This window comes from Candidatus Polarisedimenticolaceae bacterium (genome assembly GCA_036275915.1).
Lineage (GTDB): Bacteria > Acidobacteriota > Polarisedimenticolia > Polarisedimenticolales > DASRJG01 > DASRJG01.
The window spans coordinates 228,552-343,894 of sequence record DASUCV010000009.1; the positions used below are offsets into that span (position 1 = coordinate 228,552).

The window sequence follows — 115,343 nt, forward strand, 5'->3', positions numbered from 1 at the left end:
GACCGGTGATCACGCGCAGGAGCGACGACTTGCCGCAGCCCGACGGGCCCAGGAGGCACACGAACTGTCCCGCATCGACCTCGAGCGAGACTCCGGAGACGGCGACGAAGAGCTTGGGGGGACGCCCGTACGTCTTCGTCACCCGGTCCACGTTGAGAAGCGCTTCTCCGCTCATGGCGTCTCCATCATTCCATGCGGTAGCGCTCTTCCGCGAGCCGGTAGAGCCGCGCCCAGAACACCCGGTTGATCAGGACCACGGTGCCGACGAGCGCCAGGGTGCCCGCGAGGAGCATCGCGTAGTTCGCGTCGGCCGTCGCGGCCGCGATCGTCGCGCCGACGCCGACGGTCTGGTGCGTCTCGCCGCCGAACTCCACGAACTCGGCGACGATGCTGGCGTTCCACGCGCCGCCCGAGGCGGTGATCGCTCCGGTGATGACGAACGGGAAGAGCGAAGGGAGGACGAGCGTGCGCCATCGCGCCGCGCGCGTGAGACGCAGGAGATCGGTCGTGTCGCGGAGGTCCCGCGGAATCGCCGAGGCTCCCGCGATCACGTTGAAGAGCAGATACCACTGCGTCCCCATGAGCATGAGCAGAACCGCCGCCAGGTTGAGGCCGAACGGAAGGCGGAGCAGCACGATGAGGATCACGGGGAAGAGCGCCGTCGCGGGGACCGCCGCCAAGACCTGCGCCGCCGGCTGGAGCACCCGCGCGAGCCGCGGCCTCGTCCCGATCACGTAGCCGACAGGGAGCGTCCAGGCGACGGCGATCAGGAGCGACGCGGCCACGCGCGCGAAGGTCGCGAGGAGGCCCGCGCCGATCGTCTCCCACGAGGCGAGCGACAGCGAGGCGAGGAGCGACGCGGCACGGACGGCGCCGTAGAGGACGATCGCGACGAGGACGGCCCCCGCGACCCACGCGGGCCATCGAGATTCCTCGCGCCGGGCTCTGGGCTTCGCGTCCACGGCGAGCGAGGCGCGATCCATCCGATCCCCGAGCGGCGCGATCACGCGCGTCCGGATCTCCGCGGCGAGCCGCGAGCCGTCGAGGGCGTCGCGGAACCACGACGTCTGCGGCTGCTCGCCCTCCACCGACTCGATCTTGAACTTCGTCGCCCAGGCGAGGAGCGGCCGCCACACGACCTGATCGAGGACGACGACGATGGCGACGAGCGTGACGACGCCGAGCAGCACCGCGCGAAGATCTCCCGTCGACGCCGCGGTCTGAAGGTACGAGCCGAGCCCGGGCAGGCGGAAGTCGTGCGACCCGACCTTGAAGATCTCCGACGCCATGAGGAAGAACCAGCCGCCGGCCCAGCTCATCACACTGTTCCAGATGAGGCCGATCGCGGCGAACGGCAGCTCGAGGACGCGCAGGCGCATCCACGGCGAGAGCCGGAAGATCGAGGCCGCCTCGCGGAGCTCGCTCGGGATCGTCGTGAGCGACTGGTAGAAGGAGAACGTCAGGTTCCAGGCCTGCGAGGTGAAGATGAGAACGATCGCCGCGACCTCCGCCGCCGCGCGCTGCGGGAGCACGGCGGAGAGTCCGAGGAGGACGACCGGGAGGAACGAGAGGATCGGCACGCTCTGGAGGACGTCGAGGAGCGGCATCAGGACCTTGCGCGCTCCGGGGTTCCTCGCCGCGGCGTAGCCGTAGGCCAGGCTGAACCCGAGCGACAGCGCGTAGGCGGCGGCCATCCGGCTCACCGAGAGGAGCGCGTACCACGGGAGCGCACCCGGCGACGTCGAGATCTCCGGCCCCGCGATCGCCGTCGGCGCGAAGAAGGCGAGGCGGACGCCCGCATAGAGCAGCGCAGCGATCCCCGCGAAGATGAGGACGTCGGCGAGCGCCGGCCGCCGCGGAAGTACCGGTCCGAAACGCAGTCGCCTCACGGGAGTGGATTTCGCCGGGAGACCGCTCGCATCGCCTCTTCGGCCGTCCGGGGTACGTCGGGTCCGTCGAAATGGGGCGCGAGCTTGACCGCGGGATAGGCTCGCATCGCGTCGAGCGCTGCGGCGACGTCTCCGGCGGACAGGCCGTCGCAGCTTGCGTAGACGCCGCCCGCACCTTCCTCACGCTCGTTGTGACCGATCAGAATCGAGCGAATCTCTTCGATGATCGCGGCCGTGGGCGTCGGTACGAGGAGGAGCGCGAGTGCACCGTGCTCCCGATGCAGCCGGGCAATGATGGACTTGTCGATCTCACCTTTGATCGCCGGGAAGAGGATCTTCTCCTCGATCCCGATATGCCGCAGCAGCCCCGCGCGGAGATCCTCGTAGCTCGCACGATCGACCTCGCCGGACGGCGTCACCGCCGATGCGAGCAGCGCGTCGAGCCGCTCGTGATCGGCGGCGAGGAACTTGAGAATCGGTCCCGCCATGCGGCGCGAGTATAGGCGCCGTGCTCAAGGCGAAGCGAGCATCCTGCCCAGCGCCAGCGAGAGGTCGGGCCAGTACGTGATCAGGAGCACGCCCCCGCCGAGGATCGCGAGGAACGGCAGCACGTGGCGGTAGAGCGCGGTCATCGGCTTGCCGAAGCGCGACGACGACAGGAAGAGGTTCAGGCCGACCGGCGGAAAGAGGAACCCGAGCTCGAGGTTGGCGAGGAAGATGACGCCGAGGTGGACGGGATCGATCCCGTACGCCGCCGCCAGGGGGACGACGAGCGGCGTCAGGATGACGATCGCCGAGAACACTTCGAGCACGCTCCCGAGCACGAGGAGCACGACGTTCAAGACGAGCAGGAACACGAGCGGCGAGTGGATGTGCGCCTGCACGGCCGCGAGCACCGCGTCGGGGATCTGCGCCTCGACGAGGTAGCCGGTCATCCCGAGCGCGCAGCTCAGGAGGAGGAGCACGGCGCCGATCATCGCCGAGCCGCGCACCAGCGTCTTCGGCAGGTCGCCGAGGGTCAGGTCGCGGTGGATGAAGACGACGATCACGATGGTGTAGATCACCGCGAACGCGGCCGTCTCGAGGAGCGACGCCCAGCCGGTCGCGAAGAGCACGATCATCGCGACCGGGATCGACAGCTCCCACTTCGCCTCCCAGGTCGCGGCGGCGGCTTCCTTCACGGAGAACGGCTGCTTGGACGCGCGCACGCGCTTGCCGACCGTCATCCCGTAGAGCGCGACGATGAGGACGAGGAGCGTGCCCGGCAGGAGGCCCGCGAGGAAAAGCTTCTCGGCGGGGATCTTCGAGACGACGCTGTAAAGGATGACGGGGAGGCTCGGCGGGAAGAGGAGGCCGAGGCTTCCCGCGGCGGTGACGAGGCCGAGCGAGAACCCTTCCGGGTAGCCGTCCTCGCGCAGGATCGGATAGACGAGCCCGCCGAGGGCGATGATCGTCACGCCGGAGCCGCCGGTGAACGCGGTGAAGACGGCGCACACCGCCGCGACGAGCACCGCGACCCCGCCCGGCATCCAGCCGAGGAGCGCGCGGAAGAACCGGACGAGCCGGTGAGCGGCCTGCGAGTCCGCGAGCAGGTAGCCGCACGCGGTCAGGAGCGGGATCGCGGGAAGGGTCGGCGACGCAACGAGGCGGTAGATCTCCGCGGTGACGGCGGAGACGGGCGTCCCGTCACGGAAGAAGAAGAGCGCGGCGAGGCCGCCCATCGCGGCGAAGACCGGCGCGCCGACGAGCGTCGCGATGATGACGAGCGCCGCGAGCGGCAGGACGAGGTGCCGCGAAAAGTCGGGGGCCGCCCCGAGTGCGACGACGAGCGCGACCGCCGCGGCGGCGAGCGCGCGACCGCGCCACGAGCGCCCCGCCTTCAGGACGTAGAGGAGCGCCATGCCGGCGAGCGCCGCGGGCATGACCGTCTCGCCGAGCCACTCGGGAGCGCCGAACGGGAGCACGCGCCCCAGCGTCCGGTCGGCGAGCACGACGCGCACCGCCGCGAACGACAGCACCGCCGCCACGGAGGCGGCGACGGCGTGCGTCAGGAAGTCGGCCGCGACGCGCAAGCGACCCTCGCCCAGGAGGACCGCCGTCGAGAGACGGAGATGCTCCCCGGCGGCCGTCGCCGCGAGTCCTCCGAGGAAGGTCAGGAAGAAGGTGAGAACCTGGACGTAGCTCGACGCGCCCGGAACGTGGAACCGCCCGAACGGCCGAGCGGCGAAGTCGATCATCGGAAGGAGCGCGAGCAGGAGGAGCGACGCGACGAGCAGCGCCTCCCACATCCGTCGCGCGAGCTGGACCGGCCTCAATGCGGCTTCTGCGCCCGGTACTCGGCGGAGGACTTGACCGCCAGATCGAAGTCATCCGCCGGCATGTAGGCGCCGCGGACGAGCGGGTAGACACTCGACGGCAGCTTGCGCCACGACTCGAGATCGGCGGCGGTCGGCTTCACGACGATCAAGCCCTTCGACTTCATCGCGTCGACGCTCTGGGCCTCCTCGGCCCGCGTCTTGTCGCGCATGCGGCGCGCCGTTTCCTTCGTCGCGGCGATGATCGCCGGACGCACGTCGGCGGGGATCTTGTTCCACGTGTTCTTGTCGATGACGATCCCGCCGATGAGGAGCGCCCAGTTGACGTCGGTCATGTTCTTCGCCGAGGTGTACCACTGCATGAGCGCGGCGATCTGCGGCGTCGTGCAGATGGCGTTGACGAGTCCGGTCCCAAGCGCGGTCGAGATCTCGGTGGCGGGGAGCGGGATCGGATGGAAGCCGGCGCCCTTCCACAGCTCGATGTACTTGTCGTCGCCCGCCCAGGCGAAGAGCTTCGCCGTCTTCAGCTCGTCCGGAGAGCGCGCCGGCGTCTTGGTGAAGAAGTGCGCCCAGCCGGCGTCGATCCACGAGAGGACGACGAACCCCTTGGCATCGAACTTCGCCTCGAGGGCCGGCGTGATCTTGTCGGCGACCCAGTCGGCCTCGGCGTAGTCCTCGAACAGCATCGGGATCTGGAGCGCGAGGACGCCGCGGTCGATGTCGGCGAGGCCGGAGGTCGCGAGGAACCCCGCGTTCAGCGTGCCGAGGCGGATCTTGCGCACGACGTCGGCGTCGTCACCGGCGACACCGCCGGCGTAGAGCTTGAGCGTGACCTTCCCTCCCGAGACCTGCTGCCACTTCTGCCCCATCTCCGTGAGCGAGGTGTTCCAGGCCGATCCTGCGGGAACGAGGGTCGCCATCTTGACGACGACCGTGTCGGCGGCGCGAGCCGTTCCGATCGCGAGGACGAAAGCGGCTGCGAGGGCGAGGCACCGGATGGTTCGCATGGTTCCATTACTCCAGGAAAAGGTCGTCGATCTTAGCGAGAAGCCAGCGCGCGCGCCGCTGCGCGACGAGGTTGGCCAGGCGGTACTCCGGAACGGCGTCGGGATTCACCGCGAGCGCCGCGTCGATCATCTCGGTGAACTCCTTGCGATTCTGCGTCCCGACCGAGACCGATTCCGCGAAGGCGAGGTACGGCGCCGCCCTCTTCCCCTTGGCCAGATCGAGCGCGGCTTTCAGCTCGGCCCGCGCCTTGTCGATCGACCCGCCCGCCGCGCCGGCCCGGCCGCCTTCATAAGAGATGTAGTAGTCGTGGATCACCCCGTCGCCGTATCCGGGGTCGAGCTCGAGGGCCCGGTGCATCAGGCTCTCGGCGACCGGGAGGTTCACCGCCATGGCGGCGTCGGTCTTGTCCGTCGCGATCGCGAGGCTCCACGCGGCCGCGGTCCAGTAGAGAAGCGGGACGTCGGACTTCTTCATCCCGGCGAGCGCCGCGTGCGCATCGGCGTCGAGCGCCTTGCGCAATCCCGGGTGGTCGACCTCGAGGCCGCGCATCCCGTAGCCGAGGGCGCGCCGGTACATCTTCATCGCGCGCTCACGGAGATGGGTGGCGCGCGCCACGTCTTGGTCCTGGACGTAGTCGGCTTCGCTCGCGAGGTACACGTAGGCGTACTGCGCGAACCCCGACGACGCGGCCAGGAGGAGGCCCTTGTGGTTCGGCGTCGTCTCGAGGAGGCCTTCGATCGTCTTCAGGGCGAAGGGGGTCGCCTCGCCGACGAACTCGGGATCGTCGTCGCTCGCGTAGGTCGTGCCGCCCGAGGCCAGCGCGTCCCCCACCTTCCCGGCGGCCCATTTCTTGATGGAACAGCCCGGCGTCGCGGCGAGGAGAATCGCCGTCAGGAGGAGGAGTGTGACTCGGCGGCGCATCGGAGCGCGCAGTCTAGCGCACTACCCCGGCGCCTTCTTCGCAGCCTCCGCGATGGCGTGGCTGCGCGCCTTCGCGGCCGCCGCGGCGGTCCGATCCCCCGTCGTCTCGTAGACCGCGGCGAGCGCGTCCAAGTCCTCGATGAGATCCGGCGAATCCTTCCCCGACGCCTTCTCGTCGATCGCGAGCGTGCGCTCGTACAGATGTTTCGCGGCCGTCAGGTCGCCCGCGGCGCGGTGCACGTCGCCGAGCGAGAAAAGGACCATCGACACCGCGGGGTTGTCCGGCCCGAACTTCTTCTCGCGGATGGCGAGCGCGCGCTCGAGCGGCTCCTTGGCGGCGGCGGGGTTGCCGGATTGGATCCGCGCGTAGCCGATGTTGTAGAGCGTCTGCGCGACCCTCGGATGGTCGGGACCGTACGCCTTCTCCATCGTGTGCAAGGTCCGCTCGAGCATCGGGAACGCCTTGTCGAACTGCTCGAGCTGCGCGTACGCGAGCGACACGTTGCCGAGCGCCTCGATCACCTCGCGGCTCTCCGGGTCGAGGAACTTCTCGCGGATGGCGAGCGCGCGCTCGAAATTCGAGAGCGCGCGGTCCAGGTGGCCGGTCCGCTGCTCGAGGACGCCGCGGTTCGTGAGGAGATCGGCGACATCGAGCGATCCGTCGTCGCCCGCGGCGTGAAGGAGAGCGACCCCTTCGTCGAGGTCCTTCTTCGCCCCCTCGAGATCGTCGACGTCGGTCTTGACCGAGGCACTGTCGACGAGGAATCGTGCCCTCTCGGCCGGGCTCGCATCGGGGGTCGCGGCAAGGATGGCCCGTGCGCGTTCGAGCGGCGCCAAGGCGGCCTTGGACTCCTTCATCTCTCCGAGCAGCCAGCCGTAACCGGTCAGCGCGCGCGCCAGCGCGAGGCTCGGAGCGCCGGCGTCGAGGATCGCGATCGCCTCCTCGTATTCCTTCCGGGACGACGTGTAGTCGCCGAGTCCTTCGAGCGTCTTGGCGAGCAGGACCTTCCCTTCCGCGACCTCGGTGGCTCCTCCGCCGAGCTGCGCCGTCCGGACCTTGACGCTGTCCTCGATCAGCGGCCGCGCGCGCGCGTAGAGACCGAGCCGCTCGTAGACGTCGGCGATCGCCGCCATGAGACGCGCCCGTACCAGCGGATCCTGCGCCAGCTCGAGACGGATCCGATCGGCTCCGCGGTCCAAGATCTCGCGCGCGGTGATCTGCTCGCTTCGTGCGCGGTCGGGCTTGCTGACGTCGAAGAGCCCGACGAGGAAGTCGTAGGTGTGCTTCGCGGTGCCGGCTTCCTCGCGGGCCGATTTCTCCGCCGCCAGGGCGCGCGCGAGGTTCCTCTCGGAGCGAATGTAGAGGAACGACATGCCGATCGCCGCGACGACGGTCAGAAGAACGACGACGGCGGCCGCCGCGAACGCGCCTCGGTGGCGGGCGACGAGCTTGCGGATCTGGTAGATCGTGCTCGGCGGATGCGCGAGGATCGGCTCGCTGGCAAGCCAGCGGCGCACGTCCTCGCCGAGGGCTGCGACGCTCGCATAGCGCTGCTCGGGGTCCTTCTCGAGCGCCTTACGCACGATCGTCTGGAGATCGGCGTCGGGACGTCCCGGCCCCGGCCAATCCTTGGCGAGCGGGCGCGGCTCGACCTCGCTGATCGTACGAATGGCGTCGGCGAAGACCGACGGCACGTCGTAGGGCGGCTTGTCGACGAGCATCTCGTAGAGGATCAGGCCGAGCGCGTAGACGTCGGTGCGCACGTCGACGGCGGCGGGGTTGCCTTTCACCTGCTCCGGGCTCATGTAGGGGACGGTGCCGCGGACGACGCCGGCGACGCTCGCGGGCGGCGCGCCCTCCTGATCGGGGTCGGTGAGCCGTGCGAGGCCGAAGTCCAGGACCTTGACGATCGGTCGCGTCGCATACGAGGTGTCGCTGCCCCGCGAATGTGACGGAGCGGACTCCGGCGGCAGCACGATGAGGTTCGACGGCTTGAGGTCGCGGTGGATCACGCCGCGCTGATGTGCGTAGTGGACGGCGTCGCACGCGGCGAGGATGATCTCGAGCCGCTCGCGGAGCGCGGCCATGGTCCGCGGCCTCTCGCCGTGCCGCGCCGCAAGCCACGCGTGAAGGGTCTCGCCGGGAACCAGCTCCATCGCGAACCAGTGGTGCCCGTCGTCCGTGCGCCCAGACTCGAGGATCGCCGCGATCCCCGGGTGGACGAGGCGCGCGAGCATATCGGCCTCGCGGCGGAAGAGGCGCACGTGCAGCTCGCTGGCGATCGCGCCGCCCCTCACGACCTTGAGCGCGACGCGGCGCCTCGGCGTCTCCTGCTCCGCCTCGAAGACGGTGCCGAATCCTCCCTCGCCGAGCTTTCGCAGCAGGCGGAATCCGGGCACGGCGACGGCCGAGAGAGGGACGGAGCCCTCGGGAATCGCGACGCCTCCCGTCGTCGCGGTCGGCGGGTCGGCCTTCGGGAATTCGCGGCCGGTCATGGCTTCGGGAGCTCCTGCGTCCAGTTCGACACCACGACGATCGGTGCCGCGCCTTCGGAGGCGAGCGTGTTGACCACGAACGTCGCGCCGTCCGCCGCCATGTCGAGCGTGGAGTAACCGGGGCGAAGGAGCACGCGGAAGAGCGGCGTCTCGGCACCCGGCTGCATCGACCTGGCCGCGAGCGGGACGCTCACGATCGTCCCGTCGGAACGCCAGTAGACGAGCTCACGATCGCCGGGGCCCCACTGCGGCAGCACGCCGCCGTGGGGCGAGATCTGGATACGGCTTCCGTCGCCCGTACCCGGCGCAGGCGCGATGAAGACCTGAGGCTGACCCCCGCTCACGACGCCGTACGCGATGAAGCGCCCGTCATGCGAGATGCGTGCGAAGCTCAGGTTCTTGGTGCCCGTGTCCAGCCACTGAATCGATCCCGTGCCGTCCGCGGACGCGACGCCGAGGCGGTCCGCGAGCGTGGTGTTCCAGTTGCCGGAGCCGACGAGGAGCTTGCGGCCGTCCGCCGACCAGTCGACGGGCCACAGGTCTTCCTTGTCGGCCTTGAGAACCGTGCGCCCCGGCCCTCCGTCCGAGGCCATGACCATGACCGCGTAATCCCCGGGCTGATGCGTCGTCGCGACGTTCTTCGTGTACGCGATCCACCGGCCGTCGGGTGAGAACAACGGAACGTCCTCGTCCTCGTCACCGGTGGTGAGCCGCCGCGCGGCGCCCCGCTCGATGTCGTACACGAAGATGTCGCCGCTCGGCGTGAGCTGCGAGGAGTAGGCGATCCGTTTGCCGTCGTGCGAGAGCCGCACGGCGAAGTGGTTCCCGACCTCCGCGACCTTGCGCAGAAGCTTGCCGCTGCGGTCGCGAATCTGGATCTCGCTTCCCTGCGTCCCTCCGGTGGGCTGGTAGACGAGGACTCCCTTCTCGGTCACCGACACGTTGGCCTTCCAGGTCGAAGGGTCGAATTGCACGCGATCGGCGGTCGGTCGCGGCTCTCCCGTGAACTCCGCCTTCCTGGGATCGAACGGCCGCGCGATGAGCACGCTGTCCTGCACGTAGAAGAGGTAGCCGCCCGCGTACTGCGCATCGGTCGCGCACGGGACGAGCGTGCGATTCTCTTTGCCGTCGAGCGAAGCGACCCAGACCGAATTCTCCTGGCCACCGACGTCGTCGTGATTGCCGGCGTAGTAGAGCAGGTGCTTCCCGTCGGGAAGGAAGTGCGGCCACCGGTGCGTGGTTTGCTTCGACGAGGCGAGGGTCGTCGCGGGTTGCGGCGTTCCACCCATCGCGGACACCTGCTGGAGCGCCGTCCGGTAGTCCGGAGAGAACACGATGACGCCGGAGGCGCTCCACGTTCCCCCGCGTCCGCCCGGCGCGGGACAGATCGCCATGACCTGCCGCGTGTCGATGTCGACGCGCTTCAATTTCAGATCCGCGAAGAAGCCGAGCGAGTGCCCGTCCGGCGACCAGAACGGGTAGGTGGCGCTCTCCGTGCCGGGGATCGGCTCGGCCTTCAGCGAGGCGAGATCGCGCAGCCAGATCGAAGCGCCGCCTCGGTCGTCGACGGCGACGAACGCCACGCGCTTGCCGTCGGGCGAGATCACCGGCGGTCCCGCGTTGTCGCCCCCAAAGAGGAAGAGCGCGCCCTCGGGCGGCGTGACGATCGTGCGCATGACGCGTGCATCGTCCCCGTGACGGAGCGCGAGCAGCGCGAACAGGGCGAGCGCGACGCCGAGCGCGCCGACGATCCAGCCGGTCCAGGCGATTCGCGGTCGCTTCATCGTCGCGACCGGCGCCGCACCGGCGGAGCTGCCCTCGCCGATCCAACGAAGTTGCAGGCGGACGTCGTGCGCGGTCTGGATCCGCTCGTCGGGATCCTTGACCAGGCACATGCGGATCAGATGGTCGAGCGCGGGAGGCGTCGTCGGCATCAGCTCCGCCGCCGGCCGCGGCGCGTCGCGCATGATCGCCGAGATCAAGCTCGCCTGCGTGGCGCCCTCGAACGCGCGCTTGCCGGTCGCCATCTCGTAGAGCACGCAGCCGAACGCCCACAGATCGGCGCGCGCGTCGGACTCGCGCCCCTCGAGCTGCTCCGGCGCCATGTACTGGAACGTGCCGAGGATCGTCCCCTCCGCCGTGAGCGGCGCCGCCACCGTGGGCGAGCTCGTCATCTCGCCTGGGCGCCCGAGGCCGGTCGCGCGCGCCAGGCCGAAGTCCATGAGCTTCGCCCCGGACTTTGTGAGCATCACGTTCCCCGGCTTGAGATCGCGATGCGAGACGCCGGCGCGATGCGCCCGGTCGAGCGCGTCCGCGATCTGGCCGCCGATCCGCAGCACGTCGGCGAGCGGCAGCGCCCCCTTCGCGAGCCGTTGCGCGAGCGTCTCGCCCTCGATCAGCTCCATGACGAGGTAGTCGGTGTCGCCCTGGCGCCCGACGTCGTGGAGAGTGCAGACGTTCGGATGGTTCAGCGAGGAGACGGCCTTGGCCTCGCGCTCGAACCGCGCGCGGATCTCTGGGTTCGACGAGAGGTGCTGCGGCAGCACCTTGATCGCGACCTCGCGGCCGAGCCGCGTGTCCTTCGCGCGATAGACCTCGCCCATCCCTCCCGCGCCGAGCGGTGATGTGATCTCGTAGGGGCCCAGCTGGGTTCCGGACGCGAGCGGCACCCGTGGACTCTAGCGCAACGACACGAACGCCATGTAAACGATCCCGGCGATTCCCGTCGCGCTCGCGAGGAAGAGGCCCCGATTCGCGGCGACGGCGACCGCGCCGGCGGCTCCCGACGCCTTGGCGCGCCGGGCGCGGAGGATGACGATCGGAACGAGGAGAACGACATCGAGCACCAGCGGCACGAGCAAGAACCAGAACGGCTCGAGCCAGCCCCCCGAGAAGAGACCGGCCGTTCCGCCGGCGACCGCGAGGTCCATGCCGCGCATGAAGAAGAGCAGCGCCACGCCGGCGACGGCGAGCGCGCCGCCCGTCTGCGCCGTGTAGGCGTCGTGCTCCGTCCGGTCCGGGCTCACCTGGGCGCCGGTGAGGCGGCTGTGGACGGCGCCGTAACCGACATAGATGACGAAGCCGAAGTTGAGCCACGCGGCGAAGCGGAGCCACGAGGTCGGCGGCAAGAAATAGATCAAGTAGAGACAGGAGATGATGCCGAGCACCGGGAGAACGATCCCGCCGGGAACGCGGAACGGCCTCGGACGATTCGGGTCCTTCCGCCGGAGCACGATCGTGCCGGCGCAGACGAGGATGAACGCGAAGAGCGTTCCGATGTTCGTCAGGTCGACCATCTCGTCGAGGCTCGCGACCGCGGCGAAGACCCCGACGAAGAGTCCGGTGATGATCGTCGAGATGTGGGGCGTCCGGAAGCGCGGGTGCACCTTGTAGAAGGCTGGCGGGAGCAGCCCGTCGCGCGCCATCGAGAAGAAGATGCGGGGCTGGCCGAGCTGGAAGACGAGGAGCACCGCCGTGTGCGCGACGACGGAGCCGAACGCGACGATGCCGACGGCGAAGCCGAGCTTCGGGCTCGCGTGCTGGAGGGCGAGGGTCAGCGGCTCGGCCTGCTGGCTCGCGAGCGTCTTCGTCAGATCGGGGTAAGAGATGAGGCCGGTGAAGACCGCCGCGACGACGACGTAGACGACGGTGCACACGGCGAGCGACGCGATGATCCCGATCGGGAGGCTGCGCTGCGGGTCGCGCGTCTCCTCGGCGACGGTCGAGACGGCGTCGAAGCCGATGTAGGCGAAGAAGACGATCGCCGCACCGGCGCTGATGCCGACGAAGCCGCCCGGCGCGAACGGCGTCCAATTCGCCGGCTTGACCCAGTAGCACCCGACGACGACGAAGAACGCGAGGATGACGAGCTTGATCCCGACCATGATCGCGTTGAAGCGGGCGCTCTCCCGGATCCCCCAGACGAGGACGATCGTTATCGCGGCGACGATGAGGACGGCGGGCAGGTTGAAGACGATCGGGATGCCGAAGAGGTGCGGTGCCGCCTTGAAGACGGTCGAGACGCCCGACGCGTCGATCATGTGGGACGCGGTCCGGTAATCGGTCGAGAGCCAGTCGGGGATGACGATCCCGAAGCCCGCGACGAACGTCTTGAAGTAGTTCGCCCAGCTGATCGCGACCGCGATGTTCCCGACCGCGTACTCGATGATGAGGTCCCAGCCGATGATCCACGCCACGATCTCGCCGAGCGTCGCGTACGCGTACGTGTACGCGGAGCCCGAGATCGGCACCATCGCCGCCAGCTCGGCGTAGCAGAGCGCCGTGAAGCTGCACACGACCGCGGGGATGACGAACGACAGCATGAGCGCGGGCCCGGCGCCGGGCCGGTTCGCGTCGCCCGCCGCCGCGGTGCCGATCGTCGCGAAGATCCCCGCGCCGATGATCGCGCCGATCCCGAGCAAGGTGATCTGGAGCGGGCCGAGCGCGCGGCGGAGCTTGTGCTCGGTGTCTTCCGCGTCGCGCAGGATCGAATCCAGCGATTTGATCCGGAAGAGGCGGCCGCGCGAGCTCACGATTGCGGACTCTACCGCATTCCTCCTGTCAATCGTTCGAGCTCTTGCCGGATCGCGGGGTCGGACGGGCTCAGGCGCGCGCCTTCCTGAAGCTCCGATCGCGCCGCCTCGATCTCCCGCCGCTGGACGAGGAGCCTCGCGAGATTGACACGCGCGTCCGACTGCCTGGGGTCGATCTCGAGACTGCGGCGGAGGTGCGCGATCGCCTCGTCGGTGCGGCCCGTGTTGCCGAGCACCACCGCGATCCCGTCGTGCGCGAGGGCGTGCCCCGGGTCGATGCGCAAAGCCTCGACGAAGCTCGCCTCGGCTTCCGCGAGCTTGCCTTCGCGGGTACGCACGGCGCCGAGCGTGGCGAAGAGGTCCGCGTCGCCCGGCCGCGAACGCACGGCCTGCGTCAGGGCCTCGTCCGCCTCGCCCTGCTTCCCCTCCTGCATGAGCAGGACGCCGAGGTTCGCGTTCGCGACGGCGTGCGCGGGGTCCAGCGTCAGGATGCGGCGATAAACGTCGATCGCCTCGACCCCTCTTCCGGTCCTCGAGAGGCACGCGGCCAGCCGCTCGAGGGCGAAGAGCGCGTCCGGACGAGACTTCAGGGCTTCCCGATACTGCCCGATCGCCTCCGCATCGCGACCGCGCGCCGCGAGCTCATTGGCGAGGCCCATGCGCGCCAGCGCGTTCCCGGCGTCGACCTCCACGGCGTGGCCGAACAGCGTGAGACCGTCGCGCCAGACCGCGGCCTGGCCGTAGGAGACGCACGCGAGCACCGTCAGCACCACGGCCGTGCTCCACGCGAGCGTGACTCTCCGGCGGACGAGGTCCGCGACACCCCAGACCACGACGATGAAAAGGCCCACGAGAGGCACGTAGGTGTAACGATCCGCGCGGCTCTGCTCGCCGACCTGGACGATGCCGATCACCGGGACGAGCGTGACGAGGTACCAGCCGACGCCCGTCACGAGGTACGGGCGACGGAGGCGCCACGCGAGCACGACCGCCGCGACGAGCGCGATGAGCGACACCGCGATCTGCCACTCCGCGATCGGGATCACGTAGGGGTAGTGGATCGACAGCGGATGAGGCCAGAACATCTTCTCGGCATAGACGCCGTACGAGACGATCGCGTTCGCAGCGCGCGCACCGAGCGGGACGACCTGGAGCGATCCGACGATCGACCACTGCGCGGCGAGCGTGACCACGCACGACGCCGCGGACAGCGCGAGCAGCGGAAGCTTCTCGAGCAGGGCTCGCCTCTCGAGCGGCCAGACATCGAGGAGCATGAGCGTCAGCGGGAATGTGACGAGCATCGGCTTCGAGAGGAGGCCGAGGACGAACGCCGCGACGACCACCGCGTAGGCGCCGCCCGAAGGCCGTCTCACCCAGCGGAGGTAAGCGGCGATCCCGAGGAACCAGAACACCGTGCTCAGCACGTCCTTCCGCTCGCTGATCCAGGCGACGGACTCGACGTGAAGCGGGTGGAGCGCGAAGAGCGCCGCGACGGTCGCGCTCCTCGCGGCGGAGCGGGTCATCGCCGCCAGGACATGGAAGAGAAGGAGCGTCGCCAAGACGTGGAGGATGACGTTCGTCGCATGGAACACCGCCGGCGAGCGCCCGCCGATCGTCGCGTCGAGCATCAGCGAGATCCACGTCAAGGGATGCCAGTTGGAGGCCTCGAACGTGCGGAACGCCCACGCGACGTTCCCCGGCGTCAGACCGCCCAGCACATGCGGGTTCTTCGTGACGTAAGTCGGATCGTCGACGCCGGCGAAATCGAAGCCGACCGTTTGCGCGTAGACCGCGACGGTGGCGGCCGTCAGGCCGAAATCGAACCCGAGCGTGGACCGTCGCAGCATCCCCGATGGAACTCTACCGCATCGTTCGGCGCTACGATGGCTCGCCCTAGAAGGAGGAGTCCGATGCTGCGCACGAGCGCCCTCATCTTGCTGCTCGCCCTCTCCCCGGCCCGCGCCGAGGACGTTCACCCGACGGCGATCGACGTCGCCCGCCTACGCGCTGCGAGCGATCCGGCGATCTCCGCCGACGGACGCCTCGCAGCGTACGTCGTCCAGGAGCCGAAGCTCGATCCCGACGCGAAGCCGAAGGACGGCGACACCACCGCGGGATGGTCGAAGAAGGCGCGTGTCTACGTCGTGCCGACTGCCGGTGGGGCGCCGAAGGCGATGACGTGGGAAGCGGACAGCATCTCGGGCCTCACGTTCTCTCCCGACGGACGCTCGCTCGCCTTTCTCCGTAAAGAAGGAGACAAGACGCGCCTGCGCGTGCTCCCGCTCGACGGCGGCGAGGCGCGGATGGTCGATACCGGGAAGCTCGAGCCTGGATCGCTCGCGTTCACGCCCGACGGCAGCCGCATCGCGTTCCTCGCCCAGACGCCCGAGACCGACGACGAGAAGGCCGCGAAGTTCAAGAGCGGCGGCGCCGAGCATTACGGGCACGAGTGGAAGCCGTCACACCTGTGGACGGTCCCTCTCGAGGGCGGCGAAGCGGCGCAGGCGTTCCGCGGCCCGCAGCACGTGGTCGAGTACGCGTTCTCACCGAACGGGAAAAGGCTCGCGCTCGTCCTGGCGCCGTCGTCCGATCCGTACGATGCGTCGAACCTGCTGCGACCGGCGATCGCCGACGTGAGCGGAGACGTCGCACGGTTCCTCGACGACAAGCCGGCGAATCTCCAGGGGATCGCGTGGTCGCCCGACGGGAAGAAGGTCGCGTGGATGAAGGGGGTGGAGACCCTCTCCCTCCTGAACGACCTCGTCGTCGCGGATCCCGACGGGCTCGGACGGACGAACGCCGCCGCGAAGCTCGATCCGACCCTCCAGTCGTTCGCCTGGCGCGGCGACTCTTCGTCGCTCGTGGCGCTCGTCGGCGAGAAGACCCGCTCGCGCCTGGTTCTCTTGGCCGCGGACGGCTCGCGGGTGCGCGATCTCGCGGTCCCGCCCGATCGTGTGCTCAATCCGATCGTCGCCGACAAGACCGCGAGCCGGCTCGTGACCCTCTCCTCGACCTTCACCGAGCCCGCAAACCCCTCGTCCTACGACGTCGAAGCCCAGAAGCTCAGCGTCCTCGCCGACGTCAACCCCGAGGCGGCGAGCTGGCCGCATGGCACGATCGAGGTCGTCACCTGGAAGAGCCCCGAAGGCGCCACGATCGAAGGCGTGCTCACGACGAGCCCGAGCGTTACGTCAGGGACCAAGCCGCCGCTCATCGTCATGCCCCACGGCGGCCCCGACTCGATGACGACGGTCGGCTTCTCGATCTGGACCTCCTACTTCGGCGCGCGCGGCTACTCGGTCTTCCGCCCGAACTACCGCGGCAGCACCGCGTACGGGCACGACTTCTACGCCGCGAACCGCGGCCGCCTCGGCCCGATCGAGTTCATGGACATCGAGAGCGGTGTCGATGCCTTGATCAAGTCCGGCAAGGCGGATGCGTCACGCCTCTTCTACGGCGGCTGGTCCTGGGGCGGCTACCTCACCGTCTGGACGATCGGCCACACGACGCGCTACCGCGCGGCGGTCGCCGGCGCGGCCGTCGTCGACACCGTGTTCCAGTACGTGACCTCCGACATCAACCACGGCATCGCGGCGGAGTGGGAGTTCAAGGGGAACCCCTGGAAGCAGCTCGATCACTTCGACGCTTCGAGCCCGATGCGCTCCCTCGGCAAGGTCGCGACGCCGACCCTCGTCATCCACGGCGAGTCCGACGACCGTGTCCCCTTCGCGAACGGCCGCATGCTGTACCGCGCGATCTCCGACATCGGCGGCGAGGTCGAGTTCTACGCCTACCCGCGCGAGCCGCACGGTTTCAGGGAGAAGGCGCACATCGTCGACTTCCTGACACGCTGGGCGGAGTGGTACAAGGCGCACGACGAAACTCACGGGCCCTGACTCCGTAGAAGCGAGCGAGGGAGGGTTTCCATGTCCACGACCCGGCGTGAATTCGTGGCGACGATGGCTCTGGCATCGCTCGGCCTTGCCTGCAAGACGAAGTCGGACGGAGGCGCCGGCGCCCCGCAGGCGGCCGCAAAGAAGCGGATCCTCATCCTCGGCGGCACGGGGTTCCTCGGGCCGAAGACGGTCGAGGCGGCGCTCGCGCGAGGGCACGACGTGACGATCTTCAACCGCGGGAAGCGAGAGAAGACCCTCCCCTTCCCCTACAAGAACGTCGAGCACCTCTACGGCAACCGCGATCCCCTGCTGCCCGCGGAGGACGACAAGGGACCGGACGGCAAGCTGTTGAAGCCGGACGCGACGCCGAAGGGGCTCGAGCAGCTCCAGGGCAAGACCTGGGACGCCGTGATCGACAATTCGGGCTACTACCCGCGCATGGTCAAGGCTTCCGCCGAGCTGCTCGCGCCGAACGTGAAGCAGTACATCTACATCTCGAGCGTCTCCTGCTACGCGAGCAACAAGACGGTCGGTGCCGACGAGACGGCGCCGCTCGCGACGATCCCCGATCCGACCGTCGAGACGATGGGACCGAACTTCGAGAACTACGGCGCCTTGAAGGGCTACTGCGAGAAGGCGACCCAGGATGTATTCAAAGAGCGCGCGGCGATCGTGCGGCCGGGCTTCATCGTCGGCCCCGGCGATCCGAGCGACCGGTTCACCTACTGGCCGGTGCGGATCGCGAAAGGCGGCGAGGTCCTCGCTCCCGGATCGCCCGACGATCCTACCGAGTGGATCGACGTGCGCGACCTCGCGGATTGGCTCGTCAAGCTCGTCGAGGACGGAACGGCGGGGACGTTCAACGCCCTCGGCCCCGCGCCGCCGGCGAAGTGGGGCGACGTCCTCACGGCCTGCGTCGCCGGTGCGAAGAGCGGCGCCACGTTGACCTGGGTCTCCGCCGATTGGCTCCAGAAGAACGGCAAGGACGAGGACGCCTTTCCGATCTGGCTCCCGCCGACCGGCGACTCCGCCGGCTTCCACACGTGGAGCTGCGAGCGTGCGCGGAAAGCAGGGCTCACCTTCCGCCTCGTGAGCGACACCGTCGCCGCGACGCTCGCCTGGATCCCGGCCGAGATGGAGCGGCGGGTCAAGGTCACGAAGGAGATGCAGGACGCGGCGAAGGCCGCCGGGAAGGAGCCGCCGAAGATGGCGGACCCGAACGTGCTCCGGGCCGGGCCGACGGCGGCGCGGGAGGCCGAGCTCCTGGCCAAGTGGAAGGCTGCCCCGAAGTCCGCATAGAATTCGGCGAATGAGCGACCACCGCCTCCGCGTCTACGAGTCGATCCTCGAGCTGCTGTCGAGCGAGGACAATCCCACGCCGATCGTCCGCCTGAACAAGGTGGTCCCGTACAAGCACACCCAGGTCTTCGCGAAGCTCGAGTGGTACAACCCGTTCGGCGCCGTGAAGGATCGCATCGCGGCGAACCTGCTCGCCGACGCCGAGAAGCGCGGCGCGATCACGCCCGGCACGACGACGCTCGTCGAGCCGACGTCGGGGAACACCGGCCTCGGCCTCTCGATGATGGCGAACGCGAAGGGCTACAAGCTGCGCACGCCGCTCTCGAACAAGATCCCGCAGGAGAAGCGGGCGGCGCTCCGCTTCTTCGGTGCGGACGTCATCGAGCTGAACGACGAGCTGTGCCCGGCGCCCGGCGCGCCCGAAGGCGCGATCGCGGTCGCCCGGCAGCTCGCGTTCATGCCGGACTTCCACATGCTCGATCAGTACCGGAACGAGGCGAACCCCGAGAGCCACTACAAGACGACGGGTCCCGAGATCTGGAAGCAGACCGGCGGCAAGGTGACGCACTTCGCCGCGGGGCTCGGCACCTGCGGCACGATCACGGGCACGGGGCGCTTCCTCAAGGAGAAGAATCCGGCGGTCAAGGTAATCGGCGTGCATCCGGCGGAAGGCCACGACATCCCCGGCGTGCGCAGCATCGTGCAGCTCAAGCAGACCGAGCTGTTCCGCCCCGCCGAGTACGACGCGATGGTCGAGGTCCCGAACGACGAGGCGTACGCGCTCTGCCTTCGCCTCGTCCGGGAAGAGTCGATCATCGCGGGCCCCAGCTCGGGCATGGCGCTCGCGGGCGCGCTCAGGGTCGTTCCCGACGAGCCGGGCAACATGCTCGTCGTCATCTTCCCCGACAACATCTTCAAGTACGCGTCGTCGGTCGTGCGCCATTTCCCCGGGCTCTTTCCGCCCGCGGAGGCGCCCGTGCCCGCCGGCGCGGCGCAGGTCTTCGCGCGGCTCTACGACGAGATGGTGCGCCACGCGAAGGTTTCGCGCGACGCGGTGGACACGACGGAAGCGCAGGCGTTGATCTCGAAGAACGCCCTCGTCATCGACGTCCGCGGACCGGACCGCTTCGAAGACGCGCACGTCGCGGGCTCGATCAACATCCCCCTCCTCGAGCTGGGAACCTCGGCGGGCCTCCCCGCCGACCGCGACCGGCCGATCGTCTGCGTCTGCGACGTCGGCAACATCTCCGCCAACGGTATGCTCTACATCAAGTCGCTCGGCTACTCGAACGTAAAGAGCTTGAGCGGAGGGATGCGCGCGTGGGCGATGCAGGGGCTGCCGATCGAGCCGTAGGCCTGGCCCTTCTCGCCCTGGCCGCCTGGGCTCCCGCCGCAGGCGCTCCTCCGGTCGACCCCGAGCCCATCAAGGTCCCGAACCTCTCCGAGCAAGTCGAGGTCCGCCTCGTCACGATCGACGTCATCGCGCTGGACGGCCAGGATCGGACGGTGCCCGGTCTCGGAAAGGACGCGTTCCAGCTCTACGTCGACGGGAAGGAGACCCCGATCGACACGCTCGACGTGGTCTGCGACGACGCGCCCGCCCCCGAGCCGCGCACGAAGAAGTTCGGTGATTGGGCCAGCCCACCCGACCTTGCGTCCGGCACGCGGAGGATCGTGCTCGCGTTCGATTATCTCCATCTCCCGACCGCGATCTGCCCCGACCTCGACCCGCCCGGACCTTGCATGCTCCACACGCAGGCTCTCGAGGCGTTCCGATCGGCGCTCGCCGCGAAGTCGGACATCCACGACGAAGAGATCATGGTGGTGGCGCTCACCGGAGGCCTGCGCGTCGAGCAGCCGTTCACGAAGGACCGCGCCGCGGTGCTCGAGACGCTGCGGCGGATGGAGTACGACGTCACCCTGTGGAACGGCCATTTCGACCCACTGACCGAGTACGGGATGTTCCGCACACTTCGCGTGCTCACGACGCTGCTGCATGCGGTTCCCGGACCGAAGTCGGTCGTGCTCCTGACCGCCGGCGACGGACCGACCATCGACTACGACAACGATTTCATGAAGCTGTCCGCCTCCGCGAGCGACGCGCAGACGCGCTTCTATCCGGTGGACTGCCGCGGCCTGTCGTCGAGGCTGTTCGGACCTCCGGAGGGATGGTCGCGGCTCGCATCGGTCACGGGTGGACGCGTGACGGCAGCGGTGAACGACTTCACGCTCGGCTACGCGCGGGCGCGTCGCGATCTCGGCTGCCGCTATACGATCGGGTTCTACGATCGCCACCCCGAAGAGAACAAGACCCACAGGCTGCGGGTGGACAGCGCCAAGTTCGGTCTGAAGATCTACAACGCGGCGTCCTACTCGTTCCCGTCCCAGAAGGTCCGGCGCGCGATGGCCGTCGAGGCCGCCTTCGTGGTTCCATCGATGTTTTCGGGCGGTGGGATGCGCGCCACGGTCTTCCCGCTGGCACCGCAGAGCAAGACGGCGTGGGACGCGCTCGTCGCGGTCGATTTTCCCGTGCCGCCCGAAGCACTCGCCGAGAATGCCGGCGCGCACGAGTTCGGGGTCGTTCTCGCGCGCGGTCGCGAGATCGCGAAGCAATTCTCGCGCACCGTGAAGCTGCGCCGAAAGGGCGAAGGGAACGGTCAGGCCGAGCACAGGCTCACGTTCCTCGAAGTCGCCTCGCTGTCACCCGGCACCTACGGGCTCACCGCGGTTCTCTCCGCGTCCGGCAACGCCGACCCGTTCACCGCTCACTCCGAGCTGACGGTTCCCGAGATCCCCGCGCGCGGCCCGTTCATCGTCGGCCCGATCATCGGTCGTCCCGCCGGCTCCGATCTCGTGATTCTCGGAGGAGAGAACCTCCTCGGCGCGCCCTCGGACCTTGCGGGCGGACCCAAGAGCTTCCGTCCTCTGCTCGTCACCGAGTCCGACCGCAGCGAGCCGCTGTTCGCGCTCACGCGGGTCTGCGCGTGGAAGAAGGATGCGAAGAAGGGCCCCTGGCGCGTCACGCGCCGGATCGGCGGTGATGAGGATGTCACGCTCGACGACGAGTTCTCCGGGTCGCCGAAAGGCGTGGCCGCCTGCGCGCGCTACCTGGACATGATCCCGGTGGATCGCCTCGGCATCGGGTCCCACACCTTCACGGCGACGGTGGGGGCGAGCTCGGGTGTCGCGAGGTTCCTACTGACGCCTTAGTGGGCCATCCCGCCGCCCTCGCGCTGGTGCGTCGGCTTCCGCATGAGCGGGATCAGTACGACCATCGCGATGAAGAGGCCGGAAAGGAACAGGAAGGCGTCGCGGTACGAGAGGAACGCGGCCTGGCGCTGGACGTCGCCCCAGACGGCCGCGAGCGCGCCGTTCGCGGCGGTCCACGCATCGGCGCCCCGCGCCATGAGCGCGGACTTCGCCGCCGCCAGACGTTGCGCGGTCGCCGGGTCGAACGCATCGACATGGCCGCCGAGCTGCGCGACGTGCGTCTGCGTGTTGCGCGCGAGGATCGTCGTGACGATCGCGATGCCGAACGAGCCCCCGATGTTCCGCATGAGGTTGAAGAGGCTCGTGGCGTTCCCGATCTGCTCCTTGGGAATCGGATCGTTCGTCACCGTCGTGAGCGGGATGAAGATCATCGCCATCGCGGCGCCCTGCAGGACGAGCGGAAGGATGAAATCGCGCGGGCCGGCATCGAGCGAGAGGCGTGAGACGAGAAAGAGGGACGTCGACACGACGACGAGGCCGACGGCGAGGATCTTCCGGGGCTCGACGTGCGCCATGAGGAAACCGATCGCCGGCATCATGATGAAGGACGCGATGCCGCGCGGCACGTTGGTCAGGCCGGCCTGGAACGCGGTATAGCCGAGCAGCGTCTGCATGACGAGCGGCAGGAGCACGGTGCTGCCGAAGAGGACGAAGCCGAGCACGGTCATCAGGAACGTTCCCGTGGCCCAGGTCCGGTTCTTGAAGACGCGGAGGTCGACGATCGGATGCTCCGCCGTCAGCTCGCGCCAGATCATCGCGACGATGCCGCCCACCGCGAGCACGAAGAGCGTCACGATGAGACGCGACGAGAACCAGTCGTCCTGCTGCCCCTTGTCGAGCATGATCTGGAGGGCGCCGATGCCGAGGACCAGGAAGCCCATCCCCCACAGGTCGATGCCCCCCTCCCGCCGCTTGATGTAGGGCGGGTCGAAGATGAAGATCTCCGTCATCGTGATCGCGAAGAGGCCGATCGGCACGTTGACGTAGAAGACCCAGCGCCAGCTCGCGTTGTCGGTGAGCCACCCGCCGACCATCGGTCCGAGCATCGGCGCGACGACGATCCCGAGGCCCCAGAACGCCATCGCCATCCCGCGTTTCTGCGGTGGAAACGATTCGAGAAGAATCGCCTGGGAGAGCGGCTGCAGCCCTCCGCCCGTCAGCCCCTGGATGACCCGGAAGACGATGAGAAAACCGAGGCTCGGCGCGAGGCCACAGAGGAACGATGACGCCGTGAACCCGATCACGGAGGTCATGAGGAGCCGCTTGCGGCCGAAGTGGTTCGCGAGCCAGCCGGTCATCGGAAGGATGACGGCGTTCGCGACGAGATAGGACGTCAGCACCCACGTCGCCTCCTCGTTCGAGGCGGAGAGGTTCCCGGCGATGTGCGGCAGCGACACGTTGACGATCGTCGTGTCGAGGACCTCCATGAAGGTCCCCGCCATCACCGCGATGGCGACGAGCCACGGGTTGATCGCGGGCGTGGTGCGTTCCACGACGATCCCTACTTCACGAACACCGTCGGCACGACCGACATCCCGGGCCGGAGGCGGTGGTCCGGGTCCTGCCCGTCGTCGAGGACGATCTTGACGGGAAGCCGCTGCACGACCTTGACGAAGTTGCCGCTCGCGTTCTCGGGGGGGAGCATGCTGAACTTCCCGGCGGTCGCGCCGCCGATCGCGTCGACGTGCCCCGTGAACCGGCGCTTGTACGCGTCGACGTACACCGACGCCTTCTGGCCGGGATGCATCGACCGGAGCTGGCCCTCCTTGAAGTTCGCCACGACCCAGACTTGATTGAGCGAGACGAGCGCCATCATCGGCTGACCCGGCTGAACGACCTGGCCCGGCTGGACGGTCTTCCGGCTGACGACGCCGGCGAGAGGCGCCGTGATCGTCGTGTAGCCCAGATTGAGCTTCGCCTGCTCGACGGCGGCGTCGTTCTTCCTCGCCACCGCCTCGGCCGATTGGAGCTTCGCGGCCGCCGCCTCCTTCTGATGCGGCGCCGACTCGGCCGCGGCGAGCTGGGCCTCCGCTTGCCGGACTTTCTCCTGTGCCGAGGAGACGCCCGCCTCCGCGGTCTGGATCGTCGCGGCCGCGCTCGTGTCCGCGGCGACCGCGGCGTCGTACTGCTGGCGCGAGACTTCGTCCTTGGCGACGAGCTGCCGGTACCGCTCGAGATCGGCGGCGGTCTTCGCGCGCGTCGCCTTCGCGTCCGCGAGTCGCGCGCCCGCGGCCTCCGCGTCACGCCGCGCGGCGCCGACCCCCGCCTCTGCGACCGCGAGCTGGCTCCCCGCGGTCGCCGAGGTGATCGGCACGTTCGCCTGGGCCGCCGCGGCCGCGCCCGACGCATCGGCGGCCTCGGCTTCCGCGCGGCGCAGCGCGACTTCGTAGTCCATGCGGTCGATCTTCACGAGGACCGCATCGGCCGCGACGACCTGCTGATCCTGGACGGCGACCTCCTGCACGGTGCCCCCGACCCGCGGGGCGATCGTCACGATGTTCCCCTCGATCCACGCGTCGTCGGTGGACTCGCGCGTCCTCGCGTGGAGCCACCACGCCACGCCGACGATCGCGGCCACGAGCGCGCCGCCGCCGATGACGGCGATCGCGGCGCGCCGCCGTTTCGGCGTGAGCGCCGAAGGTTGCTCACTCATGCGGGGGCCCTCCCTCGTCCAAGAGGAACGTCGGGATCTCGTGCTCGGCGGTGCCGCGCGCCTTGGCGATCGCCATCCGCGACACGTTGTGCGCCTGGAGCGCCGCGATGTAATCGTCGGACGCCCGCGCGAGCGCGTCTTGCGCTTGAACCACCTCGAGGTTGCCGGCCACTCCCGCCTCGAACCGGTCCTGCGATTGCGCGACCTGCTCGCGCGCGAGGTCCAGCGCGTCCTTGGCGACGCGCACGCGCTCGTCGCTCGCGGCCAGGTCGAGGAGCGACGATCGCACGTCGAGCGCAACCCCCGCTTCCATGTCGGACAGGACGGCTTTGAGGCGTGACACCTCCGCGTCGTCTTGCATCACCTGGGCGCTGATCTGCCCCCCCTCGAAGAGAGGAAGGCGGAGCGCCAGCCCGAGCGTGTAGGTCCGCTCGAGGCTCGGCGCATCGTTGCCGATCACGCCGAAATCGGCGTTGAGCTTGAGCGTGGGCACGCGCTGGCGGCGATCCGCGTCTCGCGCCGCCTCCGCTTGCTCGAGCCGGCTCTTCGTCTGCTTGAGGTCCTCGCGCGCGTCTTCCGCGTCCTTCAGCGTCGTCTCCAGCGAGACTTCGCCGGCGGGCTTGTAGACGAGCCCGTCCGAGAGCGTGAACATCGTGTCCAGCGGCAGCCCGATCGCGCGGGCGAGCGTGAGCTTGTCCTTCGCCGCCTGGTTCTCCGCCACGATCAACCGCTGGCGCTGCGCCTCGAGCTGGACCTTCGCGCGGAGGACTTCGATCCCCGCGACGACCCCGGCATCGTTCAGGCGTTGCGCGTGCTCGAGGAGCGCTTTTGCCGCCGCCACCTGCTCTTGCGCCGCTTCGATCCGCCGCTCGTCGGACGCGGCCTGCAGGTACAGGTCGGTCGCGGCGACGACGACGGTCTCGCGCATCGCCGCGGCGCCGGACCGCGCCGCCTCCTCGCCGAAGCGGGCCGCTCGCTTCTGCCCGAGAGCCTGGAGATCGAGGACCGACTGCGACAGGTAGAGCCGTGCGTCGACGACGTTGAACGGCCCGACGAGAGGCGAGCCGCCCGCGGGCGCCGGGAATCCGTACGCCGCGAGGTCGATGATCTGACGCGATCCCGAGAGTCCCGCGCTGAGCGACGGCAGAAGGCGCGCGCGCGCCAAGTTGTCGGCACCCTCTGCGGTCTTGACCGCCTCACGGCTCGTGATCGCGGAGAGGTTGAAGTCGAGCGCGCGTGACACGGCGTCCGCGAGCGACAGCTGCAACGGCTCCGTCGCGTGGACGCCGGAGACGACGATCGCGGCGAGCATGATGTGGGAGAAGGTGCGCATCTGCGACTGCGAACCACTCTAGCACCGCGGATCGACGTCGCGTTCAGTCTCGGTTCAGGACGGCTTGGATCGCCTCGCCGAGGCTCGCGAGGAAGCGCGCGCGGTCGGCGCGGGAGAACGGCGCGGGTCCTCCGGTCGCGGCGCCCATCTGACGGAGCTGCTCCATGAGCTCGCGGCTGGCGAGCGCGCCGCCGATCGAGTCTTCGGTGAACAGGCGTCCGTCCGGCGCGATGACTCGCGCGCCCTTGCTCAGGGAGCGAGCGGCCAGCGGAACGTCCGCCGTGATCACGATGTCCCCCAACTTTGCGTGCTCCGCGATCCAGTCGTCGGCGGCGTCGAGCGCCGACTTCACCCGCACGTGACGGATCCCCTGACGTGCGGGGACACGCAGCGGGCCGCCGGACACGACGACGACCTCGACCCCCCGGCGGAGCGCGATGCGGTAGACGTCGTCCTTGACCGGGCAGGCGTCGGCGTCGACGAGGATCGACGGCACCTACCGCCTGTCCTTCTTGACGGGCGCGTGCCGGTCGAGAATAGCGTCGACGCGCGTGCGTCCTCCTCCTCCTCCTCCGCCGCCGCCGCCGCCGCCGCCGCCGCCGCCGCCTTTGCGATGTCGGCCGCCCGGGCGCTGGGCGTGCTGCGGCGCGGCCTTCGGCTTTCCCCGTCCACGGCGCGCCGCGGCGAGCCTCTCTTGGATCGGGATCTCGAGGCGGCCTTCCGGCTTCTTCGCGTAGTCGAAGCCGGGAAGTGTGACGCGCGGAAGCCTCTTGCCGAGGGCGCGCTCGATCGCCTTGAGATCGTTCTCCTCGTCGGGGGAGACGAAGGTGAACGCGTCGCCCGTCGCCTCGGCGCGCGCCGTGCGGCCGACGCGGTGGATGTAGGCGTCGGGCTCGGCCGGGACGTCGAAGTTGACGACGTGCGAGAGGTCCTCGATGTCGATCCCGCGCGCGACGATGTCGGTCGCGACGAGCACGCGGCTGCGTCCGGACTTGAAGCCTTCGAGCGCCTGCGTCCGCTGGTTCTGGCTTCGGTTGCCGTGGATGCGCGCCGCGGGAATCCCCTGCTTCTCGATCGCCTCGGCGAGGCGGTTGGCGCGATGCTTCGTCCGCGTGAAGACGATCGCCTCGGAGATGATGTCGCGGCGCAAGAGCTCGATGAGGAGCGCGGGCTTCAGCTCCCTCGGAACCGGATAGACCGCTTGCGTGATGCCGACCGCGGGCGCGGACTTGCGCTCGAGGTTCACCGACGCCGGGTTCCGCAGGATCTCGCGGGACAGCGCGACGATCTCGGCCGGCATCGTGGCGGAGAAGAAGAGCGTCTGACGCTCCTTCGGGATCCGCTGCAGGATCCGGCGCACGTCGGGGAGGAAGCCCATGTCGAGCATGCGGTCGGCTTCGTCGAGCACGAGCACCTCCAGCGACGCGAGGCGCGCGTACGGGAGACGCATGTGATCGAGGAGCCGCCCGGGCGTGGCCACGATGACGTCGGCCCCGGAGCGCAGCGCGTGCTCCTGCGGGCCCATCCCGACGCCGCCGATGATCGGCGCGCCCGTCACCCCCGTGTGCACGGCGAGATCCTCGAAGTGCGCGTGGATCTGCGCCGCCAGCTCCCGCGTCGGCGTGAGCACGAGCGCCCGTGAGACGCCACGCGGCTTGTTCATGAGCCTCTGGAGGATCGGGAGCAGGAACGCGGCGGTCTTGCCGCTTCCGGTCATCGCGGTCGCCAGGAGGTCGCGCCCGGCGATCGCCGGCGGGATCGCCTGCTCCTGGACCGGCGTCGGCTTCGCAAAGCCGAGGTCTTTGACGGCCCGGAGGAGCTGCGGGTGAAGCGACAGGCTTGAGAAGGCCACCGGCTGAGTCCTTTCGACGGGAGGGGGAAAGCCCGGATGCTAGCGCGTGCTCAGCGCGAAGAGCAAAGGGAGGCGACCGCCGCGGCGGGCTCGTTCGGGATCCGGAGGGCGGTGAGCCGAGGCGCGGCACGGACGTTCGCCAAGAACCGCGCGGGGGTCAGCGGTGCTCCGACCGCATTCTCGAGCTCGCGGAGCGGCGGGCACGCGAGCGCCCGGCGCGCGAGCCGGAGCTGACCCATCACCGCCTCGTCGGGGTAGCTCTCCTCGGGCGGAGCGTAGCGCGCGTAGGTCCAAATCTCGCCGATGCGCTTCTCGTGCCCCGGGCGGCCGCGCGCCGTCAGCGCGATGCGGCCGGCCATCGGGTCCGCGAGGCCGAGCATGTCGACGATGTGGACTTCCGGCCCCGAGAGATAGCCGATCACCCCGATGACGGGAACCGCTGCATAAACCGTGGCGCCGGCATCGGCGCGGAGCGGCGCCGTCTCGTCGGGCCGATCGAACGGATTCAAGAGGAGGACGCGGCGGCCCTCCTTCGCCAGGCCGGCGAAGCGGGCCCCGTGGCGGCCCAGGACGCATCCGAGATAGTCGTCGGCTTCGACGGGGTTCGCTCGATGGGTGGTGTTGACGTAGTAACCGCGCTCGTCGGCGATCCCTTCGCCGCCGATCTTGCCGGGATAGGACACGCGCAGCGCCGCCGCGCAGACGACCGCCCACAGGACCACCGCGGCGGCCGCGATCACGCGCTTGCCGGAAACCCTGACCGCGGCCGCCGGGAGCAGCGCGCAGAAGAGCGGGATGAGCAGCATCCGTGCGTGCATGAAATCGCCGCCGACGCGCACGACGAAGAGCGCATGGAGCGAAGCCGCGACGAGCGCAGCGGAGGTCCACGACCTCGACGCCTTGGCGGGAAGCGCGAGAACGGCGAGCAGGAACAGGGGCAGCGGGAGCAGGTAGGGAACGATGAAATCGGACAGGTAACGCCAGCCTTGCGGCCAGTTCGCGAGCGCCGCCTCTTTCGCGAGCGCCGTGTTCGGCACGAGCGACGCGTAGTAGCCCATGCGGACGATCGTGAGCGCGACCGGAAGCGCCGCCGCCAGCGCGCAGGCCGCCAACGCTCGCCAGGGCGCGCGGCGCGCCCCGGGCGCCACGAGGACGAGGAGGAACACGGCGCTCTCGATCGCGCAGTCGGGCCGCACCAGCGGTCCCAACCCGAGCAGGAGCGGAAGCCACACCGGCCGCACCGGGTTGTCGTTCCCGCGGCGAGCGAGCGCGAGCCAGACACCGCCGAGCCACGCGACGGCGAGGCCGTTCTCGAGCCCCGAGGTCGCGAAGTCCCACGCGGGAGGAAGCGAGGCGTAGACGAGCGCGCCGAGCGGAATCAGCGACCCTTCGCCGCGCGTCGTGAGAGCGGTGCCGTAGGTCGCAGCGATGAGACCGGCGAGGGTCAGCAGCAGCGCAAGCGCGCAGGCTTCATCCTCGAGACGGAACGGCGTGAGCTTGTCCGCGACGGCCAGCAGCCCCACCCAGAGCGGACTGGTGGCCGCCTCCACGCGCTCGCCGGCGTTGAACACCGGCCCGTTCCCCGCCTCGATCTGATGGACGACCCGCAGGTCGATGAATCCGTCGTCGCTCGTCCAGCGACGCCGCCACGCCATCACCGCGAGCAGCAGGATCGGGATGACGAGGAGACGTCGTCGCACGCGGCCGCGAAGATACTCCTATTCCACGACGCGGACGGCGGCGACCCGGCGCCGGATCCTCTGGGAATCGAGATCGACGAGCCTCCCGTCGACCATGTTCTTGACCCCGCGGCCGCTCGACTCCAGGCCCCAAACCTCCGCGAGATAGGTCGTGTCCCCGATCTCGACGAACACGAGCCCGGAGACTTCGGGGTCTTCCCTTTCGGGAATCTGAGTCGTGTCGCACAGGAGCTTCTCGCTCCCGTTCTTGGCCCTGACCGTGAGAGCGTTCGGGCTGATCGAGCCGGCGACGTCGATCAGGTAGTCTCCCGGCGGGAGGACCTTGTTCCCGACGTGGAAGGCGAACGGCACGTTCGCTTCGACCGGCCCCGACCAGCGGGCGAAGAGCGAAGACGTGAGGGCGAGAGCGATCGCGATCGGAACGGTTCGAATCTTCATGGTCACCTCCGTGACCCCGCTCACGGTGATGGTCCCACGGATGGCGGCGACGCGCCGCGCGCGATGCCCGCAATCGGCCCGATTCAGGGATTTGCCGTCGCGCCCTTAGGGAGATCACCGAGGCGGAAGACCGCCGTCGTCTGGTTCTCGACGAGCATGACGAGCTGCGTTTGCAGAAATGCGATGAACAGCGATCGATCGCGGTCGAGCGCGGACTGCGGGTAGAGACGGTCGTCGAGCAGGGGGAAGAGGAGCTGCTGCTCGAAGTACTGGTTCGCGGCGTCCTTGCGTACGACGACGTGGGTCACCCCTTGCGCACGCAGCTCGTCGGCGAATTTCTTCGCGTCGCCGGCTTCGCGCAAGCGCGCGAGCGACGCCGGCACCTCGTAGTTCGAGTCCGCGATGACCTCCCGATCGAGAAAGAAGAAGCGATTCTCGAACATGCCGAGCACCTTGCCGCCCGGCGGAACCGCTCCGTTCAAAATCGCGCAGAGGTCGAAGTTCGTGTTGCGGCCGAGCAGCTCGTCCCGTGACGACGTGAAGAGGGCGGCGCGCGACACGCCCTGCGCGGGCTCGACCGGGACCGCGATCACCTGGAGGGCGCCGGCGGCCATGACGACCGCGGCCGCGGCGGCGACCAGCCGAGGGCGCCCGGCGAACCGCGCCACGGGAAGCATCGCGGCGATCGCCATCACGGGGACCCACGCGACGAGGAACCGTCCGACCTCGCCGCTGACCGCCCAGCCGGCGCATCCGAGGAGCGTCATCGCCAGGATTCGGCGCGAGCCCGGCCGATAGCTGCGCGGCATCAGGAGAGCGGCGAGGATGAGCGCGAGCATGACGGCCGAGAATCCGGGCCTCAGGAAGACGTCGCGCGCCGCGACCATCTCGAACGGAAGCCGGAGCGCGTCGCCGAGACTGCGGTGCAGGAGCGAGAAGTAACCGAAATGGCGCGAGAGGTGCAGCACCTGGACGTCGCTCAGGCCGCGTCCTCCGAACAGACGGTAGGCCATCGGATAGACGGGATCGCCGGTGAGCATGAAGCTCTTCACGAGCCACGGGGCGACGAGCAATCCGAACGGCACGAGCATCCGCACCGCAGGGCGAGCGGCGGCGAGGAAGATCGCGGCGCTGAAGATCCATCCTTGATACTTCGCGCCCGCCGCCGCACCGCAGCAGATTCCGGCGAGCACGAGCCATCGACGCTCGCCGTCCCTGACGAACCGGAGGAGCAGGGTCGCCGCCGCGAGGAGGAACGTCGCGATGACCGGCTCGACGTAGCCGCGGCCGAGGTGCCACTGCACGATCGGATTCGAGACGAAGAGAAGCGCGGCGAGCCCGCCGAGACCTCGGCCCAGCTCGTCGCGCACGACCGAGCGGAGCCCGATGAGCGTCCAGAAGTTGAAGAAGAGGTTGAGCGCTTTGGCGGCGGTGAAGTCGCCCCACGCCATCGGGTAGGTGTACAGCAGCTCCACGAGATGGGGCATGTTCGCGTACATGCCCGGCTGATACGTCATGGCGTGATGCGCGAGGTAGAGCTTCGGGAGCGCCAGGTGGTAGACGTTGTCGTCGTGCTCGAGGACCGGCGCCAGCGCGAGCGGAATCGCGGCGATGACGACGGCGGCGGCGACGAAGAACGCAGCGTCGTCGAGGTTTGGCGAAAGGGATCGCCACGGCTTCGCGCGGAGAAGATGGACGGCGCCCGAGAGCGCCGGCACCCCGGTCAGAAGAACGAGCGCCGGCCGGTAGAGGAGATGCATCGCGCCCAGAGCGAACGCCGCATAGCCGAGCACGACGAACCCGAGAACCGCGGCAATGAACGCGGAGGTGAGCCGCGGGGAGATCCTTCGGCCGATCTCCCATGCCGCCAGATGGCACGCGGCGGCGGCCAGGAGGTTGCCGAGATACGCCGCGAGGTCGTGGAGCGACATGGCGGCCGCATCTTATCGAGGCTTTGCCTCGCGGCGTACGCGGCCGGAGTCGGGCTCGCGTACGCCTGCGATCAGCGGATCAATGCGGGGGATATTCGGCGAACTGCGGTGCGCTTCCGCCGATCTCGTCCCACGGCGCCTTGTAGGCGACCTGGCAGTGGAACGCCGGCATGAGGGCCACATCCTTGAGGACGCCGGCGCTGACGTAGTACGTCTCGCCGCCGTCGGCGTAGATCCCCGAGCCGCAGTTGCTGCAGAAGTAGCGGTCGGCGAATTTCTCTTCGTGGTACTTCTTGACCAGCTCCTTGCCGCCGGTGATCTTGAACCCCGACGCGGGTGCGACGACGACCGTCGCGCCCTGTCCGGTCCAGCGCGTACAGCGGGTGCAGTGGCAGGTCCCCAGCGCGCCTGCGCTTCCCACGTCGAACGTCACCTTGCCGCAGAGGCACTTGCCGTGGATGACATCGCTCATCGACTCTCCCTTTGCGCGCCATGAAGCGCGACGGGCGATCCTACAACCAGAAGCATCGAACGTCGAACCGTCACCGGCTCTCCTTCTTCTCGCGGGCTCGGTCGAGGAAGACGGAGAGCGCCCAGGCCACGAGCGAGACGACGATGCCTCCGAGGAACGCCGCGCCGAACCCTTCGACGTGGAACCCCAGCCCGAGCGACGTCGAGATCCAGCCGGTGAACCACAGCATGAACGCGTTGATGACGAGGAGGAAGATCCCGACCGTGAGGAGAACCGCCGGCAGCGACAGCAGCGTCACGATCGGCTTGACGATCGTGTTGACGACGCCGAAGACGAGCGCGACGCCCAGGAGAAGGACCGGATTCCCCTCGAACGAGATCCCCGGGATGAAATGCACCGCGACCCACAGGGCCGCGGCGTTGATGAGCAATCGCAGGAGCAGACGCATGTTCGCCTCCTCGAATAAGGCGAACAGCATAGTGCAAGCACGTGCGCGTCAGGAGCCGGGCTCGTAGACGCGGCGAACGGAGACCGTGCGCGAGCCCTTCGGTATCTTGAGCGTGCGCGTGACCTGAAGGAGCGGTTTCCCATCGTCCAAGGGAACGAGGGTGTAGGTCTCCTCGAACGTCTCGCCCGACCCGAGCGTCGTGGCTTCGTGGAGCTTCTCGCCGTCCCACTGGATCTGGGATTGCGCGGTGGTCCCGAATCGATCGTCGAGATGCGGCTTGCCGTCCGCCTGCCAATTCGTCATGCGCCCGCCGGTCTCGACGATCTGGAACATGCTCTCGTGCTGCGCGACGACGATGCTCTCCGGCATCTCTCGCATGAGCGACATCGCCGCCTCGATCACGGCACGATCGGGCTCGGCGCCGCGCGAGCCCGACGAGCTCCTGCCGCCGGAGCCCCCGTGGCCACCGCCGCCACCCCATCCACCTCCGCCGACGCCGCCGCCGTGGCCGCCGTGACCTCCGTGGCCACCGCCGTATCCGCCGCCACCGCCACCTTCGCCGCCTTGCTCGTTCTCGACTTGCGGGGTATGTGCCGCCGGCAACGTCGCCTCGGGGTCATCGCTGAGCTTCGTGTTGAGCGTCCAGCTTCCGGCGAACGGGCAAGGAGCGACTGCCGTTGGTGGGGTGAGGTTGGCCGAAACGACCGTGGTCCCGTCGGCTTGCGCGGAGGAGAGGACGCAGACGGCGAACGCGCTGCCGACGATCCATCTCAGCATGTGAGTCTCGCTCCGGCCCCCCGGAGTCGTGCACCAGCTTCCTACCGGGCGCTTAACGGCCTACGAACCGGGCGCGAGCTCCGGAGCCCGGTAGATCTCCTGACCGTCGAGGAGTGTCAAGAGAACGCGCGTGCGCCCGATCTCGTTCGGAGGAATCGCGAAGAGGTCGTGCTCGAGAACGACGAGATCGGCGGCCTTCCCTGCCTCGATCGTGCCGGTCTCCTTCTCGCGGAAGTCGATCCACGCGCCGCGACGCGTGTAGCCCTCGAGCATCGACTCGAGACTCACGCGCTCTTCGGGGATGAACGAGGACACGGTCGCGGCGTCGGGATCGCTGCGCGTCACGCCGACCTGGATCGCCGGGAGCGGATCGACGGTGGTCACCGCCCAGTCGCTGCCGAAGACGACGGCGGCGCCGGAGCGCGTGACGCTCCCGATGGGATAGATCCAGCGCGAGCGCTCGGGGCCGAGGATGGGAAGGGTGAGGTTCGTGATGTACGGATCCGCGAAAGCCCACAGCGCCTGGAAGTTCGCGACGACGCCGAGCTTCGCGAAGCGCGGGATGTCCGCCGGGTCGATCAGCTCGAGGTGCGCGATCTGGTGGCGTGCGTCGCGCACGCCGTTCTTCGCCTGCGCGCGCTCGAACGCATCGAGCGTCATGCGCACGGCGCGGTCGCCGATCGCGTGGACGTGCACCTGGAAGTGCGCCCGATCGAGCGCCTCGACCAGATCGTTCAGCGCGTCGGGCGTGTAGCGCGGGAGTCCACGCGCGCCGGTCGGGTCGCCGAGATAGGGCTCGAGGAGCGCCGCGGTGCGCGATTCGATGACGCCGTCGGCAAAAATCTTCGCGGAGCTCGCGGTCAGGCGTGGACCGCGCGTTCGGGCGCGAAGCGCCTCGAGCTTCGCAACTTGCCCCGGTCCCGCCTCCGGGTCGGTCTCGAGAGCGACGGAAACCTTCGCGGTCAGCTCGCCGGCGTCGGAGAGCTTCTGGTAGATCCCGAGGATTCCCTCGCTCGCATCCGCCTCGGTGAACGACGTGATGCCGTGGCTCGCCATCTCGTGCAGCGCGCGGCGAAAGCCTTCGGCGACCTCGGCGAGCGGCGTCGGGGGAAGGTGCTCCTCCACGAGGCCGGCCGCCGATTCACGCAAGGTTCCCGTCGGCTCTCCGGTCTTGGGGTCGCGCTCGATCCGGCCGTCCTGAGGATCGGGCGTGTCGCGCGTGACTCCGGCGATCGCGAGCGCCGCGGTGTTCACCCAGGCCGAGTGGCCGTCGGACGATGCGATGAGGGCCGGCCGGTCGCCGACGATGGCGTCGAGATCTTGCCGCCGCGGCCCTTCGGGGAAAACCGGGAGTTGCCAGCCACGGCCGCGAAACCAGTTCTTCTTCGGGTCGGCGCCGGCGGGGATCGGATGATCGTGCGCGCAGCGACGGAGCGTCTCGAAAGCCGCCTCCGGCGTCGCGCACTGCGCGAGATCGCACCAGCTCAGCTGGACGCCGGCCTCGACGGGGTGCACGTGCGCATCGTGGAAGCCGGGGAGCAGCATGCGGCCGGCGAGCGAGACGACGCGCGTCGAGGGGCCGATCCAGCGCCTCGCTTCGCCGTTGTCCCCGACGAAGACGATGCGGCCGCCCAACACCGCGACCGCCTCCGCGCGTGGCCGCGCGGGATCGGCCGTATAGATCGTCCCGCCACGGAAGAGCAGATCGGCGGCATCATGAGTCGCGATCTGTGTCGAGGCACCGTCGCGGCGGGAAACGCCAGGCCCGGTGCAGGAGGCGAGCAGGACGAGGACCGTCGTCGAGGCGAGCCGTCGAGCGAGCTGCATCCGTTCAGCATAGTAGGTGCCGGGCTACCTCGTCACCGTCGCCCAGAACGGCAGGTACCTCTTCGCGTCCTTCACGCCTTGCTCGGTGACGAGAGTCCCCGTCACGTTGAGCTTCGTCAGCTTCGAGACCTGCTTCAGGTGGACGAGGCCGGCGTCGGTCACCTTCGTCCCCGAGACGTTGAGGCCGGCGAGGCCCGGAAGCCGGCTCACCTGGGCGAGACCGGCGTCGGTGATGCCGTCGTTCGACAGATTGATCGACTCGAGCCGTGACAGACCCGCGAGGTGCACGAGACCCGCGTCGGTCACCTTGGTGTCCGCGAGGTTGAGGGTCGTGAGGCCCGAGAGCGTCCCGAGGTGGACGAGGCCGTCGTCGGTGATCGCCGTCCCCTTGAGACCGAGATACTCGAGCGACGTGAGCTCTCCCAGGCGTGCGAGGCCGCCGTCGGTGATCTTGGTCCCCGAGAGGTTCAGGACACGCAGAGCCGGTAGGGTCTTCATGACCTCGAGCGCTGCGTCGCCGGTCGATGCTCCCATGAGGCCGAGGCCGTGGAGGTTGGGCAAGCCCTCGAGCGCACGGACGTCCTCGTCGGTCACGGCCGCGTTGCCGAGGCTCAACTCTTCGAGATCGCGAAGCCGGGCCAGCATCGGGATCACCATCGCGAGGTTCGTCGCCTTGTCCAGCCCCACGCCGACGATGCGCGAACCTTGGCGCTTGACGGTGCCTCCGGCGGCCTCGATCGCCGCCTGCGGCGTACCCGGCGCCGGCGCGCTCGCGCTCTCGGGCTTGCCTCCCGTCGGCGGAAGCCGGAACTCCACGTAGTCCGAACGGACCGGGCGCACGAGGCGCTCATCGCCGGGATAGGGCTCGTCCCTGAGGTAGTAGCTCACACGAACCCGGCGGTCCTCCGGGTAATAGAAGGCGTGCCAGAACGTGCGCATCGGCGGACGGGAGGGATCCGCCGCCTGCGACATCTGCGCATCGACGTTCTGATGGAAGCCGCGGATCGTCTCGTCGTCGAGCCTTCCGGCGGCCAGCTTTTCCGTGAGGTACGCGTAGCGCTTGCACGTCGACCTCGCCTTCTCCGCCGAAGGAGGCTTGCCGTCCTCGAGCTGCTTGTGAAGGGTGAAGTTCGTCATGACGAGCGGCTGGCCCGGGTTCTCGACGATGTACTCCTTGTTGTGGACCTCGGAGTACTCCCACACGAACGCGTTGCCGTTGCGGTCGGCGATCAGGTAGTGCACCGGGACGTACTGGTAGTACTGCTTCGTCGCCTGGAGCGCCTGCTTCGCTTCGTCGACCGTGGCGCAGGTATCGAGGAGCAAGCGCAACGTCTGGAGCTCGCTCACCCCGACCGCGGGCTCCCGCGTCGGCTCCGTCTTCGCGTGGCTGAAGATCTCGTCGTCCATCGCCAGCGTGACGGTGAGCCCTTCGGAGTTGATGCCGTCGAGCACCCCGCTCAAGAGATCGTAGGCGACCATCGCGATCGAGGCGTATCCGCGATCGGGATGCAGCTCGAGGAGGTACGGCCGCGCCGTCGGATGCAGCATGCCGGGCGGAAGGAAGCCGAAGCTGAGCGCGCCGGTCGTGAAGTCGTAGTCGCGGCTCACGACGCTCTTGCCGTTCGCGGTCGATGCGGGCGGCAGATGCGCGATGGAGCATCCGGCGCGCAGATCGGTGTATCCGAGGCTCGTGAAGTCCCAGCCGTCGTCGTCGATCGACTTGCCGAACGCCGCGGCGACGCCCCGCATCCGCTCGAGCAGGATGGGATCGTTCCGCTCGAGGAACTTGCGCATCGCGCGCGCTTGCACGGGATCCTTGGCGGCCGGGAGTCGCACGCCGTAGCGTTCCTTCCCGAGCTCCGCGAGGGCGCGGCCGATCTGCTCGTTCGTCCCCCGCAGGACGAGGTGGCGCACTTCGAGGGAGTCGCTCGGTCCGCCGGCGATGACACGATCCTCCTCGATCACGCTCCCCGACGTGGCGGGAGACGAGCAGCCGTGGAGGCCCGCGAGCAGGACGAAACCGAGGCACGGGATCGCTTCCGCGAGGCGGCGAACCATGGATGCACCTCCTACTTGCTTTTTGACCCTAGGTCAGTATCATAACCAGTGGTTATGACACGTCAAGCGGAAATTCGCTCCCCCCGCGAGCGCTACCGGGACCAGCTCCGGCGCGACATCCTCGACGCCGCCCGCGAGGCGTTCGCTCAGGACGGCTACGAGGGGGTCTCGATGCGCAAGCTCGCCGAGAAGATCGGCTGCTCGCACGCCAACCTCTACCTGCACTTCAAGGACAAGGAGGCTCTCTTCGAGAGTCTGGTCGAGGAGAGCTTCGACCGGTTCGCCGACGGCCTCCGCAAGCAGATCGAATCGGCGAAGGGCGGCGATCCGGTCACCTTGCTGCGGAAGGCAGGACGCGCCTACGTGGAGTTCGGCGTCGCGAACCCCGGCGTCTACGAGTTCGCGTTCCTCATGCGCCGGCAAGGCGTGAGCAAGCCTCACGTCAGCTACGAACGCCTGCGATCGCTCGTGCAGCGCTGCGTCGACGAGAAGCGATTCCGCCATGCGAACGTCGATGCCGCGAGCCAGGCGTTATGGGCAGCCGGCCACGGGATCGCATCGCTTCTGATCCTTCGACCCACGTTCGCCTGGTCCGATCGGCGGAAGCTGATCGGCCAAGTGATCGACTCGGCGGTGGACGGCCTCCTGGCCTGACTCAGCCGTGAATCTTCACCTTGCCCACGACGCTCTGGAGGACGATCGCCGGCCCGCCCGACCCGAGGATGGCGCGGTAATCGGCCTCTCCGGCCTCGACGAGACGAAGCCCCGGGACATCGCTCTCGACATGGCCTGCCACGCTGTGCGCCTCGAGCTGTGCGTCGGTCGACGGAGTGACCTCGAGATCGATGCCGCCGGTGACGCTGCTGACGCGGATCCCGCGGTCGCCGATGCCGGCGACGCTGAGCTCGAGACCGCCGGCGATGGAGCTCATCCGCGCCTCACGCACGCCCGCCAGCTCGACTCGGCCCGCGATGCTCTCGAGCTTCAGCATGCCGTCTGTGGCGCCGACGCGAAGCGAGCCGGCGATCGTTCTCAGGCTCAAGTCGGCGCTGCGCGGCACGGTCAGCTTGACCTGCTGCGATCCGCGGACGTTGTCGCACTTGCTCTCGGTACGGATTTCGACCTTGGTCGGTGACGGCTCGATCACGACCGCGCCACACGCGAGGTCCTCCTTCGTCGGCGCCGAGCGGACGATGTCGACGTCGACCTTGCCGTCCCCACCGATCGCGATCTCGACCGGCCCGGCGATCCGCGAGACGTCGACGGTGCCCCCGTCGGCCAGATCGAAAGTCTTGGAGATGTGCTCTTGCTCCGTCGCGGCGGCGGGGAGTGCCAGAAGCGCGGCGAGAATCAACGACCCGGTGTGCCTCATGAGAACCTCCTCGTTCGGGTAATACGACCCTCGAGGGTGGCCGGTTCGGTCTTCTCAGCAATCGGCGCAGTGGTCCTCGCCGCGCCAAGCCTCCAATCCCTCACGACCGATGAAAAACGTCATGATCAGAGCCGCGACGGGGTCGGCCCACCACCAGCCGAAGGCGGCGTTGAGGGCCATGCCGCTCAAAGCGGAGAGCGAGAGCCACCAGCAGGCCGTTGCCTGGAACGCGTCCGCTTCGAGCGCCCGGCTCTCGAGCGCCGCGGCGGCTCGGCGCTTGGCCCGAGCGAGCCAGATCATGACGAAGAGGGAGATAACCGTCAGAACGATTCCTACCGCCGAGGGATGCGGCCGCTCGCGGGTCCAGAGCGTCCACGCGGAGTCGGCGACGATGTAGCCCGCGAGGAGAAACAGCGACGCGCCCACGAGCCGTTGCGCCGGCCGCTCGAGCCGATCGTTCTCCGATCGTAGGCGCCAGATCATGACCCCGGCCGACGCGCTCTCGATGAAGCTGTCGATGCCGAAGCCCATGAGCGCGACGCTACCGGCCATCGCCGCCGCCACGACGGCGATCAACCCCTCGAAGAGGTTCCATGCGACCGTCAGGTATTCGAGGCGCAGGGCGCGAGAGATCAGTGCGGCCCGGTTCGCCATCACATCTCGAACCGTTCCCACTCCCGCAAAGTCCTTCAGCTGAGCCCGTTCTTTGATACGGTCGTCATGACGTCCACGAACCGGTCCAGCTCCTCGGGCGTCGTGTACACGTTCGGGGTGACGCGGAGGCCCTGGAACTCGTCGTGGATGATCGGGACGACGAAGATCTTGTGCTGGTCCATGAGGTGGCTCGCGAGCTTGCTCGTGTCCACGCCGTCGATCTTCACGTTGGCGATCGCGCAGGACTGCTTGCCGTCCAGTGCGGTGTTGAACCGAACGTTCGGCAGCGCCTGGAGTCTTTCCGCCCAGGAGTGGGTGAGATAGCGGAGGCGCGCTTCCTTCCGCGCGGCGCCGATGCCGTTGTGGAAGAGGATCGCCTCGCCGATGGCGAGCTTCATGGCGGCCGAATGCGTGCCGATCTCTTCGTATTTCCGGATGTCGCCGGCTTGCGTCTGATCGGCCGCCATGAGCGGCCAGATCTTGGCGATCTTGTCCTTCTTGACGTACAGCAGGCCGGTGCCGATCGGGGCGCCGAGCCACTTGTGAAGACTCGTCCCGAAGTAGTCGCAGCCGAGGTCGGCGCGCTTGAAATCGAAGTGCGCGAACGAGTGCGCTCCGTCGACGATCGTCTCGATCCCCTTCGCGCGCGCCATGTCGCAGACCGCCTTGACCGGCGTGATCTGCCCGGTGATGTTGATGACGTGCGAGATGAGGATCAGCTTCGTCCGCGGGGTGATCCCCGCCTCGAACGCCTCGGCGATCTTCATCGGGTCGGCCGGCGCGATCGGCACCTTGATCAGCTTCAGCGAGAGCTTCTCGCGCTGCTCGCGCTGCCGGAGCGTCGTGAGCATCCGCGGATAATCCTGCGTCGTCGTGAGGATCTCGTCCCCCGCCTTGAAGTCCATCCCCATGAGCAGGGTCTCGAGCGACTCCGAGGCGTTGCGCGTGATCGCGATCTCTTCCCGGTCGCAGCCGAAGATTCCGGCGAGCCCGGTCCTGACGCTCTCGCACTGGGGCTCGAGGATCTGCCACATCGTGTACGCCGGGAGATCCTCTTGCTGCCAGGTGTAGCGCGCGAACGCTTCGGTGACGATGCGCGGCGACGGGCTGACGCCGCCGTTGTTCAGGTTGACGATCCCGCGCGTGACCGTGTACGCCTGCTGAACCGTGAGCCAGTAGTCTTCGTCGGCGGCCGCCTGCGCGGGAGTCAGGTGGGCGATGCTCGCCGCGGCGGCACGCACGTCGTCGAGGAGACCGCTCACCGTCGCCGAGGCCAGCGCGGCGAGGCCGACGCCCCGGCCGGCCTGAGCGAGAAAGTCGCGGCGATCCATCGGCGTCGATCCTAGTACAATCCGTTCTCTCGATGCGTTTCTTCTGCGCCGCCGCGCTTGCGCTCTTGATGTTCTCGTCGTCCTCGGCACAGCTGACGGAGGCGAACGCCGATCGCTTCGCGAAGCTCGCGCTCGCCTGCGTGCAGAAGGAGTATCCGAACAAGATCGCGCACGTCCTGAACTCGCCGGAGGATGTGAAGGCGCCCCACGAGCTGACGCCGGCCTTCTACGGCTGCTACGACTGGCATTCCTCGGTGCACGGGCACTGGCTGCTCGCCACGCTGGCGCGTCGCTTCCCGCAGGCGCCCTTCGCGTCCGGCGCGGTCGCCGCGCTCGAGGCGAACATCACCCCCGCGCACGTCGCCACGGAGGTCGCCTACCTCGATCGTCCGGGCAACGAGACGTTCGAGCGACCTTACGGGCTGGCGTGGCTGCTGCAGCTCGCGTCGGAGCTTCGCGGCTGGAACACGCCGGCCGGGCAAGCGCTCTCGTCCGCGCTCGCGCCTTTGGAGCGTGCGGTCGTCGGCCGCCTGAGCGCGTGGCTGCCGAAGCTCGCGTACCCGATCCGCGAGGGCGAGCACGCTCAGACCGCATTCGCGTTCGGCCTGATCCTCGATCACGCGCGCGCGAGCGGCGACAAGACGCTCGAGGCGCTCGTCACCGCCAAGATCAGGGACTTCTACGTGAAGGATCGGAGCTGCCCGATCGACTACGAGCCGTCGGGGCAGGATTTCTTGTCCCCCTGCCTCGCGGAGGCGGACGTCGTGCGGCGCGTGCTGCCTCCCGCCGAGTTCGCGAAATGGCTGACGGCGTTCCTCCCACGCATCCCGCAGACAGCGTCCGCCGCCTGGCTCCCGATCGGCGTCGTCACCGACAGGAGCGACGGGAAGCTGGCGCACCTCGACGGCTTGAACCTCAGCCGCGCGTGGATGCTACGTGGGATCGCCGCCGGCCTTCCGCCCGCCGATGCGCGGCGGAGAGCGCTCTTGGCCGCTTCGGAGGTGCACGCGCGGAGCGGCCTCGCCGCGGTGACCGGCGAGCACTACGAAGGCGGACACTGGCTCGGCAGCTTCGCCACCTATCTCCTCACTTCTTCTCCTTGAACGGAGTCCGCCACAGCACGCTGCCGCTGTCGTCGAAGAGCACGAGAGACGCCGACGGACGCCGCAGCTCCTCGCTCCCTTCCTGATTCTGGAGCGCGATCGAGCCTAGGGACGCGCGCACGACCCCTTCGTCGTTGGAGAGATCGAGGAAGGGAGACTCCCATGACCGCAGGCCCAGCTTGGCGCGGACCACACCGTCGCTGCCCGCGAGCGCCAGGTAGGGACCCGCGTCGGCCGATGCGGCGAGCTGGGCCGCGAGCCGGCCATCGCGATCCGTCAGGGACACGCCGACGCCGCCGTCCCGCGCGACGGTTGCATGGAGGCCGGATTGGCCGCGCTCGCCGGCCAGCTCGAGCGTGGGGACGCCTTCCGCGGTCGTCTGGATCAACGCGCGCACCTTGCCGGCGGGGTCGAGAAAGCTCAGGGCCGGCTCGCCGGTCGGGAATGCCATCAACATCGAGCGGGGGTGGCCATTGCCGTCGAAGAGCGCGATCCGCGGTGCGCCACCGGCGCTGGTCAACGACAGCCGCTCGGTCCCATCCGGATCGGTGAAGCCGACGCTGGGCGTGCCCGCCGTGCTCGTCCGCACGACGAATCGCGTCGCGCCGTCGAGATCGGCGATGTGGAGGCGCGCCGTATCGTCGGGCTGCAACTCGAGCCCGGCGACCGACTTCCCCCGACGCGACAGGAGCGCAACGCCGGGGGCGCCGGTCGCGGAGAGGGCGAGATGGGCGCGCGGCGTCCCGGTCGGGTCGGAGAGCACGACCGATGGAGCGCCGTCGTCGCCCACCTGCAGCGCGGCCCGCACCTTGCCGTCGGCGTCGTTCAAGCTGAGGCGGGGCGAGCCCGTGTCCGTCGTGACCTCGAGCAGCATGCGCGTCGTGTCGGTCGCATCCCGGAAGGTCAGCTGGGGCCGGCCGTCGAGCGCGAACCCGAGCCGGACGCGCACGCGGCCGTCGGCGTCGAGGAGGTGGAACGCGCTCGCTTCCGAAACCGGGGCGATCACACGCGGCGCCGCCTGGGCCGCGAGCAGCAGGAGACAGGCGATCGCGAGCGTCGCGTGAACGGTCCACCGGAGCCGCCGGTTCTCGCGCTCGAGACGATCCACGCGGTCGATCAACGAGTCGTTCATGATGGCCTCCTCCGCGTCATTATCGGATAGGCTGGCGCCGCATGACGCCGACGACCCTTCTCAGCCCCGCCGAGATCGACGACGCGCGCGAGCGGATAAGGCCCTTCCTTCCGTCGACGCCCCTGCGCCGGTCGTTCGCGCTCGCGCCCCACGACGCGTGGCTGAAGCTCGAGTGCTGGCAGCCGACCGGCTCGTTCAAGGTGCGCGGAGCGCTGAACCACCTTCTCTCGCTCACCGAGGACGAGCGGCGGCGCGGCGTCGTCGCGGCCTCCGCGGGCAACCATGCGCTCGGGATCGCGTGGGCCGCCGAGACGCTCGGTGGCCGTCTCCCGGTCGCGCTCTTCGTGCCCGTCGGCGCTCCGCGGGCGAAGCTCGAGAAGCTGCGCACGTATCCGGTGTCGATCCACGAGTCCGGGGCGACCTACGAGGATGCCCAGGACGCTTCCATGCTCCATGCGGAGGCCGAGGGCGCCCACCACGTGCACGCGTTCGAAGATCGACGGACCGCCGCGGGACAGGGCTCGGTCGGACTCGAGATCCTCGAGCAGCTCCCGGGGGTCCGTCGCATCGTGGTCCCGGTGGGCGGAGGAGGTCTGATCTCGGCGATCGCGGTCGCCGTCAAGGAGCGAGCGCCGTCCGTCCGCATCGTCGCCGTGCAGGCCGAGGCCTCACCCTCCTTGTCGGAGTCGCTCGCGCGGAACGAGCCACTCCTCCGCTACGCGGCCCGGCCGACGCTGGCGGACGGAGTCGCCGGAGGGATCGGCGACATCGTGTTCCGGCACCGGCACCTGATCGACGAGGTCGTGAACGTGCCGGAGTCCGCGATCGAGCAGGCGATCGTGGAGCTTCTCGCGAAGGATCAGGTGCTGGCCGAAGGCTCCGGTGCCGTCGGGGTCGGCGCTCTGCTCTCCGGCCGCCTCGCGGCGAACGGCGGGCGCACCGCGGTCGTCGTGAGCGGAGGCAACATCGACATCGCGCACGTGGCGCGCCTCACGAGCGCGCGACGATGAGCTAGCGCGCCGGCGCCGTCTCCTTCGGCGGCAAGGGCTTCGGCATCGGCTTGCGCGGCAGCATCTCGGGGCGCGTCGCCGCGTCGTAGACGACCGACGCGAGAATCGCGGCCGCCTGCATGAGGTCCGCCGCCTGCACGTGGTCGTAGACGTCGACGTTCGAGTGGTGCGTTCGCGTCGAGTAGTCGAGGGGATCCTGGATGAACTGGAACCCGGGCAGCCCGACCGCGTCGAACGGAAGATGGTCGGTCCCGCCGGTGTCGTGAATCGAGATCGTCTTCGCGCCGAGGTCCTCGAACGGCGCGAGCCACGCCGCGAAGATCGGACGCATCATGTCGTTCCCCTGCAGGTAGACCCCCCGGATCTTCCCGGTGCCGTTGTCGATGTTGAAGTACCCCGACAGCTTCGCGTGCTCGGGGAGCGTGCGCATCGTGACCATGTCGGCGAAGTGCTTCGTCACGTAGCCGCTCGAGCCGAGGATCCCCTGCTCCTCGCCGGTCCAGAGGCCGAGGCGCACGGTGCGGTCCATCTTGAGTCCGAGGGTCTTGAGGATCCGCATCGCCTCGAGGACGACCGCCGAGCCCGCGGCGTTGTCGGTGGCGCCGGTGCCGGAGTGCCACGAGTCGAGGTGCGCGCCGAGCATCACCACTTCATCTTTCTTCGAGCCGCCTTCGATCTCGGCGACGACGTTCTTCCCGTCGAGGTCCTTCTCGTCGAACGTCGCCTCCATGTCGAGCGCGATCCTCACCGGGATCTTCTTGTCGACGAGGCGGCAGAGCCGGTCGTAGGACTCCGGGGCCAGCGAGATCCGGGGAGGCGGGATCGGCGCCCCGTCTTCGTACGAGCCCGCGGCCTCGGCGAAAAGGATGCCCCCCATGCCGCGCGAGTCGCCGGAGAGGACGGCCGCCACGCCTTCCTCTTTGAAGAAGGTGTTGAGGCGGTCGCGCGTGTGCCGGAGACGGTCGGACAGGTCGTTCCTGACCGCGAACGGCGCCGAAGCGAAGAGCTGCTCCCTCTTCTTGGGATCGTCGGGGAGACTCGTGATCGGCCAGTGGATCGGCAGCGCGGCGATGGGCTCCGGCGCCTTCTGGAGGTCGCCGAGCTCCTTCTCGTCGAGACGGTGGGATTCGGCCTCCGTCGGGAGCGTCATCTCGCGGGGCTCGGTGAGAAGGACGAACTTCCCATGGAGCTTGCCCTTGTTGTCGGCGATGTACTTCGTGATGTGCGCGTCGAGCTTCGCCGGATCGCGATCGTCGCGCTTCTCCATTTCCTGCGCGCCAAAGAGCACCGCCACGACCGGCTCGCCGCTCACGACCCCATTCGTCCCCGACGACCACGCGAGCGGCACGCCCTGCAGCGGCGCATACACCGGCGCCTCCAGATTCATCGTGAACCGCTTGAGCGACCAGCCCCGGCCGAACTTCCCCCACGTCTCCTGGTGGGCGTTGTCGATCCCCCAGGACTTGATCGTCCTGACCGCCCAGTCCGCCGCCGCGCGCTGTCCCGGTGAGTTCGTGAGCCGCGGCCCGTTGGCGTCGGTCAGGAAGAACAGATGCTCCATGACCTTCGAGCCGCGGAACGCTTCGTCCTTGATGCGGTGGACCGTCGCGAGATCGACCTTCTCGTCGCCGGCGAGCGCCGAGACGGGAAGAAGCGCGATGAGGAGCGCGACGGTGCGTCGCGCGAGGTACGAGCGTGATTGAGTCATCGAAAGCCCCCGGACGCCGGCCTTGCGGCGGGCACGAGGCGCGAGACTAACACGCTGCAATGGTGGGAGGCCGTGGGTGACGCCGCCGTCGCCCACGGCCGACGATCAAAGGAGACCAGCGTCCCCTCTAGGCGCTCGGCGTCATCCCCATCGCCGCCGCGACCTTCTTGCGCACGGCTCGGCGCACGACCCGGGCGACCTTGCGGACCCGGCGAGCCTTCCTGCGGGTGGTCCTGCGGCCCGTGCGGGCCTTCTTGCGGGCGGTCTTACGGGCGACGCGACCCTTCCTGCGCGTGACCTTCCGGGCCACGCGGCCCTTCCTGCGTGTGACCTTTCGCGCCACGCGCGCACGCTTGCGCGCGACCTTTCGGCCGGCGCGGCCCTTCTTGCGAGCGACGCGTCGTGCGACCCGACCGGCTTTTCGAGCTACCGCCATCGAATCCTCCCGCCTTCTTTCGAAGGCTCGTACCCGCGCGCGGCTGGATGCATCGTGCGGTGTCTGATCGTAACAGCGAATGGAGGATTAGGACTGCCTCGCCAGCGAGAAGTAATGCTTCGGGTGCGACGGGGCGTACAGCTCCTTGAAGTAGATGCCGGCGCGGCGAACGCCGCGGCGGCCATGATCGCGGGCATGAGCATGGACGATCCCCCTCGGTGGGGTAATACGTCCCGCTCGCGTTTTCGTTGCCGTCAGAGCGCGACGGTGAGCGCCTCGCCTTGCATCACGAAATGCAGCGCCGCGCCCTTCGTCCGCGAGATCTGCAGATCGTAAGTCTTCGAGAGGTAGGTCTTCTTCGCGCCGTACACCTTGGCGGTGAGCCGGTGCGTCCCCGCCGCGACCTGGATCGGATCCCACGTCGTGGTCTGGGAGATGAACAGCAACGGTTTCTGGAACGGCTCGTTGAAGATCGGGGCGCCGTCGAGCAGGACGACGAGGTTCCCCTGCCTCAGCGTGCTCTTGATGCTGATCGTGATGGGAGTCGTCGGCCCTGCGGCCGTCGCGGCCGGCTTCGCCGTCGTGCTCGCCGCGGGGGTCGCCGGCACGGCGGCGAGCGGCGTCGCCGTCGAGCACGGGCCGAGCGCCGGGCTCGCCGTCGTCTGCCACTCACGAATCGACCGAGCCGGCGCCGGCGCGGATCCCGGCGCCGCGGCCGGCGTCGCCAGCGTGGCTCCTGCAAGCGTGCGTCCGGTCGGCGCGACCGCCGGATTCGCTGCGGGCGCGACGGGCGCGGGTGGCGCCGGCGGCGCCATCCACTCGCGAATCGATTGGGCCGGAGGCTTGGGGGCGTCGGGCTGATCGCCCGCGTGCGACGGCGATATCGTCGTGCCCAGCGCAAGCATCGACAGACCGGCGAGCATTCTCGTGCGGAGCATGGTGAGGTCCTCCCGTACGCGTCGAATATCGGCGTCCGAAGGGCGCCGCGCAGCCACGCTTTTCTTCACCGCGAGTTCAGGTTCGTTATCGAGGCGGGGTGTATTTTTGTGATTGGGCATCAGCACCTCGACGCCCCCGGCAATAGCGCATCGTCAGGGTCGTCACACGCGGATGCCGGGATGACAAGCGAACTTGACAACCCCTGCGGGCGCCTCTACGATGCCATGGAAAGTTGACTTGACATGGCGACGACGATTCAAAACCGGGTCCGGGACCTCCGCACGGCTCGCGGGTGGACGCAGCAAGAGCTGGCGGATCAGGTCGGCGTGTCGCGGCAAAGCATCAACGCGATCGAGTGCGAGCGCTACATTCCGAGCCTTCCCCTGGCGCTGACTTTCGCGCGGGTCTTCGCATGCTCGACCGACGCCATCTTCACGTTGTCCAGGAAGAAGGGATCATGAGCCTCCTAGAACGGTTCGTCGACGAGAGATTCCTCACGCACCGGTTGCGCTCGACGAGCATCGCCGGAATGGCCGGAGTGCTGACGGCGTGGGGCATCTTCATGTACCGCTATCTGGCGCAGAGCCGCTTCAGCGCCGATCTGTTTGCCGTCATCGCCGTCATGGCGGTCGCGAAGCTGGCGGCGATGGCCTGGTTTTACTCGAGACACTGAGGAGAACACCGTGATCCAGAACCCACGCACGATCTTCCGTCTCGCGATGGCGTCGCTCTTGGTCATGCTCGTGTGGCCGAGGGTGGTCGGTCCATTCTTGAAGCTCGGCACCGACTGGAGCGACGGCCTTCGCGGCCTTTTCCTCGGGCTGACGATCGGCTTGCTCTTCGTCTCGATGCGGCTGAAATCGCGCGGGCAGCGAGAGCAACGACCCTAGGTCCGCCCCGCCCACGAATACCCGCTCTTCGACAGCGGCAGCTTGCGGACCCGCTCGCCGGTCGCGGCGAAGATCGCGTTCGTGATCGAAGGCAGTACCGGAGGCAGCGCCGGCTCGCCGAGGCCGGTCGGCGGGTTGTCGCTCTCCAGGAAGTGCGCGTCGATCGCCGGCGGCGCCTCGGACATGCGCAGCGGCATGTACTCGGGGAGGCTCCCCTGCACGGCGCGCCCGCGGTCGAAGGTGATCTCGAGCCTCATCACCTGGCTCAGGCCGTCGATCACGGAACCTTGTACCTGCTGCGTGGCGCTGCTCGGATTGATGATCGGCCGGCCGATGTCCATCGCGACCCAGACCTTGTTGACGCTCACCGCCTTGTTCTGATCGACGCTCAGCTCGGACACGATGGCGCAGTAGCCGTAATGGCAGAAGTGGCCGGCGATACCGAGGGCGGTTCCGTCGGGCAGCAATCTCGCACCCCAGCCCGCCTTCGAGGCCGCCAGTTCGTACACGCCGCGCATGCGCTTCGGGTTGAAGCGCGCCAGGGCGTTCCCGCCTTCTTCTTCCGGGAGCGGGGTCGCGTCGAGCATTGCGAGGCGGAACTGGAGCGGGTCCTTGCCGGCCGCGGCGGCCAGCTCGTCGAGGAACGATTGGATGACGAAGCAGATGCCGTTGTCGCCCGGCGCGCGCAAGGCGCCGGTGGGGACGCCGAGCGGCATGACGGAGGAGTGTAGGGTGAAGTTCGGGATGAACCGCGCCGGGAACTGATCGCCGCCCATGCCCGCGGAGCGTGCGAAGCGCTCGCCCTCGCCGAAGCTGATGAAATGGTCGCGCCAGGCGACAGGCTTGCCGGCCGCGTCGACACCGGCCTTCAGATAATGGAAGCCGGCCGGGCGATAGAAGTCGTGACGCATGTCGTCTTCGCGCGTCCAGAGCAGCTTCACCGGGGCCTTCATCTTCTGCGCGATGGCCGCGGCCTCGACCATGTAGTCGTTGTTCAGCCGGCGGCCGAAGCAGCTTCCCATGCGCGTGAGGTGGATCGTGATGTCGCTCTCGGCGACGCCGAGCGTCTGCGAGACCAGCTCCCGGCCGCTTTGCGGTGTCTGCGTCGGCGCCCAGATCTCGAGCTTCGATCCGTTGAAGCGCGCGGTGCAGTTCATGACCTCCGCCGAAGCGTGCGCGAGGAACGGGTAGAAGTAGGCAGCTTCCACGGTCTTCGCGGCGGAGCCGAGCGCGGCGTCGACGTTGCCGTCGCTGCGCAGCGTGCGCGCGGGCGGCTTTCCCGACAGCTCCTCCGCGCGGCGCGCGAACTCGTCGGTGCTCTGGTCGGTCTTGGCGCCTTCGTTCCACTTCACCTCGAGCTTGCCGCGGGCCTTCTGCGCCGCCCACCAGCTGTCCGCGACGATCGCGACGCCGCCGAGCAATCCCGCGAGCCCGGATTGGCCTTCGATGACGAAGGCGCTTCTCACGCCCGGCATCGCCTTGATCGCGTCGAGGTTGGCCGAGACGACCTTCCCGCCGAAGACCGGGCACTTCTCGAAGACGGCCGCGAGCATCCCCGGCACGACGACGTCGATCCCGAAGAGCGGCTTGCCGGTGACGATCGCGAGGTTGTCGACGCCCGGAGTGGGGCGGCCGATGATCGTGAACGCCTTCGGGTCTTTGAGCGTGAGCGTCGCGAGATCCGGCGGCGACAACCGTGAGGCGCTCGCCGCAAGCTCGCCGTACGTCGCCGCGCGCTTCGTCGGGCGGTGCGTGACGTGGCCCCCGGCCGTGGTGCACTCGGACTCCGGCACCTTCCACCGCTGCGCGGCGGCGCGGACGAGCATGAGGCGCGCCGCGGCGCCCGCCTGGCGCATCGGCAGCCATTGGTTCGGCACCGCCACGCTGCCGCCGGCGAATTGATCGCCGTATTTCTCGTCGTAGTCGGCCTGCTCGACCCGGACGTCCTTCCAGTCCACGTCGAGCTCGTCGGCGATCAGCATCGGCAGCGTCGCCTTGATGCCCTGCCCGACCTCGGGGTTCTTTCCGATGATCGTGATCGCCCCGCCGGCGTCGATGCGCACGAAGGCGTTGAGGATGGAGGACGAAGCGGCCGAATCCTTGGCGAGCGTGTGGACGCCGAGCAGCATCCCGCCGCCGGCGATGGCGCTGACTTTCAGGAACGTGCGACGCGGGACCGCTGTGATCTCCACGGCGGCGCTCTACGCCCGGCCCGAGGCCCTGCGCACCGCCTCGCGGATCCGCAGGTAGGTGCCGCACCGGCACAGGACGCCGTCCATCGCCGCGTCGATCTGCGCGTCGGTCGGCTGGGGCGTCCTCGCGAGGAGGGCGGCGGCCGTCATGATCTGCCCCGCCTGGCAGTAGCCGCACTGCGGAACGTCGACCGCCATCCATGCCTTCTGGACCGCATGCGTTCCGTCGCCCGAGAGCCCCTCGATCGTCGTGATCCGTTTCCCGGCGACGCTACCGACGGTCGTGACGCAGGAGCGCGTCGCCTCGCCTTCGACGTGCACGGTGCACATGCCGCAGACCGACATGCCGCAGCCGTACTTGGTGCCCTTGAGGTCGAGAACGTCGCGCAGCACCCAGAGGAGCGGCATGTCCGCCGGCGCGTCGACCGTCCGTGGCTGCCCGTTGACGTTGAGCTTGACCGGCATCGCGTCACCTCCCCCGTCGAGGTTAACGCGAGTCGGACGAGGCAGCGAGCCGATGTCGTGCCGGCTCGCTGCCTCGTGATGACGAGCTAGCTTATGGACAGGCGTTCGCGCTCGCCGCGATCTCCGCATCGCGGCTCTGGACCTGCTTCGGCGAGCCGTCGTCGTAGGTCCCGCCGCCGCAGACGTTCCTCACCCGGACCAGGTAATAGAGCGGGCCGCCGGGCGGAATCGCGGCGCCGATGTCCCAGGACGTGCCGTTCAGGTTGGCCACTTCGCAGCCCGCGGACGTGAAGTTGCCACCCGAGCTTCGAAGGTTGTTGATGTTGCCGTGCACGACGTCGTAGCCGCTGGCGCCTGCAATCGAGGTCCAGGAGAGCAGCGACTTCGTCGGCATGGTGAGCACCGGTATGCCGGTGGGAGGCGTGCCGGGATCGACGACGCCGTCGCAGTTGTTGTCGATGCCGTCGCACAGCTCCGGCATCCCCGGGTTGATGTTCGGGTTGTTGTCGTTGCAGTCCTCGCCGGCGGGGTAGCCGTCGCCGTCGGCATCCGTGAGGCACGTCGCGTCGACCTCGAGTGCCAGATCTCGGTCGATGTCGTCGTTGTAGGCGCCACCGTCGACCCAGGAGAAGCCGACGAAGCGGAAGCGGTACGGGTTCGAGCGAATCGCTCCCTCCGAGGCCGAGATCGCGTAGGCGCCGCCGCCGCTCCCAGGCTCCATCGTGGCGTAGATCGACAGCCAGTACGTCCCGGCCGACAGGCGTTGGGTGACGTTGAAGTTGGGCTCCCAGAGCTTGCCGTCGGCCCGATGGCCGAGCGATTGTCCCGGGACGACGCACGTTCCGCCCGCCGAACAGTCCGTCGCGGCGACGCACATCGTTCCCGGGCTGTTCGAGCAGTACGAGTGCACCGTCCAGTTCCCGATCATCGTCCCGGGATAGCCGGAGGCGTCGTGGTAGAGGTGCGCGACGGCATCCCATTCCTTCGACGCGTCCTGGAGGACGCCTCGGAACGCGGTGACGTCGCAGACCTTCCCCGCGGGCACCACGAAGTCCTCGGCGCTCTCGCGTGTCGACACGCCCGGAACGTCGACCGCCTGACTTTGGGAGATGAGGTCGACCTCTCCGTTCGTCCAGAAGGTCCCGGGATTGCCGAGGTACTCGTACGCGCCCAGGTCGCAAGCGACCTCGGGATCGCGGAACATGCCGCGGACGTCGTTCGCCGCGCAGGTCGACGGTGCGCCGGCGTCGAGGGCCGGCGAGCCGGGCTTGACGCGCAGGTCGGACCCGGGAACGCGGAAGAGGGGATCGACGTTGAGGATGCCGGTGCCGCCGGGATACCCGCCCTGCACGATACTCGTCGAGACGGCGGCGGCCGCGCCGCTGATGTCGCCCCCAGTGTTCCCCCAAAGGATCGAGTTGCGGATCGTCACGGTGCTCGGCGTGAAGACGTAGATTCCGCCGCCGCTCGTCGGCGCGGAGTTCGCGCTGAGCGTGACGTTGTTGAGGCGCAGCGCGGCTTGCCAGTCGAAGACGCCGCCCCCGATGTCGGACGTCGCCTGGTTGCCCTGGAATTCGACGCTGTCGAGGACGACCGAGCCGACCGTGGTGCCCAGCCACGACGAGAGGCCGCCGCCGCGCGTTCCCTGGTTCGCGAGGAACCTGGAATTTTCGATGTGCGGCGTCCCGCCCTCCGTGAAGAGGCCGCCCCCTTCGCTGACGGCGGTGTTCCCCTGGAAGGTGATGAACGTGAGGCGAGGGCTTCCGTTCTCGTTCCACATCCCGCCGCCCTTGTTGTTCGTCGAGTTGTTCACGAGCGTGATGTGCTGGAGGCTCGGCGCGCCGCTCTCGTTGTAGATCCCGGCGCCCCTCTGGACGGCGAAGTTCTGCTGGACGACGAGCTGCCGCAGCGTCGGATAGCCTCCAAGGATCAGGATCCCGGCTCCGCGCTCGTAGGGGACCGTGGGCCCGTCGGCATGGCCGAAGCTCACCGTGAAGCCGTCGAGCACGGCGCTGTCGTCGATCGTCGCCGCCGCGCTGACGACGTTGTAGCTGTTGTCGCCACTCGTGGCGGCCGATCCGATGTTCCCCGACAGGATCGAGACATGCGCCTGCGGATCTCGAGTACCTCCCCCGTGCGGGTAGCCCCCGAGCATCGTCACGCCGTTCTTCAGCAGGAAGGCGCCGGTGCGGTCGCCCGAGTGCACGTGGGTGAAGGTGTTCCAGTCCGGCAGGTAGGTCCCTTCTGCGATGAGGATCCTCGCTCCCGGCGTCGCCAGCTTGATCGCTTCGTTGAGCTCCTTGAATGCGTTGGCCCACGAGGTCCCGTTGTTGAGCCCGGCGGCTGTGCTGTCCACGTAGTAGACCTGATTCATGGCATCGAGGGCGGCCTTCAAGTTGGGGAGCGGCCCGAGGTGGCGGGCCCCGGCCTGCGCCGTTCCCGTCGAAACGAGGAGGCTCTTGATCAGTGCCGGCGGGGCGGGCGTCTGGTTCTGCTGCTTGTGCGCCTGCTCGAGGAGCGCGACCGCGCCGGTGATCATCGGCCCGGAGCTCGAGCTGCCGCTGAAGTCCGAGCGGTAGTAGACGTTCTTCCCCTCGGCCGAGTAGAGGAACGGGCCTGTGGGATAGGCGCCGGTGGTCACGACGGAATCGCCCCAGCCCTGGAGATCGACCGTCGCGCCGTAATTGCTCCACGATTGATAGCTGCGCGGCGTGGCCATGTGCGGCGACTGCCCTCCGGTGACGAGGAGCGCGCCCGAATCGTTCTGGAGGAGGAACGGCCAGTGGTTGTCGTTGCCGGTCGAGTACACGGGATCGTCGAGGTTCTGGCCGCCGTTGCCGGTGGTCTCCACGACGTTGATGCCGTTCGCGACGAGCGTCAGGATGGCGTCGTAGACGGGTTTCGACCATTCCATGGGGACGTAGTTCTGTCCACCGAACGGTCCGACCATCTGCTGCTCGATGAGCACGACGTCGCCGGCGGACATCGCGGCGCCGCATTCCATGAGCGGACGGACCACGCTGTAGCCGATGTCCGTGGAGGCGCCGGCGAGGAAGCCGGAGACGCCGTACGAGATCCCCGTGGTGCCGGTACCGTCGTTCTTCGAGGCGATCTCCCCCCACACGCCGGTGCCGTGATCGTCGCCGAACGGATCCCAGGGGATGCGCCCGACGACGCTGATGGGCGGCAGGTCCACATGGTTGAAGTTGATCCAGTACTCGACGTCGCACACCTTGACGCCCGAGCCGGTCCAGCCGCGGGACCAGGCGTTGCGCGCATCGATCCCGTTCGGCGCGGCGTCGAGGTAGTCCTGGTAAGGGTTGGCCGGCGGCTGCGAGTAGTCGGGTGCCGTCGGCGACTCTACGGGCTTGGGCACGAAGTACGCAGCCTCGACGCTCGGGTAACGCTCGAGAATCTCCTTCGCGTGCACGGCGGTCATCCCCGGAGGGAGCTGCAGGCGGAAGTAATTGTTGAGATCGGGGAGCGGCTTGGTGCGATTCGCCTGACCGTTCTGGCGCAGGCGGTCGAGCACCTCTTCGGCGACCGAGTGCGTGCGATCCCAGCTCTCCTCGCCGAAGGCGCCGAGGATGCCCCGGAGATCCGATTGGACGGAGGATTGGCCTCCGACATCGGTGGGGCGTCCCTGACGCAGGCGGACCGTCGTCCCCTCCTTGAACTTCACGTCGAGGAGATTCGGCTCGTAGCCGGAATCGATCACCGGAGGCGCCGCGAAGGCCAAGCCTCCGGCCAAGATGACGGACAGGACGACCGCGAGCTTCGTGATGTTCATGGGTCCACCCCCTTCTCGCGGGTCAATAACGGAAACGCTGACGCTTGTTACGGGGTGCGGTAAATTGACTCGGATGGGAGGGAACGACGACGAATTTCGGGGAAAGAAGAAGCTCTTCCAGACGACGCAGTGGAGTGTCGTCTTGCGGGCGGGCTCGGGCGAGGCGGAGCATGCAAACGCCCTCGCCACCCTCTGCCAGGACTACTGGCGTCCCGTGTACGCCTACGTCCGCTGGCGCGGGTACGACGCCGAGGTGGCCCGCGATCTGACCCAGGGGTTCTTCGCCGCGCTCCTCGAGCGACGCGGCCTCGAGCTGGCGCGCAAGGAGCGGGGCCGGTTCCGGGACTTCCTCCTCACGTCGGTCAAGAACTTCCTCGCGCACCACCACGAGCGGGAGCAGGCGCTCAAGCGAGGAGGTGGCCGCTCTCCGGTCCGCCTCGACGCCGACCCCGAAGCCTCCCTCGCGGGAGTGCCCTTACCTGCCACCCACGAGACACCCGAGAAGATCTTCGAGCGGCGCTGGGCGATGACCGTCCTCGATCAGACGATGCTCGATCTCGCCGCCGACATGGAGCGCGAGGGGCGCGTGGAGCGGTTCGACATGCTCCAGCCCTACCTCGTGAGCGATACCGAGCCGCCCCACGCGGACCTCGCACGCGAGCTGAAGATGTCGGAGTCCGCGGTGCGGGTCGCGCTGCACCGGCTGCGGCACCGTTTCGGTGAGGCCCTGCGCGACCGCGTCGCCCGCACCCTCGAAGACCCGAGCCGCGTCGAGGACGAGCTGCGCTATCTCATCGGCCTTGTCGGCGCGTAGTAAGAAAAACTTGGTTACTGTCCCCTTACGACCTTCCGAACCTGATCGAACCAGTTGAGGATCTCCACGACACGGTCGCCCGGATACTGGGCGGCCACCGGCCTCACGCCGAGGAAGCGCTCGCCGTCGGCGGCGAACCCGTTCAGCTCGACGAAGTCCGAGGGGATCTTCACGAGATCCCTCGGTAGGCCGGCCGAGATCCCGCTCGCGGTCGCCGAGAGCGGGACGGACATGAGCCAACGATCCGGTCCTTCTTCGCGCACGTACACCAGCTCGTTCCCGCGAGGAGACCAATGGGGCAGGGTGCCTCCGCCGCGCGAGACCTGCCACGTTCCGTTCCCCGTCGGCAGCGGCCGGATGTAGACCTCCCAGTGCCCACCGACGTTCGTCTGATAGGCGAGCCAACGGCCGTCGGGAGAAACGGCAGGGCTCGCGGGATTGGTCTCTCCGAATCCCGTGAGGCGCCGCGAGTCTCCGCCTTCCGTGCGTGTGAGGTAGATGGCATCCGGTGCCAAGTGGACGACTCCCGGCCCCTCCTCCGTGCGAACGACGAGTCTCGCGAATTCGCCGTCGACGTCGATCGGAAGACGCCGGGGCGCGCCGGTCCCATCGGCGTCGGCCGCATACAGGTGCAGGGTGGCGCCCCCTTCCGCGTCGGAGGAAACGAGCAGCTGGCGCCCATCGGGAAACCAGGACCGGAGCGCGATATTTCCCGCGGACCTGGCACGGGTCGTCGATCGCCGGTCCAGGTCGTAGACGGCGACCGTGTCGGTGGCGCCGAACACCGTCGAAGCGATCCGCGTCCCGTCGGGTGACAGGATCGGCCGGTAGTAGGGCTCCAGCGGAGCCCCCACGGACGTGACGTTCCCCCGCCGGTCGAGCCAGACGAGCTCGTTGCGCGCGATGTCCTCGCCTCCTGGGACGAAGACGATCGCCCCCGCATCGGAAGCGACGGCGAACTGCGCGGCGCCGCTGCCCGGCGACGTCATCACGTTCGACAGGATGCGGACCGGTGGCCCGGTGACTTTCTCAGACCGGAGGTCGAAGGGCACCGCCACGATGGCGCCGTCCCGCGCGTAGACGATGTGGCCGGTCGGGAGGTACCTGGCGAACGACCCGCCGCGAATGAGCGTCTTCCAGGACTTCGTGTCGAGGTCGAGCAGGGCGATCTCGCCTTCGTCGAACGACGTGATCCCTTCCTTCTTGATCGTGAAGAGCAGGTGGCGGCCGTCGGGAAGCGCGGACGGCCAGCGGTGGGACACCTCTCCCTTGGAGGTGTCGGGAACGGTGAGCGTCAGGGCCGCGCCACCGTTCTCTCCCACCATCATCAAGCCGGCTTTCGCCGCCGGAGAGAAGACGATCCCCCGTTGCGTCCAGGCGGCCCCCTTCATCCCACCCACGCTGAGGTTCTCGGTGATGAGGGTCGGCGAAGCGCCGTCGAGACTGACCTTGTAGAGGCCGCGCCCGGAGAAACCGAGCCACTTGCCGTCCGGAGAGAAGAACGGGTCGAAGGCGGCGTTCGCCGCATCGGGTGAGGCCACACACCGGGTGGCGATCTCGTCGGCCCGGCGCACGCAGATCGACCAATCGATCCCGTTCGTCCGTGGCGTCTTTCCGAAGTAGGCGATCGTCATCCCGTCGGCCGTGACGGCCACGCTCGAGTGGTCCGAGGCGCGAAAGCCCGGGTGAGCCGGATCGGTGACGTCGACCCTGAGCGGGATCACGGGCGCGTTGCCGGCGTGGATGTCCGGACCGGAGCGCGGGGCCCTCATCGCGATCGCCGCCGACACGACGGCGGCGACGACCGCGAGACCGGCGATGCTCCACGGGAAGATGTCGCGGCGGCGGCGTGGAACCGATTTCGTCGCGGCTACGGCGCCGGAAGAGGTCCACTCACGCCCCTCGCGGACGCGCTCGAGCTCGATTCGCAGGTCGCCGGCATCGCGGAGACGGCGCGTCGGGTCTTTCTCCAGGCATCGCTCGATCAGCTCGCGCAGACGCGCCGGCGTGCGAGACGGAAGGGCCTCCCAGCTCGGATCCCACTCGATGATCCTGACGAGCACGTCCGTCGCGGTATCGCCCTCGAACGCGCGCTTCCCGGCGAGGCATTCGTAGAGCACGCAGCCGAGCGACCAGATGTCCGTGCGCCGGTCGACCGGGCGGCCGCGCGCCTGCTCGGGACTCATGTACGGAACGGTCCCGATCACCATCCCGGGCTTCGTGAACTGCAGGCTCGCCGTCCGCGACAGACCGAGATCCTCGGCGGCCGGCTCTTCATCGAGCGCCTTCGCCAGACCGAAATCGAGGATCTTCACCTTTCCGTCCGGCGTGATCATGACGTTCGAGGGCTTGAGATCCCGGTGCACGATCCCGCTCTCGTGCGCGGATTCGAGGCCGTCGGCGACCTGGGCGAACACCGACAACGCTTCGTCGATCCGCATGGGACCAGATTTCAGCCGATCGGCCAGCGAGTGCCCCTCGACGAGCTCCATGACGAGGAAGTGCGTGTCGTCGTCGAGCTCCTCGAAGCCGTAGACGGCGGCGATGTTCGTGTGGTTGAGCGAGGCGGCGACACGCGCCTCGCGCCGGAACCGCGCGTTGCGCTCCGGGTCGTTCGCGACCCTCGCCGGCAGCACCTTGATCGCCACCTCTCGATCGAGACGGTCGTCGTGCGCTCGATAAACCTCTCCCATCCCGCCGCGTCCCAGACGCGAGACGATCCGGTAAGACCCGAGCTGATCGGGAGCCGACGCTTCGAGGCCGAGCCCGAAGAGACATTTGGGGCAGGGCTGGCCGGCGGGCCGCTCGGTGCCGCACTTCGCGCAACGGACGATCGGCTCGCTCGACACCGTGGGATTTTAGCGTGCCGGAGCGCCCCGCGCGGCTCGTCCGCACGGGGCGCTCATTTCATTGCTTGCTCGTGAAGAGGCGCGCGAGCTCGCCGTATCCTTCCTTATCGAGATTCTCCACCGGGATGAAACGTAGGGCGGCCGAGTTCATGCAGTAACGCATCCCCGTCGGCGCCGGACCGTCGGCGAAGACGTGCCCCAGATGGGAGTTCGCGAGCTTGCTGCGCACCTCGGTCCTCGACATGGTCAGACTCCGGTCGTCCTGTGTCGCGATGTGCTTCGGATCGATCGGCTTCGTGAAGCTCGGCCAGCCCGTGCCCGAGTCGAACTTGTCGCGCGAGCTGAAGAGCGGCTCTCCCGAGACCACGTCGACGTAGATGCCGTCCCTGTGGTTGTCCCAGTAGGCATTGTGGAAGGGAGGCTCGGTCCCCTCCTTCTGCGTGACGTTGTACTGGAGAAGGTCGAGCTTCGCCCGCAGCGTCTCATCGGCCGGCTTCTTGAACCCATCGCCGGTCCATGCCGTGACCGACTTCGTGCGCCGATGGCAAGCGGCGGATCCGCCTTTCTCGACGTACTGCTGATGGTAGGCCTCCGCTTTCGTGAACGTCGCCGCCGGAACGATCTCGGTGACGACAGGTGCTGCGAGCTCACCCGACGACGCGAGCCGCTTCCGCGACGCTTCGGCCCGGGCCTTCTGGTCCTCCGTGAAATAGAAGATGACCGAGCGGTACTGGCTTCCGTGGTCCGGACCCTGACGGTCGGGAGTCGTCGGGTCGTGGATGCTCCAGAAGAGATCGAGCAGCTCGTCGTAGGAGACGAGCGCCGGATCGTACTCGACCTCGACCGTCTCGGCGTGTCCCGTCATGTCCGTGCACACCTGCGCGTACGTCGGGTGCTCCGTGTGACCGCCCATGAATCCGACCGCGGTCGCGACGACCCCCTTCTGCATGCGGAACTCCTGCTCCACACCCCAGAAGCAACCCGCGGCGAAGGCCGCGAGCTGTGTCGGCTGCGCATGCCCCGTCGCCTGGCGCGTCGCGAAGAGACCGCTCGCCGTCGGCCGCGGTTGCTCTCCCGACGCCGCCACGAAGCGCACTGCCAGGACGGCCAACCCGCCGAGCACGAGCGTCCATCCGATTCTCTGCAGGTACATCGTCAGCTCCTCGCCGGGGGAATTGTTCCCGGCTCGTAGAGGAGTTCGACGGACCCTCCGAAAGGGTTACAGCGGGGGCGGTGTAACCATTCTTCGCTCCCGATCGAATTTCCGATAGCATGAACCAGCATGACCGAGGAGCGTGATGAGAGGCGTCTCGCAGCCCTCATGGCGCGGTGGCAGGCGGGTGATCCCGGCGCGTTCGATGAGGTCTACGCTGCGACGGCCGGCGCCGTTACCGGATACCTGGGTCGCTGGTTCGGCTCGGCCGCGGCCCCCGATCTCGTGCAAGAAACCTATCTGCGCGTGGTCGAAGCACGGCGGACCTACCGGCCGGACATGCCGTTCCGCCCGTGGCTCTTCGCGATCGCGCGCCACGTCGCCCTCGACGCCCATCGCCGCCGGAAGCGCCACGCGTCGCGGGAGCTGGTCACCGACGAGCTGCCCGAGGTCCCCGTTCGCGCTTCTGCGGAAGAGCACGTGAACGGCGGGCGCCTCGTCGAGTCCTTGCGAAAACTCCCAGCCGGCCAGGACGAGCTCGTTTGGCTCGCCAAGGTCGAAGGCATGACCTCGACCGAGATCGGAAGGATCGTCGGCGCCTCACCCGGCGCGGTGAAGGTGCGCCTGCACCGTGCGCTCAACCGGCTCAAGAGCCTGGTCGATCACGAACGGAGCGACCGGTGAGCCACAAAGAGCAGCCGGTCCCTCCGATGTCGGACGCGCTGCGCGCGGCGGTGCGCGAGCGCTCGAGCCCGGTGAAGCCGTTGCTTCCTCCCGGGCCGCGGGCCGCCTTGTTGACCGCGACGGGGATCCTGGTCGCGCTCGCCTTTGTCGCGGCCACCGGCGTGCGTGCGGATGCCGCAGCACTCGGGATGCCGATCGTGTGGGTCCCCGCCCTTGTCCGTCTCGCGGCCGCGGGGGCATGGATGCTCCTGATCGCGCGAGAAGCGACTCCGTCGGAAGGTGTTTCCGCTCCGGTGCGGATCGCCGCCTTCGTCTCGGTCCCTGCGCTCCTCCTCGTGTCGGCGTTCGTGGTCGCTCGCGCCGGAGGCAACGGCGCGGGTCTCACGCCCATGATGTGCTACGGGAAGGTGGTCGCGCTGGCGATCCCGGCGATGGGCGCCGCCCTGTGGCTGCTGCGGCGCGCCTTCCCGCTGCGCCCGATCCTCGCCTACCTGGGAGCGGGCCTGGCCGCGGGCTTGATCGCGGAGACGGCGTTACACCTGACCTGTCCCTCGACGAGCCCAGCCCACATGCTCCTCATCCATGGCGGCGCCGTCGCCACGGCTGCCGCATTCGGCGCCGTCATGGGAGCGGGGCGTCTACGGCGCGGAGCCCGCTGACTTCAGCCCCGTCAGATCGACATCGCCCGTGGTCGAGAAATGCGTGTGGGAAAGACCCGGGGAGTGGAACTTCCCCTTCATCTCGTAGTGGACCTTGTCGAGGGAGGAGCCGGCGAAGAGGCCCATCGCCTGCTTGATCATGTTCATCGCGGAGATGGTGATCGGGACGCTGACGACCGCCTCCCCGAAGCGCGGGACGCTCCCCGTCTCGTCGGATACACCGCTGGCGAACGATTTTCCCTGCACGGCCATCTGCACGGCCATCCCGTTGTAGTCGACCGGCGCGTCGTTGGGGTTCTGCACGCGAAGCTTGACCATCATCCGCATCTCGAGCCCCTCGGAGTGATCGAGGGGCTCGATGCCGGCGACGGTCACGATCAGCGGGTCGCGGTGCGGGATCGAGGCACAGCCGGAGACGAGGAGCAGGCAGGCCAGCGCCGCGGACCGGGATGAGCGCATGGGCAGAGGATATATCGGGGAAGGTAATCCATTAATTCGTCAACAGTTGCGAGACTGTCTCGAGGTCCGCGGCACTCACGTCCGACACCGCGATCGACTCCATGCCGTCTTTCCGCCACTCGACCCAGTTGTAACCGAGGTGTGACCCCGAAGAGCGCGCGGTGTCCTTCTCCGTCGTCGGCCACACGAAGACGTTGATCACATGTTTGCGACGGGCATACACGACGACCGCGACGGTACGGCCCCGAATGACGTCGAGGCGACCCCCTTCCAGCGGAAATCCGTCGGTGGCGAGATCGCGGACGGGCGGCGCGAAGTCGATCCTACCGTCGAACCACGGCTTCACGGTGTGCTGGTCGGTCGAGACGACGTCGATCAGATGGCCAGGCTGGAGCGAGCGCAAGTGCGCGTCGACGATCGATGAGATCGCCGGGTCGTTGCGCGCGCCGATCAGGCCATCGAGCTGCCTCCATCCGACCATGACGACGAGCAAGAAAGAAGCCGCGAGGGCGAGAGCGCGCCATGCGTTCGCGCTCGGGGCTTGGGTGGGGCCCCGGCGGTTCGGCGCCGCGAGCTCGGCCTCGAGCCTCCGGCGCAGCGTCTCGGGCGCTCGTTCGCGGAGGTTCGACGCCCTGAGCGACGACCGCAGCGCCCTTTGCGCCGCGAGCGCCCCGGCGCAATCGGGGCACGATTCCAAATGGCGTTCGAACTCCACGGCGCCCGCGGCGTCGAGCTCGCCGTCGAGGTAGGCGTGAAGGACCGACGACGTGCGCTCGCAGCTCAAGAACGGCCTCCTTCGCGACCGGCGATGAGCGAGCGCTTCAGCTTCTCTCTCGCGCGGGCGAGGCTGGACATGACCGTGCCGATCGGAAGCTCGGTGATCGCCGCGATCTCCTTGTAGGAGCACTCCTCGAACTCGCGGAGCACGAGGACCTCGCGGAACTGTGCCGGGAGGCTCTCGAGTGCGCGCATCAGGCGGTCTCGGTCGTCGCCGGCGATCGCCAGAGCTTCCGGCGTTCCGTCCGATTGCGGATGAAGCTCCTCGTCGAACTCGGTCGCCGAGTCCGCCGGCCCGTGCTTCTGAAGCCGCGTGTAGCAGGTGTTGCGCACGATCTGAAGCAGCCACGCGCGCGCGTCGCCGCCTTGATAGCCGCGGAAGAAGCGCAGCGCGCGAAGCGTCGATTCCTGCACCGCGTCCTCGGCCTCGGTCCGGTCTCGCAAGAGCCACCTCGCCAGGTTGAAGGCCGCGTCGAGATGCGGGAGCACGAGCCGCTCGAAACGCGCCCGTTCGACCGCGTCCAACACGTCCTCCGCCGCCCGATCGACACGTGAACTCATAGAGGAGACCGTCGCCGCCGCAATTCTATTCCCGCGTCCGAACTTTATTTCGCAAACGTGGAAAAGCGCCGGCGCGAAGGAATACCCGCCTTCCGGACCCGGTCTAGACCATCGAACGCGAACGGCAGAACGAAGGAGAACACCATGATCGATGACAAAGACAGCACGAACGACCTGATCGTCGACGACCACCACGACGACGGCGTCGACCGCCGCGGGTTCCTGAAGTGCATGGCTTGGGCGGGGGCCGGGGCGCTCTACGTCATGCAGGGCGGCGTGCTGAAGTCGTACGCCATGGGGGCGTCGGGACGCTCCGACATCCCGGCCGGGGAATTGAGCTTCGTCCAGATCAGCGACAGCCACATGGGGTTCAACAAGGCCGCCAACACGGACGTCGTCGGCACGTTGAAGACTGCGGTCGACAAGATCAACGCTCTTTCGATCGCGCCGGAACTCATCCTCCACACCGGCGACATCAGCCACCTGTCGAAGCCCGAGGAGTTCGACACCGTCGACCAGGTCTTGAAGGGCGCCGTGGCGAAGGACGTCTTCTACGTTCCCGGCGAGCACGACGTCCTGAACGACGACGGCAAGCAGTACCTCGAGCGTTACGGCAAGGTCGCGAACGGCTCGGGGTGGTACAGCTTTGATAAGAAGGGCGTGCACTTTATCGGGCTCGTCAATGTGATGAACCTGAAGCCGGGCGGGCTCGGCTCGCTCGGTCCCGACCAGCTCGAGTGGCTGGAGCACGACGTCAAGCACCGGAAGGCGAGCACCCCGATCGTCGTGTTCGCGCACATGCCGCTGTGGTCGGTCTACCCCGAATGGGGCTGGGGGACCGAGGACAGCGCGCAAGCGCTGTCGTACCTGAAGAAGTTCGGTTCGGTGACCGTCCTCAACGGCCACATCCACCAGCTCATGCAGAAGGTCGAAGGGAACGTGACCTTCCACACCGCTGCGTCCACGGCATTTCCGCAGCCGCAGCCCGGAAAGGCCGATTCGCCGGGCCCGATGGTGGTCCCGGCAGGCGAGCTGCGCGGCCTTCTCGGCATCACTGACGTCAACTTCGTTCAGGGGCGCCACGCGCTCGCGATCGTCGACTCGTCGCTCAAGTGAGCGGAGTGGAACTCATCAACAGAACTTCAACCAGGAAAGAAGAGAGTGACATGAGAAAAGGAATCCAGAGAGCCGGCCGGATCGCCGCGATCGCGCTCGCCTCGACCTTGGTCATCGGGGGCTCCGCGAATCTCCTGGTGCAGGCGGACGCCGCGACCCCCGTCACCGCGGAAGTCAAGATCGACAACTTCAGTTTCGGCCCGGTGTCGCTCACGGTCGCGCCGGGAACCAAGGTCACGTGGACGAACCGTGACGACATCCCCCACACGGTCGTAGCGGACGACAAGACGTTCAAGTCCAAGGTGCTCGACACCGACGAGACGTTCTCGTACACGTTCGACAAGCCGGGGACGTACCCCTACTTCTGCTCGATCCACCCGCACATGACGGGACAGATCGTCGTGAAATGACCATCGGGTTCATCCCCTACTTTCTTTGACAAAGGAGTCCACCATGGGCAACCTCGGATTCAGCGAGCTTCTTCTGATTGGCGTCATCCTGCTGCTGTTCTTCGGCCCCTCTCGGCTCCCGGAGCTGGGCAAGAGTCTCGGAAAGGGCATTCAGGAATTCAAGAAGGCCACCCGCGAGATGACGGACGTCGTCACTGCCGCCGCGAGCGACGAAAAGAAGTGACGATGATCCCGCCGGGCCGAAGCACCTTCCGGGAGCACTTGGATGAGCTCCGCTCTCGCCTCCTCCGCGTCGTGGCGGCCGTCGGGGTGGCTTTCGTCGTGACCTATGGTCTTCGGGCGAAGCTCTGGGCCTGGGTGAGCCTGCCCCTGGGCAAGGTCATCGAGCGGCAGACGGCGGGCGTTCCGGCCCCCCCGAGCCCCTTCGGCTTCACGGATCCGGCCGAACCCTTTCTCAGCGGCGTGCGCCTTGCGCTCTGGGCCTCGGCCTTCCTCGTCGCTCCGGTGATCTTCCATCAGCTCTGGGGATTCATCGGCCCCGGGCTCTTGCCTCGGGAACGGCGCCTGACCATCCCGTTCGTCGTGGTTACGAGCCTCTGCTTTCTCGGCGGTTGCGCCTTCGCCTACTTCCAGGCGTTCGCCTTCCTGGCCGAGGTCCTCTATCGGGAAGCCGCGGCGTTCGGCCTTCGCCCCAACATCCACATGGGCGAGTACCTCGACCTCTTCCTCGGGACGGTGTTGCTGACGGGGGTCATGTTCGAGCTGCCCGTGCTCTTCTTCTTCCTTGCCAGGCTGCGGATCGTGACCGCCGGCTGGATGCTGAAGTATTGGCGCCATGCGACGGTGATCGTGGTCATCTTCAGCGCCTTCTTCACGCCGGGTGACGTGGTCGCCACCACGATCTTCTTCAGCGCGGTCCTCCTCGGCCTCTACTTGATCAGCATCGTCGTGGTCTGGTTTGCCCAGCCGACGCCAAGACCCGAAGCCGGCTGAGCCGGGATCACGATGCGAGGCTTTCTCGGCACCGGTGCCACGTTCGCCGCAGACCTGAACCTTCTCGTCCAGCTCGCGATGGGCGTGGCGCTCATCGTGGGCGCGCTGCTGGCGCGACGCGGGCGTTATGCCGCGCATGGGGTTTGCCAGACGACCGTCATGGTCCTCAACCTGGTCACGATCGTCTGGGTCATGGGCCCGTCGTTCCGCTTGCAGGTGATCCCACGGCTGCCGGCGGGCCTGGACCGACGTTACTTTGCCGTGGCGACCGTCCACGCTCTCCTCGGAGCGGTGGCCGAGATGCTCGGTCTCTACATCGTGCTCGTGGCCGGAACCAAGATCGTCCCAAAGCGGCTGCGCTTCACGAACTGGAAACGGTGGATGCGGTTCGAGCTCGGACTGTGGTGGGTGGTCATTCTGACCGGAGTCTTGACCTATGCCTGGTGGTATCAGGCGCTGCGGTCGCGTTGACCCGAGAATCGCCGGCGCCGAGAGCCACCTCCCTGGAGCCGGGGGCTACTTCAAGCTGGCGATCAGGTTCTGGCTGAGGCGCGTGTACTCGTCCTTCTCCTCGCCCTTTTCCTTCGCGGCGAGATCGAGCGCCTGCTTGGCCGCGGCCATCGCCCCGTCCTTGTCGCCGGCCTTCTTCAGGATCAGGCCCTTCCTGTAGATGAGCCACACGGCATCGGGCTGCTCCTTGGCGGCGGCCTCGATCCATTCCTTGGCCTGCTTCATGTCGAGGTCGTTCTCGTAATAGAACATCGCCGACGCGAAGTAAGGCTTCTTGCCGCTGCCGGCCATCGCCGCTTCGATCTGCGGCTTGATCTTCCCGACGACGTCCGTGTCGATCTCGACGGGAACGGCCGTCTTCTCCCACGCGATGACGAGGTTCGCCTTGCCCGAGCGGATGTCTTGCACGCCGATCGTCATCGTCTCGAGCGGCTCGGCGAGCGCGACCGGCTTCACCTTGATGCGCGCCAGGTCGTCCTTCTGGTTGTAGGTGTAAGAGCCCCACTCGTCGTTCACCTTGCTCAGGATCACGGTCCACTCGGACTCGCCGGGGATCGTGAACAGGCCGTACGAGCCCGCGGGGACCGCCATGCCGCCGACCTTGACGTCGGTGCTGAACGTGAGCTTGGTCGCGGCGTTGGCGCCGGTGCGCCAGATCTGGCCGTAGGGCAGGAGACCGCCGAAGATCTTGCGCTCCTTGACGCCGGGCCGGGAGTAGTCGACGGAGATGTCGGTCACACCGACGCGCTGCTTGAACGACGCGCTCGGGCTGGCCTGAGGGAAGTCGATCTTCTTGGCCTCTTCAGCGTGGAGGACCGAAGTGGAGATGGCGGCGATGGACACGACGAGAGCGATGATGGTTTTCATAACCGCGTATCTTAGCCCCAAAGCGCGGGCCTGTGTAGAATCGATGGCCGTCCGCCCACCAAGGAGAACCTGCATGGTCCGCTTCGTGCGCGCCGCCGTCCTCGTCGTTGCCGCCGCTCTCCCCGCGTTCGCCCAAGGGCTCGAAGTTCCCGCGCCCAGCTCGAAGGCCAGGGTCGAGCAGCGCGTCGGGCTCACCGATTTCTCGGTGGACTATTCGAGTCCGGCCGCCCGCGGCCGCAAGATCTTCGGCGGCCTGCTGCCCTACGACAAGCTGTGGCGTACGGGCGCCAACGCCTCCACCAAGCTCACCGCGAGCCGCGACTTCACGTTCGGCGGGAAGCCGGTGCCGAAGGGCACGTACGCGATTCTCTCGATGCCGGGAGCCTCGGGCTGGACCGTGATCCTGAACAAGAACCTCGAGATCGCGAACACGGACGGTTACGACACGAAGGACGATGTCGCCCGCGTCGAAGTGAAGCCGGAATCGATCCCGGCGCGCGAGCGGATGACGTTCCTCTTCAGCGACTCGACCGATGGCGCGACCCGCCTCGATCTCGAATGGGAGACGACGCGCGTGTCGGTGCCGATCACCGTGGACACCGCCGCGCAGGTGAAGGCCGGCATCGACACGACGCTCGGCGACGCATGGCGCCCCCACTACCAGGCCGGCCGCTGGCTGCTCGAGAACAACGGCGACGTCGACACGGCGATCAAGTACCTCGACACGTCGATCGGGATCCAGAGCACCTGGTGGAACAACTGGTGGCGCGCTCAGGCGCTCGCCAAGAAGGGGCGCACGGCCGACGCCATCGCCGCCGGAGAGCGGACCCTGGAGCTCGGCAAGGGGAACGCCACATTCGAGAACAACTTCAAGGCCGACGTGCAGAAGACGATCGACGGCTGGAAGAAGGCCAAGGCCTGACCGCGCGCAGCGTGTTCGAAGCCTACGTCGCGGGCTCCGCCGACGCGCTGTACGGCACGCACTTCGCTCGCCTTGCAGACTGGGACCGGGCGTCCCGCGTGGCGCGCCCGCTGGAGCCCCGGCTCGCCGCCGCCCTCGAAGCCCAGAACGCCGTCTACGAGAAGAGTCCCGCGCGCGATGCGCATCTGCGTGCGCTGCGCTCCGGAGCCTGTGCCGTCGTCACCGGCCAGCAAACGGGACTGTTCCTCGGTCCGCTCTACACGTTGTACAAGGCCGCGGCCGCGATCCGGCTCGCGAGGTGGCTCGCCGAGCGATGGAAGGCGCCGGTGGTGCCGGTGTTCTGGCTCCAGACCGAGGATCACGACGCCGCGGAGATCGCGGTGTGCCACATCGCGCGCGGCGCCGACCACCCGTTGACGCTCACCCTCCCGGTCGCGGAGGAATCGGTCTCGGTCGCGCACCGGCTGCTTCCGGACGAGGTGAGCCTGCTTCTGACCGAGCTCGCCGCCGCCGTCGCGAGCCTTCCCCACGGCGACGAGCACGTGGCGACGCTCTCCCGCCACTACCGCCCCGGTGCGGGCTGGGGCGCCGCCTTCGCCGGGGTTCTCGCGTCGCTGTTCGCCGAGGAAGGCCTGGTGCTCGTCGATCCGCGTGACCCGGCACTCGCTCCGCTCGCCGCCCCCGTGCACCGGCGTGCGCTCGAAGCATCGGCGTCGATCGCGCAGGCGCTCGTGGAACGCGCCGAGGCGCTCGAAGCTTCCGGATTTCACGCCGGCGTGCACGTACGACCCGGCGCTCCTCTCTCGTTCTTTCATCCTCAGGGGCCTCGCGCTCACCGCTCTCGTCTCGCCGAAGCGCCCGGCGGCTTCGTCGAGATCGGTGGCGCTCGGACGCGAACTCTTCCCGAGCTTCTGGACGCGCTCGATCGCTCCCCGGCCTCGTTCACCACGAGCGCGCTCTTGCGGCCGATTCTCCAGGACACGTGGCTTCCGACGATCGCGTACGTGGGCGGGCCCGCGGAGGTCGCTTACTTCGCGCAGCTCCAGCCGGTCTACGGGTTGTTCGACGTCGCGATGCCGATCGTCGTTCCCAGAACACAGCTCAGGCTCGTCGAGCGCCCGACGCGGCTCGCGCTCGCACGCCGCGGGCTGACCGCGGCCGAGGCGATCAAGCCGTTCGACGAGGCGATCACCCTCACGCTTCCTGCTCTCTCCGCGGCTTCGGACGGAGAGCGCCTGACCCAGCGTCTCGTCGCGGGGATCGATGGAATGCTCGATGCGGCCGCTCCGGAAGTTGCAGCGGCGGGCGAGCGCGCCGTGCAGGCCCTGGAGAAGACGCGCAAGACGATGCTGTTCTCGGCCGGGAAGCTGGGCCAGAGCCTGGACAAGGCGATCTTGCTGCGCGATCGCGAGACCGTCTCCGATCTCGAGATGATCCGGAGCCGCCTTCTTCCACGCGGCGTTCCGCAGGAAAGGTTCTTCGCGCCGGCGTCGTTCGCCGCCCGCTACGGCGAGCGCGCGTTCATCGATCGCATCCTGGCCGCGGCCGAGCCGTTGCGGACCGGCTTTCACGACGTCATCCTCTAGGGCCCCGCGATGAGCTCCCCTTACGGCATCGACGTCCTCGCCTTCGGCCCTCACCCGGACGACGTCGAGATCTTTTGCGGCGGCGTCGTGATCACGCTCGCTTCCCTGGGCTATCGAACGGGCATCGTCGATCTGACGCGCGGGGAGCTTTCGAGCCAGGGCACGCCGGAGCAGCGCGCGAAGGAGGCCGAGGCCGGGGCGAAGGTCTTGGGAGCCGCCTGGCGGAACAATCTTGGGCTGCCCGACGGGTTCATCGATGGCTCGGCGAGCTCACCGCATCTGCGGCCGGTGGTCGCGGCGCTCCGGAAGCACCGGCCGGAGCTCGTTCTCGTTCCATGGAACGAAGAGCGCCACCCCGACCACGTCGCAGCCTCCCTGCTGATCACCCGCGCGGTGTTCTTCGCCGCGCTGCCTCGCTTCGACGATGGAGCCGGAGGAGCGCCCTTCACGCCGCGGCAGGTGCTGCACTACGAGTTGCGCCACCGCATGCTCCCGACCTTCATCGTCGATACGTCGAGCGTCTGGGACAAGAAGGCGCAGGCGATCGCGTGCCACCAGAGCCAAGTCATGCGCCAAGAAGGCGGACCGGCCACTCTGATCAGCGCGCCGCTCGCGATCGCCGCCGTCGAAGCCCGCGATCGCTACCGCGGGAGCGAGATCGGCGTGCGCTACGGCGAGGCGTTGCGGAGCCCGCAAACGCTCGGCGTCGCCGACCCGCTCGCCTTCTTCCGGACGCACGCGTTCCCCGCGGCCCACGCCTTCGAGCCCGCCCGTTGAGCCGGCCACTCTCCATCGGCATCGTCTGCTTCTCGAGCCTCGGAGGAAGCGGCACCGTGGCGACCGAGCTGGCGACCGGCCTCGCCGAGCGCGGGCACACGGTTCACGTCGTCGTCAGCTCTCCTCTTCGCCGGAACCTTCCGCGTTCCGAACGGCTCCACGTGTACGAAGTGTCCGTGCCGCAGCATCCGGCGCTCGTCTACCCGCCTTACGGCTTGGCGCTGGCCTCTCGCCTCGTGCAAGTGGCGAACGACCACGGGCTCGACGTCGTCCACGTGCACTACGCCATCCCGCATGCGGCGAGCGCGTATCTCGCCCACCAGATTCTCGGACCGGCCGCACCGCGTATCGTGACCACGTTGCACGGCAGCGACGTCACGCAGATCGGGAGCGACCCGCACTATCTACCGACGACGCGATTCGCGGTGAGCCGATCGAACGGCGTCACCGTGCCGTCCGAATACCTGAAAGCCGAGGCCTACGCGCGCCTGGATCTCCCGGCCGGGCTCCCGATCGAGGTCATCCCGAACTTCGTCGACACCGCTCGCTTCGTCCCCGCGGTGAGGCGCGATCGCGCACACTTCGACTCGCTCTTCGATCCCGCCGACAGGGGCGCGCCGGTGCTGTTCCACGTCTCGAGCTTCCGCCCCGTCAAGCGCGTGACCGACCTCGCGGAGGTTCTGGCCCGCGTGCGCCGCAACGTCCGGGCACGGCTGGTCGTGGTCGGCGACGGGCCCGACCGAGCGAGCCTCCTCGAGCGCGCGGAGGCGCTCGGCGTGACGCGCAGTCTCGTGCTGCTCGGAGCCCGGCCGGAGTTCGTGAGCCATCTGCAGCACGCCGACGCGTTCCTCTTCCCCAGCGAGAACGAGAGCTTCGGCGTCGCGGCGCTCGAGGCGCTCAGCTGCGGCGTGCCGGTCCTCGCGTACCGCGTCGGGGGCATTCCCGAGGTGGTCACCGACGAGGTGGGCCGGCTCATCGAGCCCTACGACCCGGGCGCGATGGCGGCCCGCACTCTCGAAGTGATCTCGAGCCCGGACCTGCGCGCCACGCTCGGACGCGCCGCGCGGGCGCGCGCAGAAGAGCGTTTCCGCCGCGACGCCGCGATCGATCGTTACGACACCCACTATCGTCGCGTGCTCGAACGCACGCCGTCGGAGGCCGTGTGAGCCGTGTGCTTCGTCTCGTTTCAGTAGCCGCGATCCTGGCCGCTCCGGCCGCGGCCCAGGAGGTTCCGATGGACGCAGGACATCTCGCGCACGCCATGGATCGCCTCGGCGTGACCGCGCGCGTCCTCTACGTCGGGGCCCACCCCGACGACGAGAACACGCGTCTGCTTGCCTATCTCGCGAACGTGCGGCACGTCACCGCGGCCTATCTGTCGATGACGCGCGGAGGCGGCGGCCAGAACCTCATCGGCTCCGAGCTGGCGGACCTCCTCGACGTCATCCGGACCGAGGAGCTCCTCGCGGCGCGGCGCATCGACGGTGCCCAGCAGCGCTTCACGCGCATGAGGGACTTCGGGTACTCGAAGTCCGCCAAGGAGACGCTCGAGATCTGGGGCCACGATCAGGCCTTGGCCGATGTGGTGTGGGTGATCCGCACGTATCAGCCGGACGTCATCATCACGCGGTTCGACGAGAAGCCGCCGAACCACGGGCATCACACCGCCTCGGCGATCCTCGCGCGCGAAGCGTTCGCCGCCGCCGCCGATCCGGCCAAGTTTCCGGAGCAGCTCAAGGACGGCGTCAAGCCGTGGCAGGCCACGCGTCTCGTCCACAACTATCCCAACTGGAACGACGAGCCGCCTCCGAAGGACGCGATGAGCCTCGACGTCACCGCCTACGACGCCCGTCTCGGACTCTCGATCGGCGAGCTGGCGGCGCTCTCCCGCAGCCAGCACCGCAGCCAGGGGTTCGGCGTCTCGGCCGACCGCGGCGCCACGACCGAGCGGTTCGTTCCTCTCGCGGGCAAGCCGGCGACGAAGGACATCCTCGACGGTGTGCCGCTTGGCTGGGATCGATACGGGTCGAAGGGCGACAAGGTGGGACGCGCGCTCGACGAGGCCCGAACCAACCTCGCGCGCGACGAGCCCGAGCGCGCGGTGCCGGCTCTGCTCGCGGCTCGCGCGGCGCTTGCCGCCCTTCCGGACGAGCCGCGCGTGCGCGATGCGATGCCCGCGCTCGACGCGTCGATCGCCGCCGCCGCCGGGCTCTTCGCGCGCGCGACCGCGCCGATCCCGCTCGTCGTTCCCGGCGCGAGCACGAAGATCTCCGTGGAGATCGTCCTGCAGCGTCCGGCGGGACTCACGCTGACGAGTGTGAAGTTTCCCGACGGGTCGTCCCAGGATGTCAACGCGACCCTCGTCGCGAACGACGAGAAGCGCGTCGAGCACGACACCCGTGTTGCGGAGACGACTCCCCTCTCGATTCCGTATTGGCTCAGAGGGGACAGTGCCGCACTACGGGACAGTCCCCTGGGGTTGCCTCGCGACCCTGCCCCGCTCCAGGTCGTAGCGAGCTTCTCCGCGAAGGCGGGGACGTTCGATCTCCGGCTTCCTGTGGTGTACGCGTGGACCGACCCGACGCGGGGCGAGCGTCTGCGCGAAGTGTTGATCGCGCCGCCGGCGACGGTGACCCCGGTTCGAGCGGCGTCGATGTCGCTCAACGGGAAGCCGGCCCCCGTGGCCCTGAGGGTCCGCGCGGCGCAGGACAATGTGAAGGCCAGCGTGAGCCTCCCCGTTCCCGCGGGCTGGAAGGTCGATCCGGCCTCGGTTCCCGTCGAGCTGGCGAAGGCCGGCGACGAGAAGACCGCGCGCTTCGCGGTGACGCCTCCGGCCGGCGCCGCCTCGACCGTGCTCGCGCCCGTGCTCGACGGCTCGGGTCCGGCCGTCCGCGAAGACGTCATCGACTACCCGCACATCCCTGTTCAGGACGTGCTGCAGCCGGCGCGTGTGCGCGTCGCTCCTCTCGCCGCCGAGGTGCCCGGCGGCGTCATCGGCTACATCGAGGGATCCGGCGACAGCGTGGCCGACGACCTCGCCCATCTCGGGATGCGCGTCGAGCTCCTCGACGACGAAGCGCTCCGTAGCGCCGATCTCTCTCGCTTCCACGCGATCGTCGTCGGCATCCGCGCGTTCAACACGCGCGCCGGCCTGCGGGCCCAGCAAGACCGGCTGATGAAGTACGTCGAGGACGGCGGTACCGTCGTCGTGCAATACAACACGCAGAGCCGCCTGGGGCCGCTCGACGGACGCGTCGGCCCCTACCCGCTGACGATCGGCCGCGGCCGCGTCACCGACGAGCGCGCGACGATGACGCCGCTCGTCGCCGACCATGAGCTGTTGACCCGGCCGAACAAGATCGGGCCGTCGGACTTCGACGGGTGGGTGCAAGAGCGCGGCCTCTACTTCGCGGACACCTGGGATCCCAAGTACACGCCGATCTTCTCCGCCGCCGATCCCGACGAGAAGCCGCTCGAGGGAAGCCTGCTGTTCGCCAAGTACGGCAAGGGGCGCTACGTCTTCACCGGCCTCGCCTTCTTCCGCCAGCTTCCGGCGGGAGTGCCCGGCGCGTACCGGCTCTTCCTCAACCTGATCGGCACCGCGCCGTGACCTCCGGCGACGGGCAGGAGGAGAAGCCGCCCGTCCTCGGGTCGTGGCGGAACGTGTACCTGCTCGTCGCGGCCGTGCTCTTCGTCCTGATCGGCCTGTTCTACGCGCTCACCCGCTGGGCGTCATGAGCGGCCTCGACTGGGCGGTCCTCGTCGGCACGATCGCGCTCGTCGTCTCCTACGGCGCGTGGAAGACGCGCGGCGCCCGCGACATGGCCTCGTACTTCCGCGGCGACTACAGCCTGCGCTGGCCGACCATCGGCCTCTCGATCATGGCCACGCAGGCCAGCGCCATCACCTTCCTGTCGACCCCCGGCCAGGGCTTCCAGGACGGCATGCGGTTCGTGCAGTTCTACTTCGGCCTGCCGCTCGCGATGATCGTGATCGCGGCGGTGTTCGTGCCGATCTACCACAAGCTCAAGGTCGTGACGGCGTACGAGTATCTCGAGAGCCGCTTCGACGTGCGCGTGCGCTATCTCGGTGCCCTGCTCTTCCTGCTGCAGCGCGGGCTCGCGGCCGGCATCACGATCTACGCGCCGGCGATCATCCTGAGCACGATCCTCGGGTGGCCGCTCCAGATGACGATCCTGGCGCTCGGCGCCGTCGTCATCGTCTACACCGTGGTCGGCGGCACGGCGATGGTGAGCGAGACCCAGAAGCACCAGATGGTCGTCATGATGGGCGGCCTCGCGGTCGCGCTCGGGCTGATCCTCTCCAAGCTGCCCGCCGGCGTGACGACCCTCGGCGCCGTGCGTCTGGCCGGGGTGCTCGGGCACATGAACGTCGTCGACTTCCACGTCGACCCCAACACGCGCTACACGTTCTGGTCCGGCATCACCGGTGGCTTCTTCCTGGCGATGGCCTACTTCGGCACCGATCAGTCGCAGGTGGGGCGCTACCTCTCGGGCCGATCGGTCACCGAGAGCCGCCTCGGCCTGCTCTTCAACGGCCTCTTCAAGGTGCCGATGCAGTTCGTCATCCTCTTCATCGGCGTCATGGTCTTCGTCTTCTACCTCTTCGTGCGCCCGCCGGTCTTCTTCAACGCCCCCGTGCTGGCGAAGGTGGCGGCCGGGCCTCACGGCCCCGAGCTCGCCGCGCTCGAGCACCGCTACGACGACGCATTCGAGGCACAGCGCGCGGCAGCGACGGCGTTCGCCTCCGCCGGAGGTCAGGACCGCGACGCCGCGCGGACCGAGCTTCAGTCTGCCGCCGCTCGCGCCGCGGACATTCGCGCCGAGGCCAAGGCGCTCATCAAGCGCGCGTCACCCGAGACCGACACGAAAGACACCGACTACGTCTTCCTGAGCTTCGTCCTCCGCTACGTTCCCTCGGGCCTCGTCGGCCTGCTGCTCGCCGCGATCCTGTGCGCCTCGATGAGCGCGACGTCGAGCGAGCTCTCGGCCCTCGGCTCGACGACGACGAGCGATTTCTTCAAGCGGCTACGGCCGCGAGCCTCGACGCCGCATCAGGATCTCGTGGCGTCGAAGCTGTTCACGGCCGCTTGGGGAGTGATCGCGATCAGCTTCGCGAACGTCGCCGGCCTCATCGACAATCTGATCCAGGCCGTCAACATCCTCGGATCGATCTTTTACGGAACGATGCTCGGCCTGTTCGCCGTGGCGTTCTTCGTCAAGCGTGTCTCGGCGACCCCGGTTCTCATCGCGGCCGTCGTGGCGCAGGTCACCGTCCTCGTGCTGTTCTTCACGTCGGACATCGGCTTCCTCTGGTACAACGTCATCGGCTGCGGGATCGTCGTCGTGCTTTCGTCGGCGATCGAGTCGATACGGCCCACCGCCCCATAGAAGGCGCGCCCGATCGTCGACGCTACTTTCCGGCGCGGTTCAGGATCAGCGGCAGCGAGGCGGGTCCCTGCTTCCAGACCCCCACGATCTGATGCTTGTCCTTGTCGAGCTTGCCGTCGTACTTGCATCCGCACAGATCGATCGTCAACTGCACGTCTTGCTCCGTGATGGAGATGGAGCTGATCGTAATTCCCGTGGCTTTCTGATCGGGGCTGTCCATCGTTCCCGTCAGCTTGCCGTCCTTGTCCTGCGTCAGATGAAAGACGACGTGCAGCAATCCGTTGCCGGTGTCGATCGCCCCTTGCCAGTCACCGATCAGCTCGGAACCGGTCGGCGCCGCGCCCACGGCAGGCCCGAGCATGGCGACGAGAGACGTCAAGAGGGCGAACGCGGCGCGAACGTTTCGTAGTCTTCTCACTCTGTACCTCCCATGGATTGATCGGCCGTTGCCTCGGCCGGTGAAGGGAATGAAGCAAGTCTGGAACCGCCGGTTATTCACGGCGCACTCGATGGCATGGAGCGTCGAACGCGGCGAAGCCACCACTTGGCGATGCGATCGACGGCGTACTTGATCGCCAAGCCCGCGATGACGAGGACCGGAACGAGCCACCATCCGCGAATCTCCCTTGACGCCGAAGGCGCGGCGCCCACGCCGGCGGAAACGAAGAGCTCGTGGACGGCTTCACGCCAGACCGAGATGACGGTGGCGTACCCGATCACGTAGAGCAGGGTGGCGGTCGATCGACCAACGCGTGTTCGGCTCGCGTGCCTCAACCCCTGCAGGATCACCAGGGGAGACCCGCTGCATTCCGCTTGAAGCATGGCGTTCTCGGCCCGGTAGGTCATCGCCAGGTCGACGGGGTCGCCAAGCGAGCGGATCGCCTCCGCGACGTCGGAGCCTTCCGCTTCGGAGAGCTCCGTGATGTGACTACGGATCTCCCGGAGGATGTCCTCGATCTCGGACTCGGGCAGGCCGCGGAGCGCCGCCCGCAGCCGCGCTATGAAGCCGTCGATGTGAGCCGTCATCTAGCGCTTCTCCTTCAATAGAGGAGACAGCAGGTCTCCCAGGCTGGACGCGAAGGCCGTCCACATCCGGGCCATCTCGACGGCGCGCCTGCGTCCGGCCGTCGTCAGCCGGTAGTACTTGCGCGGGTGGCCGGCATCGGCTTCAACCCATTCCGACTCGAGAAGCTCTTCCGCCTTGAGGCGCGCGAGCAGCGGATAGACCGTTCCCGCCGAGAGGGCCATGTCGGAGTCGCTCTCCAAGCGCCGGAGAATCTCGAGGCCGTAGAGCCTCTCGGGCCAGAGGATTCCGAGTATGGCCAGCTCCAGGCATCCCTTGCGGAGCTGAACCTCCCACCTATCGATGTGGGAACTCGTCGCTCTTGTCGCCATGCACGATAGTATGTAATGCGATACATAATACGTCAAGAGATTTCGTGGAAATTCTGGTGGAACGAAGTCGCATCGAGCACCGTACTTGCCCGGCCCGCGCACCCGACCGACAATTCGAAGGGAAGGAGCCACGTGATGCGCTTCAAAGTTCTGGCTACCAGTTTGGCGTTTCTCGCCGTGGGGATCTCCTCGCCGCTTCTCGCGGACGACACATCCTCGAAGCCGACAGAGAACAAGGTCGACAAGGGCGCACACACCGCCGCGAACACGACGGCCGAGGCCGCGAAGACGGGCGGTAAGACGGCGGCCGAGGGAGCCAAGACCGGAGGGAAGACCGCAGTCAAGGCGGTCGAGACCGGCGGCAAGACCGCCGGTGCGGCCCTCGAGCTCGCGGGCCACGCCACGGTGGAAGGCGTGAAGACCTTCGGCCATGCGACCGCCGGCTTCTTCACCGGAGGCCCGGACAAGGCGGCGTCGGAGTGGCACGCCGGCGCGGCGAAGACCAAAGCGGTCTCGAAAGCGGGCGCGGCGGAGACGAAGCAGACCGCGAAGGCCGGCGGCTCCGCGACGGGCGCGACGGCGCACTCCGGCGCGGCGAAGACCAAGAGCGTGGCCAAGGCCGGAGCGGAACAGACGAAGGCCGCCGCCAATCATTGAGGCGAACCCAGCCGATTGCGCTCGAGGCCGTGCGCCGCTAAGGTTCCTTCGTGGAGGAATCGCGATGGCGGAAGGGACTCGAAAGAACGCGGCTGACCTCGGATGGCAAGAAATCAAGGTGGGCACGGATGCGCGCTCGCAGGTCTTGATCGGGCCGGATGACGGTGCGCCTAATTTCGCGATGCGCCGCTTCCGGATGGAGACCGGCGGAGGGATGCCGCTTCACCGCAATGCCGTCGAGCACGAGCAGTTCGTACTACGAGGACGCGCGCGGGTCCGGGTCGGAGACCGCGTTTACGAAGTCAAGCCGGACGACGTGCTCCTCATCCCGGCCGGGGTCCCGCACAACTACGAGGTGATCGAGGGACCGTTCGAGTTCCTGTGCATGGTGCCGAACCTGCCGGATCGTATCGAGATCCTCACCGAGGAACGCCCGCCCCGCTAAGAGTCGAATCGGCGATTTCCTTCCGTTCAACGTGATCGTGAACTGGCCGGCGCTGATCCGTTAACGGGGCTGCCGCGGTGTCCGGCGTGGGAAGAGGCGGTCGTCGGGGCGCATGTACGGATCGTCGCGGGCTGTCGTAAGATCCGGCCAACCGCATAACGGTCAGGAGAGCATATGAAGAAAATGGTGGTCGTTTTGTGTTTCGTCGCCCTCGCAGCATCAAGGTCCATGACCTTCGCCAACGGCGCAACCGACATGATGAACTCGGCTCTCGGAAAGGACCTCGGCTCGGTCGTCGCCAAGCAGTTCGGATTGACGAGCGACCAGTCCAAGGGTGGCATCGGTGCGATCCTCGGCCTCGCGAAGGAGAAGCTCACCTCGAACGACTTCGACAAGATCGCCGCCGCCGTGCCCGGCGCGGACAAGTACGTCGCCAAGGCCAAGAAGATGGGCCTGCTCGACAAGCCCCTCGAGAACAAGGACGGGCTCAACGCTGCGCTCGCTAAGGCCGGGATTCCGAAGGAGAAGTCGGGCGATTTCCTCACAACGGTCACCCAGATGATCAGCAACGTCGGGGGGGACGAGGTCAAGAAGCTGATGGCGAGCGTCGTCGGCTAGCTCTCTAGTCTGAACTACCCAGCTGTGGTGCCGGAGGCTGGGCTCGAACCTGCACTCCCTTGCGGGAGCCCTTGCCGGCCCGATCCCTCGTTCCGTCGGGAGGACCGATGGCCGATAGTCTCGTTCGCCAGCAATCCGCTCTACGCACGGCGCTCGCCGGACTGATCGGCAACGTGCTGGAATGGTTCGACTTCGCGGTCTTCGGCTACTTTGCCAGCGACATAGGTCATCAGTTCTTTCCAAGCTCCAGCCCGACGCTGCAGCATCTCTTGACGTACGGCACCTTCGCGATCGGGTTCTTCGCGCGTCCGGTCGGCGGGCTGGTCCTCGGCCGCATCGGCGATCGCATAGGCCGCAAAGCGTCCTCAGTCTCTCGATTGCTCTGATGGGGGGGGCGACGCTGATGCTCGGCATGTTGCCGACGTACGACCAGATCGGTCTGGCCGCGCCGCTCCTCTTGCTGCTGATTCGCTTGATTCAAGGCTTCTCGCTCGGAGGCGAATTCACCGGCTCGATGGTCTACACCACGGAAGGGTCGTCGCCTTTGAAGCGCGGCCTCGTGAGCAGCTCTACGGCGGCCGGCACGACGATCGGCTTCATCCTGGGATCGGGCGCGGCGTGGCTCGTAAACGCCACGCTGACGCCGGATCAGGTGACGACCATCGGCTGGCGCATTCCCCTCATCGGGAGCGTCGTGTTCCTTGTGGCGGGCTACTTCCTGCGACGCGGGATTCATGAAACCGAGGAGGGCCTCAAGGCCGCCGCCGCGCGTCCGCCCTTGTGGTCGTCGCTCGCGTCTGACATCAAGCCGATCATCCAGTGCTTCGGAATCGTCGCCATGACCAACGCCGCCTACTACGTGACTTTCACGTTTGCGGTGGAGCGGCGGAAGAGCCTGGCGAGCGATTCGACGGCTGCGGACTTCCTGCTGGCCAATACGCTGACGCTGCTCGTCGTGCTCCTTGCGAAACCGCTCGGCGGATGGCTCTCCGACAAGACCGGCCGGAGGCGACTGATGATCGCGATCACGCTCGTCGAGATGGCGATGATGTTTCCCGCGTTGCACATGATGATGTACGGCACGACCCGGTCGTTCATCCTCGGCCAGATCCTTGTCGCGATGCCGATCGGCATGGCCCTTGGCTTGCAGGGCGCCATGGTGGTCGAGATCTTTCCGCTGCGCACGCGCGTGACGTCGATGAGCTTTGCGTACAGCCTGACGCTGGCGCTCTCTGGTGGCATCGCTCCGTTCATCGCGTCGTGGCTGATCGACACCACGGGCAATCTCATGCTGCCGGCGTACTTCATCCTGTTCTACGGAGCTGTCGGCCTCGCGATCATGTGGCCAATGAGCGAGACCAACACGCGGCGGCTCGACGAATAACCACCCGCGGGGGATTTCTGAACCGTCGGTGCCGGAGGCTGGGCTCGACTTCGCACTCCGTAGTGGCTGCCGCTCACGACCCACCGTATCATTCAAATATGCGTGCGAATAAACGAACGACGGAATCCCTGCGGATCCACACGCCCGCCGCGCGCTGCGACATCCCCTGTTTCAACGCCCGGCTGGTAGCACGCAAGCGCTCCGAGACGCCGGGTCCGGAACGGCTGCGGACCGTTGAGACGCTGTTCGCTGCCCTCGCGGATGGCGTCCGGCTCAAGATCGTGCATGCCCTCGCGGACGGTGGGGAATTGTGCGTCTGCGACGTCGCCCACGTCACGGGAAACAGCATCTCCGCCGCCTCGCACCATCTTCGCAAGCTGCGCGACCTCGGCATCCTCAAGTACCGAAACGATGGCAAGATGGCCTACTACTCGCTGCAGGACATCACGGCAAGGAAGCTCCTCGCGGTTGCTCTCGCGGGGGTCCCAGGATGAGCGACGCGCTGACGATCGTCCGCGAACAGATCGGAATCGCTTTGGCGACGCCGAAGTGCTGGAAATGCGGATGCCTGCACGATACCGTCGCGTCGATTGCAACTTCGCCTGCGGCAGGCGATCTGGGATCGGTTCTCGCTACTTCCCGCGCTGCCTTTCAACCCCGAGCGTACGATTGCCTGGGGTGTGCGACCTGCTTTCCCGCGATTGCGACGAACGCAATGGCCGACGCGTATCCGGGGTTCGCCGACGGCCTTTCGATCTGCCCGACCGACGAGGCTCGTCCCCGGGTTGGGTGGCCGCCGTTCCCAGGCGACTACCGCACGCAGGCTTTCATGGCTCCCGTTGCCGTCTGCACGCTCAATTCCCCCGAGCTCACCGACGCGCTCATCGAGGGTTCCCCGGTGGGTTTGGCGATTACCGGGACGATGCGTACGGAGAACCTGGGCATCGAACGGCTCGTCCACAACGTGTTGGCGAACCCGAACATCCGATTTCTCGTCGTTTGTGGTGCAGACACCGAGGGGTCGATCGGACACCTTCCGGGTCGCTCGCTTGCGGCACTCCATCGCAATGGGATCGACGACCGTTGCCGCATCATCGACGCGCCAGGACGTCGGCCTGTGCTCAAGAACTTAGAACCTTCGCTGGTCGATGCCTTCCGGCGACGAATCGAGATCGTCGACCTGATTGGCGAGTCTGATGTTGCGTCGATCGAGAACGCGGTCGCGCGCTGCGCGGAACGGGACCCAGGTCCCTCTGAACCTCTCGATCTGTCGACGGCAGTACCGATCGTCGCGGCGAGCGAGCCGGATCGGCTCGTGCTCGACCCCGCGGGTTACGTTGTCATCCACGGTGACGCGCGCACGCAAGCGCTGGTCGCCGAGCACTACACGAACCAGGGTGTTCTCGACCTGATCGTAGATGGTGCTACCCCCGCGCGCGTGATGGCCGCACTGATCGAACGTGGACTTGTGACTCGGCTCGACCACGCTGCCTATCTCGGGCAGGAGCTTGCGCGAGCGGAAAGGGCACTGCGGGACGGTGCGCGGTACGTGCAGGACAAGGCCGCTGGGCGCGCGCCCGCACCGCCAGTGGCCGAAGGATCATGCGGCTGCGCAGGGTCGTGCGCCGAGGACCGTCCTTGAAGACGAATTGGCCCGCGGTCGCGGGGGTTGGCGCACTCGCTCTCGGGCTGATCGCCTACAAGGGAACGCGCGCTCCCCTTCCGAACCCCGGGTCGAGTTCGACGTCCACCGCCGCGCCGGTAGTCGTGCTGATCGCTGACCCGGCTGAGGCCGAGGAATCCTGCGGCTGCGGCGAAATCATTCGCGCCGTCCGCGCCGCCGCCGCCAAGGGTGTATCAACGCGCGAGGTCGCTCCGGGCGCCGATCTAGGACTTGAGAAGCGCTACGGGGTGAAGGTCTCGCCGACGGTACTGTTCATCGGGACCGACGGAACGGTGCGCGCCCGCCACGAGGGCGAGGACGCCGACACGGTCGACGCGATTCACCAAGATCTCGATCGCGCTCTTGCGGGACGACCGTGATCGGAGCACTCGACGACGCGCTACGCGCGGCTGTCGCAGGAGGCACGTTCGCCGCGCTGCCTCTGTCACTTGCAGCCGGGCTGGCATCGAGCGTCTCGCCATGTTGCGTCGCGTTGTATCCCGCCGCCGCGGCGACATGCTGCGTGACGAGGGAGACTCGACCGATTCTCGCCATCCGCACGTCCGTTGCGTTTGTCTTGGGGATCGCGGTTGCGACATCGATCTTGGGCGTGATCGCCGCGCTCGCAGGTCGCGCGCTTGTCGGCGCTGGGCCGTGGGCGTCGTACGCGCTCGCGGTGATCCCTCTGGTGCTTGGCCTTCATTTCCTCGGCTGGCTTTCTCTCCCGGCCGTCGTGACGACGGTTCGCGCGCCGGATTCGTCGCGCTGGGGAGGGGCGTTCGTCAGCGGGCTGCTCCTGTCGGTCGTGTTCATTCCTTGCGGCACGCCGATGCTTGCGGCGCTCATGTCATTCGCCGCGGTGCGTGGCAGCATCACATTCGGTGCCGGCCTTCTCTTCCTCTACGGGCTCGGCGCCGGCCTTCCAATCCTACCGATGGGGGCGTTGACCTCGGTCGCAGCGGGCAAGCTGGCGCAACGCGGCTGGCGTACGACGATCGATCGGATAACGGGAACATGCCTGCTCGCGCTCGAGATGTACTTGATCTGGGCTGCGTGACGGCGCCGGAACACAGGATCTCGACGTTGACTCAAACGGAATCACGCACCCCGGTTGTGGCTGAAGATCGTTCGCCCCGGACGGCGGGCTGGCTCAACCGCACGACTGTCGGGATCACGTTGGCCAGCTTATTCTCGGACGTATCCCACGAGCTCGGGACAGCGGTCCTTCCCACCGTCCTGCTCTCGATCGGCGCGGGTCCGGCGGCGCTCGGCATTGTGGAAGGCGTTGCGGACGGGATCTCGTCGATCGCCAAGCTCTGGGGCGGCGTCATGACCGACAGGGTTGTCCGCCGCAAGCCACTGACTTCGGTGGGCTACCTCGTGACGGCCCTCGGCATGGCCGCGATCGGACTCTGCACGTCGGCCTGGCAGGTACTCGTGTGCCGCGTGTCGGCATGGATCGGACGTGGCAGCCGGTCGGCACCGCGCGACTTCCTGATGGCGCAGGCCGTGCGACCCGAGGCGAGAGGCAGGGCTTTCGGCATGGAGCGCGCCGGCGATGCGCTTGGCGCCGTCGTCGGCCCGCTGCTCGCTCTCGGTCTGCTCAGCGTTGGGTTTAGACCGCAAGAGATCGTGATTGGTTCGCTGCTTCCGGGGCTCCTGGCGTTCCTAGCGATCGCCTTCCTCGTGGTGGAGCAACGACGGCCGGCGACTGGGTCGGCCTTGGGGATCCGCGAGAGCCTCGCAGGAACCGGCGCCCCGTTCAGGCGGTATCTCGGCGGAATCTTGCTCTTCGGCTGTGGGGACTTCTCGCGCACGCTGCTGATCCTCTACGCGACGCAGCACGTCTCGGGCGCACTCTTCTCGATCGAGGGCGCGGCACTGGCAATCAGCTTCTACGCGCTACACAACGCGGTGAGTGCTCTCGCGGCATTTCCGCTCGGGGTGCTCGGAGACCGCGTCGGCCACAGGACGGTGATCGTTTCCGGTTACATCATCGCCGCAGCGACCACGGCCGGTTTTGGTCTTGCGTCGCCGACTCCGGCCAACCTGGCGATCCTCTTCGTCGCTTCCGGGCTCGCGATAGCGTGTGAGGAGGTCGCCGAGAAAGCGTACGCCGTCGATTTACTCCCTCATCACACGCGAGGGACGGGACTCGGACTGTTGGCCGCCGTCAACGGCGTCGGAGACATGATCTCGAGCGCGATGGTCGGCATCCTCTGGGCAACCTTCCCTTCGTCACCCGCCGTCGGGTTCCTCGCCGCCGCAGGGCTCCAGGTTGCGGGAGCCACTGTCGTTGCCGCGGGACGGCGCGGTGTTGGCGATAGTTGACACCGTCGCGCTGGTGCCGGAGGCTGGGCTCGAACCAGCACTCCCTTGCGGGAAGGGGATTTTAAGTCCCCTGCGTCTGCCATTCCGCCACTCCGGCGTGTGGCCGGAGTCTATCTCGACCCGATGAGTTAGGCCGTTCGTCGATCGTTGCATCGCTCAAACTTCTCATTCCTGCGAGCGCGATCCCTGCGGTATACATCCCGTGTGGGGGGCGTGGTGCGCTGCGCGAAGTGCGGTTCCGAGCGGCCGCTCGACGGCCCGTGTTCCAGATGTCTCTCGGCGACCGGTCCCGATTCCCATGGGCCGGGATACGAACAGATCGGGCCCTACCGGATCGTTTCGCGTCTGGGCAGCGGCGGCATGGGAGAGGTCTATCGGGCGCACGACGACCGTCTCGGCCGAAGCGTCGCGATCAAGGTGCTGCCTGAAACGCTCGCAGGCGACCCGGAGCGCATCGCGAGGTTCCGTCGCGAGGCCCGCCTGGCCGCGTCTTTCAACCACCCGAACATCGCGTCGATCTATGGGTTCGAGGAGATCGAGGGAAAGCACTTTCTCGTCATGGAGCTCGTCGAGGGTCGCTCGCTCGCGGATCGCCTGCAGTCGGGTCCGATGCCGATCGACGAGACCATCTCCGTCGTGGCGCAGATCGCGGAGGGTCTGGAGGCGGCCCACGAGAGAGGTGTGGTGCACAGGGATCTCAAGCCCTCGAACGTCATGCTCCTTCCGGACGGAAAGGTAAAGATCCTCGACTTCGGACTGGCGAAAGCCCTCGATGCCGAGCCGCCGGCCCTGGACATCGATCACTCCCCGACGATGAGCGTGCAGCAGATGCAGCACACCACACCGGGAGCCGTGATCGGTACCGTGCCCTACATGAGCCCGGAGCAGGCGCGCGGCCGACCGGTCGATCGTCGCACCGACATCTGGTCGCTCGGGTGCGTGCTGTACGAGTGCCTCACCGGCCGCCGCGCGTTCGACGGAGAGACGGCGACGGACATTCTCGCGAAGATCCTCGAGCGGGACCCGAGCTGGGAGGCTCTCCCCGCCCGAACCCCTGCGCGTGTCCGCGAGCTCGTCGAGCGGTGCCTGGAGAAGGACCCGCGACACCGCATCCGCGATAGCGGCGACGTGCGGATCGAGCTCGAGCGGGCTCGCGTTGCTCGCGAATGGAGCTCCTCCGGGGCCGTGGCCGCCGCGAGGCCCGCGTCGTGGCGCTCACGCGGACAACTTCTCTGGGGCATCGCCGGTCTCGCGGTCGGGATCGCGGTCATGGCGGTCACCATGCGCACGTTCTTTCGGCTTCCAGGCGCGGGACAGGGCGCTCGACCGCGCGGGGCGTCCGCGCTCCCTCTGAAGGTCGACGTGACCGATCCGGCCATCCCCGCTCATCCGGCGCTGGATCACTCGAGCGTGGCGGTCTCGGCCGACGGCATGACGATCGCTTACTTCGGAAAGGCGACCCAGACCGAGGGGGCCGCGTGGTCGATCTGCCTTCGCCGTGCCGACGACGTCCATGCGATCCGGTGTGTGGACAGCCCCGACCCCTTTGACCCGTTCTTCTCGCCAGACGGAGCGTGGATGGGGTTTTCGAGCCTGCGAGGTGTCTACAAGGTTTCGCTCGCCGGAGGGGCGCCGACCCGCGTCGCCGAGCCCGTGAGCGTGGGAGCGACGAAGGGCGCCGCGTGGACGGAGAAGGGAATCGTGTTCTCACCGGCGGCGAAGGCCGGCCTGATGATCGTGAGCGAACAGGGGGGCACGGTTCAGACACTTACCGTGCCTGACGCCTCGAAAGGAGAGGTGTCCCATCGCTGGCCCTCTGCCCTGCCCGACGGACGGCACCTCCTCTTCACCATCAAGAAGGAAGGGATCACGTCCTTCGACCAGGGGGAGATCGCCCTCCTCGATCTGGACACGAAGTCCTGGAAGACGCTGATCCGCGGCGGGTCCTTCGCCAGGTATTTGCCCACCGGGCACATCGTCTACGCGCGGGACGGAGCGATTCTCGCCGTGCCCTTCGATCTGCGCTCCGGGGAGGTCCGAGGGACGCCGGTGACGGTGCTCGCCGGCGTCATGACCCAGCCGGGGAGCGGAGCCGCACAATTCGCCGTCGCCTCCGAGGCGGGGGCGCTCGTCTTCGTCCCCGGAGGACCGGACATCCAGCGCGATGAGCTGGTCTGGCTCGACCGGCGGGGGAACGTCACGCCCGTCGGAGCTCCGCTCGAGCACTATTACGCTCCGTTCCTCTCCCCCGACGGGACGCGCGTGGCGGCGACGGTGTTCGGAGCGACCGATACGGTCGTCGTCTTCGACTTGACTCGTGGCTCCTCGGTGCGTGCCAAGACCGTGGGAAACTGCCAGCTCCGCGGCTGGTATCCGGACGGGCGCCGGCTCCTCGTCGCCTCCGACGCGGAAGGCGGCGGAACCATGCGCCTCTACGAGACCCCCGCGGACGGGTCCGGGACGGCGCGTCGTGTGGGAGTTGATGACCTCGACGGCGCGGGAGCATGGATCTTCCCGACCGCCGGCGGGGTCGGGATCGTCCATCGCACCGAGGACGGCCTCTACGTCACACGGATCGAAGGCGAGCCTCTGCGGCGACGGATCACCGATTTCGGTGAGGTCACGCCGCGTTACCCATCGGTCTCCCCCGATGGTCGATGGATCGCCTACGAAACGGTGGTGTCGGGCGTCTCGGAGGTGTACGTCCGACCCTTTCCGACCGGCGAGAGGAAATGGCAGGTCTCGCGCGGCGGCGGACGAAACGCTCGATGGTCTCCTCGGGGGGACGAATTGATCTACCGCCGCGATTCCGGCGGGGAGAGCTGGCTCGTGTCGGTCCGCATGTCCACGACGGCAACCGCGATCACGGCCGATCCACCAAAGGATCTCGTGAAGCTTCCCGTCGACCTGACAGAGCTGAATGCGTCCGGGATCGAGGGAGAGCGCTTCCTCGCGGTACGACGCGCGGCGCCGCAGTTCGCCGGCGACCGTGTCGTCGAGATCCTCAATTGGTTCGAGCAGGTCGAGGCGAAGGCGCCGTCGAGGTGAGGTGAGGCTTCCGGTCGCGATGAGATCAGGGCTCGGGCCGCCGGTGGTAGCTTAACCGCGTGGGCGACGTCACCGGCCGCAACATACTGGTGATCGAGGATGAGCCGTCGATAGCGGACAACGTGGTCTTCGCCCTGAGGAGCGAAGGCTTCGGGGTCACTTGGCGCTCATTAGGCAAGGACGGCGTCGCCTTCCTTGCCGAAGAGCGCATCGACCTCGTGATCCTCGATGTCGGCCTCCCGGACGGCAGTGGCTTCGAGCGCTGTAAGGAGATCCGCTCGAACTCGGATGTGCCGATCCTCTTCTTGACTGCGCGAGCCGACGAGATCGACCGAGTGGTGGGTTTGGAGATCGGCGCAGACGACTACGTCACGAAGCCTTTCTCTCCGCGCGAGCTGGTCGCGCGTGTGAAGTCGATCCTGAGACGAGCACGGCCGGACCCGGTGGAGACCGACGAGCCGAGGGTGCCCGCCAGGGCGTTCGAGGTGGACGAGGACCTGGCCCAGATCGCGTACCACGGGACCGGTCTGACGTTGACGCGATACGAATACCTCCTGCTCAAGCACCTCGTCGAGAACCCCGAGCGGGTCTACTCGCGCGCGCAGCTGATGGAGCAGGTCTGGGGCTCGTCCCAGACCAGCATGGAGCGCACCGTGGACGCACACGTCAAGTCGCTGCGCCAGAAACTCCGGGCCGTCGCTCCCGACGAGGACCCGATCGCGACCCACCGCGGGTTCGGTTACAGCCTCAGCCGCGGGAAGCCGTAGGATGCCGATCGGCGTCCGAGTCTTTCTCGGCTACATCCTCATCGTCGGGCTTGCCGTCTTCTTTCTCGTGAAGGTGTTCGTCAACGAGATCAAGCCCGGCGTGCGCCAGACCACGGAAGAGACGCTCGTCGATACGGCGAACCTGCTTGCGGAGCTTCTGGCCGCCGAGGTTCGTGACGGAACCGTCGCGACGGGTCGCTTCAAGGAATCCATGGACGCGTCCGTGCGGCGCTCGATCAACGCGCGGATCGGCGGCTTTACCAAGGCCGGCACCAGCTACCGGATCTACGTGACCGACGCCCGCGGGATCGTGCTCTACGACTCCGATGGTAAGGCGGAGGGCGCCGACTACTCGCGCTGGAACGACGTGTATCTGACCCTGCGTGGACGGTACGGCGCGCGCTCGACGCGCGAGGATCCCAGCGACGAGAGAAGCTCGGTCATGTACGTGGCCGCGCCGATCCGGGACGGCGAGAAGATCGTCGGCGTCGTCACGATCGCGAAGGCCAATCGGAGCGTCGAGCCCTTCATCGCGGCCGGGCGGAGCCATCTACTGCGCGCCGGTGTGGTCCTCGCGCTGCTCTCGCTGGGTGTCGGGATCGCGTTTTCGATCTGGATGTCTCGCTCGGTCCAGGAAGTGGTGCGTTACGCGGGCGACCTGACGGCGGGAAAGCGCATCGTCGAGCCCCGCCTGCGGGGTGAGCTGCAGCAGATCGGCCGTGCGGTGACCGAGCTGCGCGAGAAGCTCGACGGCAAGACCTACGTCGAAGAATACATCCACGCCTTCATGCACGAGCTGAAGAGCCCGCTCGCTGCCATCTACGGCGCGGCCGAGCTGCTCGAGGGCGAGATGCCCGCCTCCGAGCGGGCGCGTTTCCTGCAAAACATCCAGACGGAGTGTCAGCGTCTGCGTCAGATCCTCGACCGCCTCCTCGACCTCGCACGTGTCGAGCAGCGTCAATCTCTCGAGACCCGCGTGAAAGTTGCCGTCGCGGATCTCACGAGCGAGCTTCGCGTGGCCAACGCTGCGCTCCTTTCCGCCGGGGAACTGGCGTTCGTGGACCGGCTTCCGCCGGGACTGGCCGTCATGGGAGATCCGTTTCTTCTCCGGCAGGCGCTCAACAACCTCATGGACAACGCCATCCAGTTCTCGCCGCCGGGCGGAACGATCACGTGGAGCGGCGACGTCTCGAACGGCCGCGTCCGCCTTCGGCTGCACAACACCGGAAGCCACATTCCCGAATTCGCGGCCGGCAGGCTGTTCGAACGCTTCTACTCACTGCCCCGCCCCGGGACCCAGAAGAAGAGCACGGGCTTGGGGCTTGCTTTCGCAAAGGAAGTCGCGCTGTTGCACGGGGGCGAGCTGACGGTGGAGAACGCGACGGAGGGCGGCGTCGCAGCCATCCTGATTCTTCCTGCCGATTAGCGCGTTTTCGCCGTTTTCATGAAGGATTCACGGACCCTTCACGGGGGCTTCTCGGACGGGTCGCACATTGGTTGCGACTACCGGAAGGAGAGCCCATGCGTCGAACTCTACTCGTCAAAGCCATCGTCACCGGAATCCTCGCCATGGCCGTCATCGTGCCTCTCTCGGCCATCGTCAGCATGGTGCACGATCGGCAGGCTCTGAGCGCCGGCGTGCTCGAGGACGTCCAGCGAGCGGGGGTCGGCACGCAAACTCTGATCGGGCCGATCCTGATCGTCCCCTACCGGCGTACTCTCGCGATCGAGGTGACGGACCCCAAGAGCGGGGCGAAGTCCACCAACACGACGGAGGATGAGGGTCGGCTGTATTTCCTGCCCGAGACGCTGACGGCCGACGTCCGCGTGAGCACCGAGATGCGGCACCGCGGCATCTACTCGGCGCTTCTCTACAACGCGCACCATACGATCAACGGATCGTTTGCCCTGCCGGAGAGGTTCGGCGTCGCGGAGAACCCAAACGCCACTTACGCTTTCTCGGACCCCTTCCTCATCCTCGGTATCAGCGATACCCGTGGGATCCGTGGCAAACCCACGGTGAGCTGGAACGGCGCCGCGCTTGATTGGAAGGGCGGCACAGGAGGATCCACGATAGACAACGGCGTGCACGCCGCGATCGGAAACTGCACGCCCGGGAAAACCGCGACGTTCGCGATCGATCTCGCGCTGCAGGGAACCCAGACGCTCGCCTACGTACCGGTCGGCAAGGACACCGCTGTCCAGATGAAGTCGGACTGGCCGCACCCGAGCTTTGACGGCCAATTCCTCCCCGAGACACGTGCCGTCTCCGGGCAAGGCTTCGACGCCACGTGGCGCACGACGCACCTCGCATCGAACGTCGAGTCGGCACTGCGTACCCAGCTCGGCGGCAAGAGCGGCGTCCAGGCGAACACGTTTGGTGTCCAGTTCATCGAGCCGGTGAACGTTTACCTTCAGACAGAGCGCGCCGCGAAGTACGGATTCCTCTTCGTGGTCCTCACGTTCCTGGTGTTCCAGCTCTTCGAGCTGCTGAAGGGCCTTGCGATCCACCCGGTGCAGTACGGCCTCGTGGGGATGGGGCTGGCGATGTTCTTCCTGCTGTTGCTTGCGCTCACCGAGCACCTCCCCTTTGCTCTCGCCTACCTTCTCGCAAGCGCTGCCTGCATCGCCCTCTTGGGGTTCTACGTCAGCTACGTGCTCCGCAGCGTCAAGCGCGCGACCGGCTTCACGGGGCTGTTGACGACCCTCTACGCCGCGCTCTACGTCCTCCTGCGCTCGGAGGACATGGCGCTCCTGCTCGGAGCGGCGCTGCTGTTCGGCATCCTCGCGGCCATCATGGTGGTGACCCGCCGGATCGATTGGTACCGCGTCGCGGTCGACCCCACGGATTCCGGTGTGCCGGAAACCGGCTCTTCCGAGGCGTGACTCGCCCAGCTAGCCCAAGAGACCGGCGGCGGTGATCGCTCCTGGCTCCGAGGCCACGATCGCAGACATCCTGAAGCGCCACTGCGGCGATGCAGACGCGTCGAGTGCGTGACTCATCTTCCTTGCGTGTCGAGCGCCGACTTGAGCCCCGCGGCGAGCGCGCTCGTCGTGCCCGTTCCCCAGAAGTGCAGGAAGACGACACGGGGCGTCTCGCCGATCATGTGGTTGTGGATGGCGACGATCTGGATCCCGGCGTGCCTTAGCGCTTTGAGCACACCCTGGACTTCGGGCTCGAGCATGGCGAAGTCGCCGTCGACGACCGCTTGGTCGTCGCTTCCTGCGAAGGCCGCCCAAGTGTTCACGCCCATGGCGTTGCCCATTTCGTGGCCGCCCATCTTCGTCGTCCGTCCGATCGTGACCTTGTAGACGCCGCCGGACAGATCGCCCTTGCGTCCGAGGACCGAATCGATCTTCGCGGGATCCAGGGTGGACTTGGCCGGATCGATCGAGACCGGCGCCGGCTCGCCCGACGCGGCGCTCGCATCCTTGATCTTCGCGAACACCTTGCCGATGGCCGTGGCGAGCTTCTCCTCGTCTCCCATCCCGCCGATGTGCATGAACATCACCTTCGGCGCGTCGCCGAAGAAGTGGTTGTGGAGCGCGGTGACCTCGAGCCCGTTCTCGAGCGCCACGTCCATGACCGGGTTGACCTGTGGCTCGAGGAGGACTTGGTCGCCCATGACGGCGACGTGATCTCCGACACGCTTGAACGCCGCCCAGCAAGTGAGTCCCATCGGCGGCGTCATCCGGACGCCGTTCGTCGTGATCGAGAGATCCGATCGCGGAACGGAGACTTTGAACACGCCTTCGGATTCGTCCAGCTTGCCCTTCGCTCCGGTGAGCTGCTCGATCCGTGCGGTATCGAGCGCGGGCGGCCGAGCAGCGATCTTTTTCTGTTCCGCGGCCTGATCGGCACCCGTCACGATCACGGCCAGCGCCGCGAGCGTCGTCATCATCTTGTTCATGTCGCCATCCTCCTCACGGCGCCGAGGGCTTCATGATGCGAAGCACCGGGTGGCCGTTCACGTTCTTGAGAGGCAGGTACACCTCGTGGCTCTCCGGGTTCACGGAGATCGAGTGCGCGCTCTGCGCCACGCGCAGGTCCTCGATCTTGCGAAGCGCTCGGCCCTCGAGCTGGAACACGGAGACGATGTCCGACTCCGTGGCGACGTAGAGACGCTCGAGACCGGGATCGAATGCCAGGACGTCGGGACCGTCTCCCGTCGTCAGGATCTGCTTCACCTCGAATGTCTCGAGGTCCACGACGAGAAGCTTCGAGTCCCCTTCGCAGGCGGCGAAGGCGAGCCGCTTCGGGGCGACGATCAGGAGGCCGTGCGGCGACTCGCCGCCCGCGAGCGCGTGCCGCCCGACGATCTTCTCCGTTTCGGGATCGATGACGACGACCTGATTCCGCGTTTGAACGTTGGCGAGGATCCTGTGCGCCCCGGCGTCGTATTGCGTGTTGCCCACCTCGCCGCCCATGTCGATGGCGTTCAAACGAACGTTCGTCTTGGCGTCGATCACCGTTTCTTGGCCGCCCCGCTCGTCGGACACGAAGACCTTGCCCGTCTCGGGGCTGTAGGCGAGGCCGTCCGGGAACTTCCCTGCCGGAACCCGGGCGATCACCTTCAACGACTCGGTGTCCACGATGGCGACCTCGTGATGGCCGGCGACGCTCGCGAACACGCGATGGAGGTCGGGCACCGCCAAGACGCCGGTCACGGTCGAGAATCCGGGAAGGTGCGCGGTGACGGTCCGCGTCTCCGTATTGAAGACGACCAGCTCGCCGTCGCCCATGTGGGAGACGTAGAGCGTCTTCGTGTTCGGATCGAAGCTCTGATAGTCGAAGCGGGTCGTCCCGCCCGGCAGCGGCACGTCCGCGACCGTCGTCAGCGCGGGGGACGATCCCGCCGCACCCGCCCACGTCGCCGACGCGAGCCCGAGCGCAAGCACCGCGCTGCGTCGTCTCGTCATGATCACCCTCCTCCTAGCGGCCGACGTGCGGAAAGACGAAGAATCCGATGATCCCTGCGATCAACACGAGAATCGGCTCCGGCATTCGCTTCGTGTACCAGAGGATGCCGAACGTCGCGACGCAGATCGCGGCCGTCGGGACGTCGACGACCGATCGCCTCCCGAGCACGATGACCGCACCGGTGATGGCGCCGATCGCCGCAGCCGTCACCCCGTCGACGATGGCGAGGATGCCGGGCCGTTTCCCGTGCTTCTTGAAATAGGGTGCCGGCACGATCGTGAACAAGTAACAGGGCATGAATGTGCCGACCGCAGCGACGGCCGCCCCCGGAAAGCCAGCGACGAGGAAGCCGATGAACGAGACCGTGATCACCACCGGCCCGGGCGTGATCATCGCGACCGCCACGGCATCCAGGAACTGCCGATCGGTCAGCCAGTGGTGCTCGTGCACCACCCCGCCGTAGAGGAACGGAATGATGGCGAGACCGCTTCCGAACACGAACGCTCCCGCCTTGGCGAAGAACAGGAGGAGCTGGATCAGTCCTCCCGACCCGACGGTCGCCGCGGCAGGCGCGAGTGCGGTCATCGGCACGGTGAGCGATGCGAGGCGCGATGGTATCGGGCGCCGCCACGGCTGCGTCCGCACGAGCCAGACGATGATGCCTGCGGCGACGAAGAGCGCGACGTGCTCGGTCTGAGTCACGACGGTGACGCCGGCGACGACGAGATAGATGCCCCAGAGGAGCGGCGACGGGCCGAGCGTCTTGCGGGTGAGCTTGAACGCGCTCCCAGCGATGATGCCGATGACCGCGGCGCCGACGCCGTAAAACGCCGCCTGCATCCAGTCGAGCCCCTGATAGAGCCGGTAGGCCCAGCCGAGCGCGACCACCATCACGAACGACGGCACGACGAAGGCGACCCCGACGAGAGTCGCTCCGAGCACGCGGTAGTGAACGAAGCCGAGGTAGATCGCGAGCTGTGCCGCGAGGGGTCCCGGCATGAGCTGTGCCAAGGTCAACCCCTCGCGATAGTCCGCTTCGGTGAACCAGGCTCGCCCCTCGACCAGATCCCGGTGCATGTACCCGACGAGCGCGACGGGGCCTCCGAATCCGAGCGAGCCGAGCTTCAGCGCGTACGCGACGAGCTGGGCGAGGGAGTACGGCGGCCGAACACGCGACGCGGTGACCATGGTTGCAGGCTGCAGCAGTTCGCTGCCGCGCGCAACCTACTTCCTGAACGTCCACCTCAGCTTGACCACCACGGAATCGCTGTCGCGCTGAAAGCGCAACGGCTCGTCCGGTTCCGTCCGAAGCCAGTTGCGCGTCCAAACGACGAAGAAGTCGTCGCCGGGCGTGAGTGTCCAGCGGAAGCGCGCATTCCAGCCCAGGATGCGCGACGTCGTCTCGTACTGGGTGAAGAGCGAGAACGTGAGATCGGGAGTTTGCGAGTACGTCCACCGGAGCTGATGGAGGCGCTCGATGAAGTCCCCCTGGGGCAGGTAGCCGTAGTCGTTCTCCGTGACGAGCTCGACACGGTGCCGGCCGGACCGCGTCGTCGCGCTTCCGGAAAGGATCGTCTGGATCAGGCGGCCCGTGAAAAAGCCGCCGAAATAGCTCGTCGCCGAGACGGCGAGCGGCCGGTGCTCGGACGATTCCGCCTGCACCCGGACCTGCGTGAAGTGATAGCCGCCCGGGGGGATGACGACCCCGGGAGCGACCTCGAACGGATCGAGAAGCTGCTCGAACGTCGGGATCCAGTCCGCCTCGAAGTGGTCGCCATGCTGCGTCACCACGTTGAACGGGGCGACGAACACGCGCCACGTCTCCGTGACGCCCTGGAGGTTCACGATCATCTTGGGCTCGACCTCGAAGAAGAACTGCCTCGCCCAACCGAACGCGCCCGGCCCGGGCCGCGGCTGGTATGCCATGTAGCCGGAGTACCAGTCCACGTTGCGACGCGGGAGGAAGCCGAGCTTCGGATCCAGGGCGTCGCCGAAATGGCGATAGTCGACGTTCATGTCCCACAGGTCGTTGGGATAGTCGAGCATCACGCCGTAGCCCTGGGGGTCGCCGGGGCCGAGGTCTCCCCCGCTTCGCGTCCACCAGCTCCCCGCCGTGAAATTCTTGTCGCCGAAGAGCTTCGAGGTCTGCCAGACGAGATCCGCCCCGAACAGGCGGTTCTCCGTCGCCCCGCTCGGATCGCCGTCGGTGACGATGGTCCCGAGGCGCAGGTGCTCGCTGGCATCGAACGTGACGCGCGCCGCGCCGAGGTTCGTTCGCATCGCGCCCGCGAACCCGCTCTCCGGAGGCAGGTCGTCGGTGAAGGTGTCGAGGACCCCGATCCCCCAGCGCCCCGCGCGCCCGAAGAGCTTGACGCCGGCGAGGATCGGGACGCGCCGGCCGTCGAGCAGGCCGACGCTCCGGGAGAAGAACGGTACGAAGTCGGTCCCCAACCCGACGCCGAAATCGAAGTTCGACGAGCCTTCGAGGAAGAACGCGCGCTTCTCGGGGAAGAACAGCGGAAAGCGGGTCAGGTTGATCTGCTCGGCGTCGACCTCCGTCTCGGCGAAGTCCGTGTTGACCGTGAGCACCCCGGTGAGGCTCGGCGTGAAGTTGTCGTAGAGGTCGCCCCCGATCGCGGGCTTGAGCGAGCCGTTCTCGTCCGCGCGTTCCCACTCGTAACGTGCGAGGGCGTACGGGACGAAGGACAAGCCCAGGCCCTGGCGGAGCGCGTCGACCCCCGCGAGACGCCCGCATCGCCTGACGTCGATCAGGGCCGCGTCGAGCGTCGTCGCCGTCCAGCGAAGGTGGAGGCGGTGCCGCGGCACCACGCGCTCGACGTTGAGCCCCCACTCGTGGGCGTTCGGTGCAAAGTGGAGCGTCTTGGCCGGCAACGCGATCTCCGCGGTCCACCCCTCGGAGTTGCGCCGGGCTCTCCCCTCCCAGATCCCGTCCCAATCGCTCCCGGCGTTGTCCGGCCCGAAGATCAGGCCGTCGAGCTTCGCGCCGGCCGCGTTGATCGAGAAATAGAAGCCCGTGCGGCCGTCGAGAAAGGTGTCCAGGACCACGGTGACATGGTCGTCGCTATCCAGGTTGCCGTCGCGCTGAAGGGTGTGCACCGCGATCTTGTCGGGCTCCGGATCGACGCACCGAAACGCGAAGTAGACGTTGTCCGCATCGGCGAGGACGCGTACCTCGGTGTGGAACGGCGTCGCCTCGCCGGGATGGGGATCTTGCTGGTTCAAGTCGGCGATGACCGCGGCATCGGCCCACGCGGGATCGTCGAGAACGCCGTCGACACGGATCCGGCCCGCCGGCGACGGCGCCCGGAGCGACGGGGTATCGGCCGCGAGGCTCGACGCCGCGAGGCCGATCGCCGCGGCTCCGCAGCACATCGCGACGCGACCGCCGAGCTTGCGCAGAGTCGCTACCCGCGGCGGTGACCGTGCCGGTGGTGGAGGTCCGGCGCGTGCGGATGTTCGTGCGTCATCGCTTCGTGCCGATGAGGATGGGAATGGCGCGTCCCGGGAGGCACGTCGCCGCCGGCGTGGACGTGGTCGTGATGCCCGTCGTCGTGGGTGTGGGTGTGGTCGTGCTCCAGCGCGGGATGGTGATGGAAATGCCCGTGCGATTCGGTGAGGAGGAGCCAGGCGCCGGCGAGCATCAGCGGCGCGGCGACGGCGGTCGCCGCGCTCGGCGTCTCCTTCAGGATCGCCCACGAGACCAACGCGCCGAGGAACGGCGCCGTCCCGAACAGGGCGCCGGTCCGCGCGGCGCCCAGCTCCCGCAGCGCTCGAACGAAGAGCGCGATGCTCCATCCGTAGCTGACGGCGCCGAGCCCGACCGCCATCGCGGCCTCCCGCCATTCGGGAAATCGCTGGCCAAGCACGAGCGCCAGCGCCGACGTCAGGCTCCCCGCGCCCAGCCCCTTGATGCAAACGATCGCCATCGGGTCCCAATCGGAGATCAGTCGCGTCCAGTTGTTGTCGAGACCCCAACCCACGCACGCGCCGACGATGCCGAGGACGCCCCACGACAGTCCCCAGCTCGCCGCCGTCCGCAATGCGAGGAGGCAACCCGCCGCCGTGATCAGGCCGATCGCCAGCCACGTTCGGCGGCCGACGGCTTCATGGAAGACGACGCCTGCGATCAGCGCGGTCGCGACCGATTCGAAATTCAGCAGTAACGACGTCGTTCCGGCAGGAGTCGCGCGTAGGCCGTACAACAAGAGGATCGGCGCGAGAAGTCCGCCGGCCACCAACGCGCCGAGGAGCGCGAGGACTTGATTCGGGCTCAGCCGGTATCCCCTGGAATCGGAGCGCTTCGTGCTCACGACGAGGTAGAGCGCTCCCGCGAATCCCGCACCCAAGTAGAGCAGTCCTGCGAGCTGGAGCGGCTGGATCGTCCCCAGGAGCAGCTTCGATACAGGGGTCGCCGCACCGAAGAGGACGGCAGCGACGATGGCTTCCACGCGCGGCGACAAGGCTTGCCGGTTCACGCTCGAGATCTAGCGCGGCTTGGGCGCGAGCGTCCCGATGTCGAGGAGTTCGAGAACGGCACCGGTCGAGCGATGGCGCGTCATACGTGGAACCTCAGCGCCGCGAGAACGCCCCACGCGACGAAGGCGAAAAGGACCGCCGCTTGCGTGAGCTGGAACGGGCGCTCTTTCTGCGTCGGCGCCAGAGCCTTCAGCGAGGGGATCTTCTGGAACATCTGAACGACGAGGACGAAGACGTTGAAGTACTGCGCCGCGACGGCGGTTGCGACGAAGATCCAGCGCCAGGACCCGGCGAGGTGCGCCGGATAGCGGGCGTAGACTGCCAGCGCGAGGATCGCCAGGGAGATCACGCCGACCACGTGCGCCGGCGTGACTCGCGATACCGGGAAGAAGAACCCGGTGACGCTCGTCGCAACCGTCGTCACGAGGAAAAACGCCGTCCAGCGGTCCATGGGATCCGCGGTGACCATTCCCACCATCACGACGAACCCTGCGAGGATTCCGAGCACGCTGATGACGACGTGAAACGCGGTGTAGGCCTTCAGGAGCATGTCACAACCTCGCGGCGCGGAGGTAGCGCGGAAAGAGGAGACGTCAGTGCCCCTCAGCGCCCGCCGTAGCCAGCGCCCGATCCAATCGCTTCTTCGAATCCGCCAGAACTTCTCGCTGAGGCTCGGTGGGCGCGCGGTCTGACCCCTCGAGGTCAATCTGCAGATCGGTGAGCGCGCCGCCGATCGCGTCGAGCTCGCCGCGCTCGCCTCCCCGCCGCTCCCGGGTCTCCGGAGCGGCGGCGGTCGCGTCCATGTGGCGGGCAAGCTGCGTCACCACGTCGCGTGACAGCGAGAAGGCCGCTTCGAGCGAAGGGAGGTCGACCGGCACGCGGGGGTCGGGATCGACGCGCAGCGGCGCGACGTACTTCTTGTCGCCCACCACCAAGGTGACCTGATAGACACCGGGGGGTACGAGCATCCCCTCGGGGACCTTCGGCGTGTCCTCGCCGTCGACCGCCGCGATGCTGTACTCGTAGCGCGCGCAGCGAGGACGCTCGGTGCGCAGATCCCAGACGAAACGATGAACGCCCGCCTTGGCGGAAAGCGGCGCTTCCTGCCGCACATACCGATCGGCGAAGTAGCGATCGACGCGAAGCTTGGGCGTCGCATCGTCGCTGGCGAAGCGCCGGACGATGCGTGCGCTCCCGTCGCGAATCTCGACGCGCACGGTCAGCGCCTCATCGCGGGAGAGCCAGTAGTCGATCACGGCGCCCGCCGGCGGGTTCTTTCCCGTCGGCTCATCGGGCGGCAGCGGCGTGTCCTTGTTCTGGTTGCGCCGGACGCGGACCGCGGTCGCCGGCGGGAAGAGATGGGCGCTCTCCTTGAACGGCATCGCGGCCATCTCGCGCAGCGGGCTGATGTCGTCCATCACCCAGATCGCGCGCCCCTGCGTCGACACGACGAGATCGTTGCCGTGAACCACGAGGTCGGTGACGATCGCCTTGGGCAAGTTCCGGCGCAGCGATTGCCAGCGCGCGCCGTCGTCGAAGGAAACGTAAACGCCGCGATCGGTGCCCGCATAGAGCAAGCCGCGCTGGGATGGATCGGCACGGAGAACGCCGATGAACTCGCCGGACGGAAGGCCCGATCCGATCGCCGTCCAGGTCTTCCCGTAGTCGCTCGTACGGAAGGCGCGCGGGGAGAAATCGTCCTGGCGGTGATTGTCGACGGCGACGTAGGCGGTTCCCGGATCGATCCCGGAGACGTCGATGCTCACGATCTTGGACCACACGGGGACGTCGTGGGGTGTGACGTCGGCCCACGTCTTTCCCGCGTCGCGCGTCACGCGCACCGTGCCGTCGTCGTTCCCCAGCCAGATCGTGTCGTTGGTCTTGGGCGACAGGCCGATGCTGAAGATGGTGCCGTACCCGCAGGCCTTCGCGCGCGCCGGATCGGGATCGCCACCGCAATTCTTCGCCGCGTCTCCACGCGCCGTCCTGTCCTCGCTGATCGCCTTCCAGCTCGCCCCGAGATCCGTCGAGCGGAACAGCACCTGCGCACCCTGATAAAGAGGATACGGAGGGGCGGACGACACCGCGATCGGCGTGATCCACGTGTAGTGGTAGGGCACCGTGGTCGGCCGTGCGCCGTAGCTCGACACCGGCCACGGGGAGATGTTTTGCACCTCGCCGTTTCTCGCATCCCATCGCGACAGCCGCCCGCCAAGCCCCGAGCCATAAACGATGTCGGGATTCCGCGGATCGGGGATGTCGTAGTCGCGCTCGTCGGCCCCGACCGGGTTCCAATCACGGAATGTGATCTGGCCGTAATCGCTCCGGCTCGCGATCGACACCGTGCCGTTGTCCTGCTGGCCGCCGTAGATCCGGTAGGGAAACCGGTTGTCGGTCGCGAGGTGGTAGAGCTGGCCGGTCGGCTGGTTGTACCAGCTGCTCCAGCTCTCGCCGCCGTTCACTGTCACGACGGTTCCCTGATCCGATGCGGTGATCATGCGCTCCGGTTTGTTGGGGTCGATCCAGAGATCGTGGTAATCGTCGCCACCCGGCGCGCCCTTGAAGACCGAACAGTTCGCGCCACCGCCCGTGCAGCGTCGGATCGAGCGCCCCATCACGAAGACGGTGTCGGGATCGCCGGGCAGGACGGTCAGGCGGCCGAAGTAGTCGCTGCCCAGGCCGCGCTCGGAGTTGACGCGCGACCAGGTGACCCCCGCGTCGTCCGAGCGGTACAGACCACCCTCCTCGCCCGACGCGACCGCCGCGTAAACGCGCGTCGACGATCCGACATGCGCCGCGGTCAGGCCGATGCGACCCACCTTCGCCTCGGGCCAGCCGCCTCCGGTGACGCGCGCCCAGGTCTTGCCGCCGTCCTTCGAGCGGTAGACGCCGCTCCCCTCGCCGTCGGTCGGCGCGAAGTAGCTCAGCCACGGCTTGTAGCGCACGCTCCACACCGAGGCGAAGACGACGTCCGGTGCGACGGGGTCTGCCGCCAGATCGACCGCTCCCGTGTTCTCGTCGATGGCGAGCGTCGGCTTCCACGTCGCGCCGCCGTCTTCGGAGCGGAAAACGCCGCGCTCGGCGTTGGGGCCGAACGCATGTCCCAACGCCGCAACGAGCACGACGCTCGCGTTCTTCGGATCGACGAGGATCGCACCGATGTGCCGGGTCTTCTCGAGGCCGGCCGGCTTCCACGTCGCGCCGCCGTCCACGGATTTGAACACGCCCTCGCCGGCGGCGACGTCGTAGCGCGAGGTCGCCTGCCCCGTTCCCACGTAAATCGTGTTCGGGTCGGACGGGGCGACGGCCAAGGCACCGATCGACGGCGGTCCGTCGTCGAACACCGAGACCCACGTCCTTCCCGCGTCGGTCGTCTTCCAGACCCCTCCCCCTGCCGCGCCGAAGTAGAACGTCTCGGGTTGTTGCGGGACCCCGACGGCGACGGTGCTCCACCCGGCGCGGTGGGGACCGACGAGGCGCCAGGACAATCCGTCGAGCATGGCGTCGGGAACGGTGGCGGCCGCCGATGATCGGAGCGCCATGAGCGCAGCCGGGACCAGAAGGAACAGCATGGCGCCACGTCGCATCGCGGTCTCACTCATCGTCTGGGGATACTACGGCATCGGGCGCACGATTCTAACCGGCAAGAACCGAGCCTACGAGTCGGGCGCCGTCGCGTCGTCGTCCCACGTCACGCGTATTCCTTCCCCCTCCAGCACGCTCGTGACGGGTCCGGGGCGGCAGAGGATCTCGACGCCGGCGTTGCTGATCCGCTGAAGAGCTTCGACGCCGGCCCGGTCGACGATGTGGACGCCGGCGAGATCGAGACTCACCGAGCCTCGTGATCGAAGGCATTCGCATTCGCGCTCCACGAGGGCCGCTCCCTCCGCGACGAGACTTCCTACGACCCTGAGCAGCGCCGACCTCGAGTCCGATCGCGCTTCGTATGTGATCCGCAGTGTCATGTGGTTCTCCTTCGTCGGCTCACGGACAGGTCGTGGTCACCCGCGGATCCGTCAGCGCAGAGCCTTGCGTGGCGAATCCGAGAGGCCCCTGGCCGCACGCGCTCTCGCCGCGGATCAGGTACCAGAAGCCGCTGCCCGGAACCGGGTTCGTCGCGTCCGACAGCGACGCACCCGAGATGTCGTCGAAGCACGCCTCATCGCCACCGCCCGGCCCAACCGGCAGCGCGCTCAGAAGGCCACGCACGGCATCCGATCGAGTGGAGCCTGGCGCCAGAGTCCATGTGACAAGCGTCGACCCGGCGACACGGTCGACCCGCACGCCGTTGACCTCTCCGGGCGGCGGGACCGGCGTGCCGATGCAGGTCCCGGCCTGGCAGGTATCGTTCGAAGTGCAGGAGTCGCCGTCGTTGCACGACGTGCCGTTCGCGGCGTTGAGGCAGCTCGAGCACCCCGGCAGTGCGACGGCTCCGATACGCGTGCTCCAGTTCAAACCGGTCGCGGCCATGTACTCGCTCGTGAACCAGAGCGTGCAGCCGTCTTCGGGATCGAGCGAGACATTGGAGTAATCGCCCCACCGTGTGCAGGTGGAGGGGCAGAGGGCACTGAACCCGCCGCCCCCGTTCACGAGCGTGGCCTCGGTGAACGAGATCGTGTTCAGCGCCGCGGTTCCGAGCTGACCGGCGTAACGGATGCCGGGGTTCAGGGACGAGCTCGTCGCGTCGTACTCCAGGAGCATGTCGCCGTTCTGGTCCACGCCCACGCCTGTCATGAAGCGGGAGAGGGTGTTGTCGGGCCTCCACTCGATGTCCTGGCGCGGCGTGGTCGAGACGGCGCCGCCGGTGACGACGATCTGAAAGAAGCGTGGGACGGCGATCGATGGACTGCTGGGGTTCCCGACCGTGTGCTGGCCCCAGAGCGACTCCACGCCGCCGATGTTCGTGTAGACCGAGGCTTGGATCGTGTGCTCGCGCAGCGTGTCGAGGGGGTCGGCGGTGCTCGTCAGGGTCGCGCCCGTGATCGTCCACGTGCTCGACACGTTCGTCGGACCGGTGAAGGTGGAGCTCCCCGGCGTGACGAAATCGGCGTGGAACTTGTACACGCGCAGCGTCGTCCCGTCGAACATCGTCATGAAGTAGTTCGGCGTGCCGCTGGGCGGCGCTCCGCTCTTGACATTGAACGTGCTGGGGGCCGGCCGGAAAACCGTCTCGACCCCCTGAAGGGTGATGCTGCCCATCGAGGCGACGAGGATGCTCGTCGGCAGCCCGGCTTCCATCTTGGCGATGTCCGCCGCCCATGCGGTAGCGCCACCGACGATTCCGCCGCCCTGCGAGCCCCAATAGAGACCGTCGGGCCAGATTCCCATCTTCTCGTAGTCGGGGAGGGTCGCACTGCCTTGGTTCGCGGCGATCGTGTAGAGAAAGAACCCGCCGGTGACCGGGTCGCCGGTCTTCGAGACCGCGATGCAGAACTGGAAGGGAGCAGCGGTCGTGATGTCCATCAAGATGAAGCGATCGTTGGCACTGTCGTAGCTGACCTGCGGGTCGCTGTGGCCCGTGCCGTCGCACGTCGTCCCGGTCGGCAGCGAGGCGAAGAGCGTGCGATAGAAGAACTGGGACGCCCGCACGCCGGTGCTCTTGACGTAGATGCCGACGGTTCCCCCGTTGGAGCTGTTCAGGAACTGGACGTAGTGCGTCTTCCCGACGGCGCCGGACGGATCCGGCGGCACCACGTTCTGACCGAAGTCCGCGTTCGCCATCCCCTCGAAGCTCGCCAAGGGGGCCGGGGCCGCGACGAGCGGGGCGAGGTCGGTGGGAGAAGGGCCGATCGCCTCGGGGCGATTGCCGGGGCGGCGGAGCTCGCCCGGTAGGAACGGCTCCTCCTCGCCGACGCCGTCGTCCATCGGGCGCAGCTCGCCGGGCGCGAGCCTCGGTGCTTCAAGCGCGGGTCCGGGGAGCGACCGAACGTCGCCGTTGAATTCGAACGGGGTCGCGTGAAAGCTCCGGATCGCGCCGGGCGCAGCCGCGATCGGTCCAGCGGGCTCATCCCCCACCGCCACCAGACACGGCAGGCACGCCAGAAGCAGGCCGACTTGAAGTGCTCTCATCTCGGGCTCCTCTCGAGTGTTCGTGACGGCAAGGCAACGCGTGTGCCACGCGCACGCCGGCGCCGTGCCTCGGCCGCAAGCGCCTCAGGAGAAGAGAGTTGGCCCGCGCGGTCGGGCGCTCGGTTCCCGCCGCCTCACACACACCGCGTCATCCGGCCGGCAGAATGCCAAAGCGCCTCGTTGCGCCGCGCGCTTGCCGTCACCGGGGGATGTCCCGTAGATATCTCATCGAACATTGCAAGAAAACGGCGTCGCGCGCGAATGCTTCTAGGGGAGGATCCGGACCGTGACCTTGACCGACGAGCAGTCCCTCGCAACGCGACGATCGCTGCTCAGCCGGCTGCGCGATCACGAGGACAGGGACAGCTGGCAGACGTTCTTCGATCGCTACTGGCGCCTGCTCTACAATGTCGCCAGGCGCGCCGGCCTCGATGACGTCGACGCACAGGACGTGGTGCAAGACACCGTGATCGCCGTCGCAAAGGAGATTCCCGAGTTCCGGTACGATCCGGCGCTCGGTTCGTTCAAAGCGTGGCTCTTCCGTATCCTGCGCCGCCGCGTCGCGGATCACTTCCGGAGACTCGGGCGCCGGCCGGCCGAGGCGGGCATCACGCCGGAGACGCTCGAAGAGACGGGCCATGCGGACGCGATCGTGATGCGGGACGGGATGAGCCTGAGCGACGCCTGGGACCAAGAGTGGGAACGCTCCGTGCTGGACGCCGCCATCGCGCAGGTGCGCGCCGAGGTGATCCCGAAACACTTCCAGGTGTTCGATGCCTGCGTGCTGAAGGAGTGGCCGGTCGCGAAGGTCGCATCGACCTTCGGAATGAACGCCGCGCAGGTTTATCTCGTGCGGCATCGCGTCTCTGCCGCCGTCAAGCGCGCCGCGCGCCGGATCGAGGGCGAAAGGCTGAAGGGCCGCCCCGTGTGACGAGTGCCGAAGCGCCGCTCCCGCTCGTGGCCGATCACGAGATCCTGAAACCGATCGGCGGCGGCAGCTACGGAGGGGTCTGGCTCGCGCGAAGCGCGGCGGGCCAGCTGCGTGCGATCAAGGTCGTGATGCGCAAGCGCTTTTCGAGCGAGCGCCCCTACGAGCGGGAGTTCGCCGGGATCCGGCAGTTCGAGCCGATCTCCCGCTCTCACCCCGGCGTCGTCCACATCCTCCACGTCGGGCGCGACGATACCGCGGGGTATTTCTACTACGTCATGGAGATCGCGGACGCCGTCGATGGGGATCCGGCGGCCCCACTTGCCGACTACGAGCCACGCACGCTCGCCTCCGAACTGAAGGCGCGGGGGCGGCTGCCCCAGATCGAGGTGCTCGCGCTCGGCGTCCAGCTCGCCGGCGCCTTGGACCACATCCATCGCCACCGTCTCGTGCATCGCGACGTGAAGCCGTCGAACGTGATTTTCGTCGACGGACAGGCCAAGCTCGCCGACATCGGACTGGTCACCGGCGCCGACGAGGCGAAGTCGTTCGTCGGTACGGAAGGGTTCATTCCCCCCGAAGGGCCCGGCTCGACGCAGGCCGACATCTTCGGCCTGGGAAGGCTCCTCTACGAGGCGGCGACGGGCAAAGATCGCTGCGATTTCCCGGACCTGCCCGGCGAGCTCGATGCATGGCCCGCCTCCGAGCGCAGCGGCCTGATGGAGCTGAACGAGATCCTCAGCCGTGCGTGTGCCCCCAAGGCATCGGAGCGGCACGCCAACGCCGCGGAGCTCGCGGGAGACCTGAACGTCCTCCTCGCCGGCCGCTCGATCCGTCGCGTCTACGGGAACGAGCACCGTGCGCGGCGCGCGACCCAGATCATCGGCATCGCCGTTCTCACGGCTTTGCTCGCTCTCGGGGCGTCGTGGTTCCAGCAGTCGCAGCGGCGCCAGGCGGAAGAGCGGGCCGGGAGGGAGGCGGCGCTTCGCGGCCGCGCGGAGGCCGCGGAGGGACGCGCGCGCGAGGATCTCCGCGCATCACTCTTGAATCAGGCGCTCGCGCTCACGAGCAGCAGCGAGGTGGATCGCCGGACGCGCGCGCTCGCCGCGATCAAGGCCGCCGCGAAGATCCGCCCCGGAATCGATCTGCGGAACGCCGCCATCGCCGCACTGACCGCCCCCGAGCTGCGCGTCGTGCGGCAATGGAGTCTTCCCGCAACCGACGTTCTGGCATCACGGCCGGATCGTCAGCTCAGGCGCTACATGAGATGGAACTCGGATCGCACCGTCTCGGTCCATTCGATCGAGAACGACGCGGAGCTTCTCCGGCTGCCCCCCGCCGGGAGCCCGGCCGACTTCGGCACCTTCAGCCCCGACGGGTCGTGGTTGGCCGTCAAGTACCGCGACAACGTGCTGGGTGTCTGGAACTTGTCCGCCCACACGCAAAGCCTGGTCGTCGGAAACATCGCGCTGTTCGCCTTCACGCCCGATAGCCGGCGTCTGATCGCCGCCCGCACGGAAGGCCACCTCCAGGTGTTCGATCTGGCGTCGGGACGCGAGTCCGCCCGTCAACCGCTTGGCTACGTTCCGGGCGCTCTCGCGGTCCACCCCACCGAGCCCATCTTCCTCATCTCCGGACTGGGACGCAGGGGAATCGAGATTCGTCGCCTGGAGGACGGCACCCTGGTCCGACGGCTGGATGCTCCCGAGATGGGCCTCGCCGCCGATTGGACCGCGGACGGCAAGAGCCTCATCACCGCGCACGGCGACTTCTCGGTCCGTGTCTGGGACTGGCCGTCGATGAACGCTCCTCGGCTGGTTCTCAGACTGCATCGAGCCGAGCCGGTCTTCTTGGCGACGGATCCTGCGGGGCGCTTCCTGATGTCCGTCGCATGGGACAGCCAGGCGTTCCTCGTGGATCTGCGGGACGGCCGGCTGCTCTCCAGTCAAGCGGCCCAAGCCGTCTACGCGGCCGGCGATCGCCCGGCGTTTCTCCTGACCAACAACGTCGACTGGACTCTGGTCGAGCTCCAGCCGCCTTTCGCACTCGAGGAGGTTCCCCTCCACGAGAAGGACAAGGGCCCTCGGGAGGCGGTGTTCAGCGCCTCGGGGCGCTGGCTCGCCACCGGAGGACCCGACGGCATCCGGATCTTGGATCGCACGACCCGCGAGGTCCTCAGAGTGATGGACGACGCACCGGCGCTGCGCATCGCATTCAGCGCGGACGCCACGCGACTCTACGCGATCACGCTGGACCGGCTCTGCGCCTGGGAACTACGGACGGATCCCTCGACGAGCCGGCTGCGCGCCGAGCGCATCGAGCTTCCGGGGCTTGGCGATCGCCACTTTCGGGACGCCACTTCGGCGGAGATCTTCGACGGGGGTGAGCGGTGGCTGTCGATCTGGAGAGGGCCGACGGCGGGTCATTGGTCGTGGGCCGAGGGTCGATTCGCCAGCGATGAGATCGATGCGCGAGGAGAGCTCGAACCCGGCAGCAACGACCCCCGTGTGAGCCCGGACGGCCGCTGGCTGGCATGGGGGAACTGGCATGGGCACGACGCCGCGATCCGGCGCATGGGCTCGCACGATCCACCGGTCGTGCTAAAGGTCGCCGGCTCGGTGTCGGTGGCGTTCAGTCCGGACAGCCGTCTGCTCGCGGTCGGCGGGTCGGAGGAGATCCGTTTCTACGACGTCGGCACGCTGAACGTCGTCCACACGATCCCCCGCCAGCCGAGCCGGCCGCTCTCCCCCGTCATCTCGTTCACGCGAGGGTCGAGCCTCTGTGCGATCACCTTGCCGCCCGAGGAAATCCTGCTCGCCGACACGGCGACGGGCAGCGAGCTCGCCCGGCTTCCGGCCAGCTCATTCATCCTGTGGAGCGTCTCGTTCGCCCCCGATGATCGATTCCTCGCCGCCACCAGCTCGGACCACCGCGTCTTGATCTGGGATATCCCGAAGCTGCGTCAGGAGCTCCGCGAGCTCGGGTTGGATTGGTAGCCCTGCCGCGTTTTTTCCGCTCCGTGAAAGATTCCTCCGCGCCCAGCGAATGCACCGGTAGTGGAGGGTCCCATCGTGCACAACGGCGATGAAACGATCCAAGACCCGGAACGGCTCGCGATTCTGCGGCAAACCGCCCTGCTCGACACGCCTCCCGAGGAGGCCTTCGATCGCCTGACGTGTCTTGCGACCACGCTCCTGCGTGCGCCCGTCGCACTCGTGTCCCTGGTCGATGGGGATCGCCAGTTCTTCAAGAGCTGCGCCGGCTTGCCGGAACCGCTGGCTTCGCTCCGGCAGACGCCGCTGACGCACTCGTTCTGCAAGCACGTGGTCGCGTCGGGCGAGCCGCTCATCGTCTCGGACATCAGGGAGTCGAGCTTCAAGGACAATCCGTCGGTCTTCGGCATCGGGGAGATGGCGTACACCGGAATCCCGCTCACCACGACCGAAGGACATGCCCTCGGCGTCTTTTGCGTCGCGGACGCCAAGCCGCGGGACTGGACCGACGAGGAGATCCAGATCCTTCGGAGCCTGGCCTCGTCCGTCATGGCGGAGATCCAGACGCGGCGCATGGCGAACGAGCTGCGAGTGCTCAACGACAACCTCCAGCGCCTCGTCGATGACCGCACCCGCCGGCTGAGCCACGCCGAGCAGCGTTGGCGCGTTCTCCTCCAGGTGAACAACTCGCTCGTGACCTGCCTCGACCGGGAGAGCCTCCTCTCGGCGATCGCCGGCGCGCTCCAGGGCGTGATTCCTTTCGACCGCGCGGCGCTCATCCTGACCGACTCGGCCGAAGGGGACTTCAACATCTTTCGCATCGCGGGCGCCGATCCGCTTCCGCCCGGCATCCCCCGCAAGACGGTCTGGAAGCGGGAGGGGAGCCGGACCGCGCGGATCCTCGAGACGGGATGCCCGATGCGGACGCACGACCTCCGCGAAGACGGATCGTTCACAGAACATGCGGCGCTGATCGCGCAGGGGCTTCTCTCGGCCCTCTCGGTGCCGCTCTCGGCGAAGGGAAAGGTCATCGGCACGCTGAACGTCGCCAGCCGGGAGGTCGGACGGTACGACGAGAGTCACTCCGAGCTTCTGCTCGCAATCGCCGATCAGGTCGTTCTCGCCATCGCGAACATGCTCGCGTACGAAGAGGTCGCGGCGCTCAAGCAACGGCTCGAGCAGGAGAACCTGTACCTGCAGGAGGAATGCCGCGGTGAGGCGCCGTTCGCGGACGTCATCGGCCAGTCCCCCGGCATCCGGAACGTCCTCGCCAAGATCGAGAAGGTCGCGGCCACCGACTCCACGGTGCTCGTGACGGGAGAGACGGGGACGGGCAAGGAGCTCGTCGTCCGTGCGATCCACGGTCTGAGCGCGCGCAAGAACAAGATCCTCGTCAAGGTGAACTGCGCCGCACTTCCGACCGGCGTGATCGAGAGCGAGCTGTTCGGGCACGAGCGCGGCGCCTTCACCGGCGCACTCACCCGCAGGGTCGGCCGATTCGAGCTGGCCCACGGCGGCACGCTGTTCCTGGACGAGGTCGGCGACCTTCCGGCCGAGCTTCAGGCGAAGCTCCTCCGCGTCCTGCAAGAGGGCGAGTTCGAGCGCGTCGGCGGCACGCAGACGCTCAAGGTGAACGTCCGCCTGGTCGCGGCGACAAACCGTGATCTCGCGAAAGCGGTCGAAGAGGGACGGTTCCGCGCGGACCTCTATTACCGTCTCAACGTCTTCCCGATCCCGATCCCTCCCCTGCGCGAGCGCGAGGAAGACATCCCCCGTCTCGTGCGCCACTTCGTGATGCTCTACGCCTCGAGGATGGGGAAGTCGATCAGCGCGATCAGCGAGCACGCCATGCGCAAGCTCACCGCGTATCATTGGCCCGGCAACGTGCGGGAGCTCCAGAACATCATCGAGCGCGCGGTCATCCTGTCGACGGGAGGCCGCATCGAGCTGGACGACCACCAGCTCGCGGCGCCTGTCGCCGCCACCGGCGCGGCGGCGAAAGCCATCGCGACCCTCGAGGACGTCGAGCGCGAGCACATCCAGACCGTGCTCAAGCGCGTGGGATGGCGCGTCAGCGGTGAGCGAGGGGCCGCGCGGATCCTCGGGCTCAAGCGCACCACGCTCGAGGCGCGCATGAGCAAGCTCCGCATTTCTCGTCCTGCCTGAAGTCGCGCCCGCGAAAGAGTCTCGAAACTCGAGCGCCATGCGGCGCTCGAGCGCCGTCACGCCGCCTGAATCCTCGATCAAGAACGGTACGTCATCCTTCTCTGGACTCTTGCTCTCGCCAAACGACCAACAAGCTTGCGACCAACGTGAATGGCAATCTGCCAGCCGGCTGGCGTGCGCCCTTCGCCCACATCGAAACGCACTGAGCGACCCTCACTGCAAATCGCGCGCGCTCTGACGCGTTTGCGCTCGTTGAGCTGCGACGCGACGCCCATGGCACGCGCGTTGCCATCTCTCGCCGCCGTGTCGCAAACCAAACCAATCATCACGAAGGGAGTTCGTCACATGAACTTGAACGCACGGTCTGCATTCCTCATCGGTTTCGCGGGGTCGATGTCCCTCGGGCTCATGCCCGTCGCGAGCGCGGCGCCGTCGGCCACTCTGAGCGACGGCCTCCGCGCCGCGCTCACCCACGTCTCCGTCGACACGAAGGGCCTCGCGCCCCAGGTGCGGATCACGTCGCCACTGAACGGCGCCTTCATCGCGCCGGGCGATGGGCGCGTCGGCGCCGGCAATCCCAACGGCACCGGAATGGCGATCGTCGCGGAGATCGTCACGCGTGACACCACGTCGATCTCCGTCGACGAGGACGTCAACATCCGTCACGTCGACAAGCTGGGCAGCTTCAACCCTCAGTTCCCGGGGCTGTTCGTCTTTCTCGATGAAGATCTCGTCACGCCGACGGGGACGATCATCCGGGCCGACACGAATCTGGCCCCGCTCTTCAACATCGCGGGGTCGGACGACACCCCCGGTCCCGGTGTGACGGTCTGGGTCGGGTGGCACGTGCTCGAATCGCTCCGTCCGGCAAGCGGCGCCCACAGCTTCAACCTGACGGTCGCCGTCATCGACAACGCCGGCCGCGTCGGCTTCGACCGCATCAAGCTCAACGTCGACACCTCGGTGACCGATCGCTTCGGCACGTCGGGCAACGGCCTGACCCAGAACCCCGGCGAGGCGAACCGCGTCGCCGGCGGCACCGCGCCGGTCGTCCAGATCCTCGCCCCGCGCGAGCCGTCGGCCGTGACCTTCGGCCTGGCGCCGCCGAACGGATCGCTGGCCTTCATCCAGGTCGCGATCACCGACAAGGAAGGCGACGTCGTGGTCGACGAGGTCGGGAACTCGGACGGCACCGTCGATCCCACGGGCACCAATCTCGCGGCGGCGCTCGGACGCATCGACGATCCGGCCGCAGGCGTGGGCAATCCGAACCGCAACGTTCCCGGCTTCGACTTCGAGTTCAGCGTGCCCTCCGGAGCGGCCGGAGGCCTCGCCAACGTGAATGTGGGCCGCCTCTTCAACGTGGCCGGCAGCGAGGTCATTCTTCTCGAGGACGGCACGCCGGCCGTCCGCACGGTCCTCAACTGGGTCGTGGGGGCGCCGTTCGTCGGAAGCGCGCTGCTCGACAACTTCGTGACCTTCAAGGCCACCGTGACCGACGCCAACGGCAACCAGGGCGTCGCCACGCGCACCTTCCAGCTCACCCATTCGGCGGTGAACGGTCAGGCTCTCACCCCCCAGCCGATCGGTTTCTAGTCCTGGACACCGTCGATGCTTGCCCGGCGGCGATCCCGCCGGGCAAGCCCTTCCACTCTCCAACAGATGATCGATCGGGAGGAAGAACGATGAAGCGAAATGTGATGTCGATGGCCCTCGGCCTCGCGCTGCTCACGCTTGCGCTGCCGGCGGCGCACGCGCGCACGTGCGGCCCCGACGCGGTGCCCGTAGGGGCGGTCTGCTTGGATCGGTACGAAGCGAGCGTGTGGCGGGTCCCCAATCCGAACACGACGAACGCGCCGTTGGTCGCAAAGATCCAGCTGGGAACGGTGACCCGTGCGGATCTGACGGTGGCCGGGGCGACGCAGCTGGGCACGCTCGGCGACGACTACGCGCCGTGCAGCCATGACGGCCAGAGCTGCGTCGACGACATCTACGCGGTGAGCCTGCCTGCGCTCTTCCCCTCGGCGGACATCACCTGGTTCCAGGCGCAAGAAGCGTGCGCCAACGCCGGCAAGCGTTTGCCGACGAGCGCGGAGTGGCAGCTCGGCGCGACCGGAACACCGGACGCCGGCGCGGACAACGGAACGACGAATTGCAACAGCAACACGGGGTCGGCCACGCTCACCGGCGCGCGCACGGATTGCCAATCGGCTCGGGGCGCCCTCGACATGGTCGGGAATCTGAGCGAGTGGGTCGCGGATTGGGTGCCGCTGTCGACGGCGTGCTCCAGCTGGGGCGCCTTCAGTGACGACTGGATGTGCCTCACCGGGGCGAGCACGACGGACGTCGGTCCCGGCGCGCTCATTCGCGGCGGCGATTTCCGGAGCCGCACGTCCGCCGGTCCGCTTGCCGTGATCGGCTCCGGCGGGCCGTTCAGCTCGCGGAATTTCATCGGCTTTCGTTGTGCGCGCTAGGGAGGCAACGATGAAGACGAGCGTGACGACCGTTCTCGCGCTGGTGCTGTGGTGGGGCCTCTGCGCCGCGGCGACCGCTGCCACGTGCGCGCCCGATGCGGTGCCGGCGGGGACCGTGTGCCTCGACCGGTACGAGGCGACCGTGTGGCGCGTACCGAACCCCACCACGACGAACGCGCCCTTGGTTCGGAAGATCCAATCCGGGCTCGCCTCACGACTCGACCTGGTGTCGAGCGGGGCGACGCAACTGGGCTTGGGAGCGGACAACTACACCCCCTGCACCGACAATGGTCAGAGCTGCGCCGGCGATATCTTCGCCATCAGCTTGCCTTCCGAGATCCCGTCGGCGTTCATCACGTGGTTCCAGGCGCAAGAGGCGTGCGCCAGCTCCGGCAAGAGGCTGCCGACGAGCGCCGAGTGGCAGGTGGGAGCCGACGGAACGCCGGACGCGGGGCCCGACAACGGGACGACCGACTGCAACAGCGCAAGCGGCGGCTTGTCGGCCACCGGCTCCCGCAGCGCCTGCGTCTCCGCACGCGGCGCTTTCGACATGGCGGGCAACCTCGAGGAGTGGGTCGCGGACTGGACGACGCTCTCGAGCGTGTGCACCGGCTGGGGCATCGTCAGCGATGACCGGATGTGCCTCGCCGGGGCGAGCACGATCATCGGCGGTCCGGGTGCGCTGACGCGCGGCGGCTCGTTCGTCGATCACACCGGGGCGGGCCCACTCGCCGTCATCGGAGCCCGCAGGCCGACCGCCATCTTCGGGTTCATCGGCTTTCGCTGCGCCGCCGAGAATGCCGGTCCTGTTCCTGCGGAGGTGGACAACGGCGTCCGCGTGTCGCGGAGCGGATTGAGCGCCGTGCTCAAGTGGAACGTCGCGTCCGGCGCAACGACCTCGTCGGTCTTGCGCGGGCACGTGAAAGGGTTACCCGTCGGCACGGCCGGCGCCGACGAGCGATGCCTGGTGTCGAACCTCGCCTCCGACACCTTCACGGATCCTGAGCTTCCCTCCGGCGGCGACGCGTTCTGGTACCTCATCCGCGGGGAGAACGTGGGCGGCAGCGGCCCGTACGGATTCGAGGAGACGCACGGCGCCCCTTCGGCAACGAGGGTCAGCACGGCCTGTCCGTAGGCCGACAACGAGGAGAACACCATGACCGACGAAACGAAAGACAAGAAGGACGTGATCCTGCACGACCACTACCACGACGGCGTCGACCGTCGTGGGTTCCTGAGGTGCATGGCCTGGGCGGGGACCGGAGCGCTCTACGTCATGCAAGGCGGCGTGCTGAAGTCGTATGCCATGGGAGCGGCGCCGCGCGTGGGCTCCGGGAAATCGGCGGGCGAGCTGAGTTTCGTCCAGATCAGCGACAGCCACATGGGATTCAACAAGGCCGCGAACGGCGATGTCGTCGGCACGTTGAAAGCGGCGGTCGACAAGATCAACGCCCTTCCGGTGGCGCCGGAGTTCATCCTCCACACCGGCGACATCAGCCACCTCTCGAAGGCCGAAGAGTTCGACACCGTAGACCAAGTCTTGACGGGCGCGGTCGCCAAGGATGTGTTCTACGTTCCCGGCGAGCACGACGTCCTGAACGACGACGGCAAGCAGTACCTCGAGCGTTACGGCAAGGCCACGAACGGCACGGGGTGGTACAGCTTCGACAAGAAAGGCGTGCACTTCATCGGCCTCGTCAATGTGATGAACCTGAAGCCGGGCGGGCTCGGCTCGCTCGGTCCCGACCAGCTCGAGTGGCTGGAACACGACGTGAAGCATCGGAAGGCGAGCACGCCGATCGTCGTGTTCGCGCACATGCCGCTGTGGTCGGTCTACCCCGAATGGGGCTGGGGGACCGAGGACAGCGCGCAAGCGCTGTCGTACCTGAAGAAGTTCGGTTCGGTGACCGTCCTCAACGGCCACATCCACCAACTCATGCAGAAGGTCGAGGGGAACGTGACCTTCCACACCGCCGCGTCGACGGCCTTCCCGCAGCCGCACCCCGGCAAGGCCGATTCCCCAGGTCCGATGGTGGTTCCGGCCGGCGAGCTGCGAGGCCTTCTCGGCATCACCGACGTCAACGTCGTTCGGGGACGCCAAGCCCTCGCGATCGTGGACTCGTCGCTCAAGTAGGTTCGCGAATGACACCTCACAGATTTCACCTCACGAAGAAGGGAACGGACATGAGAGAACTCATCCAGAAGACGGGCCGGATCGCAGCGCTCGCGCTCGCCTCGACTTTGGTCATCGGGGGCTCGGCCGTCGTCCTAGCGCGGGCCGAGACGGCGATGCCCCCCACCGCGGACGTCAAGATCGACAACTTCAGTTTCGGCCCGGTGATGCTCACAGTCGCACCCGGGACCAAGGTCACGTGGACGAACCGGGACGACATTCCCCACACGGTCGTTGCCGACGACAAGACGTTCAAGTCGAAGACGCTCGACACCGACGAGACGTTCTCGTACACGTTCGACAAGCCGGGGACGTACCCCTACTTCTGCTCGATCCACCCGCACATGACGGGACAGGTCATCGTGAAATGAAGTCGCGGCACGCCGGCTAGCGGGGATCGAGATGCGAGGGTTTCTCGGCACCGGCGCCACGTTCGCCGCGGACCTGAGCCTGCTTCTCCAGGTGGCGATGGGCTTGGCGCTCGTCGTGGGCGCGCGGCTGGCGCGACGCCGGCTCTATACCGCACATGGGATCTGCCAGACGACCGTGATGGTTCTGAACCTCGTGGCGATTGTCTGGTTCATGGTCCCGTCGTTCCGCGGGCAGGTTATCCCGCGGCTGCCGGCGGGCCTGGGCCGACGCTACGTTGCCGTGGCGAGCAGTCACGCGCTCCTCGGAGCCGGGGCCGAGGCGCTCGGCCTCTACATCGTGCTGGTGGCCGGAACCGAGATCGTCCCGAGGCGGCTGCGCTTCACGAACTGGAAACGGTGGATGCGGATCGAGCTCGGACTGTGGTGGGTGGTCGTGCTCACCGGAATCTGGACCTACGCTTGGTGGTACCTGGCGCCGCTGGCGCGCTGATCATGTCGAAGCTCCTCACAAACGTGAGGCACGGACGTACAGCGGAAAGCGCAGCTCTCGAATGACGTCTGGTCCGCCGAATAAGGCGGCGACCTCCGCTTCGAGCGCGGGGATCGGGTTCGTGTTCGTCGCGGCGATGTAAGCCGGCAGCGGGCTCCAGCTCGCAGCGAACATGGCGACCTGCCGCGCGCTCCATCGCAGCGTCGAGAAGAACGGCGGCACCTCGATCTCTTCACCCGGCAGATCGATGCCGGCGAAGCCATCATCGACCAGGAGCACGTTGGGCGGATAGTACGGGCCGAGGACGTCTTTGTAGAGGCGCCAGAGGATCGCGTCGAGCCGCGCGTCTGACGCGCGAGCGACGTGATAGGTCCACGCAACGGCGACGCCGCCGGGCCTCACGACCCGTCGCAGCTCCTCGTAGTACCTCGGGAGATCGAACCAGTGCGCAGCCGCGGCCGACGTCGCGAGATCGACCGAGCGGTCGTCGAGGCCCGACGCTTCGGAACGCGCGACGCGGTAGTCGATCTTCGGATGTTGCCGGGCGTGGCGCAGCTGCTCCGCGCTGATGTCCGTCGCGATCACGCGATCGAAGCGCTGCGCCAGGCCCCACGCCGCCTGGCCGCTTCCCGTCGCCGCGTCCCAGGCGAGGTTTCGAGCCGGCGCAATGGCGGCGAGCCAGTCGAACAGCTCTTCGGGATAGCCGGGACGGCCGGCGAGGTACTCCTTCGCGACGAGGGAAAAGTCGGGAACTCCGGGCGTGTCGCTCAAGGATTCACCGCTCGCAAGCGAGGAGTCTAATACGTCGGTATCCTTTGGAGATGAGCAGGGCCTTCATCAAAGAAGATAGTCAGCCGGAGGAGCAGCCTCCCAAGCCGCTCCGTTCGGTCTTGCCGGAAGGTTCCCCGAACTACGTGACGCCGGACGGGGCGAAGCGGATGAAGGCCGAGCTCGAAGCGCTGATCGCGCAGCGCCGCCCTGACGAGCGCATCCGCGAGCTGACGCGCATCCTCGAGTCGGTGGTCGTCCTCGACCCTCCCACGGAAGACCTCGACATCGTGCGGTTCGGGGCGACGGTGTCCGTGCGGAGCAACGGCGAGACGGTGCGCTACCGCATCGTCGGCGTGGACGAGACCGACGTCGCGCGCGGCCACATCAGCTGGGTCTCCCCGATAGCGATGGCGCTGCTCTCCGCCGAGGTCGGCGACACCGTTCGCGCAAAGCTTCCCTCGGGCGAGAGAGAGCTCGAGATCCTCGACGTCTCCTAC

The 115,343-nt window shown here is 67.9% G+C and carries 101 protein-coding genes and 1 tRNA gene (2 of these 102 cut by a window edge); 49 read left to right on the forward strand and 53 right to left on the reverse strand.

The window, feature by feature from the left end; all coding sequences use genetic code 11:
* The 10 genes in view from VFV19_07945 to VFV19_07990 are tightly spaced (at most 24 nt apart) and all read right to left on the reverse strand, a layout consistent with a single transcriptional unit that may run on beyond the window.
* A protein-coding gene (locus tag VFV19_07945) for a nitrate/sulfonate/bicarbonate ABC transporter ATP-binding protein (GenBank protein ID HEX4824232.1) crosses the window boundary here: on the reverse strand, positions 1–175 show its beginning. The gene continues 1,085 nt to the left of window position 1, outside the view; 175 of the gene's 1,260 nt are visible here — the first part of the coding sequence; its start codon is at positions 173–175; its stop codon lies beyond the left edge, outside the window.
* Between the two features lie 10 nt (positions 176–185).
* On the reverse strand, positions 186–1,889 hold the full coding sequence (locus tag VFV19_07950; GenBank protein ID HEX4824233.1) for an ABC transporter permease subunit: 1,704 nt from the start codon (positions 1,887–1,889) through the stop codon (positions 186–188).
* Positions 1,886–2,377 carry a hemerythrin domain-containing protein gene (locus VFV19_07955; protein HEX4824234.1) on the reverse strand — a complete coding sequence of 164 codons (492 nt, stop codon included), beginning with the start codon at positions 2,375–2,377 and terminating at the stop codon, positions 1,886–1,888. The genes VFV19_07950 and VFV19_07955 overlap by 4 nt, the downstream gene beginning before the upstream one ends.
* A 24-nt stretch (positions 2,378–2,401) precedes the next feature.
* Positions 2,402–4,204 carry a TRAP transporter large permease subunit gene (locus VFV19_07960; protein ID HEX4824235.1) on the reverse strand — a complete coding sequence of 601 codons (1,803 nt, stop codon included), beginning with the start codon at positions 4,202–4,204 and terminating at the stop codon, positions 2,402–2,404.
* A complete protein-coding gene (gene dctP, locus VFV19_07965) occupies positions 4,201–5,211 on the reverse strand; it encodes a TRAP transporter substrate-binding protein DctP (GenBank protein ID HEX4824236.1) in 1,011 nt (336 codons plus the stop codon). Before dctP ends, VFV19_07960 begins: the two co-directional genes overlap by 4 nt.
* Positions 5,212–5,218: 7 nt before the next feature.
* A complete protein-coding gene (locus VFV19_07970; protein HEX4824237.1) occupies positions 5,219–6,133 on the reverse strand; it encodes a TRAP transporter TatT component family protein in 915 nt (304 codons plus the stop codon).
* Positions 6,134–6,154: 21 nt separating this feature from the next.
* Positions 6,155–8,629 carry a serine/threonine-protein kinase gene (locus tag VFV19_07975; protein HEX4824238.1) on the reverse strand — a complete coding sequence of 825 codons (2,475 nt, stop codon included), beginning with the start codon at positions 8,627–8,629 and terminating at the stop codon, positions 6,155–6,157.
* Positions 8,626–11,298, reverse strand: coding sequence for a protein kinase (locus VFV19_07980; protein ID HEX4824239.1), 2,673 nt, complete (start codon positions 11,296–11,298; stop codon positions 8,626–8,628). Before VFV19_07980 ends, VFV19_07975 begins: the two co-directional genes overlap by 4 nt.
* A 9-nt stretch (positions 11,299–11,307) precedes the next feature.
* Positions 11,308–13,161, reverse strand: a complete 1,854-nt coding sequence (locus tag VFV19_07985; GenBank protein ID HEX4824240.1) for an amino acid permease — start codon at positions 13,159–13,161, stop codon at positions 11,308–11,310.
* Positions 13,162–13,172: 11 nt separating this feature from the next.
* Entirely contained in the window at positions 13,173–15,008 is a 1,836-nt protein-coding gene (locus VFV19_07990) for a tetratricopeptide repeat protein (GenBank protein HEX4824241.1), read from the reverse strand.
* A gap of 63 nt (positions 15,009–15,071) precedes the next feature.
* Here VFV19_07990 and VFV19_07995 point away from each other — a divergent pair, with 63 nt between their 5' ends.
* Genes VFV19_07995 through VFV19_08010 form a run of 4 tightly spaced genes read left to right on the forward strand, consistent with a single transcriptional unit; the run spans position 15,072 to position 21,566 of the window.
* Positions 15,072–17,057 (forward strand): S9 family peptidase, encoded by a 1,986-nt coding sequence (locus VFV19_07995; GenBank protein ID HEX4824242.1) that lies wholly within the window; start codon positions 15,072–15,074, stop codon positions 17,055–17,057.
* 30 nt (positions 17,058–17,087) lie between these two features.
* Positions 17,088–18,356: an NAD-dependent epimerase/dehydratase family protein gene (locus tag VFV19_08000; protein HEX4824243.1), complete on the forward strand. Its 1,269-nt coding sequence runs from the start codon at positions 17,088–17,090 to the stop codon at positions 18,354–18,356.
* A gap of 10 nt (positions 18,357–18,366) precedes the next feature.
* A complete protein-coding gene (locus VFV19_08005) occupies positions 18,367–19,710 on the forward strand; it encodes a pyridoxal-phosphate dependent enzyme (protein HEX4824244.1) in 1,344 nt (447 codons plus the stop codon).
* Positions 19,677–21,566: a VWA domain-containing protein gene (locus VFV19_08010; protein ID HEX4824245.1), complete on the forward strand. Its 1,890-nt coding sequence runs from the start codon at positions 19,677–19,679 to the stop codon at positions 21,564–21,566. Before VFV19_08005 ends, VFV19_08010 begins: the two co-directional genes overlap by 34 nt.
* On the opposite strand, the gene VFV19_08015 is transcribed toward VFV19_08010, so the two are convergent.
* The 13 genes from VFV19_08015 to VFV19_08075 all read right to left on the reverse strand — a co-directional run bounded on the left by VFV19_08015 (position 21,563) and on the right by VFV19_08075 (position 37,115).
* A complete protein-coding gene (locus tag VFV19_08015) occupies positions 21,563–23,119 on the reverse strand; it encodes a DHA2 family efflux MFS transporter permease subunit (protein ID HEX4824246.1) in 1,557 nt (518 codons plus the stop codon). The genes VFV19_08010 and VFV19_08015 overlap by 4 nt on opposite strands.
* Before the next feature lie 8 nt (positions 23,120–23,127).
* Positions 23,128–24,279, reverse strand: a complete 1,152-nt coding sequence (locus VFV19_08020; protein HEX4824247.1) for an HlyD family secretion protein — start codon at positions 24,277–24,279, stop codon at positions 23,128–23,130.
* A complete protein-coding gene (locus VFV19_08025) occupies positions 24,272–25,612 on the reverse strand; it encodes a TolC family protein (protein ID HEX4824248.1) in 1,341 nt (446 codons plus the stop codon). Before VFV19_08025 ends, VFV19_08020 begins: the two co-directional genes overlap by 8 nt.
* Positions 25,613–25,655: 43 nt before the next feature.
* A complete protein-coding gene (locus tag VFV19_08030; protein HEX4824249.1) occupies positions 25,656–26,108 on the reverse strand; it encodes a YaiI/YqxD family protein in 453 nt (150 codons plus the stop codon).
* Positions 26,109–27,464 carry a DEAD/DEAH box helicase gene (locus VFV19_08035; GenBank protein HEX4824250.1) on the reverse strand — a complete coding sequence of 452 codons (1,356 nt, stop codon included), beginning with the start codon at positions 27,462–27,464 and terminating at the stop codon, positions 26,109–26,111.
* 50 nt (positions 27,465–27,514) lie between these two features.
* The gene (locus VFV19_08040) at positions 27,515–29,164 is read right to left on the reverse strand and encodes a hypothetical protein (protein HEX4824251.1); all 1,650 of its coding nucleotides are present in this window, start codon (positions 29,162–29,164) and stop codon (positions 27,515–27,517) included.
* Between the two features lie 18 nt (positions 29,165–29,182).
* Positions 29,183–29,602, reverse strand: coding sequence for a hypothetical protein (locus VFV19_08045; GenBank protein HEX4824252.1), 420 nt, complete (start codon positions 29,600–29,602; stop codon positions 29,183–29,185).
* An 83-nt stretch (positions 29,603–29,685) separates the two neighbouring features.
* The gene (locus VFV19_08050; GenBank protein ID HEX4824253.1) at positions 29,686–31,533 is read right to left on the reverse strand and encodes a hypothetical protein; all 1,848 of its coding nucleotides are present in this window, start codon (positions 31,531–31,533) and stop codon (positions 29,686–29,688) included.
* 79 nt (positions 31,534–31,612) lie between these two features.
* Positions 31,613–32,005, reverse strand: coding sequence for a GFA family protein (locus VFV19_08055; protein HEX4824254.1), 393 nt, complete (start codon positions 32,003–32,005; stop codon positions 31,613–31,615).
* Positions 32,006–32,075: 70 nt separating this feature from the next.
* Positions 32,076–32,453, reverse strand: a complete 378-nt coding sequence (locus VFV19_08060; protein HEX4824255.1) for a phage holin family protein — start codon at positions 32,451–32,453, stop codon at positions 32,076–32,078.
* Positions 32,454–32,501: 48 nt separating this feature from the next.
* Positions 32,502–33,230: a hypothetical protein gene (locus VFV19_08065; GenBank protein ID HEX4824256.1), complete on the reverse strand. Its 729-nt coding sequence runs from the start codon at positions 33,228–33,230 to the stop codon at positions 32,502–32,504.
* Between the two features lie 60 nt (positions 33,231–33,290).
* A complete protein-coding gene (locus VFV19_08070; GenBank protein ID HEX4824257.1) occupies positions 33,291–35,057 on the reverse strand; it encodes an amidohydrolase in 1,767 nt (588 codons plus the stop codon).
* 24 nt (positions 35,058–35,081) lie between these two features.
* A complete protein-coding gene (locus VFV19_08075; GenBank protein ID HEX4824258.1) occupies positions 35,082–37,115 on the reverse strand; it encodes a C45 family autoproteolytic acyltransferase/hydrolase in 2,034 nt (677 codons plus the stop codon).
* A 54-nt stretch (positions 37,116–37,169) separates the two neighbouring features.
* Between VFV19_08075 and VFV19_08080 the strand changes: the two genes are divergently transcribed.
* Entirely contained in the window at positions 37,170–37,769 is a 600-nt protein-coding gene (locus VFV19_08080; protein HEX4824259.1) for a TetR/AcrR family transcriptional regulator, read from the forward strand.
* A 1-nt stretch (position 37,770) separates the two neighbouring features.
* Here VFV19_08080 and VFV19_08085 read toward each other — a convergent pair whose 3' ends face one another.
* From VFV19_08085 to VFV19_08095, 3 genes are read right to left on the reverse strand one after another with little or no spacing between them, the layout of a single operon-like run.
* Positions 37,771–38,487: a hypothetical protein gene (locus VFV19_08085; protein HEX4824260.1), complete on the reverse strand. Its 717-nt coding sequence runs from the start codon at positions 38,485–38,487 to the stop codon at positions 37,771–37,773.
* A 54-nt stretch (positions 38,488–38,541) separates the two neighbouring features.
* A complete protein-coding gene (locus VFV19_08090) occupies positions 38,542–39,141 on the reverse strand; it encodes a cation transporter (GenBank protein ID HEX4824261.1) in 600 nt (199 codons plus the stop codon).
* Positions 39,142–39,176: 35 nt separating this feature from the next.
* Positions 39,177–40,472, reverse strand: a complete 1,296-nt coding sequence (locus VFV19_08095) for an aminotransferase class V-fold PLP-dependent enzyme (GenBank protein HEX4824262.1) — start codon at positions 40,470–40,472, stop codon at positions 39,177–39,179.
* Between the two features lie 32 nt (positions 40,473–40,504).
* Here VFV19_08095 and VFV19_08100 point away from each other — a divergent pair, with 32 nt between their 5' ends.
* Positions 40,505–41,575, forward strand: a complete 1,071-nt coding sequence (locus VFV19_08100) for a DUF2891 domain-containing protein (protein HEX4824263.1) — start codon at positions 40,505–40,507, stop codon at positions 41,573–41,575.
* Here the strand turns inward: VFV19_08100 and VFV19_08105 are convergent.
* On the reverse strand, positions 41,559–42,707 hold the full coding sequence (locus tag VFV19_08105) for a hypothetical protein (protein ID HEX4824264.1): 1,149 nt from the start codon (positions 42,705–42,707) through the stop codon (positions 41,559–41,561). The genes VFV19_08100 and VFV19_08105 overlap by 17 nt on opposite strands.
* 41 nt (positions 42,708–42,748) lie before the next feature.
* Here VFV19_08105 and VFV19_08110 point away from each other — a divergent pair, with 41 nt between their 5' ends.
* Positions 42,749–43,717, forward strand: a complete 969-nt coding sequence (locus tag VFV19_08110; protein HEX4824265.1) for a threonine/serine dehydratase — start codon at positions 42,749–42,751, stop codon at positions 43,715–43,717.
* A 1-nt stretch (position 43,718) separates the two neighbouring features.
* On the opposite strand, the gene VFV19_08115 is transcribed toward VFV19_08110, so the two are convergent.
* The 3 genes from VFV19_08115 to VFV19_08125 all read right to left on the reverse strand — a co-directional run bounded on the left by VFV19_08115 (position 43,719) and on the right by VFV19_08125 (position 46,799).
* On the reverse strand, positions 43,719–45,425 hold the full coding sequence (locus VFV19_08115) for a M20/M25/M40 family metallo-hydrolase (protein HEX4824266.1): 1,707 nt from the start codon (positions 45,423–45,425) through the stop codon (positions 43,719–43,721).
* A 127-nt stretch (positions 45,426–45,552) separates the two neighbouring features.
* Positions 45,553–45,861 carry a hypothetical protein gene (locus VFV19_08120; GenBank protein HEX4824267.1) on the reverse strand — a complete coding sequence of 103 codons (309 nt, stop codon included), beginning with the start codon at positions 45,859–45,861 and terminating at the stop codon, positions 45,553–45,555.
* 254 nt (positions 45,862–46,115) lie between these two features.
* The gene (locus VFV19_08125; protein ID HEX4824268.1) at positions 46,116–46,799 is read right to left on the reverse strand and encodes a hypothetical protein; all 684 of its coding nucleotides are present in this window, start codon (positions 46,797–46,799) and stop codon (positions 46,116–46,118) included.
* 243 nt (positions 46,800–47,042) lie between these two features.
* On the opposite strand from VFV19_08125, the gene VFV19_08130 reads away from it, so the two are divergent.
* Genes VFV19_08130 through VFV19_08140 form a run of 3 tightly spaced genes read left to right on the forward strand, consistent with a single transcriptional unit; the run spans position 47,043 to position 47,690 of the window.
* A complete protein-coding gene (locus tag VFV19_08130) occupies positions 47,043–47,261 on the forward strand; it encodes a helix-turn-helix transcriptional regulator (GenBank protein ID HEX4824269.1) in 219 nt (72 codons plus the stop codon).
* A complete protein-coding gene (locus VFV19_08135; protein ID HEX4824270.1) occupies positions 47,258–47,473 on the forward strand; it encodes a hypothetical protein in 216 nt (71 codons plus the stop codon). Before VFV19_08130 ends, VFV19_08135 begins: the two co-directional genes overlap by 4 nt.
* Positions 47,474–47,483: 10 nt before the next feature.
* Positions 47,484–47,690 carry a hypothetical protein gene (locus VFV19_08140; GenBank protein HEX4824271.1) on the forward strand — a complete coding sequence of 69 codons (207 nt, stop codon included), beginning with the start codon at positions 47,484–47,486 and terminating at the stop codon, positions 47,688–47,690.
* On the opposite strand, the gene VFV19_08145 is transcribed toward VFV19_08140, so the two are convergent.
* The 3 genes from VFV19_08145 to VFV19_08155 all read right to left on the reverse strand — a co-directional run bounded on the left by VFV19_08145 (position 47,687) and on the right by VFV19_08155 (position 54,137).
* Positions 47,687–49,882: a xanthine dehydrogenase family protein molybdopterin-binding subunit gene (locus VFV19_08145; GenBank protein ID HEX4824272.1), complete on the reverse strand. Its 2,196-nt coding sequence runs from the start codon at positions 49,880–49,882 to the stop codon at positions 47,687–47,689. The two genes, VFV19_08140 and VFV19_08145, sit on opposite strands and share 4 nt — an antisense overlap.
* A gap of 9 nt (positions 49,883–49,891) precedes the next feature.
* On the reverse strand, positions 49,892–50,347 hold the full coding sequence (locus VFV19_08150) for a (2Fe-2S)-binding protein (protein HEX4824273.1): 456 nt from the start codon (positions 50,345–50,347) through the stop codon (positions 49,892–49,894).
* A gap of 91 nt (positions 50,348–50,438) precedes the next feature.
* Complete coding sequence (locus VFV19_08155) at positions 50,439–54,137, reverse strand: MopE-related protein (GenBank protein HEX4824274.1); 3,699 nt, start codon at positions 54,135–54,137, stop codon at positions 50,439–50,441.
* 73 nt (positions 54,138–54,210) lie between these two features.
* Between VFV19_08155 and VFV19_08160 the strand changes: the two genes are divergently transcribed.
* Positions 54,211–54,951, forward strand: coding sequence for a hypothetical protein (locus tag VFV19_08160; protein ID HEX4824275.1), 741 nt, complete (start codon positions 54,211–54,213; stop codon positions 54,949–54,951).
* Positions 54,952–54,965: 14 nt separating this feature from the next.
* Here the strand turns inward: VFV19_08160 and VFV19_08165 are convergent, their stop codons facing one another.
* Together VFV19_08165 and msrB are read right to left on the reverse strand one after the other, a co-directional pair.
* Positions 54,966–57,800 (reverse strand): protein kinase, encoded by a 2,835-nt coding sequence (locus VFV19_08165; protein ID HEX4824276.1) that lies wholly within the window; start codon positions 57,798–57,800, stop codon positions 54,966–54,968.
* A gap of 58 nt (positions 57,801–57,858) precedes the next feature.
* A complete protein-coding gene (msrB, locus tag VFV19_08170) occupies positions 57,859–58,953 on the reverse strand; it encodes a peptide-methionine (R)-S-oxide reductase MsrB (protein HEX4824277.1) in 1,095 nt (364 codons plus the stop codon).
* Positions 58,954–59,082: 129 nt separating this feature from the next.
* Here msrB and VFV19_08175 point away from each other — a divergent pair, with 129 nt between their 5' ends.
* Together VFV19_08175 and VFV19_08180 are read left to right on the forward strand one after the other, a co-directional pair.
* Positions 59,083–59,637: a sigma-70 family RNA polymerase sigma factor gene (locus VFV19_08175; protein ID HEX4824278.1), complete on the forward strand. Its 555-nt coding sequence runs from the start codon at positions 59,083–59,085 to the stop codon at positions 59,635–59,637.
* On the forward strand, positions 59,634–60,296 hold the full coding sequence (locus tag VFV19_08180) for an NrsF family protein (protein ID HEX4824279.1): 663 nt from the start codon (positions 59,634–59,636) through the stop codon (positions 60,294–60,296). The genes VFV19_08175 and VFV19_08180 overlap by 4 nt, the downstream gene beginning before the upstream one ends.
* Here the strand turns inward: VFV19_08180 and VFV19_08185 are convergent.
* Genes VFV19_08185 through VFV19_08195 form a run of 3 tightly spaced genes read right to left on the reverse strand, consistent with a single transcriptional unit; the run spans position 60,276 to position 62,057 of the window.
* Positions 60,276–60,755, reverse strand: coding sequence for an LEA type 2 family protein (locus tag VFV19_08185; protein HEX4824280.1), 480 nt, complete (start codon positions 60,753–60,755; stop codon positions 60,276–60,278). The two genes, VFV19_08180 and VFV19_08185, sit on opposite strands and share 21 nt — an antisense overlap.
* 31 nt (positions 60,756–60,786) lie before the next feature.
* Positions 60,787–61,539, reverse strand: coding sequence for an anti-sigma factor (locus VFV19_08190; protein ID HEX4824281.1), 753 nt, complete (start codon positions 61,537–61,539; stop codon positions 60,787–60,789).
* On the reverse strand, positions 61,536–62,057 hold the full coding sequence (locus VFV19_08195; protein ID HEX4824282.1) for a sigma-70 family RNA polymerase sigma factor: 522 nt from the start codon (positions 62,055–62,057) through the stop codon (positions 61,536–61,538). Before VFV19_08195 ends, VFV19_08190 begins: the two co-directional genes overlap by 4 nt.
* Before the next feature lie 180 nt (positions 62,058–62,237).
* On the opposite strand from VFV19_08195, the gene VFV19_08200 reads away from it, so the two are divergent.
* The 5 genes from VFV19_08200 to VFV19_08220 are packed head-to-tail and all read left to right on the forward strand — an operon-like array spanning position 62,238 to position 65,083.
* The gene (locus VFV19_08200; GenBank protein HEX4824283.1) at positions 62,238–63,209 is read left to right on the forward strand and encodes a metallophosphoesterase; all 972 of its coding nucleotides are present in this window, start codon (positions 62,238–62,240) and stop codon (positions 63,207–63,209) included.
* 50 nt (positions 63,210–63,259) lie between these two features.
* A complete protein-coding gene (locus tag VFV19_08205; GenBank protein ID HEX4824284.1) occupies positions 63,260–63,619 on the forward strand; it encodes a cupredoxin family copper-binding protein in 360 nt (119 codons plus the stop codon).
* A gap of 43 nt (positions 63,620–63,662) precedes the next feature.
* A complete protein-coding gene (gene tatA, locus VFV19_08210) occupies positions 63,663–63,842 on the forward strand; it encodes a twin-arginine translocase TatA/TatE family subunit (GenBank protein HEX4824285.1) in 180 nt (59 codons plus the stop codon).
* Between the two features lie 2 nt (positions 63,843–63,844).
* On the forward strand, positions 63,845–64,612 hold the full coding sequence (gene tatC, locus VFV19_08215) for a twin-arginine translocase subunit TatC (protein HEX4824286.1): 768 nt from the start codon (positions 63,845–63,847) through the stop codon (positions 64,610–64,612).
* 12 nt (positions 64,613–64,624) lie between these two features.
* The gene (locus VFV19_08220) at positions 64,625–65,083 is read left to right on the forward strand and encodes a DUF420 domain-containing protein (protein ID HEX4824287.1); all 459 of its coding nucleotides are present in this window, start codon (positions 64,625–64,627) and stop codon (positions 65,081–65,083) included.
* Between the two features lie 45 nt (positions 65,084–65,128).
* On the opposite strand, the gene VFV19_08225 is transcribed toward VFV19_08220, so the two are convergent.
* Complete coding sequence (locus tag VFV19_08225) at positions 65,129–65,989, reverse strand: DUF2911 domain-containing protein (GenBank protein HEX4824288.1); 861 nt, start codon at positions 65,987–65,989, stop codon at positions 65,129–65,131.
* Positions 65,990–66,062: 73 nt separating this feature from the next.
* Between VFV19_08225 and VFV19_08230 the strand changes: the two genes are divergently transcribed.
* From VFV19_08230 to VFV19_08260, 7 genes are read left to right on the forward strand one after another with little or no spacing between them, the layout of a single operon-like run.
* Positions 66,063–66,911 (forward strand): DUF2911 domain-containing protein, encoded by an 849-nt coding sequence (locus VFV19_08230; GenBank protein ID HEX4824289.1) that lies wholly within the window; start codon positions 66,063–66,065, stop codon positions 66,909–66,911.
* Between the two features lie 11 nt (positions 66,912–66,922).
* Entirely contained in the window at positions 66,923–68,497 is a 1,575-nt protein-coding gene (bshC, locus tag VFV19_08235; protein ID HEX4824290.1) for a bacillithiol biosynthesis cysteine-adding enzyme BshC, read from the forward strand.
* A gap of 9 nt (positions 68,498–68,506) precedes the next feature.
* Entirely contained in the window at positions 68,507–69,274 is a 768-nt protein-coding gene (gene bshB1 / locus VFV19_08240; protein HEX4824291.1) for a bacillithiol biosynthesis deacetylase BshB1, read from the forward strand.
* Positions 69,271–70,440: an N-acetyl-alpha-D-glucosaminyl L-malate synthase BshA gene (gene bshA / locus VFV19_08245; protein ID HEX4824292.1), complete on the forward strand. Its 1,170-nt coding sequence runs from the start codon at positions 69,271–69,273 to the stop codon at positions 70,438–70,440. The genes bshB1 and bshA overlap by 4 nt, the downstream gene beginning before the upstream one ends.
* Complete coding sequence (locus tag VFV19_08250; protein HEX4824293.1) at positions 70,437–72,884, forward strand: PIG-L family deacetylase; 2,448 nt, start codon at positions 70,437–70,439, stop codon at positions 72,882–72,884. Before bshA ends, VFV19_08250 begins: the two co-directional genes overlap by 4 nt.
* Complete coding sequence (locus VFV19_08255; GenBank protein HEX4824294.1) at positions 72,881–73,012, forward strand: hypothetical protein; 132 nt, start codon at positions 72,881–72,883, stop codon at positions 73,010–73,012. The genes VFV19_08250 and VFV19_08255 overlap by 4 nt, the downstream gene beginning before the upstream one ends.
* On the forward strand, positions 73,009–74,685 hold the full coding sequence (locus VFV19_08260) for a sodium:solute symporter (GenBank protein HEX4824295.1): 1,677 nt from the start codon (positions 73,009–73,011) through the stop codon (positions 74,683–74,685). The genes VFV19_08255 and VFV19_08260 overlap by 4 nt, the downstream gene beginning before the upstream one ends.
* A 22-nt stretch (positions 74,686–74,707) precedes the next feature.
* On the opposite strand, the gene VFV19_08265 is transcribed toward VFV19_08260, so the two are convergent.
* From VFV19_08265 to VFV19_08275, 3 genes are all read right to left on the reverse strand, one after another.
* Positions 74,708–75,103, reverse strand: a complete 396-nt coding sequence (locus tag VFV19_08265) for a hypothetical protein (protein HEX4824296.1) — start codon at positions 75,101–75,103, stop codon at positions 74,708–74,710.
* Positions 75,104–75,180: 77 nt separating this feature from the next.
* Positions 75,181–75,711 (reverse strand): DUF1700 domain-containing protein, encoded by a 531-nt coding sequence (locus VFV19_08270; protein ID HEX4824297.1) that lies wholly within the window; start codon positions 75,709–75,711, stop codon positions 75,181–75,183.
* Positions 75,712–76,080, reverse strand: a complete 369-nt coding sequence (locus VFV19_08275) for a PadR family transcriptional regulator (GenBank protein ID HEX4824298.1) — start codon at positions 76,078–76,080, stop codon at positions 75,712–75,714.
* Between the two features lie 135 nt (positions 76,081–76,215).
* Between VFV19_08275 and VFV19_08280 the strand changes: the two genes are divergently transcribed.
* From VFV19_08280 to VFV19_08325, 10 genes are all read left to right on the forward strand, one after another.
* Entirely contained in the window at positions 76,216–76,737 is a 522-nt protein-coding gene (locus tag VFV19_08280; protein ID HEX4824299.1) for a hypothetical protein, read from the forward strand.
* A gap of 181 nt (positions 76,738–76,918) precedes the next feature.
* Positions 76,919–77,182, forward strand: a complete 264-nt coding sequence (locus tag VFV19_08285) for a cupin domain-containing protein (GenBank protein ID HEX4824300.1) — start codon at positions 76,919–76,921, stop codon at positions 77,180–77,182.
* A 228-nt stretch (positions 77,183–77,410) separates the two neighbouring features.
* Positions 77,411–77,800, forward strand: coding sequence for a DUF2780 domain-containing protein (locus VFV19_08290; GenBank protein HEX4824301.1), 390 nt, complete (start codon positions 77,411–77,413; stop codon positions 77,798–77,800).
* 107 nt (positions 77,801–77,907) lie between these two features.
* Positions 77,908–78,186: an MFS transporter gene (locus VFV19_08295; GenBank protein HEX4824302.1), complete on the forward strand. Its 279-nt coding sequence runs from the start codon at positions 77,908–77,910 to the stop codon at positions 78,184–78,186.
* On the forward strand, positions 78,186–79,184 hold the full coding sequence (locus VFV19_08300) for an MFS transporter (GenBank protein HEX4824303.1): 999 nt from the start codon (positions 78,186–78,188) through the stop codon (positions 79,182–79,184). Before VFV19_08295 ends, VFV19_08300 begins: the two co-directional genes overlap by 1 nt.
* Before the next feature lie 98 nt (positions 79,185–79,282).
* A complete protein-coding gene (locus VFV19_08305) occupies positions 79,283–79,678 on the forward strand; it encodes a metalloregulator ArsR/SmtB family transcription factor (protein ID HEX4824304.1) in 396 nt (131 codons plus the stop codon).
* A complete protein-coding gene (locus VFV19_08310; protein ID HEX4824305.1) occupies positions 79,675–80,826 on the forward strand; it encodes a DUF4346 domain-containing protein in 1,152 nt (383 codons plus the stop codon). The genes VFV19_08305 and VFV19_08310 overlap by 4 nt, the downstream gene beginning before the upstream one ends.
* Entirely contained in the window at positions 80,823–81,227 is a 405-nt protein-coding gene (locus VFV19_08315) for a hypothetical protein (protein ID HEX4824306.1), read from the forward strand. Before VFV19_08310 ends, VFV19_08315 begins: the two co-directional genes overlap by 4 nt.
* Positions 81,224–81,904 (forward strand): cytochrome c biogenesis protein CcdA, encoded by a 681-nt coding sequence (locus VFV19_08320; protein HEX4824307.1) that lies wholly within the window; start codon positions 81,224–81,226, stop codon positions 81,902–81,904. Before VFV19_08315 ends, VFV19_08320 begins: the two co-directional genes overlap by 4 nt.
* On the forward strand, positions 81,901–83,178 hold the full coding sequence (locus tag VFV19_08325) for an MFS transporter (protein HEX4824308.1): 1,278 nt from the start codon (positions 81,901–81,903) through the stop codon (positions 83,176–83,178). Before VFV19_08320 ends, VFV19_08325 begins: the two co-directional genes overlap by 4 nt.
* 11 nt (positions 83,179–83,189) lie before the next feature.
* Here VFV19_08325 and VFV19_08330 read toward each other — a convergent pair.
* Positions 83,190–83,275: transfer RNA gene (locus tag VFV19_08330), tRNA-Leu, on the reverse strand.
* 119 nt (positions 83,276–83,394) lie between these two features.
* Here VFV19_08330 and VFV19_08335 point away from each other — a divergent pair.
* The 4 genes from VFV19_08335 to creD all read left to right on the forward strand — a co-directional run bounded on the left by VFV19_08335 (position 83,395) and on the right by creD (position 89,879).
* The gene (locus tag VFV19_08335) at positions 83,395–86,226 is read left to right on the forward strand and encodes a protein kinase (GenBank protein ID HEX4824309.1); all 2,832 of its coding nucleotides are present in this window, start codon (positions 83,395–83,397) and stop codon (positions 86,224–86,226) included.
* Positions 86,227–86,285: 59 nt separating this feature from the next.
* Positions 86,286–86,993: a two-component system response regulator CreB gene (gene creB, locus VFV19_08340; protein HEX4824310.1), complete on the forward strand. Its 708-nt coding sequence runs from the start codon at positions 86,286–86,288 to the stop codon at positions 86,991–86,993.
* A 1-nt stretch (position 86,994) separates the two neighbouring features.
* A complete protein-coding gene (gene creC, locus VFV19_08345) occupies positions 86,995–88,419 on the forward strand; it encodes a two-component system sensor histidine kinase CreC (protein HEX4824311.1) in 1,425 nt (474 codons plus the stop codon).
* A 95-nt stretch (positions 88,420–88,514) separates the two neighbouring features.
* Positions 88,515–89,879 (forward strand): cell envelope integrity protein CreD, encoded by a 1,365-nt coding sequence (gene creD, locus VFV19_08350; protein ID HEX4824312.1) that lies wholly within the window; start codon positions 88,515–88,517, stop codon positions 89,877–89,879.
* 113 nt (positions 89,880–89,992) lie between these two features.
* Here the strand turns inward: creD and VFV19_08355 are convergent, their stop codons facing one another.
* The 9 genes from VFV19_08355 to VFV19_08395 all read right to left on the reverse strand — a co-directional run bounded on the left by VFV19_08355 (position 89,993) and on the right by VFV19_08395 (position 102,480).
* Positions 89,993–90,904 (reverse strand): DUF1259 domain-containing protein, encoded by a 912-nt coding sequence (locus VFV19_08355; GenBank protein HEX4824313.1) that lies wholly within the window; start codon positions 90,902–90,904, stop codon positions 89,993–89,995.
* A 13-nt stretch (positions 90,905–90,917) separates the two neighbouring features.
* Positions 90,918–91,913, reverse strand: a complete 996-nt coding sequence (locus VFV19_08360) for a YncE family protein (GenBank protein HEX4824314.1) — start codon at positions 91,911–91,913, stop codon at positions 90,918–90,920.
* A gap of 13 nt (positions 91,914–91,926) precedes the next feature.
* Positions 91,927–93,102, reverse strand: coding sequence for a chromate transporter (locus VFV19_08365; protein ID HEX4824315.1), 1,176 nt, complete (start codon positions 93,100–93,102; stop codon positions 91,927–91,929).
* Between the two features lie 36 nt (positions 93,103–93,138).
* The gene (locus VFV19_08370) at positions 93,139–95,307 is read right to left on the reverse strand and encodes a DUF5916 domain-containing protein (GenBank protein ID HEX4824316.1); all 2,169 of its coding nucleotides are present in this window, start codon (positions 95,305–95,307) and stop codon (positions 93,139–93,141) included.
* A 32-nt stretch (positions 95,308–95,339) separates the two neighbouring features.
* Entirely contained in the window at positions 95,340–96,410 is a 1,071-nt protein-coding gene (locus VFV19_08375) for an EamA family transporter (GenBank protein ID HEX4824317.1), read from the reverse strand.
* 80 nt (positions 96,411–96,490) lie between these two features.
* The gene (locus tag VFV19_08380) at positions 96,491–96,961 is read right to left on the reverse strand and encodes a hypothetical protein (protein HEX4824318.1); all 471 of its coding nucleotides are present in this window, start codon (positions 96,959–96,961) and stop codon (positions 96,491–96,493) included.
* 43 nt (positions 96,962–97,004) lie between these two features.
* Positions 97,005–100,013 (reverse strand): hypothetical protein, encoded by a 3,009-nt coding sequence (locus tag VFV19_08385; protein ID HEX4824319.1) that lies wholly within the window; start codon positions 100,011–100,013, stop codon positions 97,005–97,007.
* Positions 100,014–100,067: 54 nt separating this feature from the next.
* Positions 100,068–100,244, reverse strand: a complete 177-nt coding sequence (locus VFV19_08390) for a hypothetical protein (protein HEX4824320.1) — start codon at positions 100,242–100,244, stop codon at positions 100,068–100,070.
* Between the two features lie 151 nt (positions 100,245–100,395).
* Positions 100,396–102,480, reverse strand: coding sequence for a hypothetical protein (locus VFV19_08395; protein HEX4824321.1), 2,085 nt, complete (start codon positions 102,478–102,480; stop codon positions 100,396–100,398).
* Positions 102,481–102,766: 286 nt separating this feature from the next.
* Here VFV19_08395 and VFV19_08400 point away from each other — a divergent pair, with 286 nt between their 5' ends.
* The 9 genes from VFV19_08400 (at position 102,767) to VFV19_08440 (ending at position 114,075) form a co-directional block, all read left to right on the forward strand.
* Positions 102,767–103,411 carry a sigma-70 family RNA polymerase sigma factor gene (locus VFV19_08400; GenBank protein HEX4824322.1) on the forward strand — a complete coding sequence of 215 codons (645 nt, stop codon included), beginning with the start codon at positions 102,767–102,769 and terminating at the stop codon, positions 103,409–103,411.
* Entirely contained in the window at positions 103,408–106,404 is a 2,997-nt protein-coding gene (locus VFV19_08405; GenBank protein HEX4824323.1) for a WD40 repeat domain-containing serine/threonine-protein kinase, read from the forward strand. Before VFV19_08400 ends, VFV19_08405 begins: the two co-directional genes overlap by 4 nt.
* Before the next feature lie 75 nt (positions 106,405–106,479).
* Positions 106,480–108,567, forward strand: coding sequence for a sigma 54-interacting transcriptional regulator (locus VFV19_08410; protein HEX4824324.1), 2,088 nt, complete (start codon positions 106,480–106,482; stop codon positions 108,565–108,567).
* Between the two features lie 345 nt (positions 108,568–108,912).
* Complete coding sequence (locus tag VFV19_08415; GenBank protein ID HEX4824325.1) at positions 108,913–110,163, forward strand: hypothetical protein; 1,251 nt, start codon at positions 108,913–108,915, stop codon at positions 110,161–110,163.
* Between the two features lie 89 nt (positions 110,164–110,252).
* Positions 110,253–111,041 carry an SUMF1/EgtB/PvdO family nonheme iron enzyme gene (locus VFV19_08420; GenBank protein HEX4824326.1) on the forward strand — a complete coding sequence of 263 codons (789 nt, stop codon included), beginning with the start codon at positions 110,253–110,255 and terminating at the stop codon, positions 111,039–111,041.
* A 10-nt stretch (positions 111,042–111,051) separates the two neighbouring features.
* Positions 111,052–112,176, forward strand: coding sequence for an SUMF1/EgtB/PvdO family nonheme iron enzyme (locus VFV19_08425; GenBank protein ID HEX4824327.1), 1,125 nt, complete (start codon positions 111,052–111,054; stop codon positions 112,174–112,176).
* A 21-nt stretch (positions 112,177–112,197) separates the two neighbouring features.
* Complete coding sequence (locus VFV19_08430) at positions 112,198–113,175, forward strand: metallophosphoesterase (protein HEX4824328.1); 978 nt, start codon at positions 112,198–112,200, stop codon at positions 113,173–113,175.
* 50 nt (positions 113,176–113,225) lie between these two features.
* Complete coding sequence (locus VFV19_08435; protein ID HEX4824329.1) at positions 113,226–113,585, forward strand: cupredoxin family copper-binding protein; 360 nt, start codon at positions 113,226–113,228, stop codon at positions 113,583–113,585.
* A gap of 31 nt (positions 113,586–113,616) precedes the next feature.
* On the forward strand, positions 113,617–114,075 hold the full coding sequence (locus VFV19_08440; protein HEX4824330.1) for a DUF420 domain-containing protein: 459 nt from the start codon (positions 113,617–113,619) through the stop codon (positions 114,073–114,075).
* Positions 114,076–114,090: 15 nt separating this feature from the next.
* Here VFV19_08440 and VFV19_08445 read toward each other — a convergent pair whose 3' ends face one another.
* Entirely contained in the window at positions 114,091–114,846 is a 756-nt protein-coding gene (locus VFV19_08445) for a class I SAM-dependent methyltransferase (protein HEX4824331.1), read from the reverse strand.
* A 50-nt stretch (positions 114,847–114,896) separates the two neighbouring features.
* Between VFV19_08445 and VFV19_08450 the strand changes: the two genes are divergently transcribed.
* A protein-coding gene (locus VFV19_08450; protein ID HEX4824332.1) for a GreA/GreB family elongation factor crosses the window boundary here: on the forward strand, positions 114,897–115,343 show its 5' portion. Its footprint extends 3 nt past the window's final position; 447 of the gene's 450 nt are visible here — the first part of the coding sequence; it begins with the start codon at positions 114,897–114,899; its stop codon lies beyond the right edge, outside the window.

Coding starts and splice junctions, on each gene's coding strand:
- VFV19_07970 (HEX4824237.1), bottom strand. CDS start 6,133: ATGCGCCGCCGAGTCACACTCCTCCTCCTGACGGCGATTCTCCTCGCC.
- VFV19_08110 (HEX4824265.1), top strand. CDS start 42,749: ATGACGCCGACGACCCTTCTCAGCCCCGCCGAGATCGACGACGCGCGC.
- VFV19_08270 (HEX4824297.1), bottom strand. CDS start 75,711: ATGACGGCTCACATCGACGGCTTCATAGCGCGGCTGCGGGCGGCGCTC.
- VFV19_08160 (HEX4824275.1), top strand. CDS start 54,211: ATGGGAGGGAACGACGACGAATTTCGGGGAAAGAAGAAGCTCTTCCAG.
- VFV19_08200 (HEX4824283.1), top strand. CDS start 62,238: ATGATCGATGACAAAGACAGCACGAACGACCTGATCGTCGACGACCAC.
- VFV19_08085 (HEX4824260.1), bottom strand. CDS start 38,487: ATGAGGCACACCGGGTCGTTGATTCTCGCCGCGCTTCTGGCACTCCCC.
- VFV19_08105 (HEX4824264.1), bottom strand. CDS start 42,707: ATGAACGACTCGTTGATCGACCGCGTGGATCGTCTCGAGCGCGAGAAC.
- VFV19_08090 (HEX4824261.1), bottom strand. CDS start 39,141: ATGGCGAACCGGGCCGCACTGATCTCTCGCGCCCTGCGCCTCGAATAC.
- VFV19_08185 (HEX4824280.1), bottom strand. CDS start 60,755: ATGCGCTCATCCCGGTCCGCGGCGCTGGCCTGCCTGCTCCTCGTCTCC.
- creC (HEX4824311.1), top strand. CDS start 86,995: ATGCCGATCGGCGTCCGAGTCTTTCTCGGCTACATCCTCATCGTCGGG.
- VFV19_08220 (HEX4824287.1), top strand. CDS start 64,625: ATGCGAGGCTTTCTCGGCACCGGTGCCACGTTCGCCGCAGACCTGAAC.
- VFV19_08430 (HEX4824328.1), top strand. CDS start 112,198: ATGACCGACGAAACGAAAGACAAGAAGGACGTGATCCTGCACGACCAC.
- bshB1 (HEX4824291.1), top strand. CDS start 68,507: ATGAGCTCCCCTTACGGCATCGACGTCCTCGCCTTCGGCCCTCACCCG.
- msrB (HEX4824277.1), bottom strand. CDS start 58,953: ATGTACCTGCAGAGAATCGGATGGACGCTCGTGCTCGGCGGGTTGGCC.
- VFV19_08155 (HEX4824274.1), bottom strand. CDS start 54,137: ATGAACATCACGAAGCTCGCGGTCGTCCTGTCCGTCATCTTGGCCGGA.
- VFV19_08115 (HEX4824266.1), bottom strand. CDS start 45,425: ATGACTCAATCACGCTCGTACCTCGCGCGACGCACCGTCGCGCTCCTC.
- VFV19_08260 (HEX4824295.1), top strand. CDS start 73,009: ATGAGCGGCCTCGACTGGGCGGTCCTCGTCGGCACGATCGCGCTCGTC.
- VFV19_08300 (HEX4824303.1), top strand. CDS start 78,186: ATGGGGGGGGCGACGCTGATGCTCGGCATGTTGCCGACGTACGACCAG.
- VFV19_08020 (HEX4824247.1), bottom strand. CDS start 24,279: ATGAGTGAGCAACCTTCGGCGCTCACGCCGAAACGGCGGCGCGCCGCG.
- creD (HEX4824312.1), top strand. CDS start 88,515: ATGCGTCGAACTCTACTCGTCAAAGCCATCGTCACCGGAATCCTCGCC.
- tatC (HEX4824286.1), top strand. CDS start 63,845: ATGATCCCGCCGGGCCGAAGCACCTTCCGGGAGCACTTGGATGAGCTC.
- VFV19_08065 (HEX4824256.1), bottom strand. CDS start 33,230: ATGCTGAGATGGATCGTCGGCAGCGCGTTCGCCGTCTGCGTCCTCTCC.
- VFV19_08305 (HEX4824304.1), top strand. CDS start 79,283: ATGCGTGCGAATAAACGAACGACGGAATCCCTGCGGATCCACACGCCC.
- VFV19_08420 (HEX4824326.1), top strand. CDS start 110,253: ATGAAGCGAAATGTGATGTCGATGGCCCTCGGCCTCGCGCTGCTCACG.
- VFV19_08130 (HEX4824269.1), top strand. CDS start 47,043: ATGGCGACGACGATTCAAAACCGGGTCCGGGACCTCCGCACGGCTCGC.
- VFV19_08425 (HEX4824327.1), top strand. CDS start 111,052: ATGAAGACGAGCGTGACGACCGTTCTCGCGCTGGTGCTGTGGTGGGGC.
- VFV19_08120 (HEX4824267.1), bottom strand. CDS start 45,861: ATGGCGGTAGCTCGAAAAGCCGGTCGGGTCGCACGACGCGTCGCTCGC.
- VFV19_07955 (HEX4824234.1), bottom strand. CDS start 2,377: ATGGCGGGACCGATTCTCAAGTTCCTCGCCGCCGATCACGAGCGGCTC.
- VFV19_08025 (HEX4824248.1), bottom strand. CDS start 25,612: ATGCGCACCTTCTCCCACATCATGCTCGCCGCGATCGTCGTCTCCGGC.
- VFV19_08440 (HEX4824330.1), top strand. CDS start 113,617: ATGCGAGGGTTTCTCGGCACCGGCGCCACGTTCGCCGCGGACCTGAGC.
- VFV19_08175 (HEX4824278.1), top strand. CDS start 59,083: ATGACCGAGGAGCGTGATGAGAGGCGTCTCGCAGCCCTCATGGCGCGG.
- VFV19_08005 (HEX4824244.1), top strand. CDS start 18,367: ATGAGCGACCACCGCCTCCGCGTCTACGAGTCGATCCTCGAGCTGCTG.
- VFV19_08100 (HEX4824263.1), top strand. CDS start 40,505: ATGCGTTTCTTCTGCGCCGCCGCGCTTGCGCTCTTGATGTTCTCGTCG.
- VFV19_08290 (HEX4824301.1), top strand. CDS start 77,411: ATGACCTTCGCCAACGGCGCAACCGACATGATGAACTCGGCTCTCGGA.
- VFV19_08070 (HEX4824257.1), bottom strand. CDS start 35,057: ATGCAGCTCGCTCGACGGCTCGCCTCGACGACGGTCCTCGTCCTGCTC.
- VFV19_08295 (HEX4824302.1), top strand. CDS start 77,908: ATGGCCGATAGTCTCGTTCGCCAGCAATCCGCTCTACGCACGGCGCTC.
- VFV19_08360 (HEX4824314.1), bottom strand. CDS start 91,913: ATGACGAGACGACGCAGCGCGGTGCTTGCGCTCGGGCTCGCGTCGGCG.
- VFV19_08205 (HEX4824284.1), top strand. CDS start 63,260: ATGAGAAAAGGAATCCAGAGAGCCGGCCGGATCGCCGCGATCGCGCTC.
- VFV19_08125 (HEX4824268.1), bottom strand. CDS start 46,799: ATGCTCCGCACGAGAATGCTCGCCGGTCTGTCGATGCTTGCGCTGGGC.
- VFV19_08435 (HEX4824329.1), top strand. CDS start 113,226: ATGAGAGAACTCATCCAGAAGACGGGCCGGATCGCAGCGCTCGCGCTC.
- tatA (HEX4824285.1), top strand. CDS start 63,663: ATGGGCAACCTCGGATTCAGCGAGCTTCTTCTGATTGGCGTCATCCTG.
- VFV19_08285 (HEX4824300.1), top strand. CDS start 76,919: ATGCGCCGCTTCCGGATGGAGACCGGCGGAGGGATGCCGCTTCACCGC.
- VFV19_08045 (HEX4824252.1), bottom strand. CDS start 29,602: ATGAAGATTCGAACCGTTCCGATCGCGATCGCTCTCGCCCTCACGTCT.
- VFV19_08415 (HEX4824325.1), top strand. CDS start 108,913: ATGAACTTGAACGCACGGTCTGCATTCCTCATCGGTTTCGCGGGGTCG.
- VFV19_08380 (HEX4824318.1), bottom strand. CDS start 96,961: ATGCTCCTGAAGGCCTACACCGCGTTTCACGTCGTCATCAGCGTGCTC.
- VFV19_08385 (HEX4824319.1), bottom strand. CDS start 100,013: ATGAGTGAGACCGCGATGCGACGTGGCGCCATGCTGTTCCTTCTGGTC.
- VFV19_07995 (HEX4824242.1), top strand. CDS start 15,072: ATGCTGCGCACGAGCGCCCTCATCTTGCTGCTCGCCCTCTCCCCGGCC.
- VFV19_08050 (HEX4824253.1), bottom strand. CDS start 31,533: ATGTCGCTCCACGACCTCGCGGCGTATCTCGGCAACCTCCTGGCCGCC.
- VFV19_08355 (HEX4824313.1), bottom strand. CDS start 90,904: ATGAACAAGATGATGACGACGCTCGCGGCGCTGGCCGTGATCGTGACG.
- VFV19_08055 (HEX4824254.1), bottom strand. CDS start 32,005: ATGAGCGATGTCATCCACGGCAAGTGCCTCTGCGGCAAGGTGACGTTC.
- dctP (HEX4824236.1), bottom strand. CDS start 5,211: ATGCGAACCATCCGGTGCCTCGCCCTCGCAGCCGCTTTCGTCCTCGCG.
- VFV19_08150 (HEX4824273.1), bottom strand. CDS start 50,347: ATGCCGGTCAAGCTCAACGTCAACGGGCAGCCACGGACGGTCGACGCG.
- VFV19_08075 (HEX4824258.1), bottom strand. CDS start 37,115: ATGGTTCGCCGCCTCGCGGAAGCGATCCCGTGCCTCGGTTTCGTCCTG.
- VFV19_08230 (HEX4824289.1), top strand. CDS start 66,063: ATGGTCCGCTTCGTGCGCGCCGCCGTCCTCGTCGTTGCCGCCGCTCTC.
- VFV19_08225 (HEX4824288.1), bottom strand. CDS start 65,989: ATGAAAACCATCATCGCTCTCGTCGTGTCCATCGCCGCCATCTCCACT.
- VFV19_07990 (HEX4824241.1), bottom strand. CDS start 15,008: ATGCTGCGACGGTCCACGCTCGGGTTCGATTTCGGCCTGACGGCCGCC.
- VFV19_08310 (HEX4824305.1), top strand. CDS start 79,675: ATGAGCGACGCGCTGACGATCGTCCGCGAACAGATCGGAATCGCTTTG.
- VFV19_08365 (HEX4824315.1), bottom strand. CDS start 93,102: ATGGTCACCGCGTCGCGTGTTCGGCCGCCGTACTCCCTCGCCCAGCTC.
- VFV19_08000 (HEX4824243.1), top strand. CDS start 17,088: ATGTCCACGACCCGGCGTGAATTCGTGGCGACGATGGCTCTGGCATCG.
- VFV19_08395 (HEX4824321.1), bottom strand. CDS start 102,480: ATGAGAGCACTTCAAGTCGGCCTGCTTCTGGCGTGCCTGCCGTGTCTG.
- VFV19_08060 (HEX4824255.1), bottom strand. CDS start 32,453: ATGCGTCTGCTCCTGCGATTGCTCATCAACGCCGCGGCCCTGTGGGTC.
- VFV19_08095 (HEX4824262.1), bottom strand. CDS start 40,472: ATGGATCGCCGCGACTTTCTCGCTCAGGCCGGCCGGGGCGTCGGCCTC.
- VFV19_08080 (HEX4824259.1), top strand. CDS start 37,170: ATGACACGTCAAGCGGAAATTCGCTCCCCCCGCGAGCGCTACCGGGAC.
- VFV19_08370 (HEX4824316.1), bottom strand. CDS start 95,307: ATGTGCTGCGGAGCCGCGGCGATCGGCCTCGCGGCGTCGAGCCTCGCG.
- VFV19_07975 (HEX4824238.1), bottom strand. CDS start 8,629: ATGACCGGCCGCGAATTCCCGAAGGCCGACCCGCCGACCGCGACGACG.
- VFV19_08275 (HEX4824298.1), bottom strand. CDS start 76,080: ATGGCGACAAGAGCGACGAGTTCCCACATCGATAGGTGGGAGGTTCAG.
- VFV19_08280 (HEX4824299.1), top strand. CDS start 76,216: ATGCGCTTCAAAGTTCTGGCTACCAGTTTGGCGTTTCTCGCCGTGGGG.
- VFV19_08135 (HEX4824270.1), top strand. CDS start 47,258: ATGAGCCTCCTAGAACGGTTCGTCGACGAGAGATTCCTCACGCACCGG.